Annotated in this window: 99 protein-coding genes, 3 tRNA genes, 1 pseudogene and 1 riboswitch (2 of these 104 cut by a window edge); of the genes and pseudogenes, 7 read left to right on the top strand and 96 right to left on the bottom strand. The window is 52.1% G+C overall.

All coding sequences use genetic code 11. From position 1 onward, the window contains the following. The 8 genes from H8S44_RS05180 to H8S44_RS05215 form a co-directional block, all read right to left on the bottom strand. Positions 1 to 228: the start of a threonine aldolase family protein gene (locus H8S44_RS05180; protein ID WP_186871578.1), read on the bottom strand. Its footprint begins 795 nt before the window's first position; only the first 228 of its 1,023 coding nucleotides appear in the window; its start codon is at positions 226 to 228; its stop codon lies off the left edge, out of view. A gap of 121 nt (positions 229 to 349) precedes the next feature. Continuing rightward, entirely contained in the window at positions 350 to 1,471 is a 1,122-nt protein-coding gene (locus H8S44_RS05185) for a substrate-binding domain-containing protein (RefSeq protein ID WP_186871579.1), read from the bottom strand. 56 nt (positions 1,472 to 1,527) lie between these two features. Continuing rightward, positions 1,528 to 2,541: an ABC transporter permease gene (locus H8S44_RS05190; protein ID WP_243167483.1), complete on the bottom strand. Its 1,014-nt coding sequence runs from the start codon at positions 2,539 to 2,541 to the stop codon at positions 1,528 to 1,530. Further along, the gene (locus H8S44_RS05195) at positions 2,522 to 4,015 is read right to left on the bottom strand and encodes a sugar ABC transporter ATP-binding protein (RefSeq protein WP_186871581.1); all 1,494 of its coding nucleotides are present in this window, start codon (positions 4,013 to 4,015) and stop codon (positions 2,522 to 2,524) included. The genes H8S44_RS05190 and H8S44_RS05195 overlap by 20 nt, the downstream gene beginning before the upstream one ends. A 98-nt stretch (positions 4,016 to 4,113) precedes the next feature. After that, the gene (locus H8S44_RS05200) at positions 4,114 to 5,025 is read right to left on the bottom strand and encodes a cupin domain-containing protein (RefSeq protein WP_186871582.1); all 912 of its coding nucleotides are present in this window, start codon (positions 5,023 to 5,025) and stop codon (positions 4,114 to 4,116) included. Positions 5,026 to 5,174: 149 nt separating this feature from the next. Then, the gene (locus H8S44_RS05205; RefSeq protein WP_186871583.1) at positions 5,175 to 6,179 is read right to left on the bottom strand and encodes a LacI family DNA-binding transcriptional regulator; all 1,005 of its coding nucleotides are present in this window, start codon (positions 6,177 to 6,179) and stop codon (positions 5,175 to 5,177) included. 256 nt (positions 6,180 to 6,435) lie between these two features. After that, positions 6,436 to 6,518, bottom strand: a tRNA-Leu gene (locus H8S44_RS05210). A gap of 4 nt (positions 6,519 to 6,522) precedes the next feature. After that, positions 6,523 to 6,607: transfer RNA gene (locus H8S44_RS05215), tRNA-Leu, on the bottom strand. Positions 6,608 to 6,767: 160 nt separating this feature from the next. Here H8S44_RS05215 and H8S44_RS05220 point away from each other — a divergent pair. Next, positions 6,768 to 6,850 (top strand) — tRNA-Leu (locus tag H8S44_RS05220). Positions 6,851 to 7,081: 231 nt separating this feature from the next. Here H8S44_RS05220 and H8S44_RS05225 read toward each other — a convergent pair. From H8S44_RS05225 to H8S44_RS05255, 7 genes are all read right to left on the bottom strand, one after another. Then, complete coding sequence (locus H8S44_RS05225; protein WP_186871584.1) at positions 7,082 to 8,131, bottom strand: L-threonylcarbamoyladenylate synthase; 1,050 nt, start codon at positions 8,129 to 8,131, stop codon at positions 7,082 to 7,084. Positions 8,132 to 8,218: 87 nt separating this feature from the next. Beyond that, positions 8,219 to 9,397, bottom strand: coding sequence for an iron-containing alcohol dehydrogenase (locus H8S44_RS05230; protein ID WP_186871585.1), 1,179 nt, complete (start codon positions 9,395 to 9,397; stop codon positions 8,219 to 8,221). A gap of 54 nt (positions 9,398 to 9,451) precedes the next feature. Continuing rightward, complete coding sequence (locus H8S44_RS05235) at positions 9,452 to 9,697, bottom strand: hypothetical protein (RefSeq protein WP_186871586.1); 246 nt, start codon at positions 9,695 to 9,697, stop codon at positions 9,452 to 9,454. Between the two features lie 131 nt (positions 9,698 to 9,828). Then, positions 9,829 to 10,197 (bottom strand): RpnC/YadD family protein, encoded by a 369-nt coding sequence (locus H8S44_RS05240; protein ID WP_186871587.1) that lies wholly within the window; start codon positions 10,195 to 10,197, stop codon positions 9,829 to 9,831. Between the two features lie 309 nt (positions 10,198 to 10,506). After that, entirely contained in the window at positions 10,507 to 11,793 is a 1,287-nt protein-coding gene (locus tag H8S44_RS05245) for an ABC transporter permease (RefSeq protein ID WP_186871588.1), read from the bottom strand. After that, entirely contained in the window at positions 11,787 to 12,503 is a 717-nt protein-coding gene (locus H8S44_RS05250; RefSeq protein ID WP_207724087.1) for an ABC transporter ATP-binding protein, read from the bottom strand. Before H8S44_RS05250 ends, H8S44_RS05245 begins: the two co-directional genes overlap by 7 nt. A gap of 10 nt (positions 12,504 to 12,513) precedes the next feature. Further along, on the bottom strand, positions 12,514 to 14,298 hold the full coding sequence (locus H8S44_RS05255; RefSeq protein ID WP_186871589.1) for an efflux RND transporter periplasmic adaptor subunit: 1,785 nt from the start codon (positions 14,296 to 14,298) through the stop codon (positions 12,514 to 12,516). 228 nt (positions 14,299 to 14,526) lie between these two features. On the opposite strand from H8S44_RS05255, the gene H8S44_RS05260 reads away from it, so the two are divergent. Next, a complete protein-coding gene (locus tag H8S44_RS05260) occupies positions 14,527 to 15,366 on the top strand; it encodes an N-acetylmuramoyl-L-alanine amidase (protein WP_186871590.1) in 840 nt (279 codons plus the stop codon). A 78-nt stretch (positions 15,367 to 15,444) separates the two neighbouring features. On the opposite strand, the gene H8S44_RS05265 is transcribed toward H8S44_RS05260, so the two are convergent. The 29 genes from H8S44_RS05265 to H8S44_RS05405 all read right to left on the bottom strand — a co-directional run bounded on the left by H8S44_RS05265 (position 15,445) and on the right by H8S44_RS05405 (position 62,912). Next, entirely contained in the window at positions 15,445 to 16,536 is a 1,092-nt protein-coding gene (locus tag H8S44_RS05265; RefSeq protein ID WP_186871591.1) for a hypothetical protein, read from the bottom strand. A gap of 35 nt (positions 16,537 to 16,571) precedes the next feature. Further along, positions 16,572 to 18,440 (bottom strand): baseplate J/gp47 family protein, encoded by a 1,869-nt coding sequence (locus H8S44_RS05270; protein WP_186871592.1) that lies wholly within the window; start codon positions 18,438 to 18,440, stop codon positions 16,572 to 16,574. Beyond that, positions 18,434 to 21,298: a baseplate J/gp47 family protein gene (locus H8S44_RS05275; RefSeq protein ID WP_186871593.1), complete on the bottom strand. Its 2,865-nt coding sequence runs from the start codon at positions 21,296 to 21,298 to the stop codon at positions 18,434 to 18,436. Before H8S44_RS05275 ends, H8S44_RS05270 begins: the two co-directional genes overlap by 7 nt. 20 nt (positions 21,299 to 21,318) lie before the next feature. Further along, positions 21,319 to 21,732: a GPW/gp25 family protein gene (locus tag H8S44_RS05280; RefSeq protein WP_186871594.1), complete on the bottom strand. Its 414-nt coding sequence runs from the start codon at positions 21,730 to 21,732 to the stop codon at positions 21,319 to 21,321. Between the two features lie 22 nt (positions 21,733 to 21,754). Next, complete coding sequence (locus tag H8S44_RS05285; RefSeq protein WP_186871595.1) at positions 21,755 to 22,534, bottom strand: phage baseplate assembly protein V; 780 nt, start codon at positions 22,532 to 22,534, stop codon at positions 21,755 to 21,757. After that, complete coding sequence (locus H8S44_RS05290; protein WP_186871596.1) at positions 22,531 to 23,622, bottom strand: phage late control D family protein; 1,092 nt, start codon at positions 23,620 to 23,622, stop codon at positions 22,531 to 22,533. The genes H8S44_RS05285 and H8S44_RS05290 overlap by 4 nt, the downstream gene beginning before the upstream one ends. A gap of 37 nt (positions 23,623 to 23,659) precedes the next feature. After that, positions 23,660 to 24,382, bottom strand: coding sequence for a CIS tube protein (locus tag H8S44_RS05295; protein ID WP_186871597.1), 723 nt, complete (start codon positions 24,380 to 24,382; stop codon positions 23,660 to 23,662). After that, complete coding sequence (locus H8S44_RS05300; RefSeq protein ID WP_186871598.1) at positions 24,383 to 27,049, bottom strand: HlyD family secretion protein; 2,667 nt, start codon at positions 27,047 to 27,049, stop codon at positions 24,383 to 24,385. Between the two features lie 31 nt (positions 27,050 to 27,080). Next, positions 27,081 to 27,536, bottom strand: coding sequence for a phage tail protein (locus H8S44_RS05305; protein ID WP_186871599.1), 456 nt, complete (start codon positions 27,534 to 27,536; stop codon positions 27,081 to 27,083). 55 nt (positions 27,537 to 27,591) lie between these two features. Then, positions 27,592 to 27,726, bottom strand: a complete 135-nt coding sequence (locus H8S44_RS16580) for a DUF6760 family protein (protein WP_262670681.1) — start codon at positions 27,724 to 27,726, stop codon at positions 27,592 to 27,594. Between the two features lie 41 nt (positions 27,727 to 27,767). Further along, complete coding sequence (locus H8S44_RS05315; RefSeq protein WP_186871600.1) at positions 27,768 to 28,136, bottom strand: phage tail assembly protein; 369 nt, start codon at positions 28,134 to 28,136, stop codon at positions 27,768 to 27,770. A 105-nt stretch (positions 28,137 to 28,241) separates the two neighbouring features. Then, a complete protein-coding gene (locus H8S44_RS05320) occupies positions 28,242 to 28,682 on the bottom strand; it encodes a phage tail protein (RefSeq protein WP_158363013.1) in 441 nt (146 codons plus the stop codon). Positions 28,683 to 28,733: 51 nt separating this feature from the next. Further along, positions 28,734 to 30,452 carry a phage tail sheath subtilisin-like domain-containing protein gene (locus H8S44_RS05325; protein WP_186871601.1) on the bottom strand — a complete coding sequence of 573 codons (1,719 nt, stop codon included), beginning with the start codon at positions 30,450 to 30,452 and terminating at the stop codon, positions 28,734 to 28,736. Positions 30,453 to 30,522: 70 nt separating this feature from the next. Then, positions 30,523 to 30,915 (bottom strand): DUF4280 domain-containing protein, encoded by a 393-nt coding sequence (locus tag H8S44_RS05330; protein ID WP_186871602.1) that lies wholly within the window; start codon positions 30,913 to 30,915, stop codon positions 30,523 to 30,525. 33 nt (positions 30,916 to 30,948) lie between these two features. Continuing rightward, entirely contained in the window at positions 30,949 to 31,626 is a 678-nt protein-coding gene (locus H8S44_RS05335; RefSeq protein ID WP_186871603.1) for a hypothetical protein, read from the bottom strand. Between the two features lie 15 nt (positions 31,627 to 31,641). After that, complete coding sequence (locus H8S44_RS05340) at positions 31,642 to 32,205, bottom strand: DUF4255 domain-containing protein (protein ID WP_186871604.1); 564 nt, start codon at positions 32,203 to 32,205, stop codon at positions 31,642 to 31,644. Positions 32,206 to 32,222: 17 nt separating this feature from the next. Beyond that, positions 32,223 to 33,911 (bottom strand): MORN repeat-containing protein, encoded by a 1,689-nt coding sequence (locus H8S44_RS05345; RefSeq protein WP_186997532.1) that lies wholly within the window; start codon positions 33,909 to 33,911, stop codon positions 32,223 to 32,225. Between the two features lie 20 nt (positions 33,912 to 33,931). Then, complete coding sequence (locus tag H8S44_RS05350; protein ID WP_186871606.1) at positions 33,932 to 36,607, bottom strand: HAMP domain-containing protein; 2,676 nt, start codon at positions 36,605 to 36,607, stop codon at positions 33,932 to 33,934. A 12-nt stretch (positions 36,608 to 36,619) separates the two neighbouring features. Continuing rightward, on the bottom strand, positions 36,620 to 37,510 hold the full coding sequence (locus H8S44_RS05355; RefSeq protein ID WP_186871607.1) for a hypothetical protein: 891 nt from the start codon (positions 37,508 to 37,510) through the stop codon (positions 36,620 to 36,622). Between the two features lie 22 nt (positions 37,511 to 37,532). Next, positions 37,533 to 39,326, bottom strand: coding sequence for a hypothetical protein (locus H8S44_RS05360; protein WP_186871608.1), 1,794 nt, complete (start codon positions 39,324 to 39,326; stop codon positions 37,533 to 37,535). Then, positions 39,319 to 44,961, bottom strand: a complete 5,643-nt coding sequence (locus tag H8S44_RS05365) for a chitobiase/beta-hexosaminidase C-terminal domain-containing protein (protein WP_186871609.1) — start codon at positions 44,959 to 44,961, stop codon at positions 39,319 to 39,321. The genes H8S44_RS05360 and H8S44_RS05365 overlap by 8 nt, the downstream gene beginning before the upstream one ends. A gap of 57 nt (positions 44,962 to 45,018) precedes the next feature. Next, a complete protein-coding gene (locus H8S44_RS05370; protein WP_186871610.1) occupies positions 45,019 to 52,866 on the bottom strand; it encodes a chitobiase/beta-hexosaminidase C-terminal domain-containing protein in 7,848 nt (2,615 codons plus the stop codon). A gap of 173 nt (positions 52,867 to 53,039) precedes the next feature. Further along, entirely contained in the window at positions 53,040 to 54,887 is a 1,848-nt protein-coding gene (locus H8S44_RS16345) for an ATP-binding protein (RefSeq protein WP_186871611.1), read from the bottom strand. Then, positions 54,884 to 55,432 (bottom strand): hypothetical protein, encoded by a 549-nt coding sequence (locus H8S44_RS05380; RefSeq protein ID WP_186871612.1) that lies wholly within the window; start codon positions 55,430 to 55,432, stop codon positions 54,884 to 54,886. The genes H8S44_RS16345 and H8S44_RS05380 overlap by 4 nt, the downstream gene beginning before the upstream one ends. 16 nt (positions 55,433 to 55,448) lie before the next feature. After that, positions 55,449 to 57,410, bottom strand: a complete 1,962-nt coding sequence (locus tag H8S44_RS05385) for a hypothetical protein (protein WP_186871613.1) — start codon at positions 57,408 to 57,410, stop codon at positions 55,449 to 55,451. A gap of 3 nt (positions 57,411 to 57,413) precedes the next feature. Then, on the bottom strand, positions 57,414 to 59,579 hold the full coding sequence (locus H8S44_RS16350) for an ATP-binding protein (RefSeq protein ID WP_186871614.1): 2,166 nt from the start codon (positions 59,577 to 59,579) through the stop codon (positions 57,414 to 57,416). A 5-nt stretch (positions 59,580 to 59,584) separates the two neighbouring features. Next, positions 59,585 to 60,451, bottom strand: a complete 867-nt coding sequence (locus tag H8S44_RS05395; protein WP_186871615.1) for a hypothetical protein — start codon at positions 60,449 to 60,451, stop codon at positions 59,585 to 59,587. A gap of 123 nt (positions 60,452 to 60,574) precedes the next feature. Continuing rightward, positions 60,575 to 62,053 carry a LuxR family transcriptional regulator gene (locus H8S44_RS05400; protein ID WP_186871616.1) on the bottom strand — a complete coding sequence of 493 codons (1,479 nt, stop codon included), beginning with the start codon at positions 62,051 to 62,053 and terminating at the stop codon, positions 60,575 to 60,577. Between the two features lie 4 nt (positions 62,054 to 62,057). Beyond that, positions 62,058 to 62,912, bottom strand: coding sequence for a hypothetical protein (locus H8S44_RS05405; RefSeq protein ID WP_186871617.1), 855 nt, complete (start codon positions 62,910 to 62,912; stop codon positions 62,058 to 62,060). 275 nt (positions 62,913 to 63,187) lie between these two features. Here H8S44_RS05405 and H8S44_RS05410 point away from each other — a divergent pair, with 275 nt between their 5' ends. Both H8S44_RS05410 and H8S44_RS05415 read left to right on the top strand, forming a co-directional pair. After that, complete coding sequence (locus H8S44_RS05410) at positions 63,188 to 63,559, top strand: CidA/LrgA family protein (protein ID WP_186871618.1); 372 nt, start codon at positions 63,188 to 63,190, stop codon at positions 63,557 to 63,559. Beyond that, the gene (locus H8S44_RS05415; protein WP_186871619.1) at positions 63,552 to 64,229 is read left to right on the top strand and encodes an LrgB family protein; all 678 of its coding nucleotides are present in this window, start codon (positions 63,552 to 63,554) and stop codon (positions 64,227 to 64,229) included. The genes H8S44_RS05410 and H8S44_RS05415 overlap by 8 nt, the downstream gene beginning before the upstream one ends. A 172-nt stretch (positions 64,230 to 64,401) precedes the next feature. On the opposite strand, the gene H8S44_RS05420 is transcribed toward H8S44_RS05415, so the two are convergent. From H8S44_RS05420 to H8S44_RS05545, 26 genes are all read right to left on the bottom strand, one after another. Beyond that, positions 64,402 to 65,247 carry a DNA adenine methylase gene (locus H8S44_RS05420; protein WP_186871620.1) on the bottom strand — a complete coding sequence of 282 codons (846 nt, stop codon included), beginning with the start codon at positions 65,245 to 65,247 and terminating at the stop codon, positions 64,402 to 64,404. Between the two features lie 105 nt (positions 65,248 to 65,352). Continuing rightward, a complete protein-coding gene (locus tag H8S44_RS05425) occupies positions 65,353 to 65,550 on the bottom strand; it encodes a hypothetical protein (protein WP_186871621.1) in 198 nt (65 codons plus the stop codon). 1 nt (position 65,551) lies between these two features. After that, positions 65,552 to 65,809, bottom strand: coding sequence for a DUF1538 family protein (locus tag H8S44_RS05430; RefSeq protein WP_186871622.1), 258 nt, complete (start codon positions 65,807 to 65,809; stop codon positions 65,552 to 65,554). Between the two features lie 87 nt (positions 65,810 to 65,896). Continuing rightward, complete coding sequence (greA, locus tag H8S44_RS05435; RefSeq protein ID WP_186871623.1) at positions 65,897 to 66,394, bottom strand: transcription elongation factor GreA; 498 nt, start codon at positions 66,392 to 66,394, stop codon at positions 65,897 to 65,899. Between the two features lie 2 nt (positions 66,395 to 66,396). Continuing rightward, positions 66,397 to 67,554 carry a DUF4317 domain-containing protein gene (locus H8S44_RS05440; protein WP_186871624.1) on the bottom strand — a complete coding sequence of 386 codons (1,158 nt, stop codon included), beginning with the start codon at positions 67,552 to 67,554 and terminating at the stop codon, positions 66,397 to 66,399. Positions 67,555 to 67,599: 45 nt separating this feature from the next. Next, entirely contained in the window at positions 67,600 to 70,269 is a 2,670-nt protein-coding gene (locus tag H8S44_RS05445) for a translation factor GTPase family protein (RefSeq protein WP_186871625.1), read from the bottom strand. A gap of 235 nt (positions 70,270 to 70,504) precedes the next feature. Continuing rightward, on the bottom strand, positions 70,505 to 71,140 hold the full coding sequence (locus tag H8S44_RS05450) for a dihydroxyacetone kinase subunit L (protein WP_186871626.1): 636 nt from the start codon (positions 71,138 to 71,140) through the stop codon (positions 70,505 to 70,507). Positions 71,141 to 71,151: 11 nt separating this feature from the next. Beyond that, positions 71,152 to 72,144: a dihydroxyacetone kinase subunit DhaK gene (locus H8S44_RS05455; protein ID WP_186871627.1), complete on the bottom strand. Its 993-nt coding sequence runs from the start codon at positions 72,142 to 72,144 to the stop codon at positions 71,152 to 71,154. A gap of 25 nt (positions 72,145 to 72,169) precedes the next feature. Further along, on the bottom strand, positions 72,170 to 72,937 hold the full coding sequence (locus H8S44_RS05460) for a DeoR/GlpR family DNA-binding transcription regulator (protein WP_186871628.1): 768 nt from the start codon (positions 72,935 to 72,937) through the stop codon (positions 72,170 to 72,172). Between the two features lie 113 nt (positions 72,938 to 73,050). Then, entirely contained in the window at positions 73,051 to 73,341 is a 291-nt protein-coding gene (locus tag H8S44_RS05465) for a cupin domain-containing protein (RefSeq protein WP_186871629.1), read from the bottom strand. 10 nt (positions 73,342 to 73,351) lie between these two features. Next, positions 73,352 to 73,852: a PTS sugar transporter subunit IIB gene (locus H8S44_RS05470; protein ID WP_186871630.1), complete on the bottom strand. Its 501-nt coding sequence runs from the start codon at positions 73,850 to 73,852 to the stop codon at positions 73,352 to 73,354. Between the two features lie 21 nt (positions 73,853 to 73,873). Continuing rightward, positions 73,874 to 74,737: a class II fructose-bisphosphate aldolase gene (locus H8S44_RS05475; protein ID WP_186871631.1), complete on the bottom strand. Its 864-nt coding sequence runs from the start codon at positions 74,735 to 74,737 to the stop codon at positions 73,874 to 73,876. 27 nt (positions 74,738 to 74,764) lie between these two features. Beyond that, a complete protein-coding gene (locus H8S44_RS05480; protein WP_186871632.1) occupies positions 74,765 to 75,751 on the bottom strand; it encodes an alpha/beta hydrolase in 987 nt (328 codons plus the stop codon). Positions 75,752 to 75,769: 18 nt separating this feature from the next. Then, positions 75,770 to 76,048: a hypothetical protein gene (locus H8S44_RS05485; protein ID WP_186871633.1), complete on the bottom strand. Its 279-nt coding sequence runs from the start codon at positions 76,046 to 76,048 to the stop codon at positions 75,770 to 75,772. A gap of 31 nt (positions 76,049 to 76,079) precedes the next feature. Further along, positions 76,080 to 77,723 (bottom strand): PTS system mannose/fructose/sorbose family transporter subunit IID, encoded by a 1,644-nt coding sequence (locus tag H8S44_RS05490; RefSeq protein ID WP_186871634.1) that lies wholly within the window; start codon positions 77,721 to 77,723, stop codon positions 76,080 to 76,082. Between the two features lie 72 nt (positions 77,724 to 77,795). Beyond that, the gene (locus H8S44_RS05495; RefSeq protein ID WP_186871635.1) at positions 77,796 to 78,191 is read right to left on the bottom strand and encodes a PTS sugar transporter subunit IIA; all 396 of its coding nucleotides are present in this window, start codon (positions 78,189 to 78,191) and stop codon (positions 77,796 to 77,798) included. Positions 78,192 to 78,210: 19 nt separating this feature from the next. Then, positions 78,211 to 78,726, bottom strand: coding sequence for a hypothetical protein (locus H8S44_RS05500; protein WP_186871636.1), 516 nt, complete (start codon positions 78,724 to 78,726; stop codon positions 78,211 to 78,213). Positions 78,727 to 79,072: 346 nt separating this feature from the next. Further along, positions 79,073 to 79,864 carry a DUF3169 family protein gene (locus H8S44_RS05505; protein WP_186871637.1) on the bottom strand — a complete coding sequence of 264 codons (792 nt, stop codon included), beginning with the start codon at positions 79,862 to 79,864 and terminating at the stop codon, positions 79,073 to 79,075. Next, positions 79,836 to 80,069: a helix-turn-helix transcriptional regulator gene (locus tag H8S44_RS05510; RefSeq protein WP_186871638.1), complete on the bottom strand. Its 234-nt coding sequence runs from the start codon at positions 80,067 to 80,069 to the stop codon at positions 79,836 to 79,838. The genes H8S44_RS05505 and H8S44_RS05510 overlap by 29 nt, the downstream gene beginning before the upstream one ends. A gap of 749 nt (positions 80,070 to 80,818) precedes the next feature. Beyond that, positions 80,819 to 82,372, bottom strand: a complete 1,554-nt coding sequence (locus H8S44_RS05515) for an ABC-F family ATP-binding cassette domain-containing protein (RefSeq protein ID WP_186871639.1) — start codon at positions 82,370 to 82,372, stop codon at positions 80,819 to 80,821. A 14-nt stretch (positions 82,373 to 82,386) separates the two neighbouring features. Further along, the gene (locus tag H8S44_RS05520; protein WP_186871640.1) at positions 82,387 to 83,925 is read right to left on the bottom strand and encodes an alanine/glycine:cation symporter family protein; all 1,539 of its coding nucleotides are present in this window, start codon (positions 83,923 to 83,925) and stop codon (positions 82,387 to 82,389) included. A 349-nt stretch (positions 83,926 to 84,274) separates the two neighbouring features. Then, a complete protein-coding gene (locus tag H8S44_RS05525; RefSeq protein WP_186871641.1) occupies positions 84,275 to 85,594 on the bottom strand; it encodes an aspartate kinase in 1,320 nt (439 codons plus the stop codon). Positions 85,595 to 85,889: 295 nt separating this feature from the next. Beyond that, on the bottom strand, positions 85,890 to 86,207 hold the full coding sequence (locus H8S44_RS05530) for a hypothetical protein (protein ID WP_330593384.1): 318 nt from the start codon (positions 86,205 to 86,207) through the stop codon (positions 85,890 to 85,892). Between the two features lie 16 nt (positions 86,208 to 86,223). Continuing rightward, on the bottom strand, positions 86,224 to 88,386 hold the full coding sequence (locus H8S44_RS05535; protein ID WP_186871642.1) for an ATP-binding protein: 2,163 nt from the start codon (positions 88,384 to 88,386) through the stop codon (positions 86,224 to 86,226). Beyond that, positions 88,370 to 89,185, bottom strand: a complete 816-nt coding sequence (locus tag H8S44_RS05540; protein WP_186871643.1) for a substrate-binding periplasmic protein — start codon at positions 89,183 to 89,185, stop codon at positions 88,370 to 88,372. Before H8S44_RS05540 ends, H8S44_RS05535 begins: the two co-directional genes overlap by 17 nt. Positions 89,186 to 89,365: 180 nt before the next feature. After that, a riboswitch (cyclic di-GMP riboswitch) is annotated at positions 89,366 to 89,441 on the bottom strand. A gap of 271 nt (positions 89,442 to 89,712) precedes the next feature. After that, positions 89,713 to 90,453: a YoaP domain-containing protein gene (locus H8S44_RS05545; RefSeq protein ID WP_186871644.1), complete on the bottom strand. Its 741-nt coding sequence runs from the start codon at positions 90,451 to 90,453 to the stop codon at positions 89,713 to 89,715. Between the two features lie 153 nt (positions 90,454 to 90,606). On the opposite strand from H8S44_RS05545, the gene H8S44_RS05550 reads away from it, so the two are divergent. After that, positions 90,607 to 90,864, top strand: coding sequence for a type II toxin-antitoxin system YafQ family toxin (locus H8S44_RS05550; RefSeq protein ID WP_186871868.1), 258 nt, complete (start codon positions 90,607 to 90,609; stop codon positions 90,862 to 90,864). 365 nt (positions 90,865 to 91,229) lie between these two features. Here H8S44_RS05550 and H8S44_RS05555 read toward each other — a convergent pair whose 3' ends face one another. From H8S44_RS05555 to H8S44_RS05565, 3 genes are read right to left on the bottom strand one after another with little or no spacing between them, the layout of a single operon-like run. Next, a complete protein-coding gene (locus H8S44_RS05555) occupies positions 91,230 to 92,201 on the bottom strand; it encodes an alpha/beta hydrolase (protein ID WP_186871645.1) in 972 nt (323 codons plus the stop codon). Positions 92,202 to 92,203: 2 nt separating this feature from the next. Next, positions 92,204 to 92,968 (bottom strand): carboxymuconolactone decarboxylase family protein, encoded by a 765-nt coding sequence (locus H8S44_RS05560; protein ID WP_186871646.1) that lies wholly within the window; start codon positions 92,966 to 92,968, stop codon positions 92,204 to 92,206. A gap of 3 nt (positions 92,969 to 92,971) precedes the next feature. After that, positions 92,972 to 93,109, bottom strand: a complete 138-nt coding sequence (locus H8S44_RS05565; RefSeq protein ID WP_243167485.1) for an NAD(P)H-dependent oxidoreductase — start codon at positions 93,107 to 93,109, stop codon at positions 92,972 to 92,974. 106 nt (positions 93,110 to 93,215) lie between these two features. Here H8S44_RS05565 and H8S44_RS05570 point away from each other — a divergent pair, with 106 nt between their 5' ends. After that, positions 93,216 to 93,653, top strand: coding sequence for a MerR family transcriptional regulator (locus H8S44_RS05570; protein ID WP_186871647.1), 438 nt, complete (start codon positions 93,216 to 93,218; stop codon positions 93,651 to 93,653). A 265-nt stretch (positions 93,654 to 93,918) separates the two neighbouring features. On the opposite strand, the gene H8S44_RS05575 is transcribed toward H8S44_RS05570, so the two are convergent. The 16 genes from H8S44_RS05575 to H8S44_RS05650 form a co-directional block, all read right to left on the bottom strand. Next, positions 93,919 to 95,310 carry an ABC transporter ATP-binding protein gene (locus H8S44_RS05575; RefSeq protein ID WP_186871648.1) on the bottom strand — a complete coding sequence of 464 codons (1,392 nt, stop codon included), beginning with the start codon at positions 95,308 to 95,310 and terminating at the stop codon, positions 93,919 to 93,921. Then, positions 95,307 to 96,038 (bottom strand): energy-coupling factor transporter transmembrane component T, encoded by a 732-nt coding sequence (locus tag H8S44_RS05580; protein ID WP_186871649.1) that lies wholly within the window; start codon positions 96,036 to 96,038, stop codon positions 95,307 to 95,309. Before H8S44_RS05580 ends, H8S44_RS05575 begins: the two co-directional genes overlap by 4 nt. Then, positions 96,038 to 96,622: an MptD family putative ECF transporter S component gene (locus H8S44_RS05585; RefSeq protein ID WP_186871650.1), complete on the bottom strand. Its 585-nt coding sequence runs from the start codon at positions 96,620 to 96,622 to the stop codon at positions 96,038 to 96,040. The genes H8S44_RS05580 and H8S44_RS05585 overlap by 1 nt, the downstream gene beginning before the upstream one ends. A 17-nt stretch (positions 96,623 to 96,639) precedes the next feature. Further along, positions 96,640 to 98,373 (bottom strand): ABC transporter ATP-binding protein, encoded by a 1,734-nt coding sequence (locus H8S44_RS05590; RefSeq protein ID WP_186871651.1) that lies wholly within the window; start codon positions 98,371 to 98,373, stop codon positions 96,640 to 96,642. After that, complete coding sequence (locus tag H8S44_RS05595; RefSeq protein ID WP_186871652.1) at positions 98,370 to 100,133, bottom strand: ABC transporter ATP-binding protein; 1,764 nt, start codon at positions 100,131 to 100,133, stop codon at positions 98,370 to 98,372. Before H8S44_RS05595 ends, H8S44_RS05590 begins: the two co-directional genes overlap by 4 nt. 7 nt (positions 100,134 to 100,140) lie before the next feature. After that, complete coding sequence (locus tag H8S44_RS05600) at positions 100,141 to 101,112, bottom strand: helix-turn-helix domain-containing protein (protein WP_243167503.1); 972 nt, start codon at positions 101,110 to 101,112, stop codon at positions 100,141 to 100,143. Between the two features lie 222 nt (positions 101,113 to 101,334). After that, positions 101,335 to 102,261 (bottom strand): ketopantoate reductase family protein, encoded by a 927-nt coding sequence (locus H8S44_RS05605; protein WP_186871653.1) that lies wholly within the window; start codon positions 102,259 to 102,261, stop codon positions 101,335 to 101,337. Beyond that, the gene (locus H8S44_RS05610) at positions 102,258 to 103,100 is read right to left on the bottom strand and encodes a class I SAM-dependent methyltransferase (RefSeq protein ID WP_186871654.1); all 843 of its coding nucleotides are present in this window, start codon (positions 103,098 to 103,100) and stop codon (positions 102,258 to 102,260) included. Before H8S44_RS05610 ends, H8S44_RS05605 begins: the two co-directional genes overlap by 4 nt. An 11-nt stretch (positions 103,101 to 103,111) precedes the next feature. After that, complete coding sequence (locus H8S44_RS05615; protein WP_243167486.1) at positions 103,112 to 103,696, bottom strand: hypothetical protein; 585 nt, start codon at positions 103,694 to 103,696, stop codon at positions 103,112 to 103,114. A 203-nt stretch (positions 103,697 to 103,899) separates the two neighbouring features. Then, a complete protein-coding gene (locus H8S44_RS05620) occupies positions 103,900 to 104,391 on the bottom strand; it encodes a hypothetical protein (RefSeq protein WP_186871655.1) in 492 nt (163 codons plus the stop codon). 12 nt (positions 104,392 to 104,403) lie between these two features. Further along, complete coding sequence (locus H8S44_RS05625; protein ID WP_186871656.1) at positions 104,404 to 105,087, bottom strand: class I SAM-dependent methyltransferase; 684 nt, start codon at positions 105,085 to 105,087, stop codon at positions 104,404 to 104,406. Between the two features lie 22 nt (positions 105,088 to 105,109). Next, positions 105,110 to 105,721 (bottom strand): class I SAM-dependent methyltransferase, encoded by a 612-nt coding sequence (locus H8S44_RS05630; RefSeq protein WP_186871657.1) that lies wholly within the window; start codon positions 105,719 to 105,721, stop codon positions 105,110 to 105,112. Between the two features lies 1 nt (position 105,722). After that, on the bottom strand, positions 105,723 to 106,337 hold the full coding sequence (locus tag H8S44_RS05635; protein ID WP_186871658.1) for a class I SAM-dependent methyltransferase: 615 nt from the start codon (positions 106,335 to 106,337) through the stop codon (positions 105,723 to 105,725). 322 nt (positions 106,338 to 106,659) lie between these two features. Further along, the gene (locus H8S44_RS05640) at positions 106,660 to 106,932 is read right to left on the bottom strand and encodes a helix-turn-helix domain-containing protein (protein WP_186871659.1); all 273 of its coding nucleotides are present in this window, start codon (positions 106,930 to 106,932) and stop codon (positions 106,660 to 106,662) included. Between the two features lie 198 nt (positions 106,933 to 107,130). After that, entirely contained in the window at positions 107,131 to 107,607 is a 477-nt protein-coding gene (locus H8S44_RS05645) for a pyridoxamine 5'-phosphate oxidase family protein (RefSeq protein WP_186871660.1), read from the bottom strand. A gap of 71 nt (positions 107,608 to 107,678) precedes the next feature. Next, positions 107,679 to 108,017: a winged helix-turn-helix transcriptional regulator gene (locus H8S44_RS05650; RefSeq protein ID WP_186871661.1), complete on the bottom strand. Its 339-nt coding sequence runs from the start codon at positions 108,015 to 108,017 to the stop codon at positions 107,679 to 107,681. Positions 108,018 to 108,136: 119 nt separating this feature from the next. Here H8S44_RS05650 and H8S44_RS05655 point away from each other — a divergent pair, with 119 nt between their 5' ends. Further along, positions 108,137 to 108,703, top strand: coding sequence for a flavin reductase family protein (locus tag H8S44_RS05655; protein WP_186871662.1), 567 nt, complete (start codon positions 108,137 to 108,139; stop codon positions 108,701 to 108,703). Between the two features lie 183 nt (positions 108,704 to 108,886). Here the strand turns inward: H8S44_RS05655 and H8S44_RS05660 are convergent. The 7 genes and pseudogenes from H8S44_RS05660 to H8S44_RS05690 all read right to left on the bottom strand — a co-directional run. Then, a pseudogene (locus tag H8S44_RS05660) lies at positions 108,887 to 109,387 on the bottom strand (transposase); the annotation flags it as partial. Positions 109,388 to 109,666: 279 nt separating this feature from the next. Beyond that, entirely contained in the window at positions 109,667 to 109,954 is a 288-nt protein-coding gene (locus tag H8S44_RS16820; protein ID WP_334297561.1) for a TetR-like C-terminal domain-containing protein, read from the bottom strand. Positions 109,955 to 110,030: 76 nt separating this feature from the next. Further along, a complete protein-coding gene (locus tag H8S44_RS05670; protein ID WP_186871664.1) occupies positions 110,031 to 110,732 on the bottom strand; it encodes a response regulator in 702 nt (233 codons plus the stop codon). Further along, positions 110,725 to 113,418: a sensor histidine kinase gene (locus H8S44_RS05675; protein WP_186871665.1), complete on the bottom strand. Its 2,694-nt coding sequence runs from the start codon at positions 113,416 to 113,418 to the stop codon at positions 110,725 to 110,727. Before H8S44_RS05675 ends, H8S44_RS05670 begins: the two co-directional genes overlap by 8 nt. A gap of 72 nt (positions 113,419 to 113,490) precedes the next feature. Next, positions 113,491 to 114,009 (bottom strand): type 2 periplasmic-binding domain-containing protein, encoded by a 519-nt coding sequence (locus tag H8S44_RS05680; RefSeq protein ID WP_186871666.1) that lies wholly within the window; start codon positions 114,007 to 114,009, stop codon positions 113,491 to 113,493. A 36-nt stretch (positions 114,010 to 114,045) separates the two neighbouring features. Further along, on the bottom strand, positions 114,046 to 114,693 hold the full coding sequence (locus H8S44_RS05685; RefSeq protein WP_186871667.1) for a potassium channel family protein: 648 nt from the start codon (positions 114,691 to 114,693) through the stop codon (positions 114,046 to 114,048). Positions 114,694 to 114,703: 10 nt separating this feature from the next. Next, positions 114,704 to 115,343, bottom strand: the final stretch of a protein-coding gene (locus H8S44_RS05690) for a TrkH family potassium uptake protein (RefSeq protein ID WP_186871668.1). The gene runs 692 nt beyond the window's last position; only the last 640 of its 1,332 coding nucleotides appear in the window; the start codon falls outside the window, past its right edge — the gene reads right to left on this strand; its stop codon occupies positions 114,704 to 114,706.

Consider the following 115,343-nt stretch of genomic DNA (forward strand, 5'->3'; position numbering starts at 1 on the left):
ATACCGCTTCAGCATGGACGCGATCACCACCGCATTGGTCTGAGTTCCGCCGGTCAGCAGAAATACATCCGCCTCCGGGCAGCCGCAGGCCCTGCGAATCTTCTCCTTCGCCGACTCCGTATAGGGATCTGTTCCGTATCCCGGCAGCTTCTCCATGTTCGTCTCCATCAGCCGGTTTAAGACGGCCGGATGGGCTCCTTCGCAATAGTCATTTTCAAAATACAGCATCTTCTGTCCTCCTTGTAAACGGGAAACAGGCTGCCGCGTTTATCCGCGGCAGCCCCGAATCTTTTCACACTGCTTGTATCATACTACAGGAGGTTTTTGATTACAAGATATCCTCCCATTTTTAGTCGTATACCAACTGGGCAATCTCCGGATCGTCCATATTGGAGGCATCATACCATACTGCACCGGTATCGATATCACTTACTGTCTCACCCTTCGCTGCCTTTACGCACATTTCCACCGCGTCATAACCGATCATGTAGGGATTCTGAGACACGGAACCCAGGAACCAGCCCTGACGGACTGCGTTTTTCTGTGCTGCTCCAGCATCAAAGCCCGCCACAACCAGCTCTGCATACTTGCCGCCTTCTGCCAGATCCTCTCCATCGGATACTGCTGCCAGGAAGCCGGTTACCGCACCCTCATTACAAAGGAACACGGCCGCCAGGCCTTTTGTGGACAGCAGTGAGTTCGCTACGGTCTGAACGGACACTGCCTCTGTGGTAGCCGGTACTTCCACATCAATGATAATCGACGCGTTATCCGCCTCGTCCTTCCATACTTCATGACCTGTTACCGTTACGGTTCCATACTGACTGGCAATCTCTTTCATCTTATCCACGAAACCCTTTCCACGTCCGATCTGTGTAGCAGATACAGCGTCCTGAGGAATCACACCAATCACCACTGGATTCTCCGGAGTCGCATTCTTCATCTTTTCCACCAGCTTCTCGCACTCTCCAAACTTCTCAGCCGCGATGGAAGCCGCTGCTTCATTGTCTGTGGAAGCTGTGGCCACTACCGCGCCGGAGGGATCATCCGGAACTCCCGCGTCAAAGCAGACTACCGGAATATTCTTTTCCGCACATTCATCCAGTACCTCATACAGGGATTCCGGTGACAGCGCTGCCAGTCCCATAGCCACTGGGTTCTTTGCCAACTCCTGCTTGAACATATTAACCTGCGCGTCGATATCTGTCTCAGAAGGCGGTCCATCAAAATACAGCTCTACGCCATATTTTTCTGCCGCATCCTTTGCTCCCGCATATACGGTCTGCCAATATTGATGCTGAAAGCCCTTTGCCAGTAGAGGGATGTACATCGTTTCCCCTGAAGCCTCCGCGGCTTCCTCTGTTCCGCTGCTGTCTGTGGTCGTGGTCTCTGTGGAAGCCGCTCCACAACCTGTCATTCCTGCCACCATGGTAAGTGCCAGTAACAATGCAATTCGTTTTTTCATTTTCATGTGATTTCCTCCGTTTTCTTTTTTATTTTAACGCTTCTAAGCGTCAGGTTTGTTTTTTACTTTTTCGCCCTATTAGCTGCTTTTGTTCTTTGAATATCCATAAGCACCGCCAGAATTACTACCACGCCGGTAAAAAATGTCTGCCAGGGTGCCTGCAGTCCACAGGAGGACAGTCCAGTCTTCAGCACAGACATGATAAAGACGCCAATCAGCGTACCAACCATGGTTCCCGAGCCTCCGGACATGGATGTTCCCCCAATCACCACGCCGGTGATACCGTTCATTTCCTGTCCATTTCCAGTTCCCGGGGTAATCGTGGTATATGCCGCCGCATACATGAGTCCTGCCATTCCAATAAACAGGCCGGACAGAATATAAATTCCCATTTTCCAGTTGTCCACATTGATCCCTGACAGTCTGGTGGCTTCTTCATTTGAACCCATGGCGTAGGTGTAACGGCCGAACTTTGTTTTGTGTAAAATCAGAGTGGCAATTACAAAGGCTCCCAGCAACCACAAGGCTCCCACTGGAAATCCGTTGATTCCAAAAAGATTTGCGCGGATAAAGGTCCGCTTAAACCATCCGCCGGTCAGATCTGTAGCGGTCGGCCAGGTCTGGGACTGTACCTTCGTGATAATGGAGCCCATTCCCTGAGATACCATCTGCGTACCAAGTGTGGCGATAAAGGGCGGAAGTTTCAGTTTCGCTATCAAAAGACCGTTTAGCAGGCCAAAAAAGACGCCCACCAGTATAGTCAGAAGCACCGAAAGAATCAGGGGACATCCCTGTTTAAATGTGTAGGCTCCCAACAGAGCCGAACACATCATCACCGTTCCCAAGGATAGGTCAATTCCACCTGTTATAATGATAAAGGTTACTCCAAAAGCCATAAATCCGATATAATAGGATGCCTCCAGAATATTTTTAAAGGTATCTGCCGAGAAAAAGTTGTTTCCAAAGGCAGAAAAGAAAATATATAGAATAATCAATGCGGCCGGAGCCAGCAGTTTATTCATGTCAATTTTATCACCGGACAGTTTTTTCATTCCGTCACCTCCGCTTTGTCGCATATCGCATCACTTCCTCCTGATTTGCTTCCGCTATATCCAGTTCGCCGGTAATCCGTCCCTCGCACATGACAATAATGCGATCCGACATCCGAAGAAGCTCCGGCAGTTCGGATGAAATCATAATGATGGATTTTCCTTCGTCGGCAAGCTCATTCATCAGCTTATATATTTCATTTTTACCACCCACATCGATTCCCCTTGTAGGCTCATCAAAAATAAGAATATCGCAGTTTCTTAACAGCCATTTTGATACGACTACCTTCTGCTGATTTCCTCCCGACAGATTTCTGACTGCTGTTTTCACTGATGCAGTCTTAGTTCGGACCTTAGCCGCATACTCTTTAGAAACCTCTGTCAGCTTCCGGTCGTTCACAAACAGGGAGGTACTCAGACGTTCCAACGAGGGCAGCACCATATTGTCTTCCACGCTCAGTCCCAGACACAGACCGTATCGTTTCCGATCCTCGGAAAGATATCCGATTCCCGCGCGTACGCTGTCCCGGGGACAGTTGATCCGGACTTCTTTTCCCCGAATACGTATGACACCACTTTCCCGCTTGTCCGCTCCGCAGATCAGGCGCGCCGTTTCCGTACGTCCTGCTCCCATCAGTCCCGCAAACCCCAGAATTTCTCCCTTTCGCAGCTGGAAGGATACGTCCTTTACATCGGCAGAATTCAGATGCTCTGCCTCCAGTACTACTTCCGCCCCCGGATCCACATTTGACTGCATCTTCGGCTCCTCATAGATCACCCGTCCCACCATCAGCTGAACGACTTCATCTATGGTTACCTCTTCCGTATTTACGCTTTTTACAAACTGTCCGTCCCGCATTACGGTAATGCGGTCTGTGATCTGCTTCAACTCATCCATTCGATGGGATATGTAAATCACACTCACCCCATTTGCCTTCAGCCGTCGGATGAAGGTAAACAGTTCTTCTATCTCACCGTCCGTCAGCGCAGCTGTAGGCTCATCCAGTACCAGAATCTTTGTATTGGGAAATGAAAGCGCTTTCGCGATTTCCACCATCTGCTGCTTTGCCACTGTCAGATATTTCACCACCGTTCTGGGCTGAATATTCAGATGGAGTGACTGCAGTAATTCTTCTGCCGCCTGGTTCTGTTCCCTCTGATTCAGGAAAAATCCCCTGACATTCTCTCTTCCTATATAGATATTTTCCGCCACAGTCAGATCTGGCATCAGATTCAGTTCCTGATGTACGATACTGATTCCTCTCTTCTGCGCGTCATGAGGACTTTGAATATCGATCGGTTCCCCGAAAAGCTCGATGGAACCCTCATCTTTTGTATACACACCGGTCAGTATTTTCATCAGAGTGGATTTTCCTGCGCCGTTCTCTCCTACAAGTGCCAGCACTTCTCCTTCTCTTACTTCCAACTGTGCATGATCCAGTGCATGAACTCCGGGAAAGTATTTCTCTATCCCTTCCATACGTAGAATTACAGGTTGCATCCCGTTCTCCTTTCCTGCTTTGCGTTCACTTCCGTGTCAGCCTTTTGGAGAATATCTGCCCCGTCACCAGGTACGGAGCAGATATCTGCTATATAGATTTAAAAGGAAGGTGTTATTACAAAGGTAGCATGAACCTGCTCATGTCCGTAATTCATCAGAGAATATTCCATTCCCGCCGGAATGTAAATAGCTTCTCCCTCCATGACCTTGAAGGTCTCCCGGGACTCTGTCATGAATACGCCCATCTCTCCGGAAACTACAAAGATGCACTCTTCTCCCTTATGGGAATCCGGCTCTGAAATTCTTGTCTGGATACCTCCTGCCGGAATGATGTACTCTCCGACCTGGATAGCGTCATTGGATACACTGATCTTCATAAGAATCGGGAAATCCAGTCCGCGTACTACGCGAAGCTTATCTTCCTCGCTTACCTTATAGAGATACTGGGTCTCCTTCCGCATTTCCTCGAAATCACAGGGCCATTTTCCGATGTCATAAACAGTACCCAGCTTTGTATTCCGGTAGAAAGGACGGGGCTCCGGGAATTCCTCCCGTGTTCCTCTCTTGTACATATTCCATTTTCCGTCCATGTCTGTGGGGAACAGCTGATCGTCTACGATACCTGGAGAGCAGGAAAACATCTTCGCCTTGGTCTGTCCGAAGTTGAATCCGCAGTGTACACAGCCCTTCGGCATAATCAGTGCTTCGCCTGCCTTTACAGTAACTGCCTGACCACTGAAGGGGCTCACCTGGGTCAGCTCACCTTCCAGTACAATATAAATCTCATCATTTGGATGATAATCAGGCGGACCGTACTGACAGCCCGGGGCCAGTTCAAAGTAAGCCGCAAATAAGTTCGGTGTGCTTACCAGCAGGGTGTTTAAATCGCTGTGGGGGATGTCGAAATCCGGATATGTAAAATACCCGAGTTTCTCTCTGGTGATCAAAATCGGTTCGTTTTTGATTCCACCCTCTGTATAAGGATGATTTCTGAATTCAATTCTTGCCATATGGATTCTCCTTTTCTTTTTATTTTGAATCGCTTTTCGCGATCAGATTCTGCATCATAACGTTTCGACAACTCGTTAAGTAAAAGAGTGCTTCCACTCTACGCATATCGTAACGTTTTGACACTCTGCTTTTTATAAGACCAGAGTGTTTATGATACTCTGGCCACTGAGTTTCTCTTTATCAGCCTTACATCCATCTGAATATTTTTTTTCTCCAACACTTCGCCGTCCAGAAGCCGAATCAGCATCTTTGCCGCCATATATCCCATCTCATAGGTGGGATGCTCCACACTGGTGATTCCCGGTCCCAGATACTTCGCTACCAGGGAATCATCGAATTCCACCAGCGAGATATCCTTTCCTATGATAAGTCCCTGCTCTATCATATATTCCGCGCTGCCGATGCAGATCTGGTTGTTCCCGGAAAAGATGGCGGTGGGCGGATCTTTTAGCTTTAAGAGTTGTTCCGTACAGGTATATCCTGTCTCCTGATACCAATTTTCCTGGCAGATATACTCCTCCCGGATCTGTATGCCATGCTGCCTAAGTACATCCTGATAACCTCTGAATCGCTCCACGTCCACATTGAACTCGCCCTTGCCGGAAATATATGCAATCTTCCGGTGTCCCTGTTCCACCAGTTCCTCCATGGCCATGCAGGCACCACCGTAATTATCCACAACGACTGAATAGCCTTTGCTGCCCGGTATCATGCGATCCACTTGGACGAACGGTTTTTTTGCCAGCCAGTCCAGTTCCTTTTTCTTCATGGACGGAACCCATACCACGCCGTCCACCAGACTGCTGAGCTTATCACCGAACTCCCGCAGTTCTGCCGCGCTGTGAACTTCATTAATCGCGTAAACCAGAGTAAAATATCCATTCTCCCGGGCTCTCGCCTCCACGCCTCGAATGACTGCTGTATAGAATTCATTGATGATGTCAGGGACTACAGTCAGAATAAATCTGGTAGTGCCTGTCTTAATGGATGCGGCCATCTCATTTCGGATATATCCCAGTTCACTAATGGCTCGGTTTACCTTTTCTCGTGTCTCCGGGCTGACCCGATCCAGATTATTAATGACTCTGGATACGGTCGAAACGGCTACCCCGGCACGCTCCGCCACATCTTTAATCGTCGCGTTTGTCTGCATGTGTTGTACTCATTTCTTTATCGATTCTTTTTGTTTTGTCGAATCGTTTTTACAAGTGTATAGTATCATGCTTTGAACTTTCTGTCAACTACAATTTTTAATTATTTTCTCCTGCCTGTTTCTTCTTTTTCTCTGCTTGATATAGGAAAGTCCTTGTATTTCTATAAGAACGAGGGATCTGAGTATGAGTTCGTGTGTCAGATTCAAAACGGAAATAAAAAATACTCTGTAAACTGAATGTCTACAGAGTATTCCATGCAGGAGATGGGACTTGAACCCACACAGCCTTGCGACTACAGGCACCTGAAGCCTGCGCGTCTGCCATTCCGCCACTCCTGCTTACTGCGGAAGATGGGACTTGAACCCACACGATCGCATTGATCACAAGATCCTTAGTCTTGCTCGTCTGCCAATTCCGACACTTCCGCATTTGGTTGTTTGCTCGTTTCCTCAACGCGCTTGATTATAATACCACCGCTTTTTACAAAAGTCAACACTTTTTCCAAACTTTTTTTATTTTTTTATTTAAAAAAATTTTCGAAAAAGTGTTGACAATAGAAACACTTTCTGATAAGATACTATTTGTTCGCAGGAGTGGCGGAATGGCAGACGCGCAGGCTTCAGGTGCCTGTAGTCGCAAGGCTGTGTGGGTTCAAGTCCCATCTCCTGCATCTATGAAAAGGTCTTCAGAGAAATCTGAAGACCTTTTTCTTGTACTTATCAGTTTTTCCCATCCGCCCTATCCGCTCGGTCCACAGAATATTTGTCTTTTCCCGATCGTATAAGCAGCGTTATAAGCAACCGCTCGGCTAGCCCGGAAGCCTCCCGGGTGCGGGGAGATACCTGCGTTTTCTAACGTTCCCACACCCCGGGGTGTCTTCCGGGCTGGCCATTTATCTATACTAGACTCTCACTACTTTATGTCCCGCTGCCTTCAACAGCCGGTTCATAATGGCTGCGCCGATGGCCGCATCCTCGAAGGATTCCGAGAAAATACAGTCTACGTCGGTGTCGTCAAATTTACGAAGCACTTCGAAAAGGTGCATGGCAATCTCCTCTTCATTGCTGCGGGCTCCCAGGCTCATAACGATACCGTGGGGATAACGGGAAACGGTCTCGTCTGTGGCGATGATGCCCACCTTTTTGCCACTGGCTTCCGCTTCTTCCGCCATCCGGTTCATGGCTTCGACGACTCTGTCACTTGCTCCCTCCACGATAGTCAGATCCGCCCTGGGCGCGTAATGCCGGTATTTCATGCCCGGCGCCTTGGGCTTGATTCCGGAATTTGGGGCAATGATGGCTTTGTCGATCTCCACCGGACCGATGACTGCCTCCATCATATCCTTCGTGATGGCGCCCGGTCGCAGTATCACCGGAGGCTCCACGCTCATATCCACAATGGTAGACTCCAGACCAATGACTGCCTGTCCGCCATCCAGAATCATTTCGATGCGCCCGGACAGATCTTCCACCACATGGGCCGCCGTAGTGGTGCTGGGACGGCCTGATACATTGGCGCTGGGCGCTGCGATAAAGCCGCCTGCCGTCCGGATAAAAGCCGCTGCGATCCCGTCGCTGGGCATCCGTACCGCTACCGTATCCAGCCCTCCCGTAGTCTCGTTCGGAACCAAATCCGTTTTCTGGAAAATCAGGGTCAGGGGCCCCGGCCAGAAAGCGTCCATCATCTTTTCCGCCTTTTCCGGCACCCTTGCTGCGATTTTATAAAGGTCTGCCCGTTCCTCAATGTGGACAATCAACGGGTTATCCGAGGGACGCCCCTTGGCCGCGTAAATCTTCTTTGAAGACTCCGGATTCAGGGCGTCGCCGCCCAGACCGTACACGGTCTCTGTGGGGAATGCCACCAGGCCGCCGGCCCGGATGATATCGCCCGCCTCTTTCATCACTTCTGCGTCAATCTGATCATAATTTAATTTTCTTACCTGTGTATCCAAAATTCCACCTGCTTCTGTTTATTCTTATTTTTCAAAGGATTCCTAATGAAAGTATTTTATATAGAGAATTTGCCCTCTTTCGTCCGCCTATCTGGCCATCCGGTAGATATGTTCCATGTCCGTCCGGTCAAGCTTTTTTATGCCGCCGATGGTACGCTTATCCATGTGGCTGCATTTATAGGCCAACTCCTGAATCTGCTCTTCCGTCAGCTCCACGCCCAACTCTGAAATACTGGTGGGCATATGAATGGAACGGAAGAAGCACTCCAAAGCCTCGATTCCTTCCAGGGCCGTCTTTTCCGAATCTGCGTAATCATATGGGATATCCATGACATTTACCGCAAACTTCGCAAAGCGGGACACATCATCCCGGTATACATAGCGGGCCCAACTGCCCCAGACCGCCGCCAGTCCTGCGCCGTGAGTCACGTCGAACATGCCGCCCAGCTCATGCTCCAGCTGATGGCAGGCCCAGTCTCCCGCTCTGCCGCAGCCGGTCAGCCCGTTATGGGACAGGCTTCCGGCCCAGAAGACCTCTGAACGGGCTTCATAGTTCTGCGGATCTTTCTGCAGGATTTTAGCCTGGTGAATTACCGTTTTTAAGAGCCCCTCCGCCAGATGATCCGTCAGCTCTGTATTCATTTCATGGGAAAAATACCGCTCCATAGTGTGCATCATAATATCTACACAGCCGCTCATGGTCTGATATTCCGGCAAGGTATAGGTCAGCTCCGGATTCATAATCGCGAATTTGGGCCTGCCCAGATCACTGCTGTAACCCCGCTTCAGCCAACCCTCTTCGTTGGTGATGACAGAGGAATTGCTCATCTCACTTCCTGTAGCCGCAAGAGTCAGAATAACCCCCACCGGCACGGATTCCTTTGCCACCGCAGTTTTCTCATAGAAATCCCAGACCTCGCCATCGTATCTGACGCCATAGCCGATGGCCTTCGCCGAATCGATGGCGCTGCCACCACCCACCGCCAGAATGAAATCTACGCCTTCTCTTCTGCAAAGGTCGATCCCCTCATGGACCAGGGACAGATGGGGATTCGGTACGGCGCCACCCAGCTCCACCCAGGGAATCTCTGCATCATCGAGAGATTGAAATACCCGGTCAAGCAGACCGCTTCTTTTCACACTGCCCTTTCCGTAATGAACCAGTACTTTTGTTCCACCGAACTCCCGCACCAGCGCTCCGGCCTGATGCTCTGTATCTTTTCCGAAAACTACCTTCGTGGGTGTGTAATACTGGAATCCGTTCATACAATATCCTCCTTTGTTTTTTCCCCATTCTCCGGGAAGTACACCGAATTGCAGTTATTGTGTAAGCAATTCTGTTAATTCTTCTGCTGTTTTATCCGGATATTTCACTACCAGCTCATACAGCGGCCGCAGGCTTTCTTCCTCTTCCTCCAATTCTTCCGCCATCTGACTGAGAGACTTTCCTTTTGCATATTTCTTCTGAATCTGCGCTAACGTTTTCAAACTCATACCTTTTGGTATTCCTTTTTCTATTCCTTTTTTTATCCCCTTCTCTATGCCTTCCGCAATACCTTTTTCCATGCCTTCCGCAATACCTTTTTCCAGCCCTTCTGCGATACCTTCCGCGATACTCTCCCGCCTCAGGTACTCCCGTTCTTCTTTTTCGTTATACTCTGTCAGTATCATCCTGTACACCTCCATTCCATACTTCGTCAGGATATCCGACAGTATTCCCTTCTCAATACACCGCCTGATGCTAATCTCCGTTGCCTCGTCCAGAGACCAGCTGTCGCTTTGCATTCCAGACAGGGCTCTCCTTCCTCCCGGTCCGGCCTCAAAAAGCAATCTGACAGTTTCATTTCCACCCGATCCGGCATATCCGACGTACCATTGTAAAATACCACGTACTTGGGAAATGGAACCATCACGCGCTTTTTTTCATTTGTCAGCTTTATATTCTTCCCGTTCAGATACTGCTGATACAACTCCGAGAAATAGAAAAATCCCCGGAGCGGCATATTTTCATTCCAGGTACTCTGATGCTCGTACAGATTCATGACAACGCTAAACATGAACGACAAGTCGTTCGGTTACTCATTGCTATTCTCTCCTTTTCATTATACGTTTTACTTCTCCTTCCTGCAAGGGCATAAAATAGCCGTTTTCAGATACATTTTTGCATACTTCGTCCTTGGGCGTACTTTGGGAATGTTGATTTCGGATCGAAATCCAGACCTTTCTCTTTCGTGAACAGCGTCAGCAGAGCCTGCGCTGCATATCGTAAAAAACAAACAGTGCCGACCGGATTCACACTTTTTCTGTCCTGTGCATCACCCTTCGACACTGTTATTTTACCAATTTATAACAATTATGGCAAGCTCTTTTTCTTTTTACTCATACCGCAGCGCCTCGATGGGATTCATCTTCGCCGCCTTATTGGCCGGATAATAGCCGAAGAAGACGCCGATGAGGATCGAGAAGGTCACGGAAAATACGATGCCGCCCACGGAGAGCTTCGCCGCGTACCCCAGGGCGTTGGTGGCCACCGCGGCCAGGATAAGGCCCAGCACGATGCCGATAAAGCCGCCCAACAGGCAGATGACGATGGATTCAGTGATGAACTGAAGCCGGATGGATCCATTTGTAGCTCCCAGAGCCTTTCGCGTACCGATTTCCCGGGTACGCTCGGTGATAGATACCAGCATGATGTTCATGACGCCGATGCCGCCCACCAGCAGAGAGATTCCCGCAATGACGGAAATGGCGATAGACACCGTAGACAACATATCTGTCATGGAGGATACCATGCTCTCCATACTGCTGGCGCTGATTTCAAAGCTGTCGTTATTCCGGTAATAGCTGTTATTAAACCAGTTTTCCAGTTCTGTACAGAGGCTGGCGGAATCCACGCCGGAGGCCGTCACGATGGTCAACTGGGAATAACCCACCGTGGAATGGTTCTGATTCCGGGCCGTCTCCAAAGGCATATATAAGGACGTGTAGACGTCGTTGTCAGATTCCGTCGTGAAACTGCTGTCCTCGTATTCGTAGACGCCCACGATGGCGTAGCTGTAGTAGCGGTTGCTCACATAAACCTGCACCTCACTTCCCACCGCCACGTCATAATTGCCGTCAAATAAACTGTCAGCCAGTTTATCGGATACCAGCACCACCCGTTTGGCGTTGGCCTGATCGGTTTCGGTCAGGGTACGGCCGGAAATCAGCGTCAGATCCTCATTTTCCAAATAAGCAGCGTTCACGCCGGTCAGGGTCACATTTGCGGTCAGACTTCCATCCTCGGCGGTGCCGCTGCCTGCGGACTCACTCAGAAGAACCTCGCTGACGGAATCGACAAACTCCTCTTTCATAGCGTCCAGCATTTCGTCTGTGATATAGTCCCCGTCGTCCATGGTGCTGCCCCGGGAAAAACCCATGAAGACCCGGCCGTCCGCCGTGGCGGTCTCGCTGGTACTCTTCTGAGACACGCCCAGGGTGATGTTATTGACACCCATGTCCTCCATGGAGCTGGTCACGGAGCTGCTGATGGAATTGCCCACGCTCATGATGGCGATGACAGAACTTATACCGATGATGATGCCAAGCATGGTCAGGATAGCCCGCATTTTATTGGCCAGGAGGCCGTTCAGGGCCAGCATGATATTTTCTCCGATTAGCATAGCGCTCCACTCCCCTTTCTCTCTCCGATGATGCAGCCGTCCTTCAAAGTAATGATTCGTCCGGTCTCTTCGGCCAGTTCATTGGAATGGGTGATGAGCACGATGGTTTTGCCCTGCTCCTCATGGAGCTTATGGAAAATGTCCATGATTTTCCGTCCGGTAACGGAATCAAGGGCCCCTGTGGGCTCATCGGCCAGGATAATGGATGGGTCGTTGGTCATGGCCCGGGCAATGGACACACGCTGCTTCTGACCGCCGGAGAGTTCGTCGGGCCTGTGGGTCATCCGTTCACTCATACCCACCATTTGCAGGTAATATTTTGCCCGCTCCTGGCGCTCTTTTTTGCCCACACCCGCATACATCATGGGAAGCTCCACGTTCCGGAGTGCCGTGGTGCGGCTGATCAGGTTATAGGTCTGGAAAACGAAGCCTATTTTCCGGTTCCGGATGCCGGACAGTTCTTTATCCTTCGCCCCCGCCACGTCCACGCTGTCCAGAGTGTATTCGCCCTCGGTGGGACGATCCAGTACGCCGATGATGTTCATCAGGGTGGTTTTGCCCGATCCGGACGCGCCTACGATGGACACGAACTCTCCCTTTTTTACCTGTAAATCGATGCCATGCAGGATCTCCAGTTCATTGGGCTGGCCCACATAAAACCGCTTTACAATGTGCCGCAAATCTATGATGGTATTCTGTTTCTCTTTCATGGCCGCCTCCTTAGAATCCGCCCGGAGCGCCACCGCCGCCGGGACCACCGGAACCGCCGGAACGTCCGCCTGCGGGCGCGCCGCCCATATTTCCGCCGCCTCCGCCGAAATCAAAGGTAATGCCATCCTGACTGCTGTCGCTCTCAGAACCGCTCTTGTCGCTGCTCTGCTGCAACGGTGTGGACAGGTACACGGTCATGCCCTCGCTTAACTCGCCGCTGATGACCTCCGTATAATAATCGGTCTCGATTCCCGTCGTTACCTTAATTTCTTTCTTTTCTCCATTGTCATCCACATAAATGACACTGTCGCCATTTGCATCGGTCTGCACGCAGTCATAGGGCACGGCCAGAGCGCCCTTACTCTCCTCCAGAGCGATGCTGACTGAAGCCGTCATGCCTGCCCGCAGCTTATCCTGGGGCTCGTTCAGGGTAATCTGAATCTCATAAGATGCGGTGTCGCTGTTGGAGCCCATGGTCTGGCCGGTGGTTCCGGTGGGCGCCACGTAGGTGACCTGGCCCTCCAATTCCTCGTCGCCCAGGGAATCTGTTTTCACATAAGCAGTCTGGCCCTTTTCCAGATTCACCACGTCATACTCGTCCACGGTGGCGTCCACAATGAAGTTATGCACATCCTGAAGCTCGTAAATGGTGCCGCCCTCAAATACATTGTCCTCTTCCACATTCAGCGCCGTGATAGTTCCGGACATGGACGCGTATACGGTGCAGTCGCTGAGCTGATCCTCGTAATCCTCGATCTTGCTCAGAGCATCGTCATCACTCACCAGCTGGTCCTGCAGTTTTGCTTTCTCATAGGTCTTTTCCGCCTGCTCTACGGTGCTGTCATACTGGTCCTGGACCTGCTCCTTGGCGGACTGAGCCTGACTGTAGGCGCTGTAAGCCTGGGAGGTCGCCGCCTGGGCCTGCTCATAAGCGCTCTGGGCTGCGCTGATAGCCTTCTGGGCCGTCTCGTAAGCGGACTTTGCGCTCTGGTAAGTGCTGTAGATGCTGCTGCAGCTCTCCGGCAGGGAACCGTTCAGACTGCTCAGATAGCTATCCAGATCCGTAATGGTCACGGATCTGTCCGCCGCCTCGATGGCGTTCTTTAATGCGCTGGCTGACTCCTCATAGGCCTTTTTCAAACTTGTGGTGTCGTACTGGCTCTTCACAGCGTTTAACTGGTTCAGCGCAGTTTCCTCCGCGGCCGCCGCGTTCTGCCAGGCACTCTTATAGGCATCCCGGGTATCTCGGGCATTCTGAAGAGAATCCTCTGCATCAGAAACGGTATCCTGATACTGGGTCTCATAATTATCCAAGGCATCCAGCTGCCGATTCACGGAATAGTTGTTCTTTGCGTCCGCCAGGGCGTCCTCGATATCCGAGGAATCAAAGGTACAGATAATATCTCCCTCCTCCACCTCGTCACCCACCTCCACATAGACCTTTGTTACTTTCATATCCTTCAGGGTGGTGCTGGCCGTCTTGCCGTTGGCCGTGGCCAGGGTTCCTGTGACGCTGACCGAGTTGGCCAGATCCATTTTCTGGATCTGGGCTGTTTCGAGGGGCTGTGCCTGCATCTGGGGCTTTTTACTTTTACTCTGCCAAATCACGCCTGCCACGATAGCCGCGATCAGGATCAGAACCAGTAACACGGTCAGGACCTTGTGCTTCTTCACGAAGCCGCCGATTTCCCGGCCTGCGCTCTTTACCTTTTCCATCGCCCTATGGTCCTTTCCCGGCTTTTGATCTCCTAAATCCTCATCAATTCCCCGCAGCTTTTTCTTCCACAATTTCACGCTTGCTCCTCCTTCATAATCCTCAGGTTTCAGTTTTCCTATTTTTACATTCTTATATTTATCCGCAGCATAGCCCGCGGCAGGAACTGGTATTTATTGTAAAGGATATTTGTGTTTGAACTTTGTAAAGGTTGTGAGGCAATCGTGTTGAAAGTATGATTTTTCTGTGTCCCCAGGACGAGGCCGAACGCATATTTATAATAGAAAGAATCGCATACAGGAGATCCTATGGTTGAAAAAATTGTAATTGATCCAGGCCACGGTGGCCGCAACCCCGGTGCTGTCTATCAGGGCCGCCGGGAGAGCGACGATGCCCTGCGGCTGGCCATGGCTGTGGGAGCCATTCTGGAGGACAATGGCTTTGATGTCATTTACACCCGCACCACCGACGCTGCTCAGTCCGTGGGGCAGAAGGCGGCCATTGCCAACGAGGAGGATGCCGACCTCTTTATCTCCATACACCGAAACGCCTCAGACTATCCAGGCCAGTATAACGGGGTTCAGACCCTGATTTACGACGACTCCGGTATCAAAAAGGAAATGGCCGAGAATATCAACGCTAACTTGGAGGCCCTGGGCTTCCGGAACGCCGGTGTGGATATCCGTCCCAACCTGGTGGTATTAAACAGTACCCGAATGCCCGCCCTTCTGGTGGAGGCCGGCTTCATCGACAGCGATAAAGATAATCAGCTCTTTGACAGCCGTTTTCAGGCCATGGCGCAGGCTATCGCAGACGGCATCATGGAGACCCTGGAGGAGCCGCCCATAGCATCCGGATCCGTATCCGATCCACCTTCCGAAAGCTCCGATACCATGTCCATGACCACGCAGCCGGAGGCCGCGCCCGCTGAAGAGCTCTACCGGGTTCAGGCCGGAGCCTATCGGGAGCGGGAGAATGCCGATAACCTGCTGAATCTGTTGGAAAATGACGGTTTTCCGGCCTATATCATTTATCATGACGGCCTCTACAAGGTGCAGATCGGCGCTTACACCCACTTAAGCAATGCCATCGCCATGGAACGGGAAGTGCGGGAAAAGGGCTATAACACCTATATCACCACCTTTTAGGACGTACGATTTTCAGGATACGCAAAATGGGAGAAACTGTTTTCGTTTCTCCCATTTTGCTATGCAGATTTTACTATCCTATCCCAGCATATAGCTTCCATCCAGCGCAAACCCATCGGTGCCTGCCTGCTCGGGCATGGACAGGCGGCTGTTCCGATCCAGGTAGCAGTGGGTGTCCATGTGGCTGCTCCAGGTCAGGAGCACCAGCCCCGGCTGCATGCCGAAGGGCGTATAATCGGCCACCAGTTTCTCCAGGGCCTGGCGATCCATCTCCACTCCGCCGTCGGTCACATCGAGAATCACCGTGAACCGATCCTCGTGTTCCCCGTACAGCCGCCCGTACAGGGCCAACTGCTCCGTATTCCGCTTCATCCAGTCGTGCCACTTGAAGTATTCCACCAGCACCGCGTCCCGGCCTGTGACGAACTTTATCATTTCCCGGAGTACTCCTGCAGTTCCCCGGCCGCTGTTCAGACGGTTCAGCCTGCCAAACATCCGGCGGAGCTGCTCTGTGCGATAATCCCGGCCTGCCGCCCAGTCCCCGGTCCAGCAGGCCAGAACCGGAAGATTCTCATCCGGCGTACTCTCGTAGTCCAGATATTCTGGAATCCGCTCCGCCTGTTCCTCCAGATCCTCGTACACGCTCTGGAGTCCGGTCATATAGCGTTCGAAAAAGCTGTCCCGCTCGCCCTGGTAGATCTCCGGCAGATAGTCCGTGAAGCTCCGCCAGGGGAATTCCACCCGGAAGCCCTCGATCCGGAAATGGCTGTCCTCTCCCGCGCCCCAGACCCGGATCAGCACCCACAGATACCGTCCGGTCAAGCCGTGCAGCAGCAGATCGCCCGTATTCACCCGGCGGACGGAGGCATCCTGCTGCCAGACTGACTCCGGTGCCGCGCCCTGTTCCCAGACCTCCTCCATCTCGCCGGCACGATCTGCGTCCGTGGCCGCCGCCAGAATCTCGTATTTACAGTGGACAAACTCGCCCTCCAGCACCAGTCTGTGCCAGGTTCCCTGCAGATCCATGGAGTCGTAAACCGGAGCCAAATACAAAAAGGCTCCTCCTCCCCTTCCGGTCAGCCGGTAGTCCTCTGTGAGCTCCATTCTGCGCCGTCTGCCTTCGCACAGGGCCAGCCGATAATAATTTCGTTTTTTTCCGTTTTCCATCATGGCCGGAAGGCCTCCTTTCCAACTGTTCCCGTTCTTCAGCAGAACTCGATTTTCACATCTCTCAGATACGGCAGGGCGTCCTCATGAAGTAACAGGTCGCCCCGGTCATTTTTCCCGGCGGCCTGGCCGACACGTTCCAGATTCAGCTCCTGTACCTTCTCCACGCCCTCCAGATTTTCCAGGGCCACAAAGAGTCTGCCGCAGGCAATGACAGCGCCGAAGCGCTCTTTTTTGTCCTCTCCGTTGATCTCACTTTTCAGGCAGTCCCATACAGCTTTACGCACCTGGGGCGTATCCCGGGTCAGGGTGATTCTGCCGTACACCTCCACACCCACATACCTGGGCGGCACCACAGTCACTTTCATATTGATCAGCCTGAACGGCTCCAGCCATGCTTCAATGGTCTCCCGGTACACCGGGCTCAGATCCGGGCACTGCTCCCGGCTCCAGGGCTTCACCACCACAACCACCTCATTGCCTCCCAGCTGCTGTCTGTGCAGAGATCCGTAGATCCGGCCCGGTATCACATGAACTTTATCTATCATCAGTCCGGGCGTCTCCCGTACCCGCTTCACATAATCCCGCTCCGCCGCCAGCCGGTTCTGGATCAGAATCTCCTGCTCCATCCGGCCCAGCATGTCCCGCAAGGTCTCACGGGAACGGCCGTTTTCAATGGCCTGGGGATTCCAGATGCGACAGCCCGAAAAGCCCTCCTTTGCAAACCGGTTCAGCTCCCCGGCCTGAATATTTCCCTCTCCGCACAGGGAGGTCACAAGGCCGGTCACATAGATCTCCTGCTTCTGCCGGGGCACCGCCCCATGGATCCCATCTCCAAAACGAATTACCTGCCGCTTCCGGTCGTAGGCAAAGACCTTCTCGTCAAAGTCCGCCTCTTCCAGATGTTCCGTGCAGTGATAAAGTTCCTGTCCTCCTTCTTCATCACAGATCAGCAGGGATAGCTCCTTCACGTCCGGATAATCAAACAAAAGCTCCTGTCCCGCGCAGCCGTCGGTCATACCGATCCGAAACTGGGGAATCCGTTCTCCTTCTTTGCAGACCGTATGCTTCTGTACCACCTCCAGTGGATTCACACAGACCAGTCCAATCCGGGGCGCGCAGTCGTACTGATGCTCTCCCCGCACCGCCCTGAGGTAATAAGCCCCCGGCAGGCCATCTCCCGGATTCCAGAATGCCATGGTCTCCCGGACCTCGGGCCGCACATAGCCGCTTCGCAGAAAACCGCAGGTTTCATCCAGAACTTTCGTGTCCTTCCAGCCCTCCGCCGTATAGATCTGCCAGTTCCAGATTCCCAGGCGAAACTCCCCGGTAAAGGGATTCCGCCGCTCATTCTTTTCCACACAGAAATACAGGTGATCCTTCTCCTTCAGCGGCCCCTCAAAGCCGAAATACACGGCCGTCTCCGCTTCCTCTTCTCCTCCCTGTCTCTCCGAAAAGGCTTCCGCGTAGTCTCCGTCCACGCCTGCAAAGGCGGTCAGATCCACCAGGCTTTCCCCCTGACCCCGCAGGAACGCGCAGAAACGGTTTTTATCTCCCCGATACTCCTTTCGGGTCTCAAAGGGAATCTCCCCGGCCAGCAGTTCGGTGCCCTCCGGAATCACCAGCTCCTTTTCTTTCTGCTCCACCACCACGTATCCGGTGGCCGGAGCCGCCATTTCCGGCAGGATCCCCAGAAGCTTCAGGTACTTTTCCACATGGGCCTCTCCCGTGGCATCCATATAATAATTCAGCATATCCGTCAGCCAGGCAAAGGTTTCCAGCACCGTAACGCCCGGATCGTGACTGTTGTAATCGGTCCAGTCCTCTGTCCTGGCCGGAATCCGGCTGATAGCTTTCTGTATGATCTGATCATAGGTCACTTCATCCAACTGGGGTACCTTTAACATGCGCTCACCTCGATATATACCATATGTTCTCCGCTTACTGCCATTACAAAGGGATCAGTCTGTTTCTTATAGAACAGAGCATCCATGGGGACCTCCCTGCCGTCTGCCACCGCTGTCATCACCATTTTGGTGATGCTGCAGCCTTCCAGTCCCGCCCGAAGGAAGGCCCGGAGTCTTGATACTTCCGGAAGCTCTCCGATCTCCCATCCCTGTCCGGCGCTTCCGCCCTCCAGAGGATTCAGAAACCGCCGGATCAGCTCCAGCGTCTGCTGCTGAAGCTCATAAGCCTGTTCCATGGTTTCCCGCTCCAGCCACACCCGCACATTGACCCGGATAAAATGGGGTTGAATCAGCAGCAGCTCCTTTCCCGCCGCTGTCAGGGCACTGTCCCGGACCAGCCTGTCCCGGATCTGCTTTTTCACAGCCGAGAACACATGGGCTCCCTTTTCGTATTCCTCCACCAGCACGGCGATAGTCATCTTGTCCGGCGCTGTGCGTCCTCTGGCATCCGTATGATTACAGCATTTGATTTTTCTGACGCCGCAGGCCTCCTGGGAAATGAGGTCCAGATATCCCTCTTCGGTCACTGCCCGGCCTCTGGTCCTCAAAAGACCCGACACCAGCCTTCCGGCCGTCTCCTCTGTATAACCGTCGTAGCCTCCGCAGGTGGGAAATGGGTTCGTCACTGCGGACAGATAGCGGATGGCCGTCCCCGGAACGGTGATGCTCCCCGCCGGAAGGTTGGCCTCCCTGCCGCTGTAATTGCTGTGGAATACCCGAATCTGCGGGCCTTCCTCCGGAACCGGAACATTCACAAAGGCATATTTCCGGAAAGTCAGTTCCCCGGAAGCCATATCCACGCCATAGGTTCTGCCTCCCTCGTAAGGATGGCTCTCCCGCTGCCACTCCACATACCCGGACATTCCGTTCTGCTGCTCCAGCACCTCCACCCGGATATTCAGAAGGTTCTGCCGGGACAGCTGAAACTGCGCCGCTTCCTCCCGGTTCTCCAGATAGAACTCCTCAGTCTCCGTGTTCACATTGATCACAGCCGCCATATTGGGGTAGATGCCCCGGATCACCGGCAGCTCATACTCGGCGTAGTCCGAATCCAGGCACACGAAACGCAGGAAATATCCCTCGTAGCCGTACAGCTTCTTTTTCACTGTATCCTGGGGCACCATCAGAAGCAGATTTCCGGAGCCTCCAAAGCCCTCAGTACAGTCTTCCATCCGCACCGGCTGGAAGCCCTGCTCCGTCAGATATTCCGCCCGGAACCGTACCGGCCGGTCGCCGTAGTTCTCGATATCAAAGTAAAGGCTTAAGGGCAGTCCCGACATGGGACGGTCAAAGCCCAGATACATGGTCCGCTGTCTGCCCTCAGTCTCATAAAAGAGGAGGCTGCTTCCGCCTGTCTGCAGGCATTCCGTCAGATCCTGCAGGTCGAAATTATTGCCGGTGAGTATCCGGGAAGGTTTCGCCTGCCCCTCCTCATAGGAATAGGAAAGCTGAAGTCCCGAAATCACCGGGCACTTATATAGGGCCGGCATCCGGTAGATATTCTCTGCCCGCATGAGCCTGAGGCGGATCCTGCCCTCCTGGTTTTCCTCATAATCCGCCATATCCTCCGGGCAGATAAAGTCCAGGACCACAGCCCCTTCCGAAGAGCCGTTAAACATGGAACGCCGGTGCTCCTCCCGGAACAGGGGCTTCCAGCCGGTACGGCTTAAGTACTCCCAGGCCACCTCATCGGCCAGCACCTCCGTGGCCCGCATGGTCAGCGGCTTCTTCGGCTTTTTCATAATGGCCTTATATTCCAGATCCAGCTCCGGAAGCTCGGTCTTCTCCTCCTGAATCCGATAGCTTAAGCGGAAGGACAGCCTCATATGGGCCCCTCTTCTGCCCAGAAGCTCCGGATCCTCCAGGGTCATTTCCTGATAAAGGTTCAGTGGCTTTCCAAAGGGAAGCAGCTCCCGGCCGAACTCCTGATTTCCGTTGATCCGGATCTCCTCCGGACACCGCTCCCTGGCTGCCGGAGCCACCGTCAGCGTCCGGATATACAGCTTTTCCGGCTTTCCAAGGCAGGTCAGGACGATACAATAGCCCTCTTCCTCTCCCCAGGTAACTCTCTGGGGCGTATAAGGGTCAAGCTTCAGATGGATGCTCTGTCCCTCCCGCTCCGGGGCCGGAAAGATCCGCTCCCCGCCCTCAGGCTCCAGTACCGACCAGCAGACCTCCGGGCCCGCAAAAAGCTCCAGAAGCCCTTCCGTCTCCTCCTCAGTGGATCCGGTGGCCTGAATCCGCAGATCCAGCTGCTTCATGCCGTCAAACAGCTCCGTAAACCAGAGATACAGTCTGTGGCTGCTTATATTTTCCCCGTTGATACCAAAGGCTGGAAAGCCTTCCTGCTGTTCCTGGGACAGGCTGCGCTTTACGATGCGCCCCAGCTCTCCGTCCGTAACTACCACCTGCTCCGGGCGCAGATCCACGGCGGTGATTCCATGGCGGGTTTCAAAGACGATCTCTCCGTTCTCCCTGCCCGGCGCCAGTACCCGGGTTCCTCTGGGAATGGGAACCAGTCCCTCGCAGCCCTCTACCGGCTGGAACTGTACATAGCCCCTGGCTGCGCTGACCGGCTCCTTTACCAGGCCGTCGAAAAGGTTCAGATACTGAATCCGGTGCTTTTCCATGACCCGTCCGTATCGCTCCTCACAGGACGCGAACATCTCCCCGCACAGATCCGTCAGAGCCGAACCCGCATCGCTGCCCCCCGGCTCGTAGGCAAACTCCGGCACATAGGAACGCATGAGCTTCTGCAATTTTTCGTATGTAGTATCCTTTGTGAATTCCTTTTCCATAGGGCATGCTCCTCTTCCTGCTACAGCTCCCCGATTCCTTCCTCCAGATAATAGGGGAATACCAGGTTATTGGGGTTATTGGTGGCCCGCACATAATAGCTGATGTTCAGATAAATGATTCCCGTGAGCCGTTCCTTCCGATCCACTGTCACATTCACCTGACGGATCCGCGGCTCGTACCGGGTCAGGGCGTCCTCCGCCTCACGGATCAGTCCCGATTCAAAAGCCGCATCCGGCAAATCAAAGATATAATCCTGCAGATTACAGCCGAAATCCGGCCGCATGGCCCGCTCCTTCAGCCTGGTCATCAGAATAATATAAATGGCCTGCCGGATATCCTCTTCTCCCTCGGCCATCCGGAACTTGCCCGTCACCGGATCCACCTGGGGCGGAAAGGCAAAGCCTCTTCCCAAAAATGAGCTTGCGTGATCCATCTGCCCACATCCTTTCTGTCCGTTAGTTAATCTGCACCACTGCGCCCTTGATCGCCACCGGGCCCGAGGCCTGCAGATTCATCTTGGCCTGTCCCTTGATGTCCACCTGAGCTCCCTCCGCTTTCCATGCGGAATTCGCCTTCATGGCGATCTCGTTGTCCGCGGTCAGGGAGATTTTCTTGGCCTTCAGGGTTATGGCTCCCCCGTTTCCATCCAGGGAGAGCTCCACGCTGCCCGCCTTAATGGAAATGACCTTCTCGGACTTCAGTTCTACTTTTCCGTTTTTATAGTCCAGCGTAAGTCCGTTTTTTCCATCCTTATCGGCGACCCTGCAGCTTTCCTTCTCATCATCCAGCGTCAGGGTACTGCCCTTGGGCGTGGTCACTGTAAGGCTCTGTTTTCCATCCTCCTCGGACAAGAGCAGATCCAGACCGCCCTTGGTCTTCAGCCGCTTTTTCTGGTTCTTTTTATCAAAGTTCTCGGACACCATGGCCGCCCCGCTGGGATACAGGCTTCCCAGAAGGAAGGGCCGTTTCAGGCTGCCGCCAATGAAGCCCACCAGTACGGTCTCGTCGATCTCCGGCACCAGATAAGTTCCGTAATCCTTTCCTCCGTAAGGAGACAGAAGCCGCACCCACTCGCACATGTTTTTGCCCGATTCCCATACGGTGAACTCCACCTTCACCATACCCTTGAACTTATCGTTGTTATTCTCCACCACCACGCCCTGGACGAAACCGGGCAGGTGCTGTCCATCAAAATATTCATTTTCCTTCTGAAACAGATCCGTTATCCCGTTCATAGACTGCTCACTCCCGCTCTGATATAGGTCCGGTAGCTGCCCTCATCCAGCACATGACGCACATAGGTGACGTAGTACTTTCGATCCGCCTGGGCGGAAAGTCCCCTGATCTCGATAAAGCGGCCGGGCACCAGCTCCGGAATCCCCACGCACTCGCATTCCAGCTGACCGAACTCTCCGCAGAGACGATCCATCCGGGCCTGGGCCCTGGCTTTTGCCTCCGCTGCGTCCCGGACCCCTGCCTCGTAAAAGACCTGACGGGAATCGCCCAGAAGCTTCCGGGACTGCTTTCCGAAGCTTCCTGATATGGATGCCTCGCCCTTGATCTGCTTTCCGCTCTCCCCGTCGATGGAGCGGATCTCGATCTTCTTCACCAGGGGCTGGGCGTTCATGGAAAAGCTGCCCCGCAGAACTCCCTGGGAGGGCCCCAGAGTTATCAGCGGTGATGTCACCTTCTGCCGTTTCCGGAAATAGGCCTTTCCCTGCAGGATAAAGAACTCATAGCCCTGCTTTTCCGCCTGCTCCACGATGACCTCGTAGTCTGTCATCATGTGACTCCGAAGGGGAACCTCCTCTTCCTTGCAGGCGTCGATCTCCTTGCCTGAGAGATAGCTGCTCACCGGCGTCTCCCCCAGGATGGCCTTTACCACCGCGTCGGCGCTTTTCTGGGAAAAGAATTCCATCCGCCGGTTTTTCATCAGAAGCCCCTTGGCGTCCATACACTCCACCCGGATCCGGTAGTCGTTCTCCTCCATGCCGTGCAGGTATTCCACCTGGCTGATATACCCACGGAATACCTCCTCCCGGGAGAGATAACCCAGCTTGATCTTTACGCTCTCCCCTATCTGGAGCTTATCCGCGATCTTTTTGGAAAAAGAGGTATCCTTCACCTGATAGGCACCGTCCACATAGAATACGCAGCCGGAAGCCTCGAAACCGCTGGTCAGTTCCACCTCCAGCTCCTGGATATCTGCTTTCTTTTCCGAAAGCTTCTCCGAACCCACGGTCACCTCCACGGAGGGAGCAGAAAAATTCTTATATTTGCTTTTCAGAGCACGAAAGCTGGTGCTCCCCTTCATCATATCCATAGCTGCCTCCGTCTGGTACCTTTCTTTCTTTTTTTCTTTACAGGGCCGGTACTTTTAAACGCTTCGTATAATCGATCTTTCGCGGATTCAAAATGCCGTTCTCCCGGGCAATAGCTCTCCAGCCTGAAGGGTCGTGATATTCCTCGTCGGCCAGCATCCACAGCTCCTCCTTCTGATTGATCCGCCGGTATTTGGTCCTATCCGGAGATTCGTGGGGATTGGCCCCAATCTCGTTCAGGATCTTTTTATCCTCGCCCTCCAGTTCCATATCCAGTCTGGCCCGGACGGGCATGCCGTTTCGGTTGAACATCTGATAGCTGACACTTAAGGAGGTCACATGTCCGTAAAAGGCCATACTGCCCCACTCAAAGATCACCAGACTGGGCTCATGGTTCTCCGCCGTTCGTTTCATAATCATGCCCAGATCCCGGCAGATATCGGTAAGCTCTCCGCTGCTGTCCAGATATTTGGACAAACCTTTTGGCATCTGGTATTCGGTCAGTTCTGTGGAAGTATCCAGAATCAGACTGACACGCAGATGGGCCAGCTCGCTTCCCGAGGCCTGGGTATTCTTCGGATGGGCTTCCTCGCCCTGTCCGTTATGGCTTTTGAACTTGACGCTCCGGCTAATCGTGTATTCCGTGGGATTAAACTGCACCGGTATGGTGGCTTTTTTTCCGTTCTGGGTCTGGTAGCTGAGCCGGGCCCGCTGCAGGGTGCCGTCTCCGTAGATCAGTTTCTGTCTCGTATCCGTACTCATTTAGATCCGTCCTCTCCTTTCCCGCTCGGTCCGAAGCTTCTGCTCCAGCTTCCGGTATACCCGGTCGGCCATCTGCTGAATACTTTCCTCCATGCGGCTCTCCACCTCCCGGTGGACCTGCTGTCCCAGCCGGGCCTGCAGGGTGCTTTCCGCCAAAAGCTCCGGTTCCTTTTTCAGAACCTCCCGCACCACTTCCCGCTGTCTTTCTATGGTAACGGTTTCTTCCGTCCGTACGCTGCGGCGCACGGTTTTCAGTTCTTCCGTCACATTCTGAATCTGTTCCTGCATCCTCCGGGTTTCTTCCTGTTCCGGGGTCTGTTCCTCTTCCGGATAGACCATGGATGCCGTATCCAGGGCGAAGTCCGGGCTTCTCATGGGCAGGGTTTGAAGGAACTGCATGGCCGAAAGCCGGGCTGCCTGCGTTTTTGCGAACCGAGGCTGAGCGAGACTCTGAACGGAACTATTCTGTGCGAACCGGGTCTGAGCAGTTCGGAAAGGAACTGCCTCCATCTGATTAGGGCTGCTCTGAACAGAACTGCCGGGGATGAAACCATCCTGCGCGGAACTATTCTGACGGAAATTATCCTGATGGAAGCTGCCCTGACGGAAGCTGTCCTGATGAAAGCTGTCCTGCGCTGCCCCTAGGAAAATCGGTTGGAACCAGGCCCGCTCCGCCTGCCCCACAGGGACTGAGACCGGCTGAAACGCTGGTGTCCGAGATTGCTGGTCAAATGGATTCTGGCCTTGTAAACCCGAAGCTTCTGTCATGGAATAAAAAAGCTCTGCCCCCGGAAGCTGCCAAAGGCTTTGAAAACTCTGGAGCCCGGAGCTTTGAAAACGCTTCAGGCTCTCCGCACGCCGTACCAGCTGTTCCACGGAGGAAGCGGGATACCTTCCGGTCTGCTTCTGCGCCGCTGAAATCCTCTCCGGATGTGCCGCCTCTGCTCTCTGCGGACCCGTCTCCGAAGTCTGAGCCGGAACATGAAGTTCTCCCGGGGCAGATGCTTCCGGGCTCGTCTCCGGCTCCGGCAGGATCATGGAAGCGGGCTCAAAGCCCGACTGTTCCGTTATCTTAGGCTCCCTGCTCCAAGGAAGTGCTTCCACCGCTCTCCGGCTGGGATTCACCGCTGCTCCGGCCTCTCCCTGTATCATTTCCGTCAGGGTCTGCTCCACGACAGTCTGTACCTTTTCTGCCTGGGCCTGCCGGACTGCTTTTTCTGTGTTCTCAGCTTCCGCCCGGGTCTGTCTTACTGCCCTTTCTATGGCCTCTGTCTGGGCCTGCCGGGCTACTTTTTCTGTGTTCTCAGCTTCTGCTCGGGTCTGTCTTACTGCCCTTTCTATGGCCTCTGTCTGAGCCTGCCGAGCTGCTTTCTCTACAGCCTCTGTCTGCACCCGTTGGACTGCTTTTTCTGCTGCTTCCCTCTGGTCAGCCGCTTTCTTTTCTACTTCTGTCCGAGGCTGCCGCTCTGCTGGCCCAGCTTCTGTCCGAATCTCTCTCTCAGCCTGTTTCACGGCGCTCTGCACTGCGGCCTCCAGCTGTCTTTCATCAGATCCTTCTATTTTCCTGGTTTCTCTGTCCAGAGCCGCTTCTCCGGCCTCTGCCCTCTCTTCATACACCAGCTCCGCCGCCGTCCGCTGCATCATCCGTTCCCCGGCCCGCTCCATAGGGAGCCCCTGGGTAAACAGCTGCTCCGGCTGGGGGCGGACTGCAAATACCCTTTTAGCAGGACTTTCCATTCCGCTTTCGGTTCTTCTGTCCGGCTCATAGGAACCGCGTACCAGCTCCGGATGCTCCACCGGATAGCTCCGGCCCGTTTCTCCGTCCATGGTTCTCCGGACGCTCTCCCTCCGGGGTACAAAGCTGCCTTCTGTCTGCTCTTTTATCTCTTCTTTTATCTGTTCCTTTGTCTGTTCTGCTGTCTTTCCTTCTCTTTCATACAAAAGAGAGGCAGGCAGTTGCCCTGCGGACGCGTCCACCAGGCGCTCCGTGCGGATCAGCAGCCGTTCCAGCCTTGCAGGATCCTTTTTCCCCATATCGGGGCCCGTCTGCACGGTCACATGGGTCTGATGGGTCTGATGGCTCCGGTACTGGCTGCTCTGATAAATATTCTCTATTTTCCGAAGCAGAACCATCTGCTTCTCTTTGATTGTGTTCTCTTTGATTGTGTTCTCTTTGATTATATTCTCTTTTAGCTGTACTTCTCTGACTTCTTTTTCTACGACTTTTTCAGTGTCCTTTTGAACGTCTCTTTTTACTTCATTCTCCCGCTCCAGCCGCTCTTTTAAAAGGGTCAGCTGTTCGGTTCCGCCCTCCTGCACCAGACGATGAACCTCTTTGGTCATCTGGCGGATCAGGCGTTCCTCCGTCTCCGGCAGCTCCTGCCGGACCAGCTTTTCCACCTGTTCCTCTACGGTGGGGTATACCTTCTGATAAAACTGTTTTTCCAGGATCTGAGTGACAAAATGCAGCTGATTCTGATACAGGTAATTCTCCTGGGTCAGATTCTGCATCCGGTACAGATTCGTCACATAGCTGTTCCGTACCGTCTCCCCGTCTGTCTGCTCCTCCGGTTCCGGGAAAATCATGGCCGCAGAATCAAAGGGGCCTCCCGTCTGGGTGTGCTGCGCTATGATTTGATTGGCAAAACCCAGAAACTGATTCTGCATGCCGGTCACTCCTTACCTTTCTTCTGTCTCCTTACAGTCTGCGCCATGCGCCGCTGTCCTTGCTGCCCTCTTCCTCCAGGGATTCATATCCCAGCTCAATGCTCACTGTCTGGATACCGCTGTCACGAGCGGAAAGCTCTCTCTGGCTGATCCGCCGGATATAAGCACCGCTCAGATAATAGCTTTTTTTCACCGCCTGATCCTGTCCCAGTACCATAATAGCCACCTCGTCCTTAAAGCGGTAACCGGGCTGATACAGGCTCAGTTCCCTTTCATCCTCCAGCACTCCCCGCTCCAGCGTCAGTGACTTTTCCTGGGAATAGCCGTTCAGCAGGGCATAGGACGTGCGGTTACAGCCGCCCTCCCGGATGGTCTCGAAATGACCTTCCTCGGTCAGTCCGGACAACTTCTCAAAACCCACCCGCTTATTTCCGAAATAGACCATAAAATTATAGCTGCGACGCTGCGCTTCTTTTTTCCTGTCCATCTTTCTGCACTGCCCTTTCCTGATTTCTCAGTCTGCCATTTGCCTGGAGTTCAGCCTACAGTTCAAATATGTTCTTCGGCTTTCCGCTGATCTTCTTATGGATCTCCGATATCTCCGCGCAGAATCTCCGTCTGGTCATGTGATCCATCTGCATGACCGTCTCGTAATCCCAGTGGAAGTAGTAAGCCACAAAGGAAACCTCCTTATAGAGCTCGTCCCTGGGATAGACGGTTATTCCGCTCTCGTAAAATTTATGGGTTTCTTAAACTTTTCTCCACATGCCGGACACACGCAGGTCTCCGTCAGCTCCTCCATGGAATTGATCTGCTGATACATGTTCTGCAGAAAAGCCAGATCTGCGGAAAACAGCTTCTCAATGGTGGTGGGCCGGATATTGGTCAGAGTTCCAAGGGAGGTCACCACCCGGGATAAAAGAATGATGGTCAGGTAAGCCGGATTGCTCACCACCCGGGGATCCCGAAGGGGCAGGATCTCGTCCGCCGCCGTAGCCATCCGCATGACGCCCCGCTTGTGAAGCTCTCCGTTCTCATCCAGATATCCTCTCGGCAGTTCAAATTCAAATTCTGTAATCAGTTCCATAAGTCCTCCTTATGGGATCCGCGGAAAAGGGGGCGGGCCCGGAGGCCCGGTTCCACTTTTCCCATCCTATCCCTCTTTTATGCTATCTTTTTTACGCTATCCCTTTTAGCTCTCTCTCGTCATAGACTCGTATACCAGTTCCACGCTCTCAAAAGCGATTTCGCTGGAGCTTGCGTTGAAGTCCGGCGCGGTATACTTGCTGGGCCATGCGTTGGTCAGGGTCCATACGGCCAGGGCTGTGGATCCATCGTCGTCAAACAGGGTAATGGTCACGTTCTTGTTGTGATCCTCGCCCAGGGAGGTCCCCTGGGATACGGAGGTGATCCAGTCATAGAAGCTTAAGGAACTCGTCATGCCCCATTTCAGGGTCACATTACCGAACTTGGTCAGACCGTTCATCTTCCGGGACCAGTTCACGCCCTCGTCGCCGGTACGGTACTCGATCACATCGATGCTTGCGTCAAAACCGCTTACCTCTGAAAAGCTTGCCTCTGTGATGCCGTCGATTTCGACCTTATAATTATATTTTTTAAATGGATATGCCACCTCTTTATTCCTCCTTTATCTTATACTCAGGTTTCTATTCTCTGTCATCCCTTATGACTCTTCCATGAACTGTGTAATCCGGAAGATGACGAACTCAGCCGGACGGCTGGGCGCTACGCCGATCTCGCAGATCAGACGGCCGTTCAGGATATCGCTCTGGGACATGGTATCTCTGCCGATATTTACATAGAAAGCCTGATCCTCCGTATTGCCCACCAGAGCTCCGCTTCTCCACATATCGCGCAGGAAAGCGCGGATGGTACGTCCCACTCTCGCCCACAGCATCTCATCGTTGGGCTCGAATACTGCCCAGTTGGTCTGGGACTTGATGCTCTCCTCCAGATAGATGAACAGACGACGGACGTTGACATATTTCCACAGACTGTTGCTGGAGCAGGTTCTTGCGCCCCATACCCGGATACCCTGTCCCGGAAGGGCACGAATCAGGTTCACGCCGGCGGGATTCAGGATGTCCTGCTCTGCCTTGTTGTACAGGCAGGAGAGACCGATGCAGTTATATACCACTTCGTTGGCGGGAGCCTTATGTACGCCTCTCTCCACGTCGCTTCTTGCGTAGATGCCGCACACTGCTCCTGAAGGCGGAATGTACGCGGGCTTCTTGTTCAGGGCGTCATAGATCTGGATCCAGGGATGATACATGGCTGCGTAGTCGGAATCAATCTTCTCTCTGTGAGCCAGTACGTCCTGGGGCTTGGTCAGATCCTGTGGAACATCCAGCACTGCGAAGCTTGCGCCGGTATTGGTGCAGTGAGCCACCAGGGCCAGCTGTACCGCCGGACTGGTCACACCGGGGATAGCCATGATGCTCACGTTGTTCAGCTCCTTGAAAGCTGCCAGACCGGTACGCTTGCCCGGGCCGCCGTCCTTACCCATGAACACGTCGTCGGTGATTCCTTTCTTACCGCCATCGGTTCCGCCTGCCAGGAATACCAGAGCCTTCTCTGCGTCTGCGGCTGCTCCGAAGACTGCCAGCGGATTGCCGATCTCTTTTCCTTCCTCCGCGGTCACATCCACCAGCTCGGACTTGGAAAGTACCTTTGCGATATAGGAAGCGGAATTGATATTCAGGGATACGCCCTCATAGATCTCCACCTGATCCCGGTACGCGATTTCAATGTTCATTTCGCATACGGAAAGGACTTTCTTCGGCACCGGATTCTTGTCTACCAGATCCTCTTTTACGGGATTTACCAGGGTAATGGTGTTGCCCTGAGCCATGGCGATCTTGTTGTAGCCGGTTACCTTGCCGTTATTGCGGATAGCAATGATGTCGCCCTCCGCAAAGGCGGAGCCATTTGCTACGGTATATACCTTACCGGTGGCGTCATCGCCGGTGGCCTCCAGTACGGCGGTCTTTCCCTTGGGAGCCGCCACTGCGGTTACCTTAATCTCATTGCCCCATTTTCCGGGGTTCTTTGCCTGCATGCTGATTCCGTTGGCTGTAACGCCTGCCGCTGCCGCATCGGAAGCTACGGTTCTCATCACATAGCAGCGGGAACCGCCGTTTGCGAAGAACTGCTCCACTGCGTAGGCCAGATACCGATACTCACCGTATGCGCTCTCCGGCAGATAGCCGCCGAACTTCCGGTTAAAGTCCGCGAAGCTGGTCACGAATTCCGGCGTCCCGATTACCTTTCCCTTTTCCGCCATTCCCACAAATCCGGCGGTGCTGGTTCCCACGCCCTCCATGGGTCTCAGGCCCGATTCAAATTCCTCAACGTATACTCCTGGAGATAAATATTCTGCCATTTTTCCTTTTGGTACGAAGCTTTGCTTCGCCCCTTCCTCCTTTCAAAATAGAATCTTATGTGATGCGACACTATGGAATCATAGTCGTCGCAGCGGGTCCGGGATTCACCACCTGGATCACCCCTCCCCAGTTACACATGCATTTGCACGTGTGATTCACTGCTGGTTTTCCTCCGACCAGTACGGTCGGACTTCCCGGCGCCCAGGGCGCCGCTGTCATCGGTACGCAGGGCATGGGTGTCAGTACGCCCAGTGCCGCGGCAGTGGCTGCCGCCACCTGCGGGTTCGCCATGGAGGTACACATACCGAAGGGCATGATGTTGACCATGGGCTGATTGTCTGTGATACATGCAGGCGTCATATTGCTGCATTGAACCTTCGCAGCGGGAAGCACATTCAGCACGGAAGGCGCCATTCCGAAGCTACACATCAGCTGTGCTCCTGCTGTCACGATCACCGGCATTTTCGACCCCCTTTCCTTTTTGGATGCCACGTTCTACCACAGCATCACCGTTTCCTGACTCTCCTCCTCTCCCGGTTCCACCGGAATGGCGTAGGAGCCGCCGCTGTCTGTGACAGAACGGTAGATCCGCACCAGCGGGTCGCCGCTCCCTAAGTTCTCCGGCGGTTCCTCCTCCGGTTCCACGCGGTATTCATTGATGCCGCGCTTCTCCATGATGACAAAGGGAAACAGTTTTTCTTTGTTTTCTATTACACAGGTCTTTCCGATGAGATTTTCTTTTGGAAAGCCCTGAAATAAAAACCAGTGTTCTTTTCCGATCTTCCGGTATTCCCGGAAGGACAGGCCTGTGGGACGGCTCCGCCGCACCCAGACCGCTGCCGGGAATGGTGTCCCCTCCGGCATCCGCCCGATCCGGTATTCACAGCTGCCGGGCACTCCCGGCTTCCGGTACAGCCGTACATCTGCCACAGGCTCCTCCGGATCCAGATCCTTCTTTTCGATCCGGACGGTACAGGGATGATAGCCGGGTCCCTCCAGTCGTACCCGGGTGACTGCCTCCTGGGGCTCCAGAAATACATAGAGCCCTTCCTCTTTTTCGACTGGATGCACCACCCGTTCTCCTATGGTAAACAGGAACCGGTTCTTTCTGATACACTGCCCCGAATAATCGTCCACCATCCGGAGCACAAAGGCTATTTTTACACGAATCATGACATCCTCCTGTGTCTACCCCCGATTGGCCACATCGAACTCCGCCGCCACCACTCTGCGGAAGGTCCGTACTCTTCTGGAGGACAGCAGGACCGGCGATACGCTGAAGTAGATGCCCAGCTGATACGGCACGGACAGTACCGACCAGATCTTGGTCTTCTCCTCGTAGCTTAAGGGCAGGAGCGTCACCGAAGCGCTGCCCTCGTCCTCCTCCCCGGATTCATACAGAATTGCGTGATCCATCAGTACCTGCATGGCCCTTCCCAGTATTCTCTGCTCATTCTCCACATTGGACATAAACTGTGACTTCGTATTGATGAAAAGCACAAAGAACAATGTCAGGGGCTTTGGCGGATACTGGGCCCGGTTGCCTCTCAGACGGATGAGATCCTGCTGCTGATACTCCCGCAGCTCCTGAATGTCATACAGATACAGGCCCAGCTGGAAGTCCGCGTTCTTATCCGTAGGTACGGCAAGCGCGATGGATTCCGGTGACTGGATCAGCTCCGGACAGATATTTTCCCGCAGGAGCTTCAGCACTTCATTGCTCACATCTGAGATAATTGAAAAGTCTGCCATAAGTTCGCCCTCTCCTTCTAATTATTTTCTACGGTCAGGAACATCAGCCGATCCGGTTCGTCCATCTCATAGCAGAGCCGGTAACGGACATTGTTCTCTTCACATACTTCCTCGTAGATGGCTTCCGCCATATTCACACTGCCCACCTGGATATAGGTCTTGTTTTTGGTGGTCAGCTCGTAGCTTACGGAGCTGAACGCAGTGGGCTGATACATTCTCACCCGCTCGATGGCCGCGCATTCCTGCAGGGATACGGCTCCGTTCTCCGGCGTCTTCTGGAGCTTATCCAGAAAGTCCACATTCAGCTCCTGCCCGTATGCAGTCACAGCCGTGATATAGACCGCTGAGGTATCCAGATCCGCTGCCGCCTGCCATTTATCGCTGCTCAGATAATAATAGATATGATAGCCGTTCAGCACCGGAAGGCTGTCCAGTCTGGCCTGTTCTTCCTCCGCTGCCTTTTCCGCCGCGGTCTTTCCGGTGTCTGCGGTCTCTCCCGTGGAATCCTCGGTGTCTGTGGTCTCCGTGAGCTGGGAGGCTTCTGTCTCGTCCAGGGTCTGGCCGTTGTCATTGGGGATATACCAGCTGTCCCCCTCCACGCCGGAGCCTGCGTCCAGTTGCATCTCGATCAGGCAGTCGGCCTTCAGAATCACCTGGGCCCGTTCAAAGAGAAAACTGGTATTTCCCTCGTTGAAATACACCACCGGCTTTTCTCCCATCATGGCCAGGATCTTGTCCAGGGTCTGGCCCAGCAGGGATTCGTACTGGATGCCGTCCCGCACGAACTGTCCCTCGAAAATCTTCCGGCCGGAGGCATCGTAGGAAGTGCCCTTTCCCTGGGCCTTTCCCATGTAAAACTCACCCTCGTACTTTTTCACCCCATTGTCATAGTAAGCTGAGCCCTGGCCGTGGTAGGTGCCGCTCTGAAACTCCCCCTCGTAGATCAGGATGCCGTTCTCATTGTAGAGAGCGCCCTCTCCCTGAAAGGCCCCGTTCTCAAAGTTTCCGATATATTCTGTGGTTTTATCTTCATAGTAGAGTACGCCGGATCCAGAAAACTCATTTTCCTTGAAGGCTCCCTGATACCGGACGGAACCGTTGGCATAATACAGGGTTCCGTTCCCGCTGAACCGGTTGTTCTCAAAGCCGCCCTCGTATAAGAGGGTGCCGTCCTGCTTCCACAGGGTGCCGTTTCCCTTGCAGACACCGGCGGCAATGTCCCCGGTGTAAACCACATTCCCGTTGGCCGCCCGGATATTGGCCTTGCCGCTGTACTCTCCCAGCTTCACATCGTCGTAATCATAGTAGACTGTGGTGGTCACATTTTCCGAAGCCGTGGTATCGGACAGGGGAGCCGCCACCCAGTTGAAATAGATAAATACGGCCGCGCAGCCCGCCAGAACCAGAATATACACCAGCATCTTGGAGATCCAGAACCGTCCGATGGTAAAATAATCCTCCGGAGACTTTGCCTCCCCATTCAGTACCTTCCGCACTTTGGCGTTAATGGGCGCCACCAGCTTGGAGGTGATGATATTGGCATTAAAGAGCTGCTGCACCCGGCGTACCACCCGCTGGAAGGGGTTCATGACCGCGGTCCGCAGTCTCAGAAAAGCCTTACCCAGCAGCGCGAACGCATAGGAACCCTGAATACCCTGAAATATGCGGGTGATTCCGTTGATTATCATTTGAAACAGGTTTCCCATTCCTTCTCATCCTCCGGCAGTTACTGTTCTCTGTCCTGCAGGGCCTCGCAGCGGAAGATGTAGTACTTCGCCGCCATATCTCCCGGATTCTCCCGGAGTACCCTTGCGTACAGGTTCTTTGCTTCGTAATAAAATCCTTTTTCGTAGAGCTCCATGGCCTTGTCAAAAGCATGCTGGCTTTGTTTCATGACGCGGACCTCTTCCGCTCCTTTTTCGTCATACATATCGTAAAGTCCCAGATCCAGTTCTTCGGCCCGGAGCCGTCCAATATACCGTTTCGCGTACTGATCCCGGCTTTGCAGCTTTTCACTGACAGATTCCGTCATCAGGAAACGGCTTCCCATACCCCGCAGGAACTCTCCATGCTCCAGAAGCTTCTCAAACTCGGGAGCCAGTACCACGGGAATATAGCGCTCTTCATCGCCGCAGATACCGAAGTAAACCTCCGTCTGATCCGCCACGAACATGACGTTCATCTGGCCATCCCGGTCATAAAGCTGGTTGTCCGCGTCGATCCGGGCCAGAATGGTCAGGGCAGCCGCTGCCGCCGCATCCGCTCCCTCCCTGCAGATCAGAAGCATGCTCTGCAGATTCGCGTCATCCACGATGGTAATGATATCACTCTGCTTGGCGAAACGGTTCACCGTATTGAAAAACCGGTTCATCAGCGCCTCTTTCTTGTCTATGGGAAGACTTTCCTCCGGGTACATTCTCACGTTCATGATGGCGAAGCTGCCCTTTACGCTGCTTCCCAGGGTCATGGACGCCAGATTGTCCTGTCCCAGCAGGCCGATCATGCTGGGCGGAACAAAGTGGTAATAGATCTCGCTCATCCGCTCCAGGTTGACGATCTGTACATTGATGTCGTCGGCCATTTTATTGAACACCTGGGTGATGCCCGTAAGCTCATCCTCGGAGGTACTGCGGATCCGAATACTCCGGTCGCCGTCCGCGAAGAGCTGCATCTCCCGCTTGATCTCGCCGATGGGGGCCAGAATCCGGTAGAACAGCACCATCAACATCACCAGTACGATCAGCAGGAAAGCCACGCTGACCATCACAAAGTCCTTGATATAGGTGGCGGTATAGGCTGCGATATTAGCGGTGTAAAGGCCGGTCTCCAGAAGATAGACCGTCTCGCCGGAAAGTCCGCCCACCGGAGTGATGCACACCATCCGCTTTCCGTTCTGATCCTCGATGGTTCCCATTACCGATTCTCCGGTCAGGGCCGCCTTCCGGTACAGCTCCTCCGCCGGAAGATTCATGAGAATCTCGCCGGGATAGAAGCAGGGGCTGTTCCGATCTACGCCCACGTAGATGGCTCCGCTCTCATAGTAGAGCACCCGCGTGTACAGCTCCCGGGTGGCCAGCTGCTGGCTCAGATACTGATAGGCTTCCGAGGCATAATCATAAGGATACTCTATCTCCTGTAAGGATTCCTGTCCGAAGAGGGCCGCCAGCATATTGCCCTCGTCCATGACCTGTTTGCTGTAATTCTCGTCAATGGCCGTTCCGTAATACCGGAATGAGATATAACCGAACAGTACCATGGTCACCGCCAGCAGAGGAATGGTCGCGCTTAAAAGCCGCTCCATGATGGTGTGGCCTCCACGGATACCGCTGATGAGGACTCCCAGCGCCAGCACTGCCAGCAATGAAATTCCCGCGTACACCAGCCACTGCCGGAGAACCGACCAGAGGAAGGCCGCCACGCCGTAACGGAAGCTGTTCAGCACCGTTCCGCTGCCGTCCTGGCATACCAGAAAATGGAAGCTGCTGTCCTGTCCGTTTTTCACCAGGGCTGTGAAATTATTCAGGCCCGACATGGAGATGGAGACGATATCCCGGGGCGTATAGACGCTGGAGCCTCCAAAGGGGCTGCTGCCGTTCAGCAGCGTCTCCTGGGTGCCGTCCGACAGGTTCAGGCGGCTGATATCCCCGCTCTCGTGCTCGCCCAGGTAAACATAGCCGCTTTCCGCGTAGGCGATAAAGTTGGGATACATAAGGGTCTCCAGAGTTCTGGCCGGAAAGACCTCGTATACCTGCTCCTCATCCGCAAAATAGACCTTGCCCGAATCGGAGATATACACCAGATTCGTGCTGTTTCCCATGGCTTTATATACGCCCTCCCCGGTTTTCAGGGGGTACGTCCTGGTATTTTTCAGGGAAAGCGTGTCGTCCAGGACCGCACCGAATTCATAGCTGCTGCGGACGGCCTTCGTCTGGTTTTTGTCCGTGGAGATCAGGGTAATGGTGTCTCCCGTAGCATTCAGCCAGCCATAGGTCATATTTTCTTCCGGCGTCAGTTCAAAGACCTTCTTTTCCTTCCGGAAATGACTGTTAAAGTCCAGAACCACCAGCTCCTGGGCCAGCAGCTCCCCGGTATAGGCATTTTTCCGGTCCCGCAGAACGTAAGTATAGTTCTCTCCCGAGGCCATGCCCCTCACGGTATACATCCGGGAGCCCTTCACGGTCCGATAACGGTAGGTTCCCTCCGCCACGCCGCTTTTGTCTGTCCGGGCGATGATGGTGTCATTTCCATCGTACCATCCGGCGATGGTCTTTCCATCCCGGTCCATACAGAAGCCCAGCAAAGAGTCCAGCGGAACTCTGCTTTTCTGAATGCTCTGCCAGCCTGCCAGAATTCCTGCCAGAATCCAGACAGTCAGCAATACTCTTCTCAATCCTTTGCCCATAGTCCCGCTCCTCTACTCTTCTTCGCCCAGATATACGTTTCCGATATATTCGATGCCGTTATAGCTCACATTACTTTCATAGGCTTTTTTTACCGTCCAGCGCCGCCAGACCTGTACGGAGCCATAAATCAGTGTCACCACCACCAGGATGGTAAGGAAGGCGCTCATGGAATTCCGGAACAGGAATCCCCGGATCCTCCGGAACCGACTGCGGATCCACCAAAGTAGTCCCCGCATCTCCACCGGCTTGTCCGGCATACTCCGCACCGCCGCGATCATGTGTCCCAGGGAGGAAAAGCCTGTGGTGTTCAGCTTCATATAAAAGAGCCGCAGGTCTCCCGGATAGCTGTCAGGCGTCTCATAGCGTCCTTTATAGTTCAGTTCCAGGATCCCAAATACCTTTTCCGCCACCAGCTGCAGGTAGGCCGGTTCCTCAAGCCCCTCTTCAAGCTCCGCGAAATCCAGAAAGTAGTTAAACTGTACCTCGCCCTCCCGGGTCACATTGATATTCCGATCGTTCAGAAGCAGGGCTCCCAGCTCCGGTCCCGCCCCGCACTCGGCGCAGGCTGCGATGAGCCCCAGGGCTGCCCGCTTGCAGTCGGTAAACTCCGCCAGATACACGCTTCCCAGCAGGGAAAGCAGGTTCTCATGGTAGTACCGGAATACCAGGTTCAATCGGTTCTCGTAGATGAAGGAACCGATAAAATCCCGGTTTGAGAAGAAAAGTCTCTCGGTATTCAGTTTTTCCGTGACCAGTTTCCGGCAGCTTTTATCGTGGATGGATACCATGGTGTAGAACACGCCCGTATCCTTCCGGGTATCGGTACATACATAGATGTCGTTCACCTGATTTTTCAGTACCGTCCGGACGATTTCAAGCTCCATGTTCAGTGCTGGAAACATTTCTTCTCACCTGCTTTCGGATTTATTTTTCTCCGTTCTTCTGGGATACGATCACAAATGCGTGGGTAAAGATCTCCGGGCTGCTGACCGCTTCGATGCGGATCTCGTACACGCCTTCCTGGGCGGGAGCCGTGTATACGCCGTTGTTGTCCACCTTGCCGCCCTCCGGATCCAGAAGAGTGTAGCTCAAGGCCTCTTCGGGCATATTAATGAATACGGGCTGAATATGGGCGCTGCCCTTGGGCGCCAAAACGATGGTGTCCGGCTGTACCATAATACAGCCCTTCTGCTCCCTGCGTCTGTATACCCGCTGCTCCAGATCCTCCGGCTTGAAAGCGTACCAGCGGATACGGATACCGATCTTGCCAAGCTTCGACTTCGGCCGGACGCCTACGATAAAGGTACCCCGCTCCGGAAGAATCTTGATGGCCTGGTCCACCTCGTAGACCCGCTCCTCGGTACTGTCCGTATCCTCCGCGAAGATACTGCCGTCTCCCAGAATGATGGCCTCCCGGTCTCCGCCGGTTCCTGCGTCCCGGCTGATATATTCGATACCAAGCTCCACACACACAGGACCGGTTCCCAGTCCATGCATGATCTCGTCGGAAAAATATACCTTTCCCGCTTCCCCGCCATTTCCCAGGGACAACTCAAAGACGCCGCTGGAATTCACCCGCTTCTCCCGGGCGGTTCCTTCCGTCTCCGCCGGGCTCTCCGAACTCTTCTGTACCCGGATCTCTTCCCGGCCTTCCTGTTCGGAAGCCAGATAGCCATGAAGCTTTTCCAGAATATAGAGCTGCTCCGCCGTACATACATACTGGTCAAAGGGCGGCCGCTCCACCTGCTCAATCATGGAATGATTCCGGGAACGGATAAGCCGGATCCCCGCGATCCACAGCTTCTCGTCATAGGTTCTGTCCAGGTCGATATCCAGAGTGCCCCTGTGTCCGGTCTGCCGCACATATTCCAGGGGAGAGACCTGCACCGGAAGGATCTCAAGCCGGGCTTCCGTTCCTGCTTCCTCCGCTCCCGCCTTCTGCAAGGTGGGCTTTAAGAAGCTTACCCGAACTGCTTCTTTTCCAAAGATATAAGGCTCCGGCCGGAAACTCTGCTCCAGAACCATCTCCTCGCCGTAGTCCAGGCTGATATTTTCTCCGTGAACCTCCTGGGACGCCGGAAGCATACCTTCCGCCTCCACCCTGCAGGAAAAGGAGATAACGCCCGGGCCATGGCTGGTTTTCCGGATCCGGGTTTTTCCCTTTACGGTCATTCCCGCCGACACAAAAGCGGGCAGCTCCTGAAGGATAGTCACATCCTCATCCTCATAAAGCAGGGCTGTTTTCACATACTGATCCTCTTTTTTCTCATCCCGCACGCAGTCCTTCAGGTCGCTGAGAAAGAGACGATACCCTTCCTTTTTCCGGTTGTAGCGCTTTCCTTCGCCGTTCTCCGCCGCTTCCATCACCGCGTAGACCGGATCCGTATCCTCCTCCGCGTAGGCGATCCCCAGGACCGCCCGGTCGGTTTTCAGTTCCTCGTAGCCCTCGATGGTGGAGAGCTTCAGCACCTCTGTCCTGGGTACGGTAATCTCACGGCCCGAAGCGTCCAGCGCCAGTCCTGACTGGAGAATGATGGAGGAGTCGTCCGCTGCCACCACATCCATACCGTACACGATGCCGGTTCCGTGGAGCAGGCGGTTGGTCAGACGCCGCTTATCGTTCATATAGGACTGCTCGTTCTGAAAGTCTCTGGATGTGAGCATCTTTCCGTAATAATAATTGTTCCGCTCATAGGAATAATATTTTCGATTATTCATCTGTCTTTCCGCCCTCTCTCTTCTTTTTTCCTGCTCTGTACAGAAGCCAGATTCCCAGTGCCGTCAAAGCTACGGCTCCGCCGTATCCGACCAGCATCCAGGGGAAGTCTGCCGTCTCTTCCGGGAACTCCGTGGGCGCCGTGATGGCGTACACGCTTAAGTGACTGGTCTTGATGTACGCGGTTCCGCCGGATCGTCTGGTATCATAAAGCTCCACCGAGCCGTCCTCGGTCACGTAGGCCACCTGTATCAGGGAATTCTCACAGGAAGCCGGTATGGGAAGTCCGATCTCGATGGTTCCTTCCGGCTGTACGGCTTCGCCGTTTACCAGCAGGGTCACGTCATAGCTTTCCACGATGCCGTAGCTTTCGCTCACCAGCTGCTTCACCATGCGTTCCGCCGCGTCGGAGGTCTGTACCTGCTTCACATCCAACTGCACATTTTCCGGAAGCACATTTTCTTCCGCCGCCACCACGATGCCGTATACGGCGTTCCGGAGCACGGTTCCCGTATAGCTGGGACCCGACTGGGTATCGGAGAAGCTTCTGCGGCTCTTCAGTCTGCCGCTTCCGTCCTCCTGGATGAGCCCGGTCTCTTCCTCCTGGTTCTCGTTCAGCACCGGTTCCCGTACTGTGTAACCCACGGTCACCACCTTGCTGTCCTGCATCTCGTTCTTCACAGCCAGAATCTTGAAGGTCACCGCCTTATTGATGGTAATGGGTCCTGTATAGAGCTCCAGTCCCGAGGTATCCTTCAGATCCGGATCCGCTCCGTCTGTCCGGTAGTAGATGCTGGCTCCTTCCGTTCCGCAGGTGAATTCCACCACCGTTCCCATATCCAGCTCGCCGCTGGCGTAGCTGGTCTGGGGCGCTTCCACCTGGTTGGCAAAATCATAGGTAAAGGTGCTCACATCCGACTGCTCGTACTTGTCGGCCACTGCGATGGCTTTCACGGTCACCGCGCTGCTGATGACGATTCCATCCTTATAGAGGCTGCTTGCCGTGGTCGGAACAGAGCCGTCTGTGGTATAGTAAATGCTGCCCGTCTCGGCTGTCAGCTCCACGGCGCTCTTCTTGGTAAAGACCGCTCCTGTGGGCACTGACGCCGTGGGCGCGGCCAGCTTGTCCAAAATCGTGTAGACAAAGGTGGCTGCTGAAACGGCCTTGTTTGTGCCGGAGGCCACCGCGATGGCCTTCACGGTGATCTTCTCACCCGGATTGCCCTGGATAGTTACAGAGCTTCCCGCGTGGCTGCTCTCCGTGGGAGTGGAGCCGTCTGTGGTATAGTAAATCTTCGCGTTGGATACGTCCGTATTCAGCCGGATCACGTCACCGTTCTTCACAGTGCTTCCGGTCTCCCGGTCCGCAAAGATACCGCCCTCATAGCCGCTGATGCTGTAGCTGTAGTAACCCACCTCGCTGTCGCTGAAGCCGCTCTTGGACGCATAAGTCCTTACGGTAATCACGTCGCCCGGACTGCCGCTGATAATGACGCTGCTTCCTATCAGCACCTTCTGGTTGCCGCTCTTCTTCGGGTCGCTGCCGTCCACCGTGTATCGGATGGTGGCTCCGCTGTCGGCCGTCAGGCCCACCACCGTGCCCGAAGCTACCACGGAACCGCTGTCAATGGAGGCCGTTGGTACGGACAGCTTGGTGGATACCCGGTAGGTAAAGGTCATAATCTCGCTTTCCATCTTATCTTTAATGGCCAGGGCTTTGATGGTGGTATCCTTCGTAATCACAAAGGGATTTGAGCTGTCGTAGACATTGCTCTTTTCCGTGGGATCTGTCCCGTCGGTGGTATAGTAAATCACTGCTCCCTCGGTGGCTGTCTTTAAGGTCACCTGGGTATTCTCCGTCACCGCTCCGGCCGCCGGTGTGGCGTAGGGAGCCGATACCGCGCCCGGATACTGGAAAATCAGCCGGGAAATATTACTGCTTGCCAGTCCCTCGCACCAGGCTACCGCCGTAATGGTGATGACAGAGCTGTCGGTAATAGGCGGAACCGTAATGGCCTCGGAGCTGTTGTACTTCAGGGTACCGGAGGAAGGCTCCAGGGTGGTCTCGTTAAATGCCGGCTCGCTTCCGTCCAGGGTGTAGAAGATCACCGCTTTCTCAGTTCCCGAGTAAAGCCGGATCTTGGAACCTGGCTTTACCACGGTCCTGTTATCCGCGTCGGTGGCGGGAACCGAGGTCACCGGCTCCACTGCCGCCTGGGCGCCCACCTTGTAGGTGAACCGCGCCAGCTCGCTGTCCCGCATCACCCGGGCGTAATCTTCTCCATACAGGCGGAACTTGCAGGCCACTGCCGTAATCGTGACGGTGCTGCCGTACTCCGCGAAGTCTGTGGAAATCTGAATGGGCGTTCCGCTGAATTCCTTCGTGCCTTCTCCCAGTGTAATCTTGCCGTCTACCAGCTCTACCACCGGCGCGCTGCCATTGGTGGTGTAATAGATCCGGATGTTTTCTCCGTCTCCCAGAAGGTTCACCAGATCCCCGATCTGGACGGTCTCCCCGTCGGCCACCGAAGCCGTAGGCGTTTTTACCTGTTCCCGCAGATAAAAGGCGTAGCTGAAACGGTCCGCCGTACCGATGGTCTTTCCTTCCACGATACCCAGGGCGTTGATGACCAGATAGTTTTCCGCATAAATACTTTCGTCCACCTGGATCCGAGTGGTGCTGTTATAAAGAATGGTCTGGGCTCCGCATTCATACCAGAGGCCATTGACCTTCACATAGACCTTTCCGTCCCAGGATACGCTTCCCATGACGCCGCTTAAACGACTCTCCAGCTCGTCCTTCTGGCTCGTCGTCAGTTCCGGTCTGGTAAAGGTGGGCTGGCTTCCGTCTGTGGTGTAGAAGATCAGCGCCTGATTTCCCTCGACGGCTTTCAGCTCAATGAGCTCGATCTGATCGCCGAAGTCCACGCCGCCTTCCACTTCTTTGCCGTCCACATAGGCCTTTGCCTCAATGCCCCCGGGCTCTTCCGTCAGATAGGAAAGCTTTACTTTCCGGGGTGCGCTGCTCAGATATCCGCTGTCCTGTGGAGCCATGGCCCGCACATACAGGTACGCGTTCCGGTTCACGCCCACCATCTTTCCATCCCAGGTTTTCCACAGGCCCTCGGACACCGCGGAGGTATTCCGGTCAGTCAGATAATACTGCAGCTCCAGACCCTGGCAGGACTTGTACAAATCCGTTCCGCTGCCATAAGGCGTATCCAGACTTAAGATCCGATCGTCCTGGGATATTTTATCGGTTTCCGCCGCCTTTCCGCTCTCCAGTGTGATCTCCGGCGCGTCCAGACTCTGTACGGTTTTCTCTTTTTTTACACTTCCCGTATAGTTATCCGCCATCATCATGACGCGGATGGTCATGCCCGCCGCCAGAGCCTTGCTGTCGTCCAGCTGTACTTCCCCGGTATAGGCCAGCACCGCCGATGCCGGGCCGCAGTCGTACCAGATTCCGTTGGCCCGGGCGTAACGGCGGTTCTGATATTCTGTCTGTACTGCCGTCCTGCCGGACACCGCCCCGTTCAGGGCCGTCCGGATATCTCCGTCATCCACACGCTCCGGGGTAATATCCTCCGTCAGGCTGTAGAGAAGCACGGTATTCCTTATATCCTCCGGCACCTTAAGCTCAAAGGTTCCAGTTCCATTCTTGCCCTCTTCCGTCACTGCCGTTCCGGGAATCACGGTGATAGTCAACGCGTCCTCCGGCCATGTCTCTGTCAGATACGAAATCCGATATTCCTGAACCGCGCTGTCCAGATAGGTTCCTGTGAAGCCACCCACAGCCTCGTCGGAAGCCTTCAGCCGCAGGTAATAATAGCCGTCCTTTTCCGGCAAATCCGCCGGAAGCTTTGACAGGTTCTCCCAGCCCGTGATGCTGTCGGGATTCTCTATCCTGGTCTCGGAAAAGTAAGTCTGTACCGCTGCCTTTGCCACGGCCTTTCCGTAGGGCTCATGGTAGGCATTGGAGGATGCGTAGGGGTTCGTCACCCGCACCCGGACGATCCGATCCGCCGGATCGGTATTGCTGCCCGGGCTTCCCCCGCTTTCCAGAACCGCAGAAGGGGTATTCAGCTTCTGATACCGGTGTACGGTGCTCTCCTGCTGGGGAAGGTATCCCTCGGCCACCACTTTGGTGCGAAGCTCCGCACAGAGCTTATTGTTATAGGGAAGATCCAGGGCAGTTCCCGCCCGATAATATTCGGTGGACGCGCTGCACTGATACCACAGCCCGTTGACCCGCAGATATTTCTTTTCGGAATAGGTCAGAAGTCCGCCGTCGTAGGAAGCCGCCTGACTGTTCAAGTTATCCGACAGGGTCGTTCCGGTCACCTTTGTAAAGATGATGTCTGTCTTGTCTGTGGTATAGAAGATCCGTCCGTCCTTCTGGGCTGTGGTCAGAGTTACCTGATCCCCGCTGGCCGATGCTGTGGCCGCCTGGGGTTCCTCTGTCAGATAAGAAAGCACATATTCCGCCGGATCGCTGGTCAGATAAAGCAGCGTACCGCTGTCATTGCGGGGAATCACCCGCAGATACAGATACTTCTTTTTCTCCAGGTCCACGGGCGTCTTCTTATCCCAGACCTTCCAGGTAATGGTGGAAAAGTCCGTAATCTGCTCATCGCTCAAAACATACTGCCAGGTGCCCGCCGTCATGGAATCCACCGAACGGGAACTTATGGTTTTCACCCGGTCATCAGGGGAAATGGTAACCGTCCCGCTTCCGTTCAGCGCAGTGCCGCTCTCCAGTACAGCCGTGGGAGACTCCGCCGTCGGGGCGGTATTCCGAAGAGCATAGCTATGGGAGGCGCTGACTACGGCGTCGTAATCCGCGCGGAATGTAAAAAATCCCACATATTTCCCTTTCAACGCAAAATCAAGCTGAGATACCGAAAGCATGTCAATCCGTACCACCGGACGTCCTTCCGCAGTATAAAGGGGAATCCTGTCTCCGCTTTTGTACAACTGGGCTCCCTTTGTCTGCATATAGGACTGAATCGCCCTGTTAAAAGCCAGACCGCCCTGGTTTTCCGTGGTCATCAGCATCTGCGTGGATACGGTAACGGTACTGTCCGCAGCCAATCCGGCCTGATAAATATCTTTTACCTCTTTTTTAAAATCTTTGAAGCTGTCGGGGGCGCTGCTGTCTGTCACCAGTACATAATAGGTTCCATTCTCCGCTTCCGTACACACCATGCCCGCCGTGGTAAGCCGCCTGTTATTCAAGCTCAGCGCATAGCTGGTAACCTGATTCTGCGCCCCTGCCTGCAGCTCCAGGGACAGCTCCGCGTCCTCCACATAGGCGTCGCTGATCCTCGGATTCGCCCCGCCTGCGGTATCTACCGTGGGCTTTTTGCTGGTTCCATTAGTATACAGGGTGTAATCGCTGACCTTTACACTCTCCGTCAGCTCTCCATTCATGGATGTTACCTTTGCAGACCCTGCTTTCCAGATGGCATCTGTTCCGTCATAATAGATTTTTTCGGAAGCCTCCGCCTGTAAGATACCTCCCAGCTGGCTCCACAGAAGCACTGCAGCCAGAACCAGACAGAGTGTGCCCGCCGCGATGTGTCGGTATTTCTTCAGGTTCTGAAATTTATTCGGAAAATGGAATCTTTTCTTCATCAGGCACACTCCTTCTATCACTTGTCTCTATGGTATCACAATCCTTCCCAAAACCTATTACTCGTTCGGGTAGTCTTTTCGTCTGTTTTTCAGAAAATAAATCAGTCCGCTTATAGCAGTAAGGCCTGCCACTCCCATGAGAATCCACAGCCAGGGAATCTCCCGGCTCTCCTGTCCCACAAGCTCTGTGCCCACCAGCGCGTAATGGCTGAAATGGGTCACGGACGCATAAGCCATGCCATCCTGTCTCCGGGTGGGAAGCTTCGTGATCTGATTCTCCTCATTAATGTATACAATGGTCACGGCCGCGTTTCTGTAACGCTCGGGAATGGGGATGCCGATCTCCACTTCCTCCGTGGGCTGCACCTGCCGTCCGTTTTGCAGAAGCTTCATATCATAGGAAGAAAGTATCACGTAATCCTCGCCGAATACCTGCTTCACATTCTTCAGGGAGGCGGGCGTATAGTCCGCGGCCTCTGTCACCAGAACCGTATCCCCCGAAAGGGCCTGCTCCGACGCGGACACCACCGTCCGATAATCCTGTTCCCGGAGCACCACGTCGCTGTAGGTGGCTCCAGCCAGTGCTTCCTCCCGCTGCAGGGCCGAAGCGTCCGTATCATGCAGGGACTCCTCTGCCAGCCGCTCTTCCTCTGCCTTTTTAGCCTCCGCCGCCGGAACCGTGTCTACCACATAGCTATAGGTTCCCACTTGGGACAGCTGCATATTTTCCTGATATGCCACGGCCTTGATGGTCACGGTACGCCGGATGGGGATGCCCTCCCCGGTGTAGATGAGCATGCTGTCCAGGTTATCCAGGGTCGGGTCCGTTCCGTCGGTGGAATAGTAGATAAAAGCGTCCGCCGTGCTGCTGGTAAGCTCCAGTACCGTTCCCGGCTCCAGAGTGCTGCCCGGCTCCAGGGAAGGCTCCGGGGTCTGGGCTCTTCCCGCCGCCTGATAGGTGAATACAGCCGTATCGCTGACCTCGCCGTCCGCAGATACCGCGATGGCCTTCAGGGTCATGGTCCGGTTCACCAGAATCGGTTCCTTATAAAGGGACGAGCTCTTGGTGGGGGTGCTTCCGTCTGTGGTATAGTAAATCTTCTCCGCCGAAGCCCGAAGCTCTACCCGTACCGCCGTGGTCAGATGACCGCCGGAGGGGGAAGCTGTGGGGGCCGCCGGCTTTTCTTTGATCCGGTAAATAAAGGTGCATACGGTTCCGGCGTCTCCATTCAGGACTGCCACCGCCTTCACCGTCACAGTGCTGCCGGAATCTCCCTGGATGGTTACCACCGTTCCTTTGGTTCCGTGGCCGGCAGAGGGTGAAGAACCGTCTGTGGTATAATAGATCTCCGCTCCGGTCACATCCGTCATCAGGTTCACCCGGGAACCGGAGGACACTTCCGTGCCGCTGGCCACATCCGCTGTGACGCCCGCCGCGTTTTTGCTGATTTGATAAGTGAAGGTCACCGTCTCACTGGCGGAACGATCCGCTTTTCTCGCATAAGCCCGGACTGTAATCTGCGCGCCCGGCTCTCCGTCCAGGATCACTTCCGCGCCGCTGGCCACCGCCGAATTACTGCTGTCGGTGGGATCGCTGCCGTCGGTGGTAAAGTAGATGACTGCTCCTGTCTCCGCGGACAGCTTCAGCTTCGTGCCTCTGGATACCATGGCTCCGCTGTCAATGGACGCGGTGGGCGCCCCCAGCTGGGGCTTCGCGCTGTAGGTCAGGGTCACCACATCACTCTTGACGCCGTTCTTCACAGCAATGGCCTTGATCCGGGTCTCCCCTTTGATGATAATGGGCTGCTCCTGGTCAAAGACCGAGCTGGATACGGTGGGTTCCGCCGGTTCGCTTCCATCGGTGCTGATGGTGTAGTAGATGGCCGCTCCCTCGGTCCGGTTTTTCAGAAGAAGCTTCGTTCCGATCTCCACATTTCCGGAAGGAATATTTCCATAGGGGCTCTCCACCGTCTCCGGATACGCGTAGACAAAGACCGTCTCTTTACTGTTCTTATAATCCACTGCCACCGATACGGCCCGGATGGTATAGTAGCCCTCTCCGTCCAGAGGCATGGTGATACCCTGGGACGCGTTATAACGGCTGGTGCCAGTTCCCACCTGTAGGGTGCCATCCTCCTTCCAGGACACGGATGGAGAAGAACCGTCTGTGGTATAGTAGATTTCGGCTCCTCTGGTGGCCGAAGACAGCAGAATCTTGTCCCCCGGAGTCACCACCGTGGGGCTGGTCTCCGTGGTGGACGGGGTCGCCGTAGGCTCCAGGGCCTGCTTCTGCTCCGCAATGGTGTAGACAAAGCGGATGACCTCGCTGCTCTTCATACCTTCCTTCACGGCGCGGACACCCACATAGAAGGTGCCTCCATACTCGCCCTCCACCTGAATTCCGGTGGTGCTGTCATAAACCTTCGTGTCACCGCCCGGGGTCTCCGCCACAGGACCGGTTCCCAGCACATACAGTAGGGTCGCCTTGGGGGTCTGGGTCCGGAAGGAGATATAGCTGTCCTTCTCCACCACCGCCATGGGAATATTCTGTTCCGACGGGGAACAGGTGGTCACCAGTGCTGCCTCCGGAGTCGCCACCGTCCGAGCTTCCCGGACCTTGTACGCGAATACCGTAGCTTTGACAGGCTCCGTATCCTCCTGGAGTACCAGCACACTTAAGTACCGGGTCTGGATTCCGCTGCTCTGGTTATGGAACTGTGGCTTCGCGTCGTTCCCATAGAGGGTCGGAACTCCATTTTCCGTGCTGACCTGATACCAGCGGTTTCCGGCCTGATACCAGACAAAGCCCTCCCCCTCCTGTCCGTCTGTAAGTCCTTCGGTGCTGCCCGTATACCGGGTCGCCGAAAAGCCCGTCTTTCCAAATTCCAGGCTGTCCAGATACAGAATCTTCGCGCCGTCTGAGGTGTGGATGGTGATATCCGTGCCCGACTCGATCTCGGTGGCTGCCTTGGCTTCCGCCGCTGTCTGGATCACACCGGTCCGGGGCGATACCGCAGGCTCCTGCTGGGTTCCCCCGAAGTCGTAGATCTTCACCGATACTGTTCCATACCGGCTTTCGTCCGCGCTTTTCAGCCGCATGTAGACATAGAGGGCTGACGCCCGGTTCGCATCGGTGATGGTGATGGGCGTGCCGTCATAATCCAGCCACGCATCCTTTTCCACCTCTTCCGCGACCAGCTCCCTGTCGGAAAGCTGATACTGCAGCTTAGTCAGAACGCCATTTCCGCTGATCTCAAAAAGCAGACGGTCATCCTTCAGAATGATCCCTGAGGTATTTTCCTGCCCTGTTCCATTGTTATAGTCATAATAAATCTTCGGCGTCACCCGAACCTGTTCTGTCACGTTGAAGCTTCCATATGCATAGACGGTATCCTGATAATTGGTTCTCTGCACCTTCACGTACAGATACCATGTTCCTGTATTTTCCAGAGAAACCTTCCCGCCATACGCGTTATTCCAGTTCGCTCCATCCAGCGCTCCGGTCAGATAACGGATTCCGTTTTCTCCCGTGTCCGTCCAACCGCTGCCCAGTTCCTGAGGCGAAAGCACATAGCTGTAGCTGCAGTCCGCCAAGGTGTCCTCCAGAAGGAGACTGCCGCCCTTCAGATAGGAGTCTCCGGAGCGGAAGTCCTCGGTCAGGCTCTTACCATCCCCGTCAAAATATCCGCTGCTCTTCACTGTGGGCCCCGGCAGACGCTCCCTTTGCTCCGCCGTGAAAGTCGCTTTCGGAAGCTTCCTGTAGATCTTATCCCGGATAAGCGGAACCGCATAGATGGTCACCTCCTCCTCCTCAAAGTCAAAGGCTGCCTTTCCCTCTGAAATCAGGGCGTCCTTCCAGTCCTCCGGATCTGTATTTTTTTCGATATCATAGGTAATCCGCAGATCCTCATTCACGCTCCAGCCGGTCTCTTCCACCAGGGTCAGGATAATCTGATCCTTCAGGGAACCTGCCTGTCTCTGTACACTCCAGGGATTCTGAGCAAAATCCGCAAACTGCGGCTCCGCCCCTGTATAAGGATAACGGATCTCCGGTTCTCCTTCCGTCTTTTCCGTATAGTGGTAGTATCCGTCCGTGGCGTAGACCGAGAGCGGCTGGTAATAACCGCTGTCCTCCAGCTCCATCACTCCGTCCGCATCCGTATGGTAAACCTGAAGCTCTTCATCCTCCAGGGTCTTCCGTGCCCGGTAGAGCATCTCCCACTGCAGAGGCCGTCCGGTTTTCGGATTCTTCACTGCCACCGTCACATTTCCGCTCTGGGTTTCATTCTTCGGTTCTGTGTAGGCGAAGGTGTCTGTATCCACCACCAGCCAGCTCAGGTCAAAATAAGACTCCTTTGAAGCGGTGTCCGTATAATAGGTGCCGCTCTTCCATTTATCCCCCCAGCTCTCTTCCGGAATCGCCTGGCTGCCTGTCTTTACGGTATCGTCCGTCTCCACGCCCAGATCCGTCCCCTGCGCCGCTTCCGTCACAATAGCATACCGTAATCCGGCTTTCTCACTTCCAGCCGCGCCTCCGGCCACCAGTCCTGCCTGTACCCTCTGGGATCCGCTCACGGAAGGTATGTTCAGGCTTCCGGTCTGATACAGATTCTCAAGCGTTCCCGACGCCTTTCCTGCCACGCCTCCCAAAGACAGTTCCGCCTGGTTCTGAAGTACCGCCGTTCTTCCGGTCACATCCACGGACTGCTGACATTCCTGAATGGTTCCGCTGCTCACGCCCACCAGTGCTCCCGCACTGAGATTCTGGGCCGTATACATGGAATTTCTTTTGGAAGTTCCCTCCACTGTGCTGTTCTGGGTCACTTCTTTTTCATAGGTATAAGTCGTAATATCTGTAGTGACCAGCCGGATTCCGGTCAGTGTGACGCTTTCCTGATAGCCGGTTCCGGTTACCGCGCTTTCCTGCACGGTCTTTTGCAGCGTCACTGAATCCCCCTGCTTCAGAATCTGGCCCTGATAGGTTTCCTTTTCTCCTGCGTTGGTAGTGATACTTTCCGTGGACCAGGCGCCCTTCGTCACGGCCCAGCCCAGCGTGGCAAAGTCCGTGGTCACATACACTGCGTCACCGGAGCTGCTGCCCGTTGACTTTGGATTCTCCAGCGTCAGCGTCAGGGTGACGGAACCGTTCATCGGCATGTGATCCTGATCTGCTGTCAATTTGGTCGTCACTGCTCCGAAGGTTCTGGTCTCCGAAGCTGTGTCTCCATAAGTTTCCACAGAAAGTTTCTCTGTTTTCGCCGCCAGCGTTCCCTTCTCCCATTTCCGGGACACCAGAAAGTCGGTCTCCACGCCTCCCTGGGTTCCGTCCTGACTGCACACGAACCACAGATTCAGACTGTCTGAATCTGTCGGTACAGTCATGGTATAAGAAGCATTCTTATCTGCGTTCCGGGCTTCCTCCAGGCGGGTTCCCCAGCCTCCGGCCTTTGCAGCCGTCACGGTAATCTCATCGTTCTGTTTGAAGCCCTCCGTCCCTGAAAGAGTCAGCTGAAAACCAACCGTGGCATCCTTTTTGCTGGCTTTCTGATCTGCGGACACGGTGATTTGCAGGTCCCCTTCTTTCAAAGCCGTACTCTTTACCTGCGTTCTGTCCACCGATTTTCCGTAAAATAAGGTTACCGCCTTTACCGTCTCATCGAATTCTGATATTTTTGTCACATAGCTCTTATCCGAAAGCAGCGCCTGAAAGCTTTTGATAAATCCCTGGGTCTTCTTTCCTTCCACCGGATAACTGATAGTCACGGTGGCTGATGTCGCTCTCCTGCCTACCTTTACCTGATGCCGCTCCATACCGGCTGACGCTCCGGAGATAGGGGCATCATATACATTTCCTCCCCAGGTTCCCCCTGTGGGGGCGTCCAGATATACGGTTTCTCCTGGGGGAAACTTGAGCGTTATTTCATATTCTACTGCTGCGCCTTTTCCACTGGTATCCACGTTTTGGGGAGCTTTGGCAGACATGGTAAGTTTATTATTTTCAATTTCCGCAGAGGCTGTATCCGCCTCCTGCTTCTCCTGATCTTTTGCAGTATCTTTCACGTCAATTTGAACAGCTGCTTTTCCCGTAGTCACTTTCTGTCCACTGTCATCCAGAATTGCCGACGCGCTAAAAGCAGCCGAAACAGTATCGCCTGCAAGCAAACCGCTTGATTTCTTTTTGGTAAAGATCAGTTCTTTCTGGTTCCCTTTTTCCAGGCTTTCAATGGTAATCTCCCCATTTTTCTGGGTCACTCCCGCTGTGGTAGTCAGCGTGGCGGAAGAACTGTTCTTTAAAACCACAGAAGACATGTCCACATTCGATGTATTCTTCAGCGTAACGGTAAAGGTAGCCTCGTCCGTAGCGCCTGCTGCCACGGAAGCCTTCACATTCACGGTCAGTACCTCTGCCGCTACCCCGGGATTCCCACTGGAAGCCACTATCGCAGAATCTCCATCTTCCAATATCGTTTCCGCGCTGTCGGAGACGATGACCCTCTGCTCCGGCGTACCCGCCGTGGCGGACGCAGTGAAGGCCATGGCCTGATTTGTTTTTGTTCCGGTTCCCTTGTAGGTAAAGGAGATTGTCCTTCCCGCTCTTTTTACGTCTGTCACGGTATAGGTATCTGTTCCGTCATCCAGGACTGTTCCGTTCTCATCCTTCCAGGTTCCCTTCTCTCCCGCCTGCAATACCACATCATGGGCTTTTTCATCCCCGTAAGCTATCTTCAGGGTATAAGAAATGGTATAACCGGCACTCGTGGTCCGCACCACCCGATCCGGCGCTGTCACAATCAGGGAAAGGATATCTCCCAGAGCAGCGCTGGCGCCGCTCTTCTCCTGGGTGCTCTGCTTCTCCAGAGCCAGTGACAGCGTTTCGTCAGACAGAGCCCGGGCTTCGATCTTCTCCTTCTTTCCTACCTTATAGTAATAATAGTGGGGGATTCTTCGGTCTTCCGAATCATATTCCGCATGCTCCGCTCCAGCCTGGCGCACAGTCACTTCTTCCCCGTCCAGCCGGATCTGACTTAAAACTCCGTTCTTCGCCAGGCTTCCGCAGACGATGCCAAAGCTGTCCGTCTGTCCGGCGTCCTTTGCGCTGTAGCCCAACAGATTGCTGACCACATCATCACTTTCATAGCGCCGATACTCTGTCAGCTTCCCCGTTGTCTGCCCCGGCTCGGCCTCCTCCCAATTCTCATTCAGCCAGACGGTCTGATAGCTGGCGGAGTCACGAATGGTCTCATAGGCCGTCTTCGCGTCTCCCTCACTCAGTTCATCCACGGTATCCTCTATGTTCAGGTTCAGGCCGGAAGAAGCTGTTTCGATTTTCTGGTTCAGACTGTCTTTCCCTGTATCCCTTTTCACTCCCGCGTCGGAGGTTCTGGTATAGGAGGCATCCTGGGCCGTCACATCCACGATCACATTTTTCACTGTGCCGGACACCGTGCCAAACAATGCTCCCTGGGACGCCGCAGCTGAGAACGCGCCGCTGTTGTCTCCCTCGGTATAGCCGGTGCTGTCGCTGATCTGCAGATTACTGATCTCGATCACATGGCCGTTTCCGTCAAAGACTCCCTGGAATGTGCCGTTCGCGGCGCTCCGGATATCCAGGTTCAGATCTGTCTCCAGCCGGAAGGTCTTCCCCTCCGTTCCCATGGTGGCCTTTCCCAGCGCGCTCATCTGCTCCGCGCTTGTGACCTTGTAAATGGTGGTCCCATCCACGGTCTCCGTCTGGAAAGACATTCTGCCCACGCCCTCTCCCAGATTTACTTCTTCCGCCCGGACGCCGGTTCCGAGGGTCAGCGCCAGTATCAGGGCCGTACCCGTCAGAGCCGCGCCCCCGGCCAGCCTGAGCCGCTTTCCCTTCGTTTCTGTCTGTGTTTTGATCCATTCTTTCATTTTCATCTGCAGCCGCCTCCGAAAATTCTGTTCTTTCTTTGCTTCTCTGTTTAAAATAGAATCCTGCTTGCAGGATTCTCCGCCTGCGGCGGGTCGCATTAGCGACATCATTCCGCTCCGCCGCAGTGCGCTCCTGCCCGGAGGGCTTTTATATAATTAGGAAATTTCATCGAAACTTTCTAATTATATAAAAAGGCATCCAGCAGCTCCTGCTGGGCTGTGCTGAAATTTTTGCCCTGTTTTCCGTATTCATTGCGGATCCCGCTCATCACATGGCACATCTGCACTGCTTCCCCCCGGGAAGCTGCCAGAAGCGCCCCATGAAGGGCCGCGTTCTTGATGGACGCGCCGGACAGCTCAAAGGCTCCGGCCAGAAGGCCCGGATCCAGATCGCCTCCCAGGGGCGTCTCCTCCGGGAAGATGCTTTCCCAGAGTTCCTTTCTCAGTCCCGCGTCCGGTAGCGGAAAATGCACCATATAGGAGATCCTGCGCCGGAACGCGTCGTCGAAATTCTGCAGGAGGTTCGTAGCCAGGATGCAGATGCCTCCGTACTGCTCGATCCGCTGCAAAAGGTAGGCCGTCTCCGCATTGGAATAGCGATCCTGGGCGTCCGACACATCGCTTCGTTTGGTGAACACTGCGTCCGCCTCATCAAAAAGCAGGATGCAGTCCTGCCTGTCCGCTTCTTCAAAAATCCGGCCGATATTTTTCTGGGTCTCCCCGATATACTTACTGATCAGCTGGGACAAATCCACCCGGTAAAGGGGCAGTCCCAGACTGGCAGCCATCACCTGGGCCGCCATGGTCTTTCCGGTTCCCGGCGCTCCGTAGAACAGCACGGAGATCCCGTTTCCATAGGAAAACTTCCGATCAAAGCCCCACTGCTCCAGCACCTGTCCCCGGGCTGCCGTCATCCGACAAATCTCCTGAAGCTTTTCATGCTGAGCCTTTGGAAGCTTCAGCTCCTCAAAAGTTCTCCTGCCCTTCAAAAGCTGCAGCTGTCCGCTTTCTTCGGGAAGCTTCCGGCTTTTTTCCTCCCCTGTTCCAAGCAGGAGTTCTGCCCGCAGGGTTTTCAGATACTGAAGAAAGGCGCCTGTGGGAAGCTGTCTTCCCGTGAGGAGTTCCCGTGACAGACCTTCCGGAAGCCGCTCCGTCAGCTCCCCCAGTACCTCCTCTGCCATCCGAAGCTTCAGGCTCCGGCCCGGCCGTTCCAGGATCCGGGTCACCACCGCGGCTTCCTGATCCTCTGTCAGGCTCCGTTTCCTGTCCCGGATGATACCGTAAAAAGAAAAGCAGGCTTCCGTCCGCCGCAGCAGCCCCTTCCGCTGCTCTTCTCCCAGGGTGATACAGAAAAAGGCGTCGTAAAGCCGGGCGCAGAGAACACAGGTATTCAGCTCCCGGGCCGTACCCCGGAATGTATCTCCGTCCGCCAGAAGGAGGCTCATGCCCTGACGGCGGGCCATCTCTTCCATGGCAAAGGTTCTTCCGCTTCCCGGTTCCCCGGCGATACAAAGGCACAGTCTTTCCGGGCCAGACTCCCGTTGCTGTCCGGCCAGCGTAAAGAGTCCTTCTCCCTCCTTCAGCAGCGTTTCCAGACCGTAAGCCCTTTTCTCCTCCGGAAGTCGAAGCTCCACCCCTTCCGGAAGCTCCGGCAGCCGTTCCTCCAGCCAGCCGGTCACCACCGGAGAGAGACCGATTCCATCCGGCAGCGGAAGATACCAGGCCGGAAGCTCCTCTGTCAGAAGTTCTTCCTCCCAGAGTTCCCGGTACAGCCGTTCAAACTCCTGCCGGGTCAGCTCTTCTCCCCGGACGCTCCAGAGGACGCAGATCAGTCCTTCCTCCTCCCGGCTCCAGCCCAGGCGCTCTGCCGCCTCGCTCCAGGGCAGAAAGCTGCCGGTCTCTTCGGCTTCTTCCTGGACTTCCCGGATCTCCCGGAACAGAAGCTCTCTTTTTTCTGTTTCCTGTCCCTTTCGGTAATCCCGGCCTGCTTTTTTCAGGCGCTGGTTCAGTATCCTTGTATAATTCATCCGTTCTCCCGTCTTCGTCTCATCTCATCGTTTGCTTTTTTCAGGGCTCCCGCAGCCACGTCGTAAGCGTTCCCCATCTCCAGCAGGGCGTCTGCCACCAGTCCCTCGTCAAAGGGCTCCCCGGGAATCCCGGCCATCATGATCCGGTACTGCACGGCCTCTTCTCCTCCGTCCATGGGGCCAAGGAAATAGTTTCCGATCCGCACCTTCCTGTTCAGCTCGTTGACCATGCTCAGGACCTCTGCCCGGGTCAGTTCCGAGAGATCTGCATAGATTCGGGTGTAGAACATGAGATACCGGGTCAACCGCCGTTCTTTCTCCTCCGGCTCCAGCAGATATCCGGCCGCCAGGTGAAGCTCCTCCTCCGTCAGTTCCCGATCCTCGGGCAGCTCCTCAGCAGTGGGAAGGGAAACCAGCAGCACTGTATCCTCAAAAAGCTTCCCTTTCTCCGCGATCTCCGCCACGATTTCCACCTCGTCCAGGAAATCCTTCAGTTTCTGGAATTCCTCCCGCTTTTTTTCCTGTGTAAGCTCTGTATTTCCCATGCTTGTCCTCTCCCTTCTAGTCTCCCTGTCCAAAGGCTGCCGCAATGTTCTTTTTCAGTTCGGAACGGTTCTCGCTCCCGATGAGATCGCTCATGGTGGAATCCAGTCCGCTTCGGAGAATTCCGTGGAGATGATCCACGTTCCGTCCCTGTCGTACCAGCTGATGGGAATCCACCTGTTCCAGATCCGGATCCTTCTTAAAGCCCTTGGCTCTGTTATCCCAGACCTCCGAGGAGCCTACCTCGTGCATGCGCTCAATCAGGGAAATGGCCATATCCTCCCGAGTGGTGGCTTTATTGTCCTCCGTTCCGATGAGGGTACGGATGCTCTTGTATACATAGGAGCCGCCACCTCTGGCTATCTCATAGCTGGATTCGGCGATTCCCGTGGCCATACCGGCCGCGTAAAGTCCCGCTCCGGCTGCCGCGCCGACTCCTGTGGCTGCTGCCGCCTCTCCGGCCAGCTTCAGACCGCTGGCCACCACATTGGTGCCGCCCTTGATGATGTCCTCCACATTGTGTGCCAGGGCCTTGCTCATCTTCTTATGGGCCTTGTCCGCCTCCCGGTATTCCTCCATGATCTCCATGGCCTCCAGCTGGCGCTTCTGACTCTTTAACCGGGTGCGCTCCTCCTGGGTCAGCTGCTCGCCGCCCCGAAGCTTCTCGTCCAAGGCCTGGATTCTGGCTCCCAGTCCGTACTGTCCCTCCCGGTAAATGCTGTCGTTTCGGGATCGGAGGGAAGAGCTCTTCACGATCTGGATCTTGCCTCCCACACTGTCGTCGTCCTGATTTTCCTTTACGATCTTGCCCAGCAGCTGACGTCTGTGGGTGTCAATGGCCTTGGACTTTTTCTTCACCGTGTAGGCGGAGGCTGCGTCCGTATCACCGGAATCCGTGTACTTGGCCTTTTTCTCCATCATGGTATCGTAGAGCATCTTGCAGCGCTTGCGCATGTTGTTGCAGAAGATGGAGTTCGCCACCACCTCGGTCATGTCCGCCAGCACCCCGGCTCCGTTACCCACGATACCCAGAATGGAATTATAAAAGGGAATGGCCTTGGTCAGGGGGCCCAGAGCTCCCGCAAAGCCGTTGATCAGATCCACTGCGTCGTGGAGCAGGCCACGGATAATCTGAAAGCGCTCCTGATTGTCCATGGTGGTCTCGCCCTTCCGGCTTTCCTCGGACTTGTAAATGGCCTGTCCGATGGTGATACCCACCTTGACACACTTCAGGATGGAAGAGATACCGGAAAAAACAGCTCCCGTGATTCCGGCCCCGCTCTTATCCATATCCGTCATGCCGCTCATCACGTCTTCCATATCCTGGATATCGCTGGAGTCTCCGCCGATTCCACTGGCCCCGGCTCCCGTGTCCATGGTGCCCGTCAGCTTATCATAGATGGTATTCAGAGCATTGGACCAACCGGAAAAGGACTCCTTAATCGCATCCTTTGCGGAACTGGGGATAGACTTGATCTTTTCCTTGGCAATGGTTTTCCGGGACAGCTTGACCTTCTCTTCCTTTTCCAGATCTGTTGTGCTGTCAATGGCCTCGCCCTGGGGCTTGAACTCACCTCCGTCCTCCATGTCCTGTTCCTTTCGGATCAGAGTTTCCAGAGGCGTGCCACGCTCCTTCCGGATGGTCTCTTTGCTGGATTCCTGCTTTTCCGCTTTCCCAATCCGCTGTTCTGCGGCACTTAAAGACTTCTCCAGGGCCCCGGCCATAGCCTGTACCCGGGGGCTGGTTCCCATGCCTTTTATGAGCTCCTCCTTCCGCCTTGCGATATTTTCGTATGCCTTCCGGTCTCCGGCTCCCTTCATATTCTCCAGCTCGGTGATACAGCCTATCACGTAACTGACAGTCTGCTGCTCCTGCAGTTCCTCCTGTCTGCGCTTTTCGTCCTTTGCAGCCTGGGCCGCCTGAGCCGCCGCCTGTTTGGCCGCCGCCTTTTTCGCCTTCCGTTCCTCAAACCATCCCATACCCTATACCTCCTCCATCAGATAGTAATAGCCTCCGAAATCCCCTGCCAGCAGGGTCTTTCCCGTCTTGGCCATTTCGCGTTTCACGCCCGTCAGCACATGGCGCATATGGACCGGAACTCCCTCGCCTGCCGCGAGAAAGGCCGCTGCCACCGCCACATTTTTGATCTGACTTCCGGAAAACTGAAACTCCCGGGCCAGATATTCGTAATCCAGCTCCTCCCTGGGCGTGTCCGCCGGAAATACCCTTTCCCAAATTTCTTTTCTTCTGGGCACGTCCGTAAAGGGGAACTCGATAATGAACTTGAATCTTCTCAGGAACGCATTATCGAAATTCTGCAGAAAGTTTGTGGCCAGAATGATGATGCCCTCGTATTCCTCGATCTTCTGCAACAGATAAGCCGTTCCCGCATTGGCATATTTATCATTGGAATCCTTCTGGTCTGTCCGCTTGCCGAAGAGCACGTCCGCCTCGTCGAAGAAAAGGATACTCTGGCTCTTTCTGGCCTGCTCGAAGATATTTCCCAGCTTTTTCTCTGATTCTCCCACATACTTGGAGAGAATCCCCGACATATCCACCTTGTAGAGCTCCATGGCCAGCTCCCCGGCGATGACCTGGGCTCCCATGGTCTTGCCTGTGCCCGGCGGTCCGTAGAATATCATGGAAACGCCCCTGCCGTAGGCCAGCTTCTCCTCAAAGCCCCAGCGATGATAGATCTGGTGATGTAGCTTCACCTGATCGCAGGCATCCTTCAGAAGCTTCTTCTGGGACTCCGGCAGTACCAGATCCTCCCAGCGGTAATGGACCGGGATCCGCACCGCGTCCTTCCCCAGCCGATGCTCCAGCTGGGAGCGGCAGGCCTCCAGAAGATACTGCTCCTTGGGAATGCTTCCCTCCATCAGCAGCCGATCCTCATACTCCTGAACGCTCTCCCGGATCTGCCCCGGAGCCAGCCGGTATTTGTCCGCTAGATATTCCAGGTTCAGACCCTCCGGCCATAATTCTTTTCCTAGAAAATGCTTCCACAGAAGGATCCGCTCCTCGGTGGTGCTCTCCGGAATCGTCACCTTTCTTATGACGCGTCCGCTTCGGATCCGCCGATTCCATTCGGCTGTTCCGGTGAAAATCAGGACGCCTTTCCAGGTTCTTAAGCCCTCCAGAATCTGCTCTGTCCGTCCCAGGTCCACCTTTTCCTCTCCGGTATCCTCCTCCAGATCGCAGATACACAGGGCCGCTCCGCCCTGAAGCAGGGCCTCCCTCATAATTCTCCGTAAGGTACGCTTCAGCGCCTCTTCCTCCAGAGGGAGCTTCCGGCTGTCCACAAAGAGAATCGGAAGTCTTTTTCTTCTGCACAGGGCTCCCGCCTGGAGCTTCCGTCCGGATCCCGGTTCCCCCCGAAGGTAAAAGCTCCGGGCTCCATGATCGTACAGGGCTTCCAGTCCCTCCGTCAAACGCTCCTGTATCAGTGGCTTCTGCTGCTCCCCTTCCGGTTCCCTCTGCAGAATGCCTCCCAGTGCCGCATCCTCCTGCTCATAATTCTCCAGATAACTCACGATTCGGTAGTCCAGCTTCAGAGCCAGCTCCTGGAAACCATCGGGAACCGCCCGTTCCGCTCCCAAGCTGACTTCCTGCAAATCCCCGAAGATCAGACCTAGATTTTCCCAGTCTCTCAGGCAGCGCTGCAAAAGCCGCAGCCGCTCTGCCTCATCTCCTGTGTACATTCTGAGGCACAGGTTCAGGGTGGGCACCCGGATCCCGGTCTGCTCATTCAGATACCCCACAGCCAGGGCCAGCTCGTGATCCAGCTCGCAGGCCAGGGCCACCACCGCCAGATAAGTCTCAAACTCGGTCAGCTCCAGCACCCGGAACAGATACTCCATGACGATGAGTTCTCCCTCCCGGATGGTCTTTTGTCCCCGATCCCGGATCTGTCTGAATTCCTCCAGAAGTTCCCCGGCCTCAAAGGCTTCCTCCTCCGGCTTTAGCAGGGAAAGGAGCTCCTCCCGGCTGACGATGAGGCCGCCGTTTCTCCGAAGAAGACGCCCCTCTTCCCCGGCTGCCTTCGTCCGGGCCTCCCCGTAAGCGGCGGTCAGGTTCCGCACCCAGACCGTCAGCGCCCTGTAATATTCCTGTTCATTTTGAAACAGCTCTGTCTTCGTGGTATTCATGGTTCCTATTCCTCACTGTCCTCCGATCCTTCCGTCTCCCCGGAGGTCTCCGCCTTCACCTGTCCCAGGGTCTTCTTCCGCTCCCGGTAATAGCTCTCAATGTCCTTCTTCTGAAAATCATAGGCATAATTCATCCGCCGCAGAAACTGTCTGGAGGCCGCGTCCTTTCGGATGAGCAGAGCTTCCAGCAGCTCCTCTTTGCTGCTTCCGGCCACCGCTTCCTGTCGAAGCTCTCCGGCCTGCTGACTCCGCTGTGCCCGTTCGGTCTGTTCCTCCCGGGGCAGCCGTTCCTCCTGCTGCAGCCCCTGGAGTTCCTCTTCGATCTGCTTTTTCCGGGCCCGCAGCTCCTTCAGCTCCCTGGTCTCTTCTTCCCGCCGGAAGAAGGGCAGAGTCTTCTGTACCGCTTCCATATTCTCCCTTCCCAGATAGGAGGCAATGGAGCGCCTGGTCCAGGGCTTGTTCTCCCGCTTCTCGATCAGAACGGAAGCCCCCTGCCAGTACCGGGATACATAGGCCCGGTTCTCATTGTCGCCCTTTAAGAGACTCTTCTGCTGATATTCCTTCAGTTCCTTCTGATAACGGCTGGCCACCGTATCGTAACGGGAGGTCTTCAGGTGGGCAAACAGGAATACCCGCTCCCGATTGGGATTGTAGCCCAGCTGGAGCCGTCCGAACAGGTTCTCCTGCTTCAAAAGCCGGTCACAGCCGAACATCCGCCCTGTCATCTGGCTTTCATAATATCCTTCGATCCGTTTATGATCTCCGAAATACTCGGTCTGTACATGGGACGCCGCTGTCAGGCGCTCCATAGTCTCCCGGAAATGGGCGGCCTTTTTTTCCGCCATCTTTTTTTCTTCCCGCTCCAGTCTCATATCTCCACCTCCATCTCGGAAAGACAGTCTCTTCTACCATAAATTTTCCCACAAAAAAGCAGGAAGCGCACTGCCCAAAAGGGTAGTCCTTCCTGCTTTCTGTATTTTTATTCAAGAACACCTTTACAGAAGATGGTACTCGGCAATCAGATTCAGGGCCTGACTGCGGTTCTTTGCTCCCAGCTTCTGGTAAATATTCTTCAGATGATACTTAACGGTATTCTCCGAGACGCAGAGAGCCCGCGCGATCTCCGCGTTCTTCTCTCCCCGGGCCAGAAGCTTCACCACATCCTTCTCATACTGGGTGAAGCTCTCCACCTGCAAAGGCTTCTTCCGCTTCAGATATCCCGGATAAATCAGCATCTGTGCCCGGGCAGCCGACAGAAGCTCCTTAATATAGAGGTCTTCCTTCCGCTCCTTCTCCCCGTAAAGGAGATTCAGAAGCTCATGAACCGCCTCGCCCTCGTCGGCAAAGACCCGGATAAACCAGTAGCGCCGTCCCATCTCCACCGCTTCCGAAAGAAGCTCCCGCCAGGACTCCCGCTGCTCCCGATAGGACTGTATGGCCTCCAGAATCCGTACCTGTATTCCCAAATAAGTCATCCCACTGCTATCCGCGAAATCCTTCAGGGTCAGCAGAATCATCTCCGCCTGCACATACTGTTCCTGCCACAGATACACTCTGGCCTTCATCAGATACTGATAATACTCCACGCTCAGGAAACGTCCCCTCTCGTCCGGCGCTTCCTTCTTCATCCAGCCCAGGATCCGCTCTTCATCATTTTTCAGCAGATGATACTGCATCCGGTGGGCCAGAAGATTCCCGTTCCAGTAGCAATCAGTCGCTTCCGGTTCCTCCAGCCTGTGCAGCAAAAAGGCTTCCGCCCCGTCTGCCTGATTCCGGATCACCATCAGATCCGCTACTTTCAGATTACACAGCTTCTGCATGCGGACATTCTTTTCCTGTACCGCCATCCGAAAGGCTCTGGACAGCCGGGTCAGGGCCTCATCCAGTTCATTTCGCTCATAGCATACCTCCGCCAGCAGAAACTCTGCCATGGAGGCGTAGTCCTCTCCGGCCAGTCTCTCGATCTGCTCCAGATAGGGATTCTTCTTTTTCCGCCCCTGCCATACGAAGAAGGCGCTGTAGTCCTTGTCCCCATGAAGCAGGGAAATATTTCCGGGAATCTGCAGCATGCTCCAGATCTTTCCGGTGGACACGCCGCTCTCCTCCGTATGCTTCCAGATCTCCGAAAGGAGCTCCGGTGTCATACTGCCCGTTCCGAGCATTTTCAGAATCAGAAGCATCTCGCCCGTCTCCTTCGCTTCCCTACGTTCCAGAAGTTTCACATACTCCTCGTAGCCCTCCCGGTTCCCGGCGATGCACTCCAGCATGGCTCCGGCCATAATAAGCCGTGGGTATTCCTTCCGCCAGGTCATGGGCAGATTCAGGCAGTATTCCTCCAGGGATAAAAAGGTCTCGTAGCTGATAGGTCTGGCCAGAATCCGATCCAGAAACTCCGCCACACGGTCATTGAGCTTCAGAAGCTCCGCAAACCGCAGGGCCGCTCCGTACTCTTCCTTCCCCTCATAATATACCATGGCTTCAGAACAGCTGATGCAGCTGTTCTGAAGCCATGTACTTTCCCACCATACGCGCCAGGAACTGCCGGAACAGTCCGGTGAATCTCCAGCGGCCGCCTCCGCATTCCTCCAGGATACTTCCCTTATTCCGGAACCGTTTCACCAGAGTCCGGGCTTCCTCCGCAGGAATATCCAGGATGGTCCCAACCAGCTCCTCGGTCAATTCTTCAAAGCAGGCCAGACTCAACAGCGCATTCTGCTCCTCGGTCTTCAGGCTGCGGAAAAAACGAATATCGATCCAGAAAAATACATCCTCCAGACACTGCTCCTTCTCCTGCCGTCCATAGCCGTGGATACTGTTCCGCAGGGGATCCTCCAGCATATAAACGCACAGAGGCATATTATCAAAATCTTTCTCTATATGAAGATAATCTTCTTCGTAAAGACGAAATCCTTTCTTTTCCAGATAGGCCCTCACATCCCGGTTCTCCGGCCTTAGATCCCCGCTTCCGTAGATCCGCAGGCGTCCCGCCACCCGAAAAGGCATCAGCTCCTCCGGCAATGGCACCGAAGCGGTCAGGATCCATCGTTCTCCCTTCCGCCTCTCGCTAATGCGCTCCCAGAGTTTTCCGATATCCGGACGCCCCATCAGCTTCTCCAGACAGGGTACGAGCAGCAGTTCCCCTTCGCTCTCGGGGAGACGATCCAGATCCGTAACCACACGACTTGGATACTCCGGATGATGGGCCGCGAAATCCCCCACTATCCGTTCCTTTTCCCAGCCGATAGGGGCATAGAGATACAGAATTCCATAATGCTTCAAATCTGCGCACATTCTGGCTTCCAGTTCCGGATGCTCGATATGTAGTTCGTCCATTTCTTCTGTCTGCTTTTTTCTCATATCTCTATTTTACACATTTTCTACTTTACAGTACAGATACTTTGCAAATTTCGCTCGCTTTTCACATAATTTAACTTGCATATATGATACTCAATGTCTCATTTCATTTATTAACTACAATATACCAGACCGGGCGGCGAATTTCAATCGAATTTTTTTGTCTCTGTTCTTGTGTTCCCCACCTTTTTGTTGTATGATGGGACAGGTTGTTTTGAACCGGCTCAAAACTGTATCAAATGAGGAGATGTTTTATGAAAATCATCAAACAAGTGGGAATTATTTTCTCCATCTGCTGTATCAGCGTTCTGATCGAGCAGTATCTGCCCTTTGCCTTTCCGGCCAGCGTCATCGGTATGATTCTGCTGTTTCTGCTTCTGCTGACCGGCCTTCTGAAAATCGACCATATCCGGGAGAAATCCGACTTTCTTCTGGCCAATATGGCTTTCTTTTTTATCCCGGCAGGGGTAAACGTGATCAATTATCTGGATATTTTGAAGGTGAACTGGCTTCCTCTGCTGCTGATTTGCGTATTTACCACCGTAATTACCTTTGCGGCCACAGCCTACAGTGTGCGTTTTACCATGTATCTGCTGTCCCGCGGGAAAGGAGGACACCATGAGTGAATTATGGACTTCTCCCTATTTTGGAATCGCCCTCAGCATCCTGGCTTTCTGGACCGGAGAAAAGCTTCAGAAGAAGCTGAAGTCCCCTCTGTGTAATCCGCTGCTTTTCGCCATTCTTGTGATCGTGGTGATTCTGCTGGTTTTCCGAATCCCCTACGACAGCTACAATGAGGGCGGTGCCGTCATCAATATGTTCCTGGCTCCGGCCACGGCCTGCCTGGCGGTCTCCATCTATACCAAGATTCAGATTCTGAAGGAAAATGCCCTTCCCATTGTGGTGGGCTGCACGGTGGGATCCCTCACCTCCATGGGCAGTGTCTATCTGCTCTGTAAGCTTTTCGGGCTGGACGGAGCTATGACTGCTTCCCTGCTCCCCAAGTCCATCACTACTCCCATCGCCGTGGAGGTATGTCAGACCCACGGCGGCATCGTTCCGGTGACTGTCATCGCTGTAATCTTCACCGGTATCCTGGGAAGTATCCTGGCTCCTTTCCTGCTCCGTCTGTTCCGGGTGAAAAACCCCATCACCGCAGGCCTAGCCATCGGAGCCTGCAGCCATGCAGTAGGTACCTCCAAAGCCCTGGAGCTGGGCGAAACCGAGGGCGCCATGAGCGGCCTAGCCATCGGAGTCTGCGGCATCATCACTGTTATCGTGTCCATGCTGATGTAAGCTCCCCCAGCCAGCCCGGACAGCGCGCCCCGGCTCCGCTTTGCCTAAATCGCTCAAAACAAAAAAACTCTGCCTCCCGGCCGCTCCTGCCTTTCTGTAAGGCATAGCGGTCTGTGAGACAGAGTTTTTTATTTTATAATGAATCCTTATCCTGTAAATCAGTTTTTCTTTCTTAGGAATGCTGGATCTGTTCCCCGTAGTTTCGGATAATAACCTCTTTTCCCTTCCGCTTCTTGGGATCGGAATTGATGGCCCGGCGCACGTCGATCTCCTCGATAAGAAAACCCTCGTACAGCTCCCGGATGAGCTCCGTATTGTGATTGGTCAGCATACAGTAGACACCCTGATCCGTCAGTCTCCGGAAAAGTTCTGCAAGTCTCCGGTGTTCCTCCTCGGTAAAGCCCTCCTTGGTGTAAGAATCAAAGGACGTGGGATTCAAAGGAGCATAGGGGCTGTCAAAGTACACAAAATCTCCTTTTTTCACATCCTCCAGAGCCTTTTCAAAGTCCCGGCAGGTAATGGTCACCGACTTCAGATAAGCCGAAATAGCTTTGATATTCTCCATATCCATGGAGCGGACCGAAAGCTTCTGATTCCAGGGCACATTGAATTCGCCCCGGGTATTCACCCGGTAGAGACCGTTGAAGCAGTGCTTGTTCAGATAGATAAACAGAGCTGCCATCTCCGTGTCATACTCCGCCAGACGGTGCTTTTCATTATAACGCTCCCGCATTTCATAGTAAAACTCTTTGGTGCAGGTCACCGTGTCCATGGAAGAAAGCAGCACCAGCAACGCGTCCAGGTGATCCCGGATCTCCCGGTAGGTGTGTACCAGCTCCTGATTGATATCATTTAATACTGCCTTTTCCGGCGCAAGGGAGAGCACCAGGGCTCCTCCGCCCACAAAGGGCTCATAGTAGCCGCCATAGGTCTCCGGCATGCGGATCCCCAGCTGCTCCAGCATCTGCCGCTTGCCGCCTGCCCATTTTACAAAAGGCACCATCGTTGTCATATTCATCACATTTCCCCGTTCTTTCTTTCTCTCTTCCCTCTGACACTTCCTTCGTACAGACGGAAATACAGCGGGCGTGTGCCGCCCGCTGCACAAATCACTTTTTCTATTTTACCCCAAACGGACCGTCTGGTCAATGCCTACCGAACAAATCATCGCTCCGGCTTCGGTCTTCATGCCATAAAATTTCTCCGTATCCTCCGGTCCGGCCCAACGGGAACGAAGAATGGTGCCTCCGCGGGCTCCCGCCGCCCGGGCCGTATTCATAATTTCATCCGTATGTCCATGATTGGCCACAATCAGAATCAAGCTATTCTTTCCCTGCTCTGCTCATCTGGACGCCCATGCCTTCTCCCATGGGAATCATGGACATATCCACGCCCATATTGAAGAATCCCATGCCCAGAATCAGAAGCACCGCCCCAAACAGAAACAGCACCAGAGTTCCGGTACTCAACGGCGCTGCCGTAATACTCAGAAGCAATACAATCACCGTAATCGGCAGTACTGCTGTGACGGATTCGTACACCTTCTCTTTTAATGCTCTTCCTACTCCTTTACGCCGCATCCGACTCTTCCTTTTCTGAAATATTGTTTTATTTTATCATAGATATTCCAAAAAAGGGTGTAAAAACTTTATAATTTTCTTAATTAATCAGAATTTTCGGATATTCTCGTCCTCGCCGCCGTCCTTGTCAATGGCGCGGATCTCCACGTCGTAGCCGCCATTTCCCACCTGTACGTGGATCCGGTCGCCCACCTTATGTCCCAGCAGGGCTTTGCCCAGCGGCGACTCGATGCTGATGCGGCCCTCCAGAGAATTTCCCCGGATGGAAGTGACGATCTTGACCTCCTCGGTTTCGTCCTCATCCTCGTAGTAGAGCAGCACCTTGGTATCCATACCCACCTCGTCTGCCCCGGAATGATCCTCTACCACCTCCGCGGTCCGCAGCATCCGCTCCAGATAGCGGATCCGGCTCTCATTCTGATTCTTGTCCTTCTTAGCTGCGTAATATTCAAAATTCTCGCTGAGATCGCCATGGGCCCGGGCCTCCTTGACTGCCTCGATGGCTTCTTTTCGCACCACCAGCTTCCGGTGCTCGATCTCCTGCTGAATCTTCTCGATATCCTGCCTGGTCAGCTGTTCCCGCATGCCTATTCCTCTCCTTCACTCTTTCGTCCGCTGCTTCCTATGGTACGAACAGATATACCGTTTACCTCCACCCGGTCGTCCACCGGGATCACCAGGCACTGTCTGCCGTCGATGATCCGGGTCTCCACCAGATCCGAACGCTCCGGGTTCACCTGAACCACCACGTCCGGGGCCTTGATCTCAAACTTTCTGGTATTCATCACATTGGAGGCCAGGAATTCCGTATGAGCTCCCGCGGATTCCTCATAGCGCTCCTCGATCTCTTCCATCTTCTCCGCTTCCACGCCGCTCCCGGCAAAGAGGTGCTTCACCTCCGCCCGGCTCAGCACCAGGGGCTCCGGCTCATCCTTCTTCTCCTCAGCCATCTCGTAGAGCTTTTCATGGATGTTGCGGACTGCTTCGTAATCGCATTCCTCGCCCAGGGTTTCCTCGATCATGGCATTGAAGGTATCCTTCTGATCCGCAGCTGTCAGAGGCGTACCGCAGCCGAACATGCCCTCCACGAAATCATCCTTCAGCTCCTCCGCGTTCTTGGAGTAGTAAAGCATGCTGTGTAAATCCGTACTCCGATCCTGGAATGCCGGGAATAAAAAGCCCGCCATGGGAAGTTCCACCAGCCAGTCCCTCACCCGGGAACCGAAACGGTTACTTTCAGCGTCGTAGCTTAGACCCGCCTTGGACAGATTCACCGGACAGATGGTGCAGAGCAGATACTCATAGACCTCGTCGGAGGCGTCGAACATTTCCTCATTATCCGAGGACTTGCCCGGCACATCGTATATGCCGTGTACCAGGAGAATCAGGTAATTCTCCCCGTACTCATAAGTCTCTATGATCTTATCATAAAATTTCTCCAGCAGCACGTCGTCTTTCAGCTTGCTGTCCCGGAGTTTCAAAAGGAACTCCTGCTGACCGCCCTCCAGCTCCGCATCCAGCGGGAACTCCAGATTCACCAGATTCTTTCCCACGGTGCCGGACAGGCTCTTCCGAAAAATCTCAAAATACTTAAAGCATTCCTCCTCGGATTGGGAAAGGAAGGCCTCCTTCATCTCGCTCTTTTTATTCTTCTCCCCGTCCACATAACAGGCGCAGAGTCTGGTCAACGCACAGTTCTGGGGGGTAAACTGCTTTTTGATTTCCGCAATTTCTTTTTTATTCATGTAAAAATTCACTCCTGAATCTTATTCTTGCTTATCATTTTCCTATCATTCTTCTGCAGACAAAATCTCCTCTATCCAGCTGCGAACCTCATCGGACAGGTTCTCAAACAGATAATTTTTTCCGCTGACCGGTTTGTGCTCCATGGTCTCCCGCAGTTCACTTCCGGTCACCTCCACCAGCTCCCGAAGGCCTGCCGCTGAGAGCCTGTTCGCTCCCTGTCCCATGATGATCACCTGCTCCAGGCCGTCGGAGGTGGCCACAGTCACCTGATACTTCCGGCCCAGCTCATGTACGGTCTTCTCGATATACTGGTCGGCCGTCTCCGCTTCTTTGGTATATACCACATGGATATTGTGATACCGAAAGATTTCTCTGGTTCCGCCTTCCACACGATATGCGTCAAAAACCAGAATCAGAGTGCAGCCCAGAGCCCCCTGCAGGTTCGACAGAACGTCCATAAGCTTTCCCCTGGCGGACTCCAGATTGATTTCCGACAGGGCTTTTAAGTCCTCCCAGGCGAAAATGATATTATAACCGTCCACCAGAAGATATTCCTTTTCCTTCTTCCGGAACTTGATTTCCCTCTTTCCGGTATCCTCGGGCTCTTTCCGAAAACTTCGTTCCACCCGTCCCACGCCCTGGCGCTCCCACCGGATGGGTCCGTAGGTACGTTCAAAAATCTCGTCCAGTTCCTTGGGATCCACGGCCCCAAGGGATGACTGGCTCCTTCTGGCAGTCTCCATTCCAAGCTTTCCCGGCTCCTTCTTCGGACGCAGGACGCTGTCCAGGTGCATGTAGGAGAATACCTGATTCCAGGGCACATAAAAGCCTGCGCCGTGGGCGCAGAATACAGAGCCTGTGGGATTCAGGATATCCGCCTCGGAATCATAGTCTGTCTCGGCGATAACCTCCTCCGCATTGGCACAGGGACCGTAGCCCTTCAGACTACAGGACAAATGCCCCAGTCCCCGGGTATAGGCAGTCACCTCCGCCGCGTAGCCCTGCATCCGGGACACCGGTACAGAGCCCTTCAGGACCATCTGGCCATTCTCATTCTCCGGCTCGGAAAAGCTGCCGGACATCTTCTGGATATCCGTCATGGCCCGGCCCAGCTTATCCGCTGGAACCGTCAGCCGAAACTCGTAAAAGGGCTCCAACAGCACACTTTCCGCCTGCTTCAGGCCCTGACGCACCGCCCGGTAGGTGGCCTGCCGAAAGTCACCGCCCTCGGTATGCTTGGCATGGGCCCGGCCCGACGCCAGAGATATCTTCATATCCGTGATCTCCGACCCGGTCAGCACGCCCGGATGACTCCGCTCCGCCAGATGGGTCAGAATCAATCTCTGCCAGTTCCGGTCCAACACATCCTCGCTGCAGCGGCTCTCAAAAACCAGTCCGCTTCCCGGCTCCCCGGGCTCCAGAATCAGGTGTACCTCCGCATAGTGGCGCAGGGGCTCAAAATGGCCCACGCCCTCCACCACATTTCCAATGGTCTCTTTATATACAATACTACCTGCGCCGAATTCCACCGAAACGCCGAAGCGCTCCTGCATCAGGCTTTTTAAAATCTCGATCTGCACCTCGCCCATAACCCGCACATGGATCTCCGAGAATTCCTCCCGCCAGACCACATGCAGCTCCGGAAGCTCTTCCTCCAGAACCCGGAGCTTCCGCAGAAGCTCATGGATATTACAGCCCTCCGGGGGCAGAAGCTGATAGGTCAACACCGGCTCCAGCGCCGGAAGCGGGCCCCTTCCCTCGTCTCCCAGACCTTCCCCCGCCCGGGTGCGGGACAGTCCGGTCACTGCGCAGACGGTTCCCGCCGGTGCCTCCTGTACAGCTTCAAAACTGCTGCCGGAATAGAGACGGATCTGATCTGCCTTTTCCTCCCAGTTTTCTCCGTCGGTCTCGCCACGGACGATCTGCTTTACTTTCAGGGAGCCGCCAGTCACCTTCAGATAGGTCAGACGGTTTCCCTGCCCGTCCCGGCCGATCTTGTATACACGCGCGCCAAAATCCGCCGGATATTCCGCCTGCACCATATAGCGGGTCAGGCCATCCAGAATCTCCCGGACGCCCTCGTTTTTTAATGCAGAACCAAAGTAACAGGGAAAAAGCTTCCTCCCTCTGATCTGATGGGCGATTGTTTCATCCTTCAGCTCCCCTGTTTCCAGAAACTGCTCCAACAATGCTTCATCACAGACTGCGGCGTCTTCCCAGATATCCGCCGTGGACCGATCTGCGGTGAAATCCACGCAGCTCCCATCCAGAGCATCCTTCAGTTCTGCCAGAAGAGCAGCCCTGTCGGTTCCCTGCTGATCCATTTTATTGACAAATAAAAAAACCGGAATCCTGTACTGCCCCAACAACTTCCAGAGGGTACGCACATGGGCCTGGACGCCGTCCGCGCCATTGATGACTAAAATGGCATAGTCCAACACCCAGAGAGTACGCTCCATCTCTGCGGAGAAGTCCACATGACCCGGGGTGTCCAGAAGGGCTGCCTGCCAGTCTCCCAGGTGAAGCTGGGCCTGGCTGGCGAAGATCGTGATGCCCCGGGCCCGTTCCAGGCTGTGAGTGTCCAGATGAGCGTCTCCGTGATCCACACGACCGACCCTGCGAATGGCACCGCACTGATAGAGGATGGCCTCGGCCAGAGTTGTCTTCCCGGCGTCCACGTGCGCCAGGATTCCGATGGTTGTTCGTTTTTCCATAGTTTTTAACCTCGGGGTTTATTTTAACACAAAATGTTTGTTCGGGGAAGAGGTGAATGTGGAAAATGGAGGAAAGTCTTTTGATAGACGGACGAACCTCCCCCGAAACAATTTTCCACGCTCATCCCGCCTGAAAAGCGGCTAACTGATTCGTTTAGGAAAATTGTTTCGGGGGAGGTTCCGGGTATTGCAAAGTATTACTTTCTCCCATTTATGGAGCGGGCTGGTCCAGAGCTCAGGTCTCTATGCTGGTTTTCAGGCCCTGAAACAGGTAGAGAGCGGCGGTGGCACCCTGATCGGGAATGCCGGTGGCTTTGGTGGCAAAAACGGCAGCTTTTCCGTATTTGGGAATCATGGTTTTGGTGGCCTCCACGCCTTCGGCGGCTCCTTTGCAAGCGGCCTCGATGATTTTTCGCATGTCGCCGGTGGAAGCGGCCTCTTCGGCCTTTTCAGCGGCCGGGGCGGCTGCGTCCAGAATAGTGCATTCGCCGGGCTGGCATTTCCCACGCCTCTGAATACCGGCTGCGAAGCCTTTCAACCAGAGTACCAGTTCTTCCGCTCTGAAAACTTCTCTGCCTTTCAGTGTTTTTCCGCCTTCCATGATGCCGCTGCTCATGAGTGTTCCCATGGTACTGGGCACCAGACTGGCCATTTTCATACCTGCTTTCATCAATGTTTTTCCCACGTCTCCGGGCTCTGTGTTCTCCCGGATCAGATCCGGCAGGGCCCCGAATCCCTTACTCATGGTCAGCCCCAAATCGCCGTCGCCCATGCGGGCGTCCATTTCACACAACTCCTCTTTTTTCTTCAAAAAGAGGACTGCGGCTCCCTCAAACAACTGCGGCAACTGTTCTGTTGTATATTTTTCCATCGCTCTGCCTCCTATGACTGGGTATAGAATGGGGTCTTTACAGGTCGGTCGATCCAGTCCTTCATTTCCCCATCCACTTTACAGATGGAGATAGACGCTCCAGCCATTTCCATACTGGTAGCAAATTCGCCCACAAAGGTCCGATAAACTTTGATTTTTTTCTCATCCAGAAGTTTTCTCACGCTTCCGGACAGGATATAGAGTTCCTCGATGCTGGTGGCTCCCAGACCATTGATGAGGACGCAGATCTCCTCTCCTTCACCCACAGGCATATCCTTCAGCAGGGTCCCCAGACTCTCAGATGCCAGCTCATCGGCCGTCTTTACGGGACCGTTCCAAATCCCCGGCTCTCCGTGGATGCCCATACCCATGGCCATCTCGTTCTCACCCAGGGTAAAGTTGGAATGTCCCACCTCTGGAATGATACAGGGCGTCAGGGCAAAGCCCACGGTGCGGGTATTATCTTTTGCCTTCTGCGCCGCTGCCAGCACCTCGTCCAGGGTTCCCATTTCCGCCGCTTTCGCCCCGGCGCATTTGTACATGAAGAAGATACCTGCCACGCCTCTTCTCACGGCTGGATCTTCACCGCTGTTCACGTCGTCCGCGCCCACAATGCTGCGGGTCTCGATATCGTCCATCTCGCACATTTCCGCGGACATATCAAAATTCATGGTGTCTCCGGTGTAGTTCCCATACAGATACAGAACCCCGGCTCCCGCCTCCACTTCCTTTGTCACATTATAAATCTGCTCCGCGGACGGGCTCTGGAAAACGCTTCCCACTGCGCAGCCGTCCAGCAAGCCCTCTCCCACGTAACCAAGAAACAGGGGCAGATGGCCGGTGCCGCCTCCGGTGACAATAGCCACCTTTCCCTCTGTCTTCTTTGCTTTACAGTAGCATCTGAGATTGTCGTCTGTATATTTCACCTGATCCCCATGGGCGGTATAAATGCCTTTCAGCATATCGTCCGTATAGTTTTCCGGTGCATTGATTATCTTTTTCATAGCTTACACCCCTTTTTGTTTCATTTCAGTTTTCTCTTCGATATACTTCTGTTACCCTCTCCGGCTCCATCACATTACGGAAATTCTCCGGCAGTGAATCCAGAATGATCTGATCAAATTCCGCGAACCGGGCATACTGGAAGGTGGTTCTCCGCTCAAACTTCTCCGCTGTTCCAATGAGAATCTTTGTTCTGGCACGTTCCATCACATACCGATTCAAGGCAATGGCGTCCTCGGTCAAAGTGCCTGGACCTTCCATGCCCATGCAGCCATCCATGCCTAAGATAGCCACGTCGAACATCATCTTCTGGAGCATATCATAAGCGAAGTGTCCCTCGGTCCTTCTTCCTGAATGAGAATAGGTTCCTCCCAGTAGAATAATTTGATTCTTACTGACCTGAGCCGCCTCCGCAAATTCCAAGCAATTCGTCACAATCAGCACCTTCTTCCGGTAGCTTAGCAGCTTTCCCAGCGGAATAGCGGTACTGCTGGGATCCACGAAAATGCTGTTCTCATTGCGGATATACCGCATGACCTCATTGCAGATATCCTTTTTAATATCGTGGCGCTCCCGAATCCGGTATTCCATGGGAACATCCATATAATTTTCCCGGATGACCGCGCCTCCGTGGGTCCGGTACAGGATTCCCTTTTCTTCCAGGACTGTCAGATCCCGGCGAATGGTCTCCTGTGTCATATGGAGCTGGGCGGCCAATTCCTCCACTGTGACCTGTCTCTTTTGCAGGACCAGCTGGGTGATTTCTTCCTGACGCCTTTCCACTTTTTTCTTCATATATTCTTCCCCCAAAAACATATCGTATCAGCAGCTATGAATAAAAAAATTATATCTGGCTTTCAGGAAAAAAGCAATGCGGCCGAAGCATTTCCGCCCAGCCGCATCCGGTTTTACTCCTGCTTCATATAACCAAGATTAAAAATGTAATGCTTTTTAATTTTTTCTTCCACGCACCACCAGCATTCCAGTCCCGGTTGGAAGGTTACCAAGTCTCCCACACCAAAATAATATTTTTCTCCGTCCAGTGTCTCCACATAGGCTTTTCCCTCGATCACGAGACAGGTCTCCTCCCGCTCGTCGTAAGTGTCACGCCATTTTTCCGGCTCATGCTCCCAGGTGGGCTGTGCTTTCAGCAGAGCTTCTTCCTCCGCCGTTGGTTTTCTCACCAGTACAGGCTTCATAAATTCCTCCTTACAGTTCCGGATAATGCTTCGCCTTCACGTCCGCCCAGGAGGTCTTCTTGTCCTCCGGAACCGGCTGGAAGTAGCCATCCAGACCATCTTTTACCATCTCGTCAAACATTTTCGCATCTTCATCGCTGAAGGAAATGGGACCCAGTACGTTCTTTCGTCCCACGCCTCCGCCGATGCTTCCCACCTGGAGCGCAGGATACTTAAATCCGGCATAGTAAGCCTTATGAGCCATCTTCATGCCTTTGAATAAAATAAAAATCGGCTCCACGCTGCCAAGCTGGTCTTCCTGCCACCGTTTTCCCGCTTCCTCCGCCGTAATGACTTCCAGCTGTGTTCCCACTGGCGTGGCCATATAGAAGATCTGGGAGAGGAAATCATCCTTCGCAATGGTGTCGTCAATGATATAAATTTTCTTTGCGCCTGTCCGGTACAACCACTGGGTACACACCTGTCCATGTATCAGTCGCGCGTCGATTCTTACTAAAGCCAGCTGTCCCATATTCTTCACCTCGTTTTATTTTTAGTCTTCGATTTTGATCCAGTTCTTTCCTACGGAACCGGTGACTCTCATATAATCCATGGTGCGCTCTTTATAGCCAGCCCACATGATATCTCCCGCCATCCGGGCTCCGATATTCTCGCCTGCCTGATATCTGCCGTCCTCGAAAAGCATCTGCAGACCATAATTGTAAGCGTCGGTTCCCATATTTACCTTCTGGCAGCCAATCTGGCAGCATTTCGCAATATTGTCAAAGCCAGAGAAGGAGCCGCCGTGGAATACCAAGGGTACGTCCACCTTTGCCTTCAGTTCTTCCAGACGCTCAAAATCGATATCCGGTGCTCCATTGGTGTACTCGCCGTGAGCCTCTCCGATGGAAACCGCCAGGCAGTCACAACCGGAAAGCTTTACAAACTCCGCAGCCTTATCCGGGTCTGTCAGATACTCTTCTCTCTTCTCCGCATAATCGCATCCATCCGCGATCTGGCCAAATTCTGCTTCTACCGTAATGCCCAACGGCTCGCAAATTTTCTTGAAATACGCTACTTCTTTCGCATTTTCCTCAAAGGATAATGCGGCACGATCTACCATGATTCCGGTAAAGCCGCCGTAAATGGCTTTTACACAAGCCTCATAGGAATCGCCGTGATCCAGGTTCAGGGCTACAGGCACCCGTACCTCATCGGCCATCTGACGGATGATATGTCCGAAGGACACCAAATCCTTATGATTGTTCGGCAACACATCGATGATAATCGGGGAGTCCAGCTCCACGGCTGCCTCTAGGCACACCCGTACGGAATCTTCGTTGAATACATTGGGAGCCAGTACTCCATAGCCGCCCTTTTTCGCTTTCTCCAGAATCTCTAACATTGATACCAGCATATCTGTTTCCTCCTTATATTCATTTTATTATTGCTGTCTCCACTGTTTCTGTATCATATCCAGAAAACGTTTAATATCCTGCAGTACCTGACTTGCTTCCACATCAAAGAGAAGGTCGTGTCTGCTGTTTTTGTAATACTTGTAAAATACATTTTTCGCATCGGAATACCGAAGCCGTTCCAGCATTCGATCCAGCTCTCTGGTATAATTGCTAACTGGATCTTTAACGCCTGCCATCACATACAGCGGCAGATATTCGGAATAACTGCCGGTCCATTCCCGGAGCGTCAGCAGCCGTTCCAGCTGTAACAGCGTCCGGTAGCTGTACAGGTCGTAAGTAATCCCGCACAGCGGATCCTTTTGAAATCTTCCCACTTCCTGTCTGGACGTGGTCCGCCAGGAATCCGCTTCCGGATATTCGATATACCGGTTATATTTTTGCTGTCTCTTTTCCCATAAGGGCGCTGCGGTCTGTGTTCCTCCCTGCTTCCGAATCAGGCGTTCGCACTCCCGCTCTTCCATATTGACCCCGGATACAAAACCCCGGTCGCCGCACAGGATCAGTGCGTTACAATCTCTATTCCGAAGCACATAGGCTTTCGCCATGGCTGCTCCGATTCCTACGCCCACCAGGCAGCGCAGCATTGGTGTCTTTGAACTGTCCGATTTTTTTTCAGTTTCTCCTGTGAGCACCGAACAGTCCGCCAGCACCTGCGCGAACATTTTTTTCACATCGTCTACCATATGAAGAACATTATTTTCTCCGGAAAAGCGTCCTAACCGCTCTGCCTCCCGCGCAGCTTCTCCGTGTCCCATATGATCATTTCCGAACACCAGATATCCCGCCGACGCCAGTTCCTTCATGAGCAGCCGGTAGCGGCCCATATGCTCTCCCTGATCATGCAGAATCTGAATCATTCCGCGGGGCTTTCCCTCCGGGAAATACGCCCTCCCACTGATTGCATCCATTCCGTTTGTACTTTCAAAACGATAGCTCTTCTCTGTGACCTTCATGTTCTGCGCCTTCTCCTGTTAATATCTGACGTTGACATCATTCTTCGGTCGGCTGCTGTGCCGTTCCCACAGATATCTGCCAAGCATCAGCAGACACCAGACTGCCAGCATTCCGATGACCACATATTCAGCCGGAAAGCTCCCGGCAGCTCCCACTGCCTGAGCATCTTTTCCCACCCGGGCCGTCTGCCCTACGGTCTGTGAAAATCCGTCTGTCATAAAGTAGTAGATAACGCCTGCCAGCAGTACACAGCAGAAGCCTTTCCATAGCTTTGTCCGGAATATTTTTTGCAGCATGGTCTCTCTCCTTTTTTCTCTCTGTTAGGTTCTATACCAGAATTCCAAGTCCGCCCAGGACGATGGCAATGGCCAGAATCCACAAGGTCGCCTTCAGAATATTGCCGCCCTTCTTCAGGTAAGCGTAGATACCGAATACAGTCGCCAGCGGTAACAGCCCCGGCACGATGGCATCCAGCAAAGTCTCCTGCAGACTGATGGTCTCCGTGGAAAACGGAAGATTGATGCCCAGAGCAACAGATACATTCTGTGCGGTCATAACACCCATCACAAACAGGCCCAGGATACTGAAGAAGGTGATGACCTTCTGTACGGAATTATTTTTCAGGATGGAAGCCGCGGATTTACTTCCCAGCTTGTAGCCTGTGTTATACATGAACCAGCCTTCCAGAATCAGAATCAAATACAGAAGCACCACATAGACGATGGGTGCCCATACATGGCCTTGCTGCGCGAATCCCATAAAGAATGCGGTCAGTACCGGCTTAATGGTAGAGTAATTCAGGGTATCGCCAATACCTGCGAAAGGTCCCATCATGCCGGATTTTACAGAGTTAATCAGCTCGGAGCTTATGACTTCGTCTCCATCCATTCCATTGCGGATGGCCTTTGCTCTCTCTTCTTCCATGGACAGCACAATACCGGGAATGATTCCGCCGATCATGTTCTCTGTGATGAAGAATTCCATATGACGCTTCAGTCCTGCGATCCGCTCCTCTTCATTATCGGGATACAGTTCTTCCAGAGCCGGAGCCATGGTGTAAGCCATACCTGCTGCCTGTAGACGTTCTACGTTATCCACATGGCAAATAGCCATACGCCAGTTAAACCATACCTTCTTGAAGGTTTTTTCACTGATCAGGCGTTCGCTCCAGAAGTCGTCGCCTTTCTTTGTCTCTTTTACAATTGCGCCCAGGTCGCCGAACAGGCCCGTGGTGTCGTTCTTATCCTTCGTAGCCATCATGTAGAACCAACCCAGGAATGCGCCGAGAAGCGCACCTACCACACTGCTAAGTCCTGTGTACTGCGCAAAGAAAAAGCCTGCCACAAAGAACGGAATCAGTGCCCCCTTGCCGATTACCATGATAACCATGGCAAATCCAAGAGCCGGCATCATACCGCCTGCTACAGTGAACATGTTGGTCGCCCAGTCGGGAAGTCCATTCATCAAAATACCTAGTCCCTGGGTTCCAAACTTCATGACCAGTGTCATCGGTATCATAAAACAGACTACTCGAATCAGTTCTCCATAGACAAAGATGGTTCTGCGAAGTCCCTTCACATCGCCCTTTTCCGCGCATGCGTCACAGCGATGCAGCGTCCATACCTGAAGCACACGGTTCAGAGTATTCAGCTGCGCCATGACCAGAGATGCAGCAGCCGCTACCACCAGGGCTTCTTCCAGACTGATTCCCTGGGTGATTACCATGGCTGTGGATACGATACCTGCCGCACATTTGTCTACGGGCTTTGCGCCTCCCACTGCCGTCAGGGCCAGATACATGGGCTGAATGGTGCCGCCTACGATAACGCCGGTTCTCACATCACCCAGAATCAGACCTGTCAGCATGGATACAAACATCAGATCGATAAAGCAGTATGTCCATGGTACAAAAATTTCTCCGCAATAGAGCATATATAAAATACCCAATATTGCCGCCTGAATAATCGTCATAACCTCGTTCCTCCTCCACTATCAGCCTGGCTCTCCCCCGGGAGCCGGGCCGTTTCTGACTCTCCTTTTTTGTCAGACGTGCAGATACACGCCTTTTACTCCTTCTTTTGCCACGTCCTGCGCTGTCTTATAGAGTTCTTCCAAAGACAGGTTGTCCTTCTGGAACATGATCTCCAAAAGTGCGCCCAGATTCACACCCGTCACCAGCCGGTAGGAAGCGTTGCGAAATACTGAAATGCAGGTGTTACATGGGCTTGCCCCAAACAGATCTGCAAAAATCAGATAATCCGCATCCGGCTCTTGGTTCAGAAGCTCTCTGGCCTCTTCCGCAAATTCCTCCGGTCCCTTTTCCGGTGTCATACACAGACACGCAATCTGCGCCGCCGTCTCCGGTCCCGCTATCATTCCGACCGTGTCCCGAAAGCTTTTTGCCAGCTCTCCGTGTGCCACAATCACAACTTTTACCATAGGTCCCTCCTTTCTTCCTTTACTGCACATTGAATCCTTTCAGAAGCTGTACACCTCCGCCCCAAACGCAGATGCCGCAGACCAGCCAGGATACGAGAAGTTCTATCTGCTCCAGCCCCGTATCGTAGGCATTTGCCACCAGCAGCACGCCCAGCAGGATCAGCAGAATTCCTCTTTTTTTACGCTTTTCCGGCGCGATCTGGTCCTCTCCGCTGGCCAGACAGGGGCGCAGTGTCTCAAAGCGAATTCCTTCCCTCTTTTTACAGGACGGAAGAAAGCGCAGGCGGAAAATCAGTTCCATGATTCCGATCACGCCACAGGCCAGTGCCACTGCTCCGGGGATGCTGTTCATGACGATGTAGAATGCCGCTCCCAGCACTGCTCCGGTGAGCCACCTCAGTGAAAGCACCTGATACTGCATCTGATTGTCTGCGTTTAGATAATACAGCGTATTTTTTCCGTAATCATAATACCCGTATTTTCCGTTTCGCTCGCGAAACACATGATGTTTTAGAAAATTTACTTTTTTTAGCATAAATTTTCAGCTCCTTTTGTGCGTTTTGTATATTTTTATCTTACATGATCTTTGTTTTGCGATCAATTTCTGATTTTTGTTTTTATCAAAACGGTCACTTTGTTGTATCATGTAGTCATTTCTTGTTGTTGATTTTTTCTGAATCGGAAATTTTTTGATGTTTTTTGAATTGAAAGAGTAATTCGGGAAATTTTGCTTTTTCGGATTGTTTATGGGAAAGCTTTTGCTTTTAGACAGACGAACCTCCCCCGAAACAATTTTCCACGCTCATCCCGCCTGAAAAGCGGCTAACTGATTCGTTTAGGAAAATTGTTTCGGGGGAGGTTCCGGGTATTGCAAGGTGTGGTCAGCGGAGCAGGCCCCTGGTTTCTCTCAGCTTTACGCAGGAATGCGTATAGGTAAACTGGGTCAGCATCCAGATAGCAGAGACAACTACCACCGCAAATATGCCGGTGTCTAAATACAAGTGCGCTACCATCGTTCCCGCCAGCAAAACAGGAATGGTGCGATTTACAGTCATATACGTTTTGTAAGCACTTCGATATATAATCTCTTTCTCAGCCTCGTCGCAGCTCTCCAGCCATTGCTCCTGGAATTTCAGGGAAGCCGGATCGCCTTTTTTCTCCGGATGTGTCTTCTGTACCAGCTTCACATAGCGTATCTGCCAGAAATAGTTGTAGATAAAGCAGGCAATAAAGACGACGCAAGCTGCCAGAAAGGGAATTGCGTGACCGTCGGTGGTGATATATTTCATGGAATAGCCGAAGGTCAGAACCAGGATGCTGAGGATCTGGGACACCACGCTCACATTCATGCCAAAGCCCCCTTCTTTCTCTTCCTCATACTCCAGCCGATCGCACTCTTCATCCTCTGCGGTCTGCTGCTTTTCACAGATCCTTTTCAGCTTCCGGTAGGTCCGCTCCTCCAGAACCACGCATACCGCAAAAATAATGCCAAGGAGCGGCGTAAGGACGCTTCGAATCAACTCTGTGATTCCGGTTCCATTGAATCCGCTTCCCGTTTCTAGGGATACCTGATAGATACCTCCGAAAATGCTTCCCAGCACTCCGCCAACCACCATTGCACTGCCCATAACCTTCAGGGCTTTTTTATAACTGTTCGTTTTCTTTTCCTTCATGCTGCTCCTCCTCATACTGAAAAATATCTTCTACCTGTACCCTGCAGATCTTCGCCAGCTTCAGAGCCAGGGCCACTGACGGAGAATAGTCTCCACGTTCTATCAGGCTGATGGTCTGTCTGGATACTCCGGCCAGCTTTCCCAGCTCTGTCTGATTGATTCCCAGCCGGGAACGGTACTCCTTTAACTGATTGAATAATGGCATGGTCGTTTGCTCCTTTGTGTTTGACAACTTTTCTTGTCATTATTAGAGTAGCATTGACAAAGATCTTTGTCAATATGATTTGACAAATTTATTTGTCATCTTTCTTCCTGACAGCCAGCTGCTGTTCCGTTTTTCCGTAGCTGTTGGCCGTATAATTTCAGCTACTTCTTCACTTCCGTACCTGCTGAACATGCTCCTTCACCGTTATCCCTTGCGAAGCAAAGAACGCCGCTTTCATAGCCGTACTTTCCTTGGCCGCTTTTAAAAGACCCTCCCCCCCAGATGTCAAACTCCCTTGCTTCACTACTCGGTGCCCTATTGAGTCCAAAATGTTCATTTCTCCTATCATAGACTTCCATTAACCAATCCGATGCTTTTTCATTTATTTTCTTAATTTCCGTGTCTTCCTTCAGTGAAAACTTGACATTTCCGGCCTGCGATGCTATATTACTTTGCGAAGGATTCTGTATCTCATTGATCTTCTGCCTTTGCGCAGAAGTGAGTAATGCAGAATCCTTTTCATTGATTCTTATAGCATGAATCCAAAAGTGATTTGTCTGTATAATGGAATACCTAATTCAAACTTCTGATGGATGAGCCATGCGATCGTAGATGCAGATGCCATAAAATAAAGAACAGAAGGATACGGCACCAGAACCTCCGTATATGTAAACAGGAATCTTTCAGAAAATTCAATTTATTTTCCGAAAGATTCCTGTTTTATATCATATCAATTTTCTATTTTCGTTTTACAGCGCCTTCGTCGTCCACCTGCTCATATCCCACACTTCTCCCACCACATCCCGGTAAAATTCCGGCTCGTGGCAAATCAACAGGATACTTCCCTTGTACTCTTTCAGCGCCCGCTTCAGCTCGTCTTTGGCGTCCACATCCAGATGGTTCGTGGGCTCGTCCAGGAGGAGGAAGTTTGTATCCCGGTTGATGAGCTTGCAGAGGCGGACCTTGGCCTGCTCGCCGCCGCTTAAAACCCGGACCTGGCTTTCGATGTGCTTGGTAGTCAGACCGCATTTGGCCAGGGCCGCACGGATCTCCTGCTGATTATAAGAGGGAAATTCATTCCAGATCTCGTCGATACAGGTGGTCTTATTGTCGCCCTTTACCTCCTGCTCAAAATAACCCAGCTGCAGGTTTTCGCCCAGCTCACAGCTGCCGGCCAGGGAGGGAATCAGACCCAGGATACTCTTTAACAGCGTGGTCTTACCGATCCCGTTTGTGCCCACCAGTGCGATTTTCTGACCGCGCTCCATGGTAAAATTCAGAGGCTTGGACAGGGGCTCGTCATAGCCGATGACCAGATCTCTTGTCTCGAAAAGAAGCTTGCCCGGGGTGCGGCCATAGCGGAAGTTGAACTCAGGCTTGGGTTTCTCGGCCGCCAGCTCGATGACATCCATTTTGTCCAGCTTCTTCTGGCGGGACATGGCCATATTCCGAGTGGAGACCCGGGCCTTATTGCGGGCCACGAAATCCTTCAGCTCGCTGATTTCCTGCTGCTGACGGCGGTATGCCGCCTCCAGCTGGGCCTTCTTCACTGCATAGACCTCCTGGAAATGGTCATAATCGCCCACATAGCGGTTCAACTCCTGATTCTCCATGTGGTAAATAATATTGACCACCTCGTTCATAAAGGGCACGTCATGGGAAATCAGAATAAACGCATTCTCATAGTCTAAAAGATACCGCTTCAGCCAGGCGATATGCTCCTCGTCCAGATAGTTGGTGGGCTCGTCCAGAAGCAGAATATCCGGCTTTTCCAGTAAGAGCTTGGCCAGCAGAACCTTGGTTCGCTGACCGCCGCTCAAATCCGTCACATCCCGATCCAGGCCCAGATCCAGAAGTCCCAGGGCCCGGGCCACCTCTTCTACCTTGGCGTCGATGGTGTAAAAATCATGCAGAGCCAGCTCGTCCTGGATGGTCCCCAGCTCCTCCATCAGAGCGTCCATGTCGTCTCCGGCATCGCCCAGCATGTCGCAGATCTCATTCATCCGCTGCTCCTTCTGAAGAAGCGGGTCAAAGGCTGAACGCAGCACCTGGCCGATGGTCATGCCCTTTTCCAGCACCGCATGCTGATCCAGATAGCCCGCGTGGACATTCTTCGCCCATTCCACCTTTCCCTCGTCGGGCATAAGCTTTCCGGTCACGATGCTCATGAACGTAGACTTTCCCTCGCCGTTGGCGCCCACCAGACCGATATGCTCACCCTTCAGAAGCCGGAATGACACATCAGAAAAGATGGCCCGGTCTCCAAATCCGTGACTTAAGTGCTCCACATTTAAAATACTCATAAAAAACTCCCTGTTTAATTTTTCTTCTGTTTTTCATCCCAGGCCGGAACAGAAATGCCCGCCACCTCGGAGGTGAATGGGGTTCCGTCCTGTTTTTCAAAATGCTTCCATGCCCGCAGCACGTATTTGAAGCCTATGTACTGAAGGGGCAGGTTGCAGTATACCATCAGGATATTGGCGAAATCACTCAGATCCCAGAGGGCAGCCAGATCCATGCCGGCGATATTAGTAATAACGCCGAAAGAGATAACCACCAGACAGATCACACGGATGGTATTGATAAAAGCCTTTTTGCCGGAAATACGGTTCGCGCAGATCTCCGTGAAGGACATGAAGCCCACCAGACAGGTAAATGCGAACAGTCCGAAGCAGACGCTGACCAGAAGCGTCACCAGTCCGTAAGTCCCACTGTTGCCCGTCAGGGCACCACAGGAAGCCAGGAACTTATCCAGCTTGCCCATTTCAAACCAGGCAGCCGCTCCGTCCGTCAGCCACATCCGGCCCATGATTACCACGAAACCGGTCAGCGTACAGATAACGATGGTATCCAGGAATACACCCAGCGCCTGTACGCAGCCCTGGTCACAGGGATGAGCCGCGTTTGCCGCAGCTGCAGGCATGGTGATGGTTCCCTGTCCGGCCTCATTGGACATCAGGCCACGCTTGATACCCTGACTGAGAGCGATTCCGAAGGCTCCGCCGAATATGGCGTCCGGCTTGAAAGCCTGGGAAAAGATAGCTCCAAAGAACCAGGGAATTCGGTTGATATTGCATACCACCAGTACGATAACGGTCAACACATAAATCACAGCCATAACCGGCACCAGCAGGTCTGTTACCTTTGTAACTTTCTTAATACCGCCGAAGCTGATAAGCGCCGTTACTACGATCAGAACGCCAAAGGATACCCAGTAAAGGGTGGAATCCGTGGCAATGGTCGTACCGGTAACCACCTCCGCGATAGCTCCTACTGCAGAAATGGTATTAAAACCCTGCGCAGGGAAGCACAGAAACGCGTAAATGATGTAAAGCAGACTCAGAACGACGCCCGCCCAGGCCGCGTCCTTTAAGAGTCTCCGTCCGTAGAAGGGCAGGCCTCCCACATATTCGCCGCCACGCTTTTCCTTAAAAATCTGCGACAAAGTAGCTTCCACAAAAGCTGTGGACATTCCGAAAAACGCGGACACCCACATCCAGAACAGAGCGCCCGGACCTCCCACGGAAATCGCTCCGGTCACGCCCAGAATATTACCCGGGCCCACGCGCATGGCTGTGGACAAAAGAAATGCCGCCAGGGAAGAAATACCGATCTCCGTTCCCCGGTTTTTCAACAGTACATGAATTCCGTATCGGAACTTCCGCACCTGAACAAAACGCAGACGGAATGTGAAAAAGATTCCGGTTCCCACCAGCAGGATAATCGCCAGGCTGAAATTTCCCAGTACCGGAATATTCGCGTACCAGCTCAGATTCGTGGGGAAATCCCAGAACCAGTTGGATACAATCTGGATCTTCCCGCAGATTGCGTTGACTGCCTGAAATAATGCTTCCATAACACTGCCCCTCCTTCAGAAGACGTTTTCTGTTATTATATAGCATAACAGCCGGTCCTGCAATCATTCCCCGCCGGAATCTTTTCTGTTTTTTACAGATAAGACCGAATATCCACCGCCAGCATCTCTTCTTATTTTTGAGAATGCAAAGTTAAAAATAGAATCCTACAACGCAGGATTCTCCGCCTGCGGCGGGTCGCATTAGCGACATGATTCCATTCCGCCGCAGTGCGATCCCCCGGAGGGGCTTTTTGCTCTATAGGAATCATGACTTTCACGTTTTAATGTAACGTAGTATTTCCTATAGAACAAAAAAGAGCCATCTGTTACGACAGCCCTCTTTCCTTACTTACATCTGGGTCAAAACAAAAATATCATAAATTGCTTTGATTGCAGTCTCAAAATCTCTGTTTTCCACACCAATAATAATATTCAGCTCACTGGAACCCTGATCGATCATTTTCACATTCACATTTGCATGGGCCAACGCGGAAAAGATCCTTCCTGCCGTTCCTCTGGTGGACTTCATCCCCCGTCCCACTACGGCAATCAGCGCCAAATCGGACTCCATTTCCACAAAATCCGGAGATACCGCCCGATGGATTCCCGCGATCACCTGCTGTTCCTTTTCTTCAAATTCATCCTGATGCACATAAACGGTCAGTGTATCAATTCCCGAAGGAATATGCTCAAAGCTGATGCCCTGGTCTTCAAATACCTGAAGCACTTTCCGTCCGAATCCGATCTCGCTGTTCATCATGGATTTTTCAATATTGATAGAGCAGAAGCCTTTCTTTCCTGCAATACCGGTGATGGTGTATTTGGGCTTTCTGCAGGTACTTTCCACGATAAAGGTTCCCTTATCCTCCGGATGATTCGTATTCCGGATGTTAATGGGGATTCCTTCTTTTCTGACGGGGAAAATGGCCTCCTCATGAAGGACCGTCGCTCCCATATAAGATAACTCCCGAAGCTCCCGATAGGTAATGTTCTCAATCACAGCCGGATTCTCTACAATCCTCGGATCAGTTACCAGAAAGCCGGATACATCTGTCCAGTTCTCATACAAATCCGCCATGATTGCCTTGGCCACCAGAGAGCCTGTCACATCGGAACCGCCTCTGGAAAAGGTCCGTACCTTTCCGCTATCCTCAGCGCCGTAAAATCCCGGGATAACCGCTTTTTCACATTTTGCCAGTCTTTTCCCCAGAAGCTTATTAGTCTTTTCCGCCTCCAGGACCCCGTTCTTATCAAACCGAATCACTTCCGAGGCATCCACAAACTCATATCCCAGATAAGCCGCCATGACTTTACCATTTAGAAATTCTCCTCTGGACGCGGCATACTCTTTTCCCGCATGCGCGGAAAAATCAGCAGCAATCTGCTCAAACTCCCGATCCAGGGACAGGTCAAGGGATAGTCCCTGAATAATCTCCCGGAAACGCTCCTTAATGGCCTGAAGCTTTCCGGAGAACTCCTCCCCTGCTTCGGCAGCCGCATAGCAGGCATACAGCATATCTGTTACCTTTGTGTCTCCGTCAAAGCGCTTTCCCGGCGCGGAAGGAACCACATACCTGCGGCTTTCTTCGCTTCTGATGATCTCTCCCACCTTCCGGAACTGCTCCGCATTGGCAAGAGAACTTCCTCCAAATTTTACAACTTTTTTCATAATAGTAATGACTCCTCGCAGCTTTTTATAATGCACTGAGGTTATTTTAAAAAAAAGTGGCTGAATTTGCAAGTGTTTCTTTTAAGAATCAGCGTCTCCTGCACGGTGTTTTTCTTGATTTTATATTGCATATAGGTTTTGCTTTACCAAAACAAAGCTCAGCCTTTTCAGACGATTGTTTTTACGGTTGAAGCACCGTGAGTTTGTCAATGGTTTGAATAGCATCGCTGGCATTTTTTTCTTTCTGCGATGTTCCTTTAACAATTCAATATCATTTTCGTGTTTTTCATCAATTTCAAGTAAACCCAATATTCCATTCCTTATTCATAAAATTGCTGAGGTAGGTGTCATAGACAGCACCTGCCACATTGGTTGTGGAAAGGTCCATCAGACTGTCTTTCAGGGGATTTGTATCGTGCAGTGAAAATCGGCAGCAGGTTATAATATCCGGTAATCCACCATTTTCATTCAGAAATTTGTAGAAATCCAGATCGTTATTTCCCACAATAAATTCTTCCCACCGCAGCCTGAACGAAGTGTTACAGCAGTCATCATCACAAAAAGCACTGCCAAAACTCTGTTCCATTTTTTCCTTTTCATTACGAATCCCCATCTGAAATTGTTTTCCACTAATTCAACAATTCATGAATTACCTTTGCCAATAGTTTCACATCAACAGGCTTAGAGATATGTTCGTCCATTCCTGCTTCTTTTGCTCTTATTCTGTCCTCCGTAAACGCATTGGCTGTCATTGCAATGATTGGTATTTTCTTTACATCCTCTCTGTCCAAAGACCGGATTCTCTTTGCAGCTTCATAACCATTCATGTCCGGCATCATAATGTCCATAAGAATAACATCAAATTCACCAGGTTCACTACTGCTGAACAGTTCAACAGCTTCCTGTCCATTCCATGCTTTTGTCACATCAGCACCTTCATTCTGAAGCATAAACTCTGCAATTTTCATGTTCAGCTCATTATCCTCTGCCAGAAGAATATGCAGCCCCTTTATAGATTTTTCGGATACATCCTTCTGTCCTTCCCGTTTATCCACATCCGGATCTATTTTAAACGGAACCCGGATCACAAATGTGGTTCCTGCACCTTCTTCACTTTCAAAGGTAATCGTTCCGCCCATTTTTTCGACCAGCTTCTTTGAAATCGGCATTCCCAGGCCTGTTCCTGTAAATTTTGTTCGGCTTCCTGTGTGTTCCTGTGCAAATGGTTCAAACACACGTTTCTGGAACTCCTCAGTCATTCCGATTCCTGTATCCCGGCAGACAAATTCCATTGTCGTCATTCCGGGCTGTTCGGATGGAATTTCTATGCAGCTGACATAAATTTCTCCGTTTTCTCTGTTAAATTTCACCGCATTCGACAAAATATTCATCATCACACGTTTCACATACCCCGGGCTTCCAATAAAATCACGGTGTGTGATTTCTTTTTTCTCCCACAGGATCCGGATATTCTGTTCTGCAGCCATCTGTTCGATCACAACAAATACTTCCCTGGAAATACTGCTCAGATTAAACGGAATCTCTTCCAGAACGATTTCACCTGACTCAAGCTTACTCATGTCCATAACATCGTTTACCAGTTCCAGCAACAAATTGGAGGCCTCTTTAATCTTTGTCCTGTATTCTGTCTGCTTCTCCATATCATCTGCGTAATGGTCTGCCATATTGACCATGCCGCAGATTCCATTGATCGGTGTCCGGATATCATGGCTCATCCGCTGGAGAAACTCTGTTTTTGCCTCATTGGCGGCTTCTGCCTTTTTTGCAGCTATCAGAAGTTCTGCTTTATATTTTTCATCTTTTTCCTGTTCCTGTTTCCGGTGTTCCAAATTGGTTCTGTATGTCCAGAACCAGAATGTACTGAGCATCAGAAAATAAAGAAAAATAACGCTTATCACACTTAATGGAAGGTTATGGAACACTTCCGTATCCGAAAGGTAGGCATAAATATAATAATCCCTCTGCTTCAGCATGATTCCGTAACATCCGGTTCCTTCCTTTCTCAAATGATAAATGTGCTGACTGTCTGTATGCCTCTTCATCGCCTGAACAACTTCGTTGTCAGCCGTATTCTGCCCCAACAGGCTCTCATCATTGCTGGCAATAACGATTCCATTGTCTGCAACAATAATCGTTCCATCTTTCTGGACACTATAACCATTTAAAAGCCCCTGTATCGTCAGAGTATAGTTTCTGGCAAATTCGGGAGATGTATAATAATAGATTGCTACAATACCCGGTGCATCTTTTCTGGCACAGGCCGCAATGTCGATATGTGACCCGTCTTCCCTGGTAAACCGTTCCGAATAGCTTCTTTCTTCATATTCGGCAAAATCCATGATAATTTCTTTTTGTAGATACTCTGTAATCTCATTTACCAGAGACTCATCCGTGCTGTATTCACAGTCCTTCTTTCCTTCTGCATCCAGTACAATGATACCATCCACCCAGAGAGTCTGCAGATTTTCCTTCAGAAAATCCCTGCTTAGCTGCCCGCCGTTTTCTGTTTCCATTTTAATATTTGTACTCATTTGTCTGGCACTTTCAATGGCACGGAGGAGACTTTTAGATTCCGAAGATTCATTATAATATGTGTAGGTAGAGCACTGCACTTTCACATAATTTACAATCTCCACCATTCTTTTCTCTGCGTCTGCTTTTTCTGCCTGGAAGAAATAAAACATAGAAACTACAGCCACACAGATTCCAATCAGACCTCCGAGCAGCTGGATTCGTTTTTCTTTTTTCTTTCTCTTAATATCCAAGATCATCCACCTCCAGATACTTCTGGGGATCATCCAGATATTTTTCAATGATTTTCAGGGATGTGCCATCCTGACGCATTTCTTCCAGAGTCTGGTTCATCTGCTCACAGATTCCCCTGTCATCATCTTTTGCAAATGCGACACCTATTCCGGTGAGCAGCAGCGGCTCTTCCAGGATACGAAAGCTTGTATCATAATCCTTCATATATTGGAGAATAGATTCCTCATGTGCGGCAGCTGCATCTACATATCCTTTCCCAAGAAAGGTATAGATCAGCTCCCTGTGTCCCAGGCTGATCAGATTTCCCAGTTTTGGGATTCTCTCATCCGTCCGGTTCAGAAAGATGCCTTCCGGTTTGGTTGTGGACTGGACCGCCAGGTTCTTTCCCTCCAGGTCACTCAGTTTATAGATATCACTGTTCTCATTTACAGCAACCACCTGACGGCTTGCTATGTACGGCCCTGCCCAACGGTAATCGTCAAGACGTCCTTCCATGGAAAAACAGCCCATGATACAGTCAATTTCTCCGCTCTCCACCAGTTCCTTTTTCTTCTCCCAGTTGATCTGAACAACCTCCACCCGATATCCCATTCTTTTGAATGCTTCCGTAGCCAGTTCTACATCTATACCCGTCGGTACACCATCCTCATTCAGATAATTGTATGGTGGATAGCTGTCACTGCCGAGCGTAATGACCGGCTTTTCGGTTTCTTTTTTACTGCTGTCTGTATTTTTACACCCTGTCAGCGTGACCACTAAAATTCCCGCAAGCAAAATGCCTGCAATTATTCTTTTTCCTTTCATTTTTCTTCTATTCCTGCTATTCTGCTGTATTTTCCTTTTTTACAATATCAAAATATTCAACAATTCCTATGTATCTGATGAAGCTTTATGCATTTTCCTGTTTCTTCAAAATCAGTGTCCAGGCTTTCTACAAGTATTTTACCATAAAAAAACACTGCCAAGCAGACAGTGCACCTCATTTCATGCAACTGGCTGCCATTTTACAGGCCCTGTAGCTTTGCGTCCCAGACTTTCATCTGGTTTGCCGATTTTCTTATTATAACCTTTAAACATATGCAAAAAATTAATTTTATTATACTCTAGTGCTCCACTGTACACAAGAACTTCTTTCTGTTTTTCTGTAAGACTCTCCAAATTATCTTCCTGAAAAACTGTGATAATGCCACGTCCAATGCTGTACATATTTTTCCAAATGTGATCAACGACAGCAGGTTTTCCTGCGTCATGATTCTCCCCAGTGACGACTGGGAAATGACATCATGTTGTAATGAAAAAAGCAACACAAAAACAGCGGAGTAAAATCAATTTTACAAACCTGCCAGCGCCAGGAATTTTTTATCTGACTGAATACTCTGTGTCAGAAACTGACCGTCTCTGAACAAGGCATAGGTCGTGACCGGCGCAGGTACATTCTGTGCACTTTCTTTATCAGTGATATGGATAGCCTTGAACGGGATACCATGTTCTTTCGCCGCCTCCTGCACTCTTAGCACCCAATAATAGGTGTAGGGACACTGATCGGTGTAATAGAGGATAAAACCGGTTTCCTCAATCGCCGGATGCTTCGCACATTCCCGAAACTTTGGCATCTGTGCGGTCGGTTCAATGGGAAGGTACATGAGATTGATTCCGCAGTCGGATATGTCTGCCACCCGGAATTCCTTGTATGCAAGGAACTTCGGGTCAGCAAGAAATTCACGCTTCCTCCCCTCCGCGCACAGAATACAAATACCTTTCTTCCCCTGCGCTTTGGCATCACGAATACACACATCCAGCAGATCATTCGAGTATCCGTGTCCCTTCATGGAGCCGGACACCCAGAGGCAGTTAATGTAGAGGTAGCCGTCTGCCTCAATAGGTACCCAGGCGTTTTCAGCCGGAATGTATTCGATAAAGCATTTTCCGCGTTCCTCACTGCGATAGAAAACAAGCCCATCATCAAAGCGCTGCCGCAGCCATTCCTTTTTTGCGACACTCTGCTTGCCGGACATGGCACAGCAGATATGTTCCTTGTCAATATTTTCTTTTGTGATCCGGATATAGTTCATCGGTTATTCCTCCTGCTCAACACAGCTGTCCCGGCAGCTTCTGCTTTTCTTTTTCCGGGAAAGTGGATTCAAACTGCTCAAAGCCCTCCAGGTTTTTCTCACAGGCAAAATACCCTTCGGGGTCTTTGTAAGTGCCGGAGACGCCGTCCAAGAATCCAATTTAAGAAGGACTACAAGCTGGCGATGAAACGTCATCTTGATATTGACCTTCTGGATGACATCATTCGCAAACTGGCAAGCAGCGAACAGCTTCCAGAAAAGAATAAAGACCATGCTTTAACCGGAAACTGGATCGGACACCGTGAGTGCCACATTCAGCCGGATTGGCTATTGGTCTATCGGATTGAGAATGATTTGCTCGTCTTGACATTATCCCGAACAGAAACGCACAGCGATTTATTTGGAAAGTAAGAAAATGCACTCGGTACAAACGCCGGGTGCATTTTTCTTTCCGCTGAAATGAAAAAGCACTCTATCATGGGCACAGCCAATGATAAGTTCTATGACGCAACCCATGATAACTTAGATGGTGACACTCACCAAGTTATCCACCAAGTTAGCCATCAAGATTCTACGCCGTCAGCAGCTATATTGCGCCTAATATCCTATTTTCAATTCGCCAAAAGCGAATCCTCCGGAGGCGAGGCAAACATATCATTCTCGCCGCACAGCGTAAAGAGTCTGTATTTCGTTTCAGTACATCCGATGCCGAAACAGCAGAAGCCTGATATACACCCTCCTCCAGATGCTTACGCAAAAACACATAATATGCCGCTTTATCTCAAATACTCCGTAAAGAATGAGTTAAGCTTTTTAAACGGAATGATGTCCATCTGATCGTAAAGGTCGGTGTGGTTTGCACCAGAGATAATGAGCAATTCCTTGTTATCGCCGGCCAGCTTACTGTATGCCGTCTCACTGAAATAGCGGGAGTGCGCTTTCTCTCCGTGTACCAGCAGCACGGCAGAGCGGATTTCGCTGCTGTATTGCAAGATCGGCATATTCAGGAACGACAGCGAGGAGGTCACATTCCAGCCGCCGTTGGAGTTCAGGCTGCGGGGATGGTAGCCTCGGGGGGTCTTGTAGTAGGCGTAATAGTCCTTTACAAACTGCGGTGCGTCCTCCGGCAGCGGATCAACCACGCCGCCCGCCAACGCATAGCTGCCGTTTTTATAGTCCTCGGTGCGCTGTGCATTCATTGCTTTTCGCTTCTCAAAGCGCGCCTGTTCAGAATCTTCGCTGTCAAAGTAGCCGTTGGCAGTCACACGAGTCATGTCGTACATGGTCATAGCAGCGGTCGCTTTAATGCGGGTGTCAATGGCGGCGGCATTGAGCGCCATACCGCCCCAGCCGCAGATACCGATGATACCGATGCGCTCCGGGTCAACGTTCTCCTGCACGGAGAGGAAGTCTACCGCTGCGCAGAAATCCTCGGTATTGATGTCCGGCGAAGCGACATAGCGGGGTGTACCGCCGCTTTCGCCGGTATAGGACGGGTCGAAGGCAATCGTCAAGAAGCCAAACTCCGCCATTTTCTGTGCATACAGGCCGGAGGACTGCTCCTTTACCGCACCGAACGGACCGCTGACGGCAATGGCGGGCAGATTGCCCTCCGCGCCCTTCGGCGTGTACATATCCGCCGCCAGTGTGATGCCGTAGCGGTTGTGAAAGGTCACCTTTTTGTGGTCTACCTTGTCACTTTTCGGGAACACCTTATCCCATTCCTGTGTCAGATTCGGTTTTTCCATATTCAGACCTCCTTGCCTGTTACCTTAAGATATACTGTGTTGTCCACGGCTTCCAACCATTCATTGTAGGTTTCATCCCCTGGAACCTCTACCGCCAGGTGAGAGAACCAGCTATCCGGTGCTGCGCCATGCCAGTGCTTTACGCCAACAGGAATATTTACTACACTGCCGGGACGCAGCTCCTGTGCCGGTTTGCCCCATTCCTGATAGTAACCTCGTCCGGCCACGCAGACGAGGATCTGTCCGCCGCCGCTTTTGGCATGATGAATATGCCAGTTGTTGCGGCAGCCGGGTTCAAAGGTCACATTGTAAATACCGACTTGCTGCGTAGAAAGTGGTGCGAGATAGCTTTGTCCGATAAAATATTTCGCAAAGGCGTCAGTGGGTGCGCCGATGGGAAAGACCATTTCATTCTGATGCTTGGCTTTTGCATCGGCGGCGTCGTCTTCCGCCCATACCTCCTTTGCCATACGGAAAGCCGCCCATGCCTTGGGCCAGCCCGCATAAAATGCCGCATGAGTCAGAATCTCCGCAATTTCCGTTTTGGTCACGCCGTTGTTCTTTGCGGTTGTCAGATGGTACTGAAAGGACGAATCCGTCAGTCCCTGTGCCATCAGCGCCACCACTGTTACAATGCTGCGGTCCCGCAGGGAAAGCTTGTCTTCCCTGCTCCACACCTGTCCGAACAGCACATCATCATTCAATTCCGCAAATTTGAGAGCAAATTCCCCCAGAGCTTTTCTGCCTGCCGTTTGTTTGATTGCCATAGCTCACACCTCCTTGCGCAGATATACGGTTTCTACCTGATTGCCTGCCTCCCGTGCGCCCTTGGCAAATGCTGTCGCCAGCGTTTCGGAGTTGCCGCCCTTACGGGGACTTAAGGAAATGATTAGTACCTTTTTATTCATCGTAGAACACTCCTTGCATTTTTATATTCTTTGTGTTATTCTCATAGTAATACCTAAACCTGACTTTAGGTCAAGATATTTTTTGAAAATTTTGGGAGGGAAATTTATGTATTCAATTGGACAGGTGGCAGAGATGTTCGGATTGCCTATCTCCACGCTGCGCTATTATGATAAACAGGGACTTTTTCCGAACATGGAACGGGTGTCCGGCATCCGCAAATTCGGTGACACGGAGATTGAAGCACTCCGGGTCATTGAATGTCTGAAAAAGGCTGGCATGGAGATCAAGGACATCCGGCAATTCATGGATTGGTGTGTGGAAGGGCCGTCCACCTACCCACAACGCAAGGCACTGTTTGAGGAACAACGGTCGCACATGGAGGCAGAGCTTGAGCAGATGAACCGGACGCTGGATATGCTGAAATTCAAATGCTGGTACTATGAGCAGGCAATCAAAGACGGCAGTGAGGACAGACTAAAGTCACTGATTCCTGACCGCTTGCCGGAGGAAATCCGAAAAGCATATGAAAATGCGCATAGCTAACCTTTCCCGTACTATGTATCGTCTGATTCAGAGCAAAAAATACCCCGTTGGTTTCCCAACGAGGCATGTGATGCTTGCAGATAGACAAATTGCTTGCTTCTACACGCATTTACCCTTCTCTCGTATAATAAAAAAGAAGGAAGTGCAGCTAATGTTAACATTCGTTAATTAAAGCAGCCAGGCTTTTCTTCAAGCGCATATAGCGTGGAACAGAATCATGTCGGACAGTTCATCTGCAAGTTGGATTCCTTTTCTTGCTACAGGATTAAATCACCGTCCCGTTCTCGATACAAACAATATGATCGCAGCAGCGCTGAATCAACTCCGGGTCGTGGGTCACGATCAGCACGGTCTGGTTGCCTTTCAGAGAAGAAAGCAACGCCGCCGTTTGCTCCATGTGGCGGAAGTCAAGACCGCTGGTAGGCTCGTCAAAGATCAGGATCTCTTTTCCAGCCAGAATGGCAGACGCAATGGCTACCCGCTGCTTTTGTCCACCGGACAGGCTCATGGGATGGCGTTCCCGCAGATGGGACAGATCCAGCATCTCCAAAACACGTTCAACATCTGAACTATTTTCCGACCGCATCCCAAGCTGGACTTCGTCAGCTACTGTTTCGCAGAACAGTTGGTGGTTCACATCCTGCATGACCATGTAGCAGTTTTTCAGCAGCTGTTTGTTTTTCCAAAGCTGTCCGTTTATCTTGACCTGCCCTTTGAACTTCTTCTCCAGTCCGCACAGGCAGCGGGAAAAGGTGGACTTGCCCGCACCATTGGGACCGACAAGCGCAATAATACCGTCCAAAGGCAGGGAAAGATGAGGAATATTCAGCACCGGTGTTCCATCGTAAGAAAAGCAAAAGTTTTGCAGCTGCATCGTTTCGGTTTCCGGAACACTGTTCTGTACCGGTGCTATCTTCTCATCGCGCAAGGATCGAAGTCCCATTTGATGAAGCTGTTCTGTGGAATACTGTGCAAATGCCTGCATAGAAAGGTCGAAAGCTACCTGTCCATCCTTCATGCAGATCACCCGGTCACAGAGATCGCGGAGCCACGACAGCCGGTGCTCCGCGATCACAATGGTCTTACCTTCCGCTTTCCATCCGAGCAGTGTCTGCTTCAGCTCCTCAATAGCGTGAACGTCCAGATTGGAGGTAGGCTCATCCAGCACCATCACCTCCGGGCGCAGAGCCGAAACGGAGGCGCAGGAAATCTTCTGCTTTTCTCCGCCAGAGAGTTCAAAGATGCTGCGCCCTAACAGTTTTTCTATGTTTAGCTCCCTCGCTGCTTCGTCTACACGGGAGAGTATCTCGTCTTCCAGCATTCCCATGTTCTCGCAGCCAAAGGCCAGCTCACTGGTGGTGTCCACGCAGAAAAACTGACTGCGGGGGTTCTGGAACACGCTGCCGACGATTCTTGCCGTGTCGTAAAGCTCGGCCTCCGTCACATTCAGGCCATTTACCATGGCACATCCTTCCATCTTACCCTCATAGAAATGTGGGATCAGGCCGTTGATCAGGCGGGTAACGGTCGTCTTTCCGCTGCCGGACTCGCCGCAGAGAAGAACACATTCGCCTTCGGCAATGGTCAGGGATACATTTTTCAGGGATGGTTTTTCTGCATTTTCATGCTGAAAGCTGACTTTTTTGATCTCGATCATAGAACCCTCCCCATGATCCAAACCGCATAAGGGATCAGACAAACTACAAACAGAAGATAGTCCTGTATATGAAAGCCGATTTTGCAGATGTTGGTTCGCTTCGCCTCGCCGCCAAGTCCACGGGTTAGTGCCGCGGCAGACAGCTCCTCACCGATCTTCACGCAGCAGGTCATCAGCGGCACCAATCGGTATTCCAGCATTTTTCCCACATTCTTTCCGCCCATGTAAATTCCCCGCATCCGCATTGCGGCATTGATGGAGGCTGCCTCATCCATGACCGTGGGAAAAAATCGAAACATGACGGACAGTGGAATGATGATCTTTTCACTCAGGTGCAGGCGCAGCATAACGGCAGTGAACTCGCTGACCGTGGTAGTGGAAACCAGATAACCGCCCATCGCGATCCCCGGCAGGAAGCGGGAGAGCATTCCGCTGCACCCCAGGAGGATGAAATTGACTGCCCCCTTGGTCAGTGGGACAAGCTGCGTATAGGTCAGCCAGGACAGCAGGTAGACGAGCAGATAGGTTGCCGCCCCTTTCCACTTTTTTGCGCTCAACATCAGCACAGCGGGCATGGCACAGAGGATGGGGACGAGAGGTTCCACACTCCCGCCCCCGGCAGACCCCAACACGAACAGGGCGATGTCGAAGAGCATCACCAGCTTCGTCCTGGGGTCCAGCACCAAACCTCTGTTTTGAATGCTGGCCTGCAGGATTCCCCGAGCCATCAGACGATGCCCGCCTTGACAAAGTGCTTTTTCAACAGCGCCTTGCCCAACAGTGCGCCCAGCATACCGCACACAAAGGCGGCTATGATCAACACGGGAGCCGTCCAGGGCTGCATGATGTTTCCCAGCGTATTGATATATTCTGCGCCAAAGCTCTGGCGGGTGGAGAAATAGCCCTCCCTGTCGATATACAGCGGCAGATAGTTACCAAACAGAAGAACGCAGAAGGTTCCATAGCTGAGAATGCTTTTCTTCCCACTGGCGTAGCTGCCGCTTTTTGCGATCAGGTCAGCCAGAAAGCCGAACACTACGCCAAAGAGAATAGGCCAGAATCCCATACCGGTGACGCATAGATAAATACCAACAATGGTCGCCATAATGGTGATCATTCCGAACTTCTTGACCTTGGTATAGAACAGCATCATGGGAACGCCGAGGATGATCGGTACGATCACCGTCAGCATGGGCATCATGATAGGAATATATCCTAACATGGAAATACAAGTCATTAAGACACAGTAGATCGCTGCGTAAATGCCAATGTTAATCAAGTCTTTTCCTTTGAGTTTCTGATTGTTTTTCATCGCTATTTCCTCCTTCTTTATACCTTCCAGCCCACAGCCTGTTCACGAGATTCCACAAACCGACGATAGATACCGCCTTGCTCCATGAGCTGCTCGTGCGTGCCGCTTTGGGCGATTCGGCCTTTGTCGATGACCAAAATGTTATCCGCGTGGCGGACGGTTTTCAGCCTGTGGGCAATCATCAGAATGGTCTTTTCTTTTGTCAGGGCTTCAATGGCAGCGGTTAGCTCCTGCTCGCTTTCCGGGTCTACATTCGCAGTCGCTTCGTCCAGGATGATGATAGGAGCATCCTTCATAATGGCTCTGGCAATGGAAATACGCTGCTTCTCTCCGCCGGAGAGACTGGCCCCACCCTCACCGATGACCGTATCATAACCATCCGGCAATGCCATAATGAAATCATGGCAACAGGCTTTCCTGGACGCCTCGATGACCTTTTCCATAGGAGCATCCGACTGGCCGAAGCGAATGTTATTGGCAATGGTATCCTGGAACAGATACACGCTCTGGAACACAAAACTGAAATTGCGCATCAGACTGTCCATGCTGTATTCCCGTACATCCACACCGCCAATCTTCACGCATCCCTTGTCCACATCCCAGAATCGGGAAATCAGATGGCAAAGGGTGGTCTTTCCTCCACCGGAAGGGCCGACGATTGCTGTGGTGGTGTGTTGCGGAATATGGATGGATACCCCATCAATGATCTTTCGCTTGTCATAGGAAAACTCTGCGTTTTCCACATCGATGTCATAGCTGGAGGGAATGATATCCTTTCCGTCAATGTCCATCGTGGGCATATCCAGCACCGCCTGCGCCTTGCCCACATACAAATCCACATTGCGCAGCAGAGCGGAATAGTTGCCCGCCGTGTCCAGCGCACCAAACAGGATGAACGCCGCAAGGATCATGACCACAGCATTCAGCAGTTCCATCGTTCCGTTCAAGTAAAATGCCACGGATATAATGGCCACCACCACGCCGAGGAGCTTGGCCGTAAGGTTTTGCAGAAACATAATGGGTACAAAAGCCATTTCAGCCTTGGTATTCGCCGCGCTGTTTTCATCAATGGCTTCATTCAAAGCCCTGCTCTTTTTCCCTGTCAGATTGTAGGCCTTAACCTCTGCAATGCCCTGAACATACTCCAGCACCTTTTCCACCAACTTGCGGTCAGAGGAATCCTTGAGCGGTGCAATCGTTTTGGATTTCTTTTGGAGCAGCGAGTTGATGGCAAAGTACAGCAATACACCCAAAACGGCGATGCCGCCGATTCGCAGGTCAAAAAGAAGGATCATAAGGACTACGAAGATGGTGGTCAGGATTCCCTGCGTCACCATCATGACCACACGGGTCGCCACATCCGCCAACGCTTCCATACTGTTAGTGGCAACTGAGGTGATGTAGCCAAGGCTGTTTCGATTAAAATATCCCATAGGCAGATACTTCAAATGCTCGGCGATTTCAATGCGCTTGTCTGCGCAGGTACCATAGCCCGCCTCGCACTGAAGCATGGTGGAACGGTAATTCGCAAAGGCGTTGCCCGCTACGCTCAGCAGCATGATGTCGAAGGAGAGCAGGATGTGCTGTACGGTCAGATCACCCGACAGTACCCCGTGCAGAGTCACGGCGATGGCCGGGATTTTCATAGCCTCAAAGATGGCTTTCAGTACTCCAAGGAAAATGGAGCGGATAAATTTGTGCCGGTTTTCTTTTCCGCTGAACGTAAAGAACCGTCTGAATATCTGGATCATTCCTGCGCACCTCCTTCCACGGTGTCCCGAACGGAGATATGAGAACGCCACATCTGGGCATACAATTCATCCTGTGCCAGCAACTCCTCATGCGTTCCACTGGTACGAATTTTTCCGTCCTCTACCACAAAGATCTGGTCGCTGTTTGTGATGGTAGACAGGCGGTGAGCGATCACGATCAAGGTCTTGCCCTTGGTCAGCTTTGCCACCGCCGATTGAATCATGGCTTCGTTTTCCGGGTCAGTAAAAGCAGTGGCTTCATCCAGAATAATAATGGGCGCGTTTTTCAACATAGCTCTGGCAATGGCGATCCGCTGCCGCTCACCACCGGAGAGATGCCCGCCTGCGCCGCCGACCACGGTATCGTAGCCATTTTCAAGGCCCAGGATAAACGCATGGCATCCACATGCTTTGGCCGCTTCCATCACCTCAGCATCGGTGGCGTTCTGCTTGCCCATGCGGATATTTTCCATAACTGTGGTATCAAAAAGAAAGTTGTCCTGGGATACATAGGCAATATAGCGATGATAGTCCTCCTGCGTCAGCTTCCGTATATCCACGCCGCCTAGGGTAATACTGCCGCCGCTTACATCCCACAGCGATGCGACCAGCCTGGCGATCGTGGATTTTCCGCTGCCGGAGGGCCCAACCAGGGCATTGACGGTACCCTCTCTGATCTCCAGATTGATACCGTGAAGCACTTCCTTCTCGTGATATCCGAAGGTCACATCTTTGAGCTTAATATCCTTGGACTGAGGCTGGCTGGCAGATGTGTCCGGCCGCTTCATGTCCTCCAACGTCAGCAGAGATGTCACCTCACCGATGATGGTACTCAGCTTTGCAAGATCATCGCCGTAAGACATGACGGTGATGAGCGGTGCGATCAGGCCAACGGAAAAAAGAATGACCTGAATGAAAGTACCTGCGTCCAGCGTCCCAGCTCGGAATAGCAGACCGCCGATGGGAAGCACTGCGATCATGGTAGCCGGGAAGATAGACATGGCAAGGCAGAAATAGATATTGCACCTCCGCATCCACTCCACATAGCAGCTTGCGCCCTCTTTCGCCGCCACCACAAATTTATCGTAGGAGCTTTGCGCCTTACCGAAGGCTTTGATGACCTCGATGCCGTTGATATATTCCACGGCAGTATCATTGAGAATTTTTGTCTTATTTATGGTATTCTGATAGCTTTCCTCATAGTCACGGGTCATGAGGGCATAGCAGCCAAAACCAATCGGAACCGTTGCCAATACCGCCAACGCCATCCGCCAATCCAGAATAAACAAATACACCAAAAGAGCGATAGGCACCAGCAGATTGGATGTAAACTCCGGTATGATATGTGCCATAGTCGTTTCGATGCTGTCAATACGCTCCACCAGTACATTTTTGATGGAGCCGGAGGGGATGTCCAGCACCGTGCCCAAAGGCACACGGGAGAGTTTCGCGCAGACCCGCTTGCGTATGGTGCCCAGCACAGCGAAGGTTGCTTTATGAGAGAGTGTGGTGGAAATGCTATGAAATCCGCAGTGCCCCAACCACAGGACTGCCATAACAAGACAGTTTTTTATGTATATGCTCATGTCCCTGCATCCACCCAGGAGATCTGAGATGATGCCTGCCATCACAAAATAGGGCAAAATGCCGCAGACCACGCCACAAACCGCGCTTAGAACGCTGAGCACGTATTGCGGTCGATGTTGTCCTGCAAAATCCCATATCCACGATGGCACGGAGCGTCTTGATTGTTTTTCCATGGTTTTCTTACCTCCTGTCATTTCGATATTCAGCAGGGGACATACCAAGGAGTTCCTTGAATGCCGCTGCAAATTTACTCGGGTTGTCGTAGCCAACGCTGGCCGCCACATCAATAATTTTCTTTTTTCTGTCAGTAACCAGCATGGAAGCCGCTACATTCATTTTGTAGGTGCGAATGTAGGTATAAATAGGACTGCCGTAGACACCCTTAAAGCCGGTTTTCAGTGCGCCCACGCTGATGTCAAAACGCTTAGCCAGTTCTTCCGTAGTGTAATTCACAGAGAGTTCTTCCGTCAGCAGCTTGTGGACAGACTTGATCTTCTCTATTTGACTGGAATAGAAATAAGGGCGCTCATCCCGATAATCGACAAGTTCCAGCGCGCCCAGGAACACCAGAAGCTCCATGACCTTTATTTTAAAATAATCCATGCGGATTTTCGATGGAACATGATAAAGCTCAGAAAATATATGCTCGATGGCACTGTTTTGACGCAAAATGTATAGTCTGTCTCCGCTGCAGAATTTCTGCGCTAAGGAGGCAATATCAACGGAAATCGTTGGCATTTCCTCATCGATGGCCTTTTCCGCCTGCTCCATAAAAAAGCCGATTGTAATCCCGTGGTAGTGGGAAAGAGGAAAATCCACATCGCCGGTATGATGTACACGCCGGTCAACGCGCATATCCCCGGCCTCTATATAATAGTGGAGATCCTGTTCCGTTCTGTGTTCCATGCGCCCTTCCCGGCAATGGTCGATACACAGAAGGTTTGCGCAGCTTGTAAACCGACTGTAGCAGTGGGCAAGGTGAAAATCGTTATACATAAGATAGACACCGTCAAATACGCGGTAGATGGTCATCAATCCGTCACCGCTGGGTTCATTCAGACGCAGAACCTTGCATTCTTCTGTTTCCACCACTTCTTCGATATTGTCTCCAAAATCAGCCCCGCGGAACATTTTCCATGGGTCCGTTACCATTTCCAAAAACACCCCCTTTTTCGGTTAGGATTTGCTAACTTGCATTGATTAAGAAAAGCCGTACCATGCGGCTTTCCGAACTATTATATCAGACCAACGCTTGAGCGCTCTGCTCCGATTTGCTTTTTCTGCTCCATTTGGAAAGGAAAATCGACTTTCTACAACTTTTAACCGAAGAATCTCCAAACAGCGCCCACATTCCAAAGGGCATTCCAGCGTATTTCATTGCAGATACCTCCCGGCTTCCGCTTCCAGTGCCTGCCACACCGGGTAGGCTACGCCGTTCGCATCGAAAAATTTCTTAAGATCCCGGTTCAGCGCACTCATTTCATCGATGGCGTTCATTGCGTGGTCGGAGGCGCAGAGTTTGCCCAGCGAGGTGGCACACATCAGCTTGAAAAAGCGCAGGCAGGTCTTGCGGTATTTCTCCCCTTCAAAGTCTGCATCCTCCTTGGGCAGAATGGTATGCCCGGCATCTCGGATGGCGCGGTATCCCTCGATGTTGGCATCCAGCACACGGTTCAGGTACGCGGTATCTCCCCTGAGCTTTTTCAGGTCGCCGTCTGTCTTATAGCAGGCGAAGGCCGCAGGCATCACAAACGCGGCATGGCAGAGCAGATAGTCCTCCATGTTCGGCTCGTAAACAACCTTATATTTTGTGCCGTGGAAGATGCACCTGATCAGCTGTTTATTGGAGATTGCACCCGGCAGCTGTCCGATGGTGATCTTTTTCAGGTCGATGGAGACCACCCGGTCAACCTCCCGATGCCCCGCAGAAAGCGCAAAGGCAAACAGGACGTTCTTCCCCGGCAGCGCCGCCGCCAGCGCCCTCGCCTGCACATTGTTCCCCACAAAAACGATGTTCTTCGTCCGGTTCGCCCGCAGCGTGTCCAGAGCGGAATCCAGCTGTGTATAGCGCAGGACCACAAAGATCACATCGTACATTGCATCCGGTGCAAGTTCAGTCACCACCGGAATGCGGCTGACCGAGGTGCGGAGCGAAAATTTGTCCTTGATCCGCAGGCCGTTCTGCTTGATCTCCGCAGCCCAGTTTCCCCGCGCAAGCAGAGTGACATCCTTTCCGGCGCGCAGCAGATTTCTTGCCAGATTGCACCCCAGAACGCCTGCACCATATACCAGAATTTTCATTTCTTGCCTCCAAATCTGATCTTCACGATCTGCATTTTCATCCCGTTGTCCCCGACCTTGGCGAGAAATCGGAAAAAGCCGCTGACGGAAGGGTCTTTCAAATCGTTGTACCCCAGCATATAGCCCCTGCTGGATACCCGTAACCGGCTGTCCCACTCGCCAATCTCCTTGGGAGCATCCGAAACCGCGAAATACGCGCCCACATCCTTGATTTTCGCCGTCCTGAGCCACGTTTTGGCGATCATCTTCACCGCCGTACGGTTGGCAGCATCAAAGACCAGCACTCCGCCGGGGAAAGCGTCCGCCATCCCCTGCACCAGTTCCCGAACCTGCTCCGTCAGGAAGTAATAGAACACCCCGGAGGTAAAGAACACCGCCCCGCCGGAGGCATCGATCTTGTCAAACCATGCGGGGTCTTTCAGGTTGCAGGGGATGTTTTGCTCCCGCTCCCCGGCGGGCAGCAGCTGCTGCCGCAGGGCAATCACATCCGGGAAATCCAGATTGTAGATCTTGCATCTACCATTGTCGCAGGCTCTACCGGTGTTATCCAGCCCGCAGCCCAGATTGACCACTGCCGCACAGGGGTGATTTTTCAGGTACGCCTGCACTTCAAAGGCAAGGTCATTCTGCCGCATGGCGACCTCCAGCGCACCGAAACGCTGCATCAGGCCGCGGGAGTTTTTCTCCGCCTCTGAAAAATCGTAGTCGATCTGGTCGATCAGACGCACCGCCGTTTCGTCCTGGTAAAGGTTCGGATACAACTCCGTACACAGCTTTCGGGAATACAGCGGGAGAATCAGCGTTTCCTGCACGGTGTTTTTCTCGATTTTGTATTTCATATCGGGTCCTCTCACTTTCTGATAAACGGGAGCTTCGGCATACCGTCATGCGCAGCGATATATGTCAGCATTTCAGCAAAGCCTTGCGGGTCACGAATCTGATATTGCATATGATCGTATCCCTCAAACACGGGATAATGGCCGCAGGGGTAGGCTTCCATCACTGCTTGACGGTATTTGAAATGATCTTCTATACTGCCAAACTCGAAATAGGTATGTTTTTGCAATTCTTTTGAAAGCGGCGGAAAGGGTTTATCCTCCAGACTGTCCGAAATCTGCCGCCGCAAATTTGTATAGGTCAGATTTTTTCCTGCGTCTATAAAATACGACTTTATGGAATCGTCGTCACACCACAGTATCTTTTTCAGTGTGCCGCCCTTCGACCAATATAGGCTCTTGATGGCAAAATACAGAAACGGCGTCATAACGCGGCGCGTTCCTTTTGCGATTTGCGCAAACTGCCCGCCGTCAAAGAAAACGTGTCCGATGGGCAGCTTCGTGCCTGTTAAAAAAGCCATGGCAAGGTCGGCACCGATTGAGGAAGCCACAACCAGTTCAAGATGTTCCACTCCCTGCGATTTCAGATATGCTTCCACCTGACGAACCTCGTCCGCCTTGCTGACATATTTCTGCCCTTTGCAGTACACCGTGGAAGTAGGCAGAATACAGAAATACCGATGCTGTAAATAGTTTGCAACCGGTTCGCTGCTCTCCCCCGTCACGCCCATTGCGTGAAAAAACAAAACAGCGGGAGCATTCCGATTTCCCAATGTCTTAAACTTCATTGTCTCTCCTTTCCTCAGTAAATAAAAGCCATCATAAGGACCGCCAGCACCGCTGCTATACCTGCCATACCCACCGTGCCGAAAAGCCACTTTTTCTGCTTGTCTTTTGCGGTGATGTAGGGCTTCAGATTCTCTGTTCCGGGAATCGTCCATGCGTTCGTGTGCCCCACCCAGTAGCCATCGATCAAAAAGCGGTCGATCAGATTCATAACGGACAAGATGACCAGCAGCTGCCAGAAGCCCTGAACGAAGCCCTTTGCGCCGTTGAGCGCATAGACGCAGACCAGCACATAGGCGATGTATCCGGGGACGCAGACAGCTTTGAAAATCAAAGCATTTCGCTTGATTTTCGCGTGTGTTGTAAGTCCCAGCGTTACGCACCGCTCCTGCACCTCCTGGCTGTAAAGATGCACCATGCCCACCGCGCCCTTGCGGATACCCACGGCGCAGACGAGAACCAGCAGGATTCCCAGCCCAAGACCCTCCAGAATCGTTTGTAAAATCATCCCTGTTTCTCCTTATTCTGCTTTCCGGCAGACAAACCATACCATGCTCTTCACGGTTCCCAGTGTTACGGCTGCGTACCGTTTTTCCAACCGTTTTTTCAAGCTGGCGGTCGTTTCATAGGGCGGCGTGAAGAACCCCGTCTTTTCATATATGTGCCGGACAAACCAATCCGTCCGCTTCTGTTCGCCCTTTACATAAAAGCAGCCGCAGAAGGTACCGCCGGGTTTTAAGACCCGAAACACTTCCCGATAAGCAGTCTCTTTATCCGGGAACGCATGAAAGCCATTCAGCGACAACACAATATCAAAGACGCTGTCCACATACGGAAGTGCACCCACATCGCCCTGCCGGAAGGTCACATTTTTCAGGTGCAAGCGGTCTGCCTTTTCCTGCGCCTGTCCCATCATATCTGCGGAGTAATCCAGACAGGTGATGTCCGCTTTTGGCAGCGTCTTGTAAAGCGGCATGGTCAGAATGCCGGTGCCCACCGGTACCTCCAGCAGCTTGCCGGAAAAATGCTCCGGGATGCCGGACAGTGCCTTTTCCAGATAGGCATCGTTTTCCACCTTATTCATGTCCCACACCAGACGGCACACCGCTTTCCCGCTCAGGGTGGAGCAGGTGATCATACCATCATAAAAATTGTTGCCACCTGTCAACCGATAGGCACCGCGGATTGCTTCTTTTCGTTCCATGCTCCGTCCTCCTTACACTATTTCACCGCTTTTGCGCCGTGACACACAGCCAGCCCTTTTTATTTTTGTGACTCTGAACCCTGCCAAAGCCTGCTTGCTCCAGATACACTTTCAGATCAGCATCCGTGTAGATGGTCATACCGTTAATGATTTGCGTCCATTTGTCGTCTTTTGCTGTTTCGCCGTTTGCTTCGTTACAGATGAAGAAAGTCCCGCCGGGCTTCAGCACCCGATAGACCTCTCTGAAATTTTGCGCAAGCTCCGGCCAGAAATAGACCGTTTCAAATGCGGTCACTACATCAAACTGCTCCGCTTCAAACGGCAACTCTGCTACACTTGCCTGCTGCACAGTACACTGCCCTGCTGCAATGGCACCTGCATTGACCTTTCGCGCTTTTTCTACACTGACTGCCGAATAGTCGATGCCCTGCACCTTGCCCTTGGGACACAGCTTCAGCAGCGTTTTGATGTTCGCTCCACCGCCGCAGCCGCAGTCCAGCACCATGGCATCCGGGGCAGGCTGCAAAAAATGCAATCCCCACGCTGCCATTGCGCTGTGCCCAAAGTTCATCATAGCAACCATGATCTTCCCGCTAAAGCCTACGGGCTTGCGGGTGTTTTCAAAGAAGGACATATCACACCTCCGATTTCACACATTCCGTATAGGTCAGCGGAAAAGAGGCCTTTAGAACAACACTTTTTCGCACTGTCCAATCATTCTGTTGCAGAAATTTTAGGTATTCTTCACTCGTCCACTTGCTGTGGAGAGGAAAGCCTGCCAGATTCATGAAAAAGGCTTTGACCTTGCCGGGAAATGAGTTTTCTGCGTGCGTAAAGGTAGGCGCGATCAGCACACCGTCATCCTTCAGCACCCGTTTGATCTCTCGCAGTGATTTTTCTGGCTGAGGCACAATGTGCAGTGCGTTTGATACGATTACCACATCGAATGATTTGCTCGCGTATGGCAGAGAAAACATATCCTGCACGGAAAAACGCAGCTTCGCAGAGTAATTCCCCCGTTTGGCCTCTGTAATCATTTCCAGAGAGGCATCCGTCGCCTCGATGTGTGCCGCTGCTTTTACGATGTGCTTGGCGATCAGTCCCGTTCCGGTAGCCACCTCCAGCACTGTTTTGTCTTTCACGACCGGACGGATCAGCTCATACATTTTCTCGTATACTGCCCTATCTTTTCGCATAAAGCAGTCATACAGACCTGCATTTCTGTCCCAAAAATTCTTGTGTTCTCGCATTGCTGTCTCTCCTTTTATAGTTAGATTTATCTAACCGGCACGCGCACATTGATAAGTTAGGTTCGGTTAACTCATGTATTTAGGAAAAGCCGCATTTCTGCGGCCTTTCGGCTTATACAAATAGCTTGCTGCAAGCATCACACATCTGTGTTTTCAGACACTGAGGATAACGCCTCTCGATCTACTCCTTATGGAAACAGCCAAAATCTATTTTCACACCATTGCGGTGACTTTTGCCTTCTTATCCATATTATATCGTGCTCACTTCTTTTTTGCAATGGTATAGTATCTCTATTTTGTCATTTCCAAACGCAGAGCACGATTAGATTTTCTTCGCAATCGTAGACAGCTCCGAAATAATGCTCAGAAGATCATTTTTGACTTCCTCTTTGCTTGGCTCGCTGCCCATCAGAAGATAATCCGTGCTAACATGGAGAATGCAGAACAGTTCGATCAGCAAATCAATGGAGCAGCTGCGTTCACCGTTCTCCATGCGGCTGACATATTGCTTACTCGCCAGTTCCTCCTGCGTAATGCCACGGGAAGTGCGAACATCGTGAAGTCTCTTACCAAACTCTTTTGCGTCAAAATACATACGTTTTTCCTTCCGCACAGCCGGTACAGAACCGGACCGATGGAAGGTCAAAAAAGGAGCCGCATGACGGTAAAGAAATCATGAATGCAGCCACTCGTTCCATTCTTGGTTACCAGGTATCCGATAACCGTGGTGTTGGCCCTTGTATCCTTGCTATGCGTATGGCATATAATCAGCATAAACGTAAAGCTCATGCTGTTAAGCTTTCGATCTTGATTTGGCTGTGAACTCTGAGATAACAACTTTGATGACCTCTACTGTCGCTGCCATCTCTTCATTGATATTGAATTCACGACCCGTCTGATTTTTCATAAAGAGCGAAAGGCCTCGTATTTTCTCCTGCACATCCTCTGTTAATTCTGCACGGCCACGCCCAATCACAGATGCAAATGATGCTCCGTATTTGCAAGCTACATCTCCGCCGGATATAAGCTCAACATCACTTTCTATCTCAATGCACACATTTGGATTACTTCTGATCAGATCCAGCTTATGCCCTTCTTTTGCGCAGTGCATGTAGAAAATCAAGATACCCTCTGTATATTCGTATCCGTAGTGAAGTGGAACGATGTAGGGATAATCAGCATCAACCAAAGCAAGATGCAGGACTTTCGCTTTTTCAATAATCTGCAGAATTTCAATAATATTTGTTACTTCTCGATCTTTTCTTCTCATAGATAAATACCTAAAGAATCGTACACGATTCCTCCTTTTTTAAATTTCAAAATTATACAATCTTGAAGTTGTCACTCTATCAGTCGATTCTCCTCGCCCCAGACACAGAGCTGATCCAGCACAGTCATCAGCGTTTTTCCTCGTTCCGAAAGCGTATATTCCACCTTCGGCGGGATCTGCGGATACTCGGTGCGGACGATCAGTTTATCCGCTTCCAGCTCCTTGAGATTCGTGCTGAGAGTTTTGTCGGAAATGGTTTTCAGATACCGTTTCAACTCATTGAATCGCACCGTCTCAAACTCCATCAGGCAGTAAAGAATGACCATCTTGTGCTTGCCGGAGATCAACGACAACGTGTAGGCAAAGCCGGTATCTTCGAAATTGGCGTTCTCAATATAGTTCTGTATCATTCACTTTCTCCTAAGATAGTACCTGTCATAATTATCAGTACTTGAATTTACAATTTGCATGGATATAATTATAAGCAGGATGAACAGTCCTGTCAATATGATCACAAGGAGGAGTTATCATGAGAACAAAACTGAAAATTACCGAAGGCATTTTCCCCATGCCGGTTCTGATGGTTGCAACTTACAACGAGGACGGCAGCGTCAATGTCATGAACGCCGCATGGGGCACCATGCAGGAGCGGGACTCCGTTGTTCTGAACCTCACCGAGACACACAAGACCGTACAGAACATCAAGGCACGGGGAGCATTCACCGTCAGCATTGCCGATGCTGCCCACATAGTGGAAGCAGACTATTTCGGCGTAGAGTCCGGCAATAAAGTCGCCGATAAATTTGCCCGCAGCGGTCTGACCGCCAGCAAAGCAGAAACTGTAGATGCCCCTGTCATCAACGAGTTCCCGATCTGCCTGGAGTGCAGGTTCATCGAGTATCAGAACAATGAATACGGATGCGGCGTCATCGGCAAGGTGATCAATGTCACTGCCGATGAGAGCGTTATGGTGGATGGAAAAATTGATATGTCTAAGGTCAACGCCATCGCATTTGACCCCTACACCCACGGCTATTATAAAGTCACCGAGCGTGTGGGCGAAGCATTCCGAGATGGCTTAAAGCTGAAAAAGTAAGGTGTGCAGAAAAGGGGCTGTCGCACTAGCAAATATTTTTTGCTGGGCGGCAGCCTTGCTTTATGCCCAAATGGGGGAGAAATCGGTTGTGATTTCGCCCCATCCCTTATAAACACAGTTCATTCCCAGACATCCCTTTCGGCATGCCTGATTTCAAACTGTTTTGTTTTCAACCATTAAAATCTATGCTGTCTTTAATGAAAAAAGATGACTCCACGTTCTTCCGGTCTGAATCTTGCAATGAAGCTTATTGATATTTCGTCCCATCGCCAAAAGGATGCTCTCTGCCAGTGCATTTGCTTTTCCTCGGTACAGATATCTTCGAAAATTCATGTCTTCCTTTACATCAGCAAATGAACCTTCGGCCTGAATACTGCGATTCATACGGAGCATCGTTCCATACTCACTTGTGATCCGTTCCAGATCTTCTGCACGTTTTTGACTCATCGTCTTCGAGACCATCAGCACTCTATTACGTTTTTCCATAGGTGTTTTGCAGTTGTTTCCCTTGATACATTCCGTTTTATAAGGACAGCCGGTACAGTCTGGACTTCTGTAATAAGTTTTTACACTGACATATCCGCTGGCTGTTTTACTTCTGCGTTCATTTGTAACAGTCAGTTCCCTTCCATTCCGACAGATATAGCTGTCTCTGTCTGCGTGATACTCCATGTTTTCTCTTCTGCTGAAAGGTCCATTTTCTCCACAAAGGCACTTACCAGACGAACTGGATCATCAGATGGAATAGAAATCTCTAAATCCAGCGGAAGTTTGATTTGATAATACAGCGAAAATGAGGTATAATCCCTCTGTATTATTTTGTTTAGTCGCATAAACTGATTATACCACGAACGCCGGGCTTTTCGAAGCTCGGCGTTTTGTGTTGGATATATAAAATGAGCTGCCGCACGTTAGTGCGACAGCCCCTTCTTAAAATATGTAGATTTCACAAATTCTAAGTTGTCAAACAGCGTTCGTTGTTTCGCTTTGTGGCATTTTTACACACTGCTGAATCACACCTGTAACATACGTAATAGAATCGTTGCAGTCGTTCTTGAGCCATTCTGAGATAATTGCCATCAGTCCCCGAATATAAAAGGCCATGATATAAGGTCGATCTTGCTGTAGTACACCGTAGCGGTCGAGAATCGGCGTAAACACATGACGGAACATCCGAGAGTGTGAAACTTTTTTTGTAAAATAGTATTTAGAAGGTTCTTCTAGCAAGTGTGGTATTGATTTCCTTTCCAAATAACAAAAAATGATTAGGGCAATCCGAAACTCAATCGTCTATTTTTCATAGAGAACACTGGCCGACCTCATATCATTAATTTACTTTCATCATACGATAGCCCACACCAATATGTGTTTGAATATATTGTGGAGACTCCTCTGTTGGCTCCAGTTTTTTTCGCAATGTTGCCATAAATACCCGCAGCGAAGCCACATCGTTATCCCAACTGCGGCCCCAGATATTTTGTGTGATAAAGGTATGGGTCAGTACCTTGCCGACATTCTTGGATAGCAGACACAACAGCTTATACTCAATGGGTGTCAGGTGAAGTTCGTTTTCATCCAGATAAGCGCATCCCCCGGCATAATCCACTTTCAACTTACCATTCACAAATACAGAACTGGCAGTAAACATCTCTGCCGTCATCAGAGAGAGTCTTCGCTGCGTCACCCGAAGTCGTGCCAGCAGTTCTTCTACCGAAAAGGGCTTTGTCAAATAATCGTCCGCTCCGGCATCCAGCGCCTTGATTTTATCGTTATCCTCGCTTCGGGCGCTGATTACAATAATCGGAACATTGGACCAAGAGCGAACCGTCTGAATGACTTGAACGCCATCCATATCCGGCAAGCCCAAATCCAGCAAGATGATTTCAGGATTGTGCGATGTGGTCTCCATAATGGCTGCCGAGCCATTAGGTGCTACCACATAACGATAATCATTTGTTTTTAAAGTGGTCGTAATGAGATTTCGTACAGACGGGTCATCCTCAACCACTAATATCAAAGGTTTATTCATGAAGTTCTACCTCCCCTGCAGGTAATGTAAATGTGAACACAGTGCCATTTGGCTGATTGTCTGATACGGAAATCGTGCCGCCGTGGGCGGTCACAATGGACTTACAGAGGGACAGCCCCAATCCAAGGCTTCTGCGGCTGTCGACCACTTTATTGGCCCCACTATAAAACATATCGAAAATACGGGGTTTCTGCTCATCGGGAATCCCAGGGCCGTTGTCGGAAACGGAAACCGTGACCCATTGCTCTTTTTGATCGGTATGTATTTCAATTACTGAACCGACAGGGGTATATTTGATGGCGTTGTCAACCAAATTGATAATCACCTGAACGATCAGCTTCGCATCAATGTGGGCAAGGATAAAGTCTTTACCGCTGGTCACACGAATGGTGTGTTCTTTACTTTTTCTGTTGATGTGCTTCAGCGCTTCAGAAACGACCTCATCCATGAGTTCGATACTCCGAGTTAGATTGACCTGTCCGCCCTCAATTCGTGTGACTGCCAACAGGTTTTCAACGAGATTAATCAGCCACATGGAATCGTCATAAATATCGGTAAAGGTCTGCTCCCGCAATGCATCATCCATCTTTTTATAATTTGCAAGCAAATTGTCTGCGCTGCCGGAAATCGCTGTCAAAGGCGTCCGAAGATCATGAGAGATTGCCCGCAGCAGGTTAGCACGAAGCTGTTCATTTTGTGCCAGAACAGCCGCTTCCTCTTTTTCTTTGGCGTTTTTGATGTTTTCAAGTGCCAAAGCGCACTCGCCCAGAATAGAGAGGAGTACGCTGTTTTCGAAAGAGTCCAGCGGAATACCGTTCACCGCAATACCAGCCACTCCATATACATGCTGGTTAACCCGAATTGCAAGGTATAGACACTTTGCACTGGATAATGTATCGGTCGTTGCTCCTGCGTGTTTGTTATTTCGGAAGGCCCAATCGGCGACTGCTTTCTCATTCTCAGAAATTAAATCCTCTTGAGTGCTATTAACAGTACGAAAAACGTTGGGGGTGGCAAGTTCTTTACCATCAGACAGGTAGACGACGATATCTTTTTTCAGCAACTTCATGAGTTGCCCTGCCGTAACGGTGATTACCGCTTTCTCATCCTGTTCTTTTTGCAAAAGCTGATTGGTTTCAAAGAGAATCTTTGTACGGTAAGCTGTATGGGCAGATTGTTTCGCATTTTCTTTCAGCCGGGTAGCGAGAGATCCGGAAAGCAGTGTTACTATAAACATAATGGTAAAGGTAACAATATAGTTCGGATCGTCAAAATGGAATGTCAGTCTCGGAGTGGTAAAAAAGAAATTGAAAACCAGCACACTGACAACCGAGGTCAGAATCCCGCACAGTCGGTTGGTTGTGATTACAGCGGTCACAAGTACGCCTAATATGTAAACTGCGATAATATTACTCTCCGTGAACCCAAGAGCGTCAAAGCTACAGCCAATCAGTGTAGCTACCAGCAATACGACTATACTCTTCAGAACATCACGCAGGGGCATCGCATCTACCTGCGCCTTACTCTTTTTTTCCTGATAGCTGGTTCCTGTGCTGGCATCCGGTATCACATGAATATCCAGATTAGGTACGCTGGAAATCAGGCGTTCCGTCAAGGTGGGCTTGCTGAAAATATTCTTTCGTGCAATGGTACTTCGTCCAATTACAATTTTTGAGATGCCGGAAAGACGGGCAAATTCCGCAATCTGATAAGGCACGTCATCGCCATAACTTGTCTCAATCGCAGCGCCGAGTTGCTGGGCCAGACGCTTATTATCCTGCAAACGCTTTTTATCATCGTCACTCATCGCCGCTGTATTTGGCGTTTCCACATAAAGAGCGGTAAATGTTCCCCGAAAGGCTCTTGCCATCCTTGCAGCAGTACGAATGATTTTTGCGTTGGATGGCGACGAGGAAAGACATGCCAGAATGCGCTCGTCTGTATGGTAATCGCCTCGGCTCTGTACTCTGGCGCTTTCCGTCAACAAGTTCACCCAGTCAGCGCACCGACGGAGGGCGATTTCCCGCAATGCGGTGAGATTTTCCAGCGTGAAAAAATTAACTGTTGCCCGCTGCGCCTGATCTTCCCGGTACACATTTCCACTTGCCAGTCGTTCCAGCAACTCCGCAGGCTCAATATCCACCAGTTCTACCTGATCTGCTTGATCAAAGGTGGAATCCGGAATGCGCTCCCGCACAAGAATTCCGGTGATAGAGGCTACTGTATCGTTGAGACTCTCGATATGTTGGACATTTACAGTCGTATAGACATCAATTCCAGTATTTAGCAGTTCCTGAACATCCTGATACCGCTTCGTGTGCCGACTGCTTTCGGCGTTGGTATGGGCAAACTCATCCACCAGTATGAGCTGGGGATTTCGCTTGAGCGCAGCATCAATATCAAATTCACGAAGGGTCATTCCTTCGTAAGCAACTTGTTTCACAGGAAGCTGCTCCAAGCCGTCCAGAAGTGCCATCGTCTGGGGGCGGGCATGGGGTTCTATGTATCCAGCAACCACATCGATGCCACGCTCCTTAGCCTGATGAGCCGCCTGAAGCATGGCATAGGTCTTTCCGACACCTGCGGCATAACCGAAAAAGATTTTGAGTTTTCCGCTTTTCTTAGTGGATGCATCGTTACGGATCGCACGAAGAAGCTGATCCGGATCTTGTCTTGGCAGTTCCATTTTAACCCTCCTATCTGTCACTCAAGTAAAAGCGATTCCCTTTTTCAATATTATAACACACAACGTCAAAACCTACATCTGCGACTGATCCACGGCAAATTTGTTCAGGCATCCAATGAAAAAATCGATGACAGGTGATTTTTTGGAATCCCTCCATAGTGCTATTTGTGTGATTTGATTCTGGGTAATCGGCTCAATGGGAAAGTCAGCATATTCCATCACAACTGGGGCGCAACGAAGAAGCACCATCCGTGCATTATAATGAGTTTTTTTTGATATGTCTGTATTCTCTGGTAAAAAAATTATGTCCAATTTGTGTGTTTCCAGTTCTCTGCACAATTCACTTTCTTCTCCGCTGAAAATATGGATAGAGACATCTGGATGCTGCTTTCCGTAAGTCTCGAAAGTATCTGCGAGACCGCCTGCCATGAATGGGTTGGAAAAACCAATTCGCAAGCTGTTTTCGCCGTAAGTCAGAGCAGTTTCTTGTCTATTCCAATTGTTTTCCAGAAAAACATCCAGTTTATTCATCAGAAAATACCCAAAAATAAATATAGCTGATGTACTTACAAGTAAAATAACATCCTGCATGGATTCACCCCCCAATTCCTTTGATTTTTCTTGAAATCAAGTATGAAAGCACTTTTGCAAATTTCTGTTACTTCCCAACGCCAACATGGTATCTCCTGCTTTCAGCACTGTGTCTGAAGAAATAGATAACTCCAGCTTGCCGCTTTTCTTGATTCCCATAATGTTAATATCGAATTTTTTACGAATATCAAGCTCTCCAATCGAATGGTCCGCCCAATCTTTGGGAATGGGAATCTCAAACATGGCATGATTTTCGTCCAGTTCTATGTAATCGAGAATGTGATTCGCACTGTAACGGATTGCTGTCCACTTTGCGAGCTGTTTTTCCGGGTAGACTACTTCATTTGCACCGTTACGCAGCAAAAATTTTTCCTGAACATCAGTTGCAGCTCTGGAAACTACAAACCTCGCTCCTAATTCACTGAGCAGAGAAGTTGTTTCCAATGAACTTTGAAAGTTGTTGCCGATGGCCACAATGCATACATCATAGTTGCGAACACCGAGAGATTCCAAAAAATCGGCATTCGTACTGTCTCCAATCTGTGCATTGGTAACAAGGGGCAGAACAGCCTCTACACGTTCCTCCGAAGTATCTACCGCCATCACTTGATGACCCAAATGATTTAAGTGCAGGGCAATATGCTTTCCAAATCGCCCCAGACCAATTAGAAGAATTGATTTCATAATGTCTCCTTTATCCTACTGTTATTTTTTCCTTTGGTAGTTTTGAAACTTTCTTTTGTGCACTGGACAAGGCCGCAAAAATTAATGTAAGGCCACCGACTCGTCCAAAAAACATCAGCAGAATCAAAACACTCCGTGAGAACAGATTCAGTTCCGGCGTAATTCCCAGGGACAGGCCGACTGTGCCAACAGCCGAGGCAGTTTCAAAAAGGCAGGTAAGCATGGGAAGTCCTTCGGAAACGCTGATGATAAGGCCACCGGTACAACATAGCGTGATATACATAAGCGAAATTGTCGCTGCATTTTTTACGACATCATCATCGATGCGACGTCCAAAGAGGTTTGCATTTTCCCTGCGCCGAAAGGTGGAAATTGCAGTGGTAAGCAAAACAGCAATGGTTGTTGTTTTCAAACCGCCTGCGGTAGACCCGGGACTACCGCCGATCAGCATCAGCGCAATGGTGATAAATTGTCCCGCCTCACTTAAATCCGTTAATTCCACCGTATTAAAACCCGCCGTTCGTGGTGTCACGGCTTGAAAAAGAGAAGATAAAAGCCGTTCCTTTCGTGTGAGATCAGCAAACTCAAAAAAATAAAAGTACATTGCCGGAGCGATCAATAAAACTGCTGTGGTACAAAGAATCACCTTG

Source organism: Anaerosacchariphilus hominis (assembly GCF_014290175.1).
Taxonomy (GTDB): Bacteria; Bacillota; Clostridia; order Lachnospirales; family Lachnospiraceae; genus Laedolimicola; species Laedolimicola hominis.

Coding starts and splice junctions, on each gene's coding strand:
- H8S44_RS05415 (WP_186871619.1), top strand. CDS start 63,552: ATGAGTGAATTATGGACTTCTCCCTATTTTGGAATCGCCCTCAGCATC.
- H8S44_RS05515 (WP_186871639.1), bottom strand. CDS start 82,372: ATGAGTATTTTAAATGTGGAGCACTTAAGTCACGGATTTGGAGACCGG.
- H8S44_RS05535 (WP_186871642.1), bottom strand. CDS start 88,386: ATGATCTTGGATATTAAGAGAAAGAAAAAAGAAAAACGAATCCAGCTG.
- H8S44_RS05385 (WP_186871613.1), bottom strand. CDS start 57,410: ATGGGATGGTTTGAGGAACGGAAGGCGAAAAAGGCGGCGGCCAAACAG.
- H8S44_RS05470 (WP_186871630.1), bottom strand. CDS start 73,852: ATGGGACAGCTGGCTTTAGTAAGAATCGACGCGCGACTGATACATGGA.
- H8S44_RS05560 (WP_186871646.1), bottom strand. CDS start 92,968: ATGGCAATCAAACAAACGGCAGGCAGAAAAGCTCTGGGGGAATTTGCT.
- H8S44_RS05525 (WP_186871641.1), bottom strand. CDS start 85,594: ATGAAAAAAGTTGTAAAATTTGGAGGAAGTTCTCTTGCCAATGCGGAG.
- H8S44_RS05405 (WP_186871617.1), bottom strand. CDS start 62,912: ATGGACGAACTACATATCGAGCATCCGGAACTGGAAGCCAGAATGTGC.
- H8S44_RS05420 (WP_186871620.1), bottom strand. CDS start 65,247: ATGAATATGACAACGATGGTGCCTTTTGTAAAATGGGCAGGCGGCAAG.
- H8S44_RS05480 (WP_186871632.1), bottom strand. CDS start 75,751: ATGAAGGTCACAGAGAAGAGCTATCGTTTTGAAAGTACAAACGGAATG.
- H8S44_RS05430 (WP_186871622.1), bottom strand. CDS start 65,809: ATGCGGCGTAAAGGAGTAGGAAGAGCATTAAAAGAGAAGGTGTACGAA.
- H8S44_RS05245 (WP_186871588.1), bottom strand. CDS start 11,793: ATGCTAATCGGAGAAAATATCATGCTGGCCCTGAACGGCCTCCTGGCC.
- H8S44_RS05445 (WP_186871625.1), bottom strand. CDS start 70,269: ATGGAAAAACGAACAACCATCGGAATCCTGGCGCACGTGGACGCCGGG.
- H8S44_RS05620 (WP_186871655.1), bottom strand. CDS start 104,391: ATGATTTTACAAACGATTCTGGAGGGTCTTGGGCTGGGAATCCTGCTG.
- H8S44_RS05635 (WP_186871658.1), bottom strand. CDS start 106,337: ATGCGAGAACACAAGAATTTTTGGGACAGAAATGCAGGTCTGTATGAC.
- H8S44_RS05675 (WP_186871665.1), bottom strand. CDS start 113,418: ATGGAACTGCCAAGACAAGATCCGGATCAGCTTCTTCGTGCGATCCGT.
- H8S44_RS05490 (WP_186871634.1), bottom strand. CDS start 77,723: ATGACGATTATTCAGGCGGCAATATTGGGTATTTTATATATGCTCTAT.
- H8S44_RS05485 (WP_186871633.1), bottom strand. CDS start 76,048: ATGCTGCAAAAAATATTCCGGACAAAGCTATGGAAAGGCTTCTGCTGT.
- H8S44_RS05350 (WP_186871606.1), bottom strand. CDS start 36,607: ATGGGCAAAGGATTGAGAAGAGTATTGCTGACTGTCTGGATTCTGGCA.
- H8S44_RS05655 (WP_186871662.1), top strand. CDS start 108,137: ATGAGAACAAAACTGAAAATTACCGAAGGCATTTTCCCCATGCCGGTT.
- H8S44_RS05475 (WP_186871631.1), bottom strand. CDS start 74,737: ATGCTGGTATCAATGTTAGAGATTCTGGAGAAAGCGAAAAAGGGCGGC.
- H8S44_RS05280 (WP_186871594.1), bottom strand. CDS start 21,732: ATGGATCACGCAAGCTCATTTTTGGGAAGAGGCTTTGCCTTTCCGCCC.
- H8S44_RS05465 (WP_186871629.1), bottom strand. CDS start 73,341: ATGAAGCCTGTACTGGTGAGAAAACCAACGGCGGAGGAAGAAGCTCTG.
- H8S44_RS05570 (WP_186871647.1), top strand. CDS start 93,216: ATGTATTCAATTGGACAGGTGGCAGAGATGTTCGGATTGCCTATCTCC.
- H8S44_RS05630 (WP_186871657.1), bottom strand. CDS start 105,721: ATGTCCTTCTTTGAAAACACCCGCAAGCCCGTAGGCTTTAGCGGGAAG.
- H8S44_RS05325 (WP_186871601.1), bottom strand. CDS start 30,452: ATGGCAGAATATTTATCTCCAGGAGTATACGTTGAGGAATTTGAATCG.
- H8S44_RS05460 (WP_186871628.1), bottom strand. CDS start 72,937: ATGAAGAAAAAAGTGGAAAGGCGTCAGGAAGAAATCACCCAGCTGGTC.
- H8S44_RS05230 (WP_186871585.1), bottom strand. CDS start 9,397: ATGAACGGATTCCAGTATTACACACCCACGAAGGTAGTTTTCGGAAAA.
- H8S44_RS05610 (WP_186871654.1), bottom strand. CDS start 103,100: ATGAAATACAAAATCGAGAAAAACACCGTGCAGGAAACGCTGATTCTC.
- H8S44_RS05400 (WP_186871616.1), bottom strand. CDS start 62,053: ATGGTATATTATGAGGGGAAGGAAGAGTACGGAGCGGCCCTGCGGTTT.
- H8S44_RS05670 (WP_186871664.1), bottom strand. CDS start 110,732: ATGAATAAACCTTTGATATTAGTGGTTGAGGATGACCCGTCTGTACGA.
- H8S44_RS05200 (WP_186871582.1), bottom strand. CDS start 5,025: ATGGCAAGAATTGAATTCAGAAATCATCCTTATACAGAGGGTGGAATC.
- H8S44_RS05520 (WP_186871640.1), bottom strand. CDS start 83,925: ATGGAAGCATTATTTCAGGCAGTCAACGCAATCTGCGGGAAGATCCAG.
- H8S44_RS05565 (WP_243167485.1), bottom strand. CDS start 93,109: ATGAATAAAAAGGTACTAATCATTTCCTTAAGTCCCCGTAAGGGCGGC.
- H8S44_RS05590 (WP_186871651.1), bottom strand. CDS start 98,373: ATGATCCAGATATTCAGACGGTTCTTTACGTTCAGCGGAAAAGAAAAC.
- H8S44_RS16350 (WP_186871614.1), bottom strand. CDS start 59,579: ATGAATACCACGAAGACAGAGCTGTTTCAAAATGAACAGGAATATTAC.
- greA (WP_186871623.1), bottom strand. CDS start 66,394: ATGCGGGAACAGCTGACCAGGCAGGATATCGAGAAGATTCAGCAGGAG.
- H8S44_RS05510 (WP_186871638.1), bottom strand. CDS start 80,069: ATGCCATTATTCAATCAGTTAAAGGAGTACCGTTCCCGGCTGGGAATC.
- H8S44_RS05335 (WP_186871603.1), bottom strand. CDS start 31,626: ATGATTCGTGTAAAAATAGCCTTTGTGCTCCGGATGGTGGACGATTAT.
- H8S44_RS05340 (WP_186871604.1), bottom strand. CDS start 32,205: ATGGCAGACTTTTCAATTATCTCAGATGTGAGCAATGAAGTGCTGAAG.
- H8S44_RS05600 (WP_243167503.1), bottom strand. CDS start 101,112: ATGGTAACGGACCCATGGAAAATGTTCCGCGGGGCTGATTTTGGAGAC.
- H8S44_RS05575 (WP_186871648.1), bottom strand. CDS start 95,310: ATGATCGAGATCAAAAAAGTCAGCTTTCAGCATGAAAATGCAGAAAAA.
- H8S44_RS05500 (WP_186871636.1), bottom strand. CDS start 78,726: ATGCTAAAAAAAGTAAATTTTCTAAAACATCATGTGTTTCGCGAGCGA.
- H8S44_RS05295 (WP_186871597.1), bottom strand. CDS start 24,382: ATGAGTACGGATACGAGACAGAAACTGATCTACGGAGACGGCACCCTG.
- H8S44_RS05685 (WP_186871667.1), bottom strand. CDS start 114,693: ATGAAATCAATTCTTCTAATTGGTCTGGGGCGATTTGGAAAGCATATT.
- H8S44_RS05185 (WP_186871579.1), bottom strand. CDS start 1,471: ATGAAAATGAAAAAACGAATTGCATTGTTACTGGCACTTACCATGGTG.
- H8S44_RS05410 (WP_186871618.1), top strand. CDS start 63,188: ATGAAAATCATCAAACAAGTGGGAATTATTTTCTCCATCTGCTGTATC.
- H8S44_RS05285 (WP_186871595.1), bottom strand. CDS start 22,534: ATGAACGGGATAACGGATCTGTTTCAGAAGGAAAATGAATATTTTGAT.
- H8S44_RS05650 (WP_186871661.1), bottom strand. CDS start 108,017: ATGATACAGAACTATATTGAGAACGCCAATTTCGAAGATACCGGCTTT.
- H8S44_RS05365 (WP_186871609.1), bottom strand. CDS start 44,961: ATGAAGAAAAGATTCCATTTTCCGAATAAATTTCAGAACCTGAAGAAA.
- H8S44_RS05595 (WP_186871652.1), bottom strand. CDS start 100,133: ATGGAAAAACAATCAAGACGCTCCGTGCCATCGTGGATATGGGATTTT.
- H8S44_RS05495 (WP_186871635.1), bottom strand. CDS start 78,191: ATGGTAAAAGTTGTGATTGTGGCACACGGAGAGCTGGCAAAAAGCTTT.
- H8S44_RS05265 (WP_186871591.1), bottom strand. CDS start 16,536: ATGATGGAAAACGGAAAAAAACGAAATTATTATCGGCTGGCCCTGTGC.
- H8S44_RS05300 (WP_186871598.1), bottom strand. CDS start 27,049: ATGCAGAATCAGTTTCTGGGTTTTGCCAATCAAATCATAGCGCAGCAC.
- H8S44_RS05270 (WP_186871592.1), bottom strand. CDS start 18,440: ATGTTAAAGGTACCCCAGTTGGATGAAGTGACCTATGATCAGATCATA.
- H8S44_RS05370 (WP_186871610.1), bottom strand. CDS start 52,866: ATGAAAATGAAAGAATGGATCAAAACACAGACAGAAACGAAGGGAAAG.
- H8S44_RS05505 (WP_186871637.1), bottom strand. CDS start 79,864: ATGAAGGAAAAGAAAACGAACAGTTATAAAAAAGCCCTGAAGGTTATG.
- H8S44_RS05545 (WP_186871644.1), bottom strand. CDS start 90,453: ATGAACTATATCCGGATCACAAAAGAAAATATTGACAAGGAACATATC.
- H8S44_RS05330 (WP_186871602.1), bottom strand. CDS start 30,915: ATGCCGGTGATCGTGACAGCAGGAGCACAGCTGATGTGTAGCTTCGGA.
- H8S44_RS05640 (WP_186871659.1), bottom strand. CDS start 106,932: ATGTATTTTGACGCAAAAGAGTTTGGTAAGAGACTTCACGATGTTCGC.
- H8S44_RS05250 (WP_207724087.1), bottom strand. CDS start 12,503: ATGAAAGAGAAACAGAATACCATCATAGATTTGCGGCACATTGTAAAG.
- H8S44_RS05450 (WP_186871626.1), bottom strand. CDS start 71,140: ATGGAAAAATATACAACAGAACAGTTGCCGCAGTTGTTTGAGGGAGCC.
- H8S44_RS05190 (WP_243167483.1), bottom strand. CDS start 2,541: ATGCGACAAAGCGGAGGTGACGGAATGAAAAAACTGTCCGGTGATAAA.
- H8S44_RS05360 (WP_186871608.1), bottom strand. CDS start 39,326: ATGAATAATCGAAAATATTATTCCTATGAGCGGAACAATTATTATTAC.
- H8S44_RS05530 (WP_330593384.1), bottom strand. CDS start 86,207: ATGGGGATTCGTAATGAAAAGGAAAAAATGGAACAGAGTTTTGGCAGT.
- H8S44_RS05440 (WP_186871624.1), bottom strand. CDS start 67,554: ATGAATAAAAAAGAAATTGCGGAAATCAAAAAGCAGTTTACCCCCCAG.
- H8S44_RS05625 (WP_186871656.1), bottom strand. CDS start 105,087: ATGGAACGAAAAGAAGCAATCCGCGGTGCCTATCGGTTGACAGGTGGC.
- H8S44_RS05355 (WP_186871607.1), bottom strand. CDS start 37,510: ATGTTTCCAGCACTGAACATGGAGCTTGAAATCGTCCGGACGGTACTG.
- H8S44_RS05645 (WP_186871660.1), bottom strand. CDS start 107,607: ATGAGAAGAAAAGATCGAGAAGTAACAAATATTATTGAAATTCTGCAG.
- H8S44_RS05195 (WP_186871581.1), bottom strand. CDS start 4,015: ATGCAACCTGTAATTCTACGTATGGAAGGGATAGAGAAATACTTTCCC.
- H8S44_RS05455 (WP_186871627.1), bottom strand. CDS start 72,144: ATGAAAAAGATAATCAATGCACCGGAAAACTATACGGACGATATGCTG.
- H8S44_RS05235 (WP_186871586.1), bottom strand. CDS start 9,697: ATGGAAAAAGGTATTGCGGAAGGCATAGAGAAGGGGATAAAAAAAGGA.
- H8S44_RS05290 (WP_186871596.1), bottom strand. CDS start 23,622: ATGGATATGATGAAGGGGAGCACCAGCTTTCGTGCTCTGAAAAGCAAA.
- H8S44_RS05275 (WP_186871593.1), bottom strand. CDS start 21,298: ATGGAAAAGGAATTCACAAAGGATACTACATACGAAAAATTGCAGAAG.
- H8S44_RS05260 (WP_186871590.1), top strand. CDS start 14,527: ATGGTTGAAAAAATTGTAATTGATCCAGGCCACGGTGGCCGCAACCCC.
- H8S44_RS05315 (WP_186871600.1), bottom strand. CDS start 28,136: ATGGAACTGATTACAGAATTTGAATTTGAACTGCCGAGAGGATATCTG.
- H8S44_RS05605 (WP_186871653.1), bottom strand. CDS start 102,261: ATGAAAATTCTGGTATATGGTGCAGGCGTTCTGGGGTGCAATCTGGCA.
- H8S44_RS05380 (WP_186871612.1), bottom strand. CDS start 55,432: ATGGGAAATACAGAGCTTACACAGGAAAAAAAGCGGGAGGAATTCCAG.
- H8S44_RS05395 (WP_186871615.1), bottom strand. CDS start 60,451: ATGAGACTGGAGCGGGAAGAAAAAAAGATGGCGGAAAAAAAGGCCGCC.
- H8S44_RS16345 (WP_186871611.1), bottom strand. CDS start 54,887: ATGAATTATACAAGGATACTGAACCAGCGCCTGAAAAAAGCAGGCCGG.
- H8S44_RS05540 (WP_186871643.1), bottom strand. CDS start 89,185: ATGAAAGGAAAAAGAATAATTGCAGGCATTTTGCTTGCGGGAATTTTA.
- H8S44_RS05305 (WP_186871599.1), bottom strand. CDS start 27,536: ATGGACAGGAAAAAAGAAGCGCAGCGTCGCAGCTATAATTTTATGGTC.
- H8S44_RS05345 (WP_186997532.1), bottom strand. CDS start 33,911: ATGGGAAACCTGTTTCAAATGATAATCAACGGAATCACCCGCATATTT.
- H8S44_RS05580 (WP_186871649.1), bottom strand. CDS start 96,038: ATGGCTCGGGGAATCCTGCAGGCCAGCATTCAAAACAGAGGTTTGGTG.
- H8S44_RS05680 (WP_186871666.1), bottom strand. CDS start 114,009: ATGCAGGATGTTATTTTACTTGTAAGTACATCAGCTATATTTATTTTT.
- H8S44_RS05555 (WP_186871645.1), bottom strand. CDS start 92,201: ATGGAAAAACCGAATCTGACACAGGAATGGGATAAGGTGTTCCCGAAA.
- H8S44_RS05585 (WP_186871650.1), bottom strand. CDS start 96,622: ATGAAAAACAATCAGAAACTCAAAGGAAAAGACTTGATTAACATTGGC.
- H8S44_RS05205 (WP_186871583.1), bottom strand. CDS start 6,179: ATGCAGACAAACGCGACGATTAAAGATGTGGCGGAGCGTGCCGGGGTA.